Annotated in this window: 93 protein-coding genes, 3 tRNA genes and 1 pseudogene (1 of these 97 cut by a window edge); 52 read left to right on the top strand and 45 right to left on the bottom strand. The window is 68.1% G+C overall.

Going from position 1 to position 101,016, the window contains the following annotated elements:
• Window positions 1-160 precede the first annotated feature (160 nt).
• The 3 genes from BW41_RS19195 to BW41_RS19185 all read right to left on the bottom strand — a co-directional run bounded on the left by BW41_RS19195 (window position 161) and on the right by BW41_RS19185 (window position 2,183).
• Window positions 161-236 (bottom strand) — tRNA-Ile (locus BW41_RS19195).
• 149 nt (window positions 237-385) lie between these two features.
• The gene (locus BW41_RS19190; RefSeq protein ID WP_037536734.1) at window positions 386-649 is read right to left on the bottom strand and encodes a hypothetical protein; all 264 of its coding nucleotides are present in this window, start codon (window positions 647-649) and stop codon (window positions 386-388) included.
• 136 nt (window positions 650-785) lie between these two features.
• Complete coding sequence (locus BW41_RS19185; RefSeq protein ID WP_037536732.1) at window positions 786-2,183, bottom strand: M28 family peptidase; 1,398 nt, start codon at window positions 2,181-2,183, stop codon at window positions 786-788.
• A gap of 157 nt (window positions 2,184-2,340) precedes the next feature.
• Between BW41_RS19185 and ettA the strand changes: the two genes are divergently transcribed.
• On the top strand, window positions 2,341-4,020 hold the full coding sequence (ettA, locus tag BW41_RS19180; RefSeq protein WP_037536730.1) for an energy-dependent translational throttle protein EttA: 1,680 nt from the start codon (window positions 2,341-2,343) through the stop codon (window positions 4,018-4,020).
• Between the two features lie 37 nt (window positions 4,021-4,057).
• Here the strand turns inward: ettA and BW41_RS19175 are convergent, their stop codons facing one another.
• The 4 genes from BW41_RS19175 to BW41_RS19160 all read right to left on the bottom strand — a co-directional run bounded on the left by BW41_RS19175 (window position 4,058) and on the right by BW41_RS19160 (window position 8,042).
• The gene (locus tag BW41_RS19175; RefSeq protein WP_051583709.1) at window positions 4,058-4,630 is read right to left on the bottom strand and encodes a Uma2 family endonuclease; all 573 of its coding nucleotides are present in this window, start codon (window positions 4,628-4,630) and stop codon (window positions 4,058-4,060) included.
• 34 nt (window positions 4,631-4,664) lie between these two features.
• Window positions 4,665-5,441, bottom strand: coding sequence for an NYN domain-containing protein (locus BW41_RS19170; RefSeq protein ID WP_037536727.1), 777 nt, complete (start codon window positions 5,439-5,441; stop codon window positions 4,665-4,667).
• Window positions 5,442-5,520: 79 nt separating this feature from the next.
• Window positions 5,521-6,000 carry a GreA/GreB family elongation factor gene (locus tag BW41_RS19165; protein ID WP_037536720.1) on the bottom strand — a complete coding sequence of 160 codons (480 nt, stop codon included), beginning with the start codon at window positions 5,998-6,000 and terminating at the stop codon, window positions 5,521-5,523.
• A 5-nt stretch (window positions 6,001-6,005) separates the two neighbouring features.
• A complete protein-coding gene (locus BW41_RS19160; protein WP_037536718.1) occupies window positions 6,006-8,042 on the bottom strand; it encodes a lytic transglycosylase domain-containing protein in 2,037 nt (678 codons plus the stop codon).
• Window positions 8,043-8,121: 79 nt separating this feature from the next.
• Here BW41_RS19160 and dapA point away from each other — a divergent pair, with 79 nt between their 5' ends.
• The 6 genes from dapA (at window position 8,122) to BW41_RS19130 (ending at window position 16,813) form a co-directional block, all read left to right on the top strand.
• Window positions 8,122-9,009 (top strand): 4-hydroxy-tetrahydrodipicolinate synthase, encoded by an 888-nt coding sequence (dapA, locus tag BW41_RS19155; RefSeq protein ID WP_037536716.1) that lies wholly within the window; start codon window positions 8,122-8,124, stop codon window positions 9,007-9,009.
• A gap of 70 nt (window positions 9,010-9,079) precedes the next feature.
• Window positions 9,080-9,562 (top strand): SsrA-binding protein SmpB, encoded by a 483-nt coding sequence (gene smpB, locus BW41_RS19150; protein ID WP_037536714.1) that lies wholly within the window; start codon window positions 9,080-9,082, stop codon window positions 9,560-9,562.
• 17 nt (window positions 9,563-9,579) lie between these two features.
• On the top strand, window positions 9,580-10,131 hold the full coding sequence (locus tag BW41_RS19145; protein WP_037536711.1) for a DUF2062 domain-containing protein: 552 nt from the start codon (window positions 9,580-9,582) through the stop codon (window positions 10,129-10,131).
• A gap of 60 nt (window positions 10,132-10,191) precedes the next feature.
• A complete protein-coding gene (locus BW41_RS19140; protein ID WP_037536709.1) occupies window positions 10,192-12,249 on the top strand; it encodes a M13 family metallopeptidase in 2,058 nt (685 codons plus the stop codon).
• A gap of 65 nt (window positions 12,250-12,314) precedes the next feature.
• Window positions 12,315-14,342, top strand: a complete 2,028-nt coding sequence (locus BW41_RS19135) for a M13 family metallopeptidase (RefSeq protein ID WP_037536708.1) — start codon at window positions 12,315-12,317, stop codon at window positions 14,340-14,342.
• Between the two features lie 95 nt (window positions 14,343-14,437).
• Window positions 14,438-16,813 carry a hybrid sensor histidine kinase/response regulator gene (locus BW41_RS19130; protein WP_037536706.1) on the top strand — a complete coding sequence of 792 codons (2,376 nt, stop codon included), beginning with the start codon at window positions 14,438-14,440 and terminating at the stop codon, window positions 16,811-16,813.
• A gap of 32 nt (window positions 16,814-16,845) precedes the next feature.
• Here the strand turns inward: BW41_RS19130 and BW41_RS19125 are convergent, their stop codons facing one another.
• Window positions 16,846-17,928: a 1,9-bis(guanidino)-5-aza-nonane synthase gene (locus BW41_RS19125; protein ID WP_037536704.1), complete on the bottom strand. Its 1,083-nt coding sequence runs from the start codon at window positions 17,926-17,928 to the stop codon at window positions 16,846-16,848.
• Window positions 17,929-18,041: 113 nt separating this feature from the next.
• Window positions 18,042-19,280, bottom strand: coding sequence for a decarboxylase (locus BW41_RS19120; RefSeq protein ID WP_081793201.1), 1,239 nt, complete (start codon window positions 19,278-19,280; stop codon window positions 18,042-18,044).
• 139 nt (window positions 19,281-19,419) lie between these two features.
• Here BW41_RS19120 and BW41_RS19115 point away from each other — a divergent pair, with 139 nt between their 5' ends.
• The 4 genes from BW41_RS19115 (at window position 19,420) to BW41_RS21145 (ending at window position 22,173) form a co-directional block, all read left to right on the top strand.
• Complete coding sequence (locus BW41_RS19115) at window positions 19,420-20,376, top strand: threonine ammonia-lyase (protein WP_037536702.1); 957 nt, start codon at window positions 19,420-19,422, stop codon at window positions 20,374-20,376.
• Between the two features lie 93 nt (window positions 20,377-20,469).
• Window positions 20,470-20,649 carry a hypothetical protein gene (locus BW41_RS19110; protein WP_037536701.1) on the top strand — a complete coding sequence of 60 codons (180 nt, stop codon included), beginning with the start codon at window positions 20,470-20,472 and terminating at the stop codon, window positions 20,647-20,649.
• 167 nt (window positions 20,650-20,816) lie between these two features.
• Window positions 20,817-21,770, top strand: a complete 954-nt coding sequence (locus BW41_RS21150) for a hypothetical protein (RefSeq protein WP_152542423.1) — start codon at window positions 20,817-20,819, stop codon at window positions 21,768-21,770.
• Window positions 21,771-21,780: 10 nt separating this feature from the next.
• Window positions 21,781-22,173 carry a hypothetical protein gene (locus BW41_RS21145; protein ID WP_152542422.1) on the top strand — a complete coding sequence of 131 codons (393 nt, stop codon included), beginning with the start codon at window positions 21,781-21,783 and terminating at the stop codon, window positions 22,171-22,173.
• 55 nt (window positions 22,174-22,228) lie between these two features.
• Here the strand turns inward: BW41_RS21145 and BW41_RS21915 are convergent.
• A pseudogene (locus BW41_RS21915) lies at window positions 22,229-22,446 on the bottom strand (alpha/beta hydrolase); the annotation flags it as partial.
• Here BW41_RS21915 and BW41_RS21140 point away from each other — a divergent pair.
• Complete coding sequence (locus BW41_RS21140) at window positions 22,443-22,832, top strand: hypothetical protein (RefSeq protein WP_037536699.1); 390 nt, start codon at window positions 22,443-22,445, stop codon at window positions 22,830-22,832. The pseudogene BW41_RS21915 and the gene BW41_RS21140 sit on opposite strands and share 4 nt — an antisense overlap.
• A 64-nt stretch (window positions 22,833-22,896) precedes the next feature.
• Here the strand turns inward: BW41_RS21140 and BW41_RS19100 are convergent, their stop codons facing one another.
• Window positions 22,897-23,553, bottom strand: a complete 657-nt coding sequence (locus tag BW41_RS19100) for an alpha/beta hydrolase (protein ID WP_037536697.1) — start codon at window positions 23,551-23,553, stop codon at window positions 22,897-22,899.
• A gap of 90 nt (window positions 23,554-23,643) precedes the next feature.
• Between BW41_RS19100 and BW41_RS19095 the strand changes: the two genes are divergently transcribed.
• The 5 genes from BW41_RS19095 to BW41_RS19075 all read left to right on the top strand — a co-directional run bounded on the left by BW41_RS19095 (window position 23,644) and on the right by BW41_RS19075 (window position 26,900).
• Complete coding sequence (locus BW41_RS19095; RefSeq protein WP_200870476.1) at window positions 23,644-24,702, top strand: aminotransferase class V-fold PLP-dependent enzyme; 1,059 nt, start codon at window positions 23,644-23,646, stop codon at window positions 24,700-24,702.
• Complete coding sequence (locus BW41_RS19090) at window positions 24,699-25,778, top strand: cysteine desulfurase family protein (RefSeq protein ID WP_037536694.1); 1,080 nt, start codon at window positions 24,699-24,701, stop codon at window positions 25,776-25,778. Before BW41_RS19095 ends, BW41_RS19090 begins: the two co-directional genes overlap by 4 nt.
• The gene (locus tag BW41_RS19085) at window positions 25,775-26,083 is read left to right on the top strand and encodes a 2Fe-2S iron-sulfur cluster-binding protein (protein WP_037536692.1); all 309 of its coding nucleotides are present in this window, start codon (window positions 25,775-25,777) and stop codon (window positions 26,081-26,083) included. Before BW41_RS19090 ends, BW41_RS19085 begins: the two co-directional genes overlap by 4 nt.
• Before the next feature lie 151 nt (window positions 26,084-26,234).
• Complete coding sequence (locus BW41_RS21670; protein ID WP_051583704.1) at window positions 26,235-26,495, top strand: hypothetical protein; 261 nt, start codon at window positions 26,235-26,237, stop codon at window positions 26,493-26,495.
• Window positions 26,496-26,570: 75 nt separating this feature from the next.
• Window positions 26,571-26,900 (top strand): hypothetical protein, encoded by a 330-nt coding sequence (locus tag BW41_RS19075; RefSeq protein ID WP_037536773.1) that lies wholly within the window; start codon window positions 26,571-26,573, stop codon window positions 26,898-26,900.
• 19 nt (window positions 26,901-26,919) lie between these two features.
• Here BW41_RS19075 and BW41_RS19070 read toward each other — a convergent pair whose 3' ends face one another.
• Together BW41_RS19070 and BW41_RS19065 are read right to left on the bottom strand one after the other, a co-directional pair.
• Entirely contained in the window at window positions 26,920-27,459 is a 540-nt protein-coding gene (locus BW41_RS19070; protein WP_373276469.1) for a glycine zipper 2TM domain-containing protein, read from the bottom strand.
• Window positions 27,460-27,547: 88 nt separating this feature from the next.
• On the bottom strand, window positions 27,548-29,833 hold the full coding sequence (locus tag BW41_RS19065) for an ATP-dependent helicase (RefSeq protein WP_037536690.1): 2,286 nt from the start codon (window positions 29,831-29,833) through the stop codon (window positions 27,548-27,550).
• Window positions 29,834-29,986: 153 nt separating this feature from the next.
• On the opposite strand from BW41_RS19065, the gene BW41_RS19060 reads away from it, so the two are divergent.
• Window positions 29,987-30,298 carry a UrcA family protein gene (locus BW41_RS19060; RefSeq protein WP_161773148.1) on the top strand — a complete coding sequence of 104 codons (312 nt, stop codon included), beginning with the start codon at window positions 29,987-29,989 and terminating at the stop codon, window positions 30,296-30,298.
• 186 nt (window positions 30,299-30,484) lie between these two features.
• Window positions 30,485-31,786 (top strand): MFS transporter, encoded by a 1,302-nt coding sequence (locus BW41_RS19055; RefSeq protein WP_037536686.1) that lies wholly within the window; start codon window positions 30,485-30,487, stop codon window positions 31,784-31,786.
• A 17-nt stretch (window positions 31,787-31,803) separates the two neighbouring features.
• On the opposite strand, the gene rsmD is transcribed toward BW41_RS19055, so the two are convergent.
• Window positions 31,804-32,340, bottom strand: coding sequence for a 16S rRNA (guanine(966)-N(2))-methyltransferase RsmD (gene rsmD, locus BW41_RS19050; RefSeq protein ID WP_037536684.1), 537 nt, complete (start codon window positions 32,338-32,340; stop codon window positions 31,804-31,806).
• Window positions 32,337-33,848 (bottom strand): pseudouridine synthase, encoded by a 1,512-nt coding sequence (locus BW41_RS19045; protein ID WP_037536683.1) that lies wholly within the window; start codon window positions 33,846-33,848, stop codon window positions 32,337-32,339. Before BW41_RS19045 ends, rsmD begins: the two co-directional genes overlap by 4 nt.
• Before the next feature lie 116 nt (window positions 33,849-33,964).
• On the opposite strand from BW41_RS19045, the gene BW41_RS19040 reads away from it, so the two are divergent.
• Window positions 33,965-34,435, top strand: a complete 471-nt coding sequence (locus BW41_RS19040) for a response regulator (protein WP_037536769.1) — start codon at window positions 33,965-33,967, stop codon at window positions 34,433-34,435.
• Between the two features lie 289 nt (window positions 34,436-34,724).
• A complete protein-coding gene (locus BW41_RS19035) occupies window positions 34,725-36,047 on the top strand; it encodes an AmpG family muropeptide MFS transporter (protein ID WP_051583719.1) in 1,323 nt (440 codons plus the stop codon).
• A gap of 186 nt (window positions 36,048-36,233) precedes the next feature.
• On the opposite strand, the gene BW41_RS19030 is transcribed toward BW41_RS19035, so the two are convergent.
• From BW41_RS19030 to BW41_RS18985, 10 genes are all read right to left on the bottom strand, one after another.
• Window positions 36,234-36,662 (bottom strand): DUF6628 family protein, encoded by a 429-nt coding sequence (locus tag BW41_RS19030; RefSeq protein WP_037536680.1) that lies wholly within the window; start codon window positions 36,660-36,662, stop codon window positions 36,234-36,236.
• A gap of 69 nt (window positions 36,663-36,731) precedes the next feature.
• Window positions 36,732-38,057: a bifunctional folylpolyglutamate synthase/dihydrofolate synthase gene (locus BW41_RS19025; protein ID WP_037536765.1), complete on the bottom strand. Its 1,326-nt coding sequence runs from the start codon at window positions 38,055-38,057 to the stop codon at window positions 36,732-36,734.
• A 360-nt stretch (window positions 38,058-38,417) separates the two neighbouring features.
• On the bottom strand, window positions 38,418-39,272 hold the full coding sequence (gene accD / locus BW41_RS19020) for an acetyl-CoA carboxylase, carboxyltransferase subunit beta (RefSeq protein ID WP_037536678.1): 855 nt from the start codon (window positions 39,270-39,272) through the stop codon (window positions 38,418-38,420).
• Entirely contained in the window at window positions 39,269-40,063 is a 795-nt protein-coding gene (gene trpA / locus BW41_RS19015; protein ID WP_037536676.1) for a tryptophan synthase subunit alpha, read from the bottom strand. Before trpA ends, accD begins: the two co-directional genes overlap by 4 nt.
• Entirely contained in the window at window positions 40,060-41,307 is a 1,248-nt protein-coding gene (gene trpB, locus BW41_RS19010; RefSeq protein WP_037536674.1) for a tryptophan synthase subunit beta, read from the bottom strand. The genes trpA and trpB overlap by 4 nt, the downstream gene beginning before the upstream one ends.
• Window positions 41,304-41,936, bottom strand: coding sequence for a phosphoribosylanthranilate isomerase (locus BW41_RS19005; protein WP_037536672.1), 633 nt, complete (start codon window positions 41,934-41,936; stop codon window positions 41,304-41,306). Before BW41_RS19005 ends, trpB begins: the two co-directional genes overlap by 4 nt.
• A gap of 303 nt (window positions 41,937-42,239) precedes the next feature.
• Window positions 42,240-42,911 carry an orotidine-5'-phosphate decarboxylase gene (gene pyrF / locus BW41_RS19000; RefSeq protein WP_037536670.1) on the bottom strand — a complete coding sequence of 224 codons (672 nt, stop codon included), beginning with the start codon at window positions 42,909-42,911 and terminating at the stop codon, window positions 42,240-42,242.
• Complete coding sequence (locus tag BW41_RS18995) at window positions 42,908-43,246, bottom strand: lipopolysaccharide assembly protein LapA domain-containing protein (protein ID WP_037536668.1); 339 nt, start codon at window positions 43,244-43,246, stop codon at window positions 42,908-42,910. The genes pyrF and BW41_RS18995 overlap by 4 nt, the downstream gene beginning before the upstream one ends.
• Window positions 43,247-43,353: 107 nt before the next feature.
• Window positions 43,354-45,648 carry a patatin-like protein gene (locus tag BW41_RS18990; RefSeq protein WP_037536666.1) on the bottom strand — a complete coding sequence of 765 codons (2,295 nt, stop codon included), beginning with the start codon at window positions 45,646-45,648 and terminating at the stop codon, window positions 43,354-43,356.
• On the bottom strand, window positions 45,648-46,355 hold the full coding sequence (locus tag BW41_RS18985) for an endonuclease/exonuclease/phosphatase family protein (protein WP_037536664.1): 708 nt from the start codon (window positions 46,353-46,355) through the stop codon (window positions 45,648-45,650). The genes BW41_RS18990 and BW41_RS18985 overlap by 1 nt, the downstream gene beginning before the upstream one ends.
• Window positions 46,356-46,579: 224 nt before the next feature.
• Here BW41_RS18985 and BW41_RS18980 point away from each other — a divergent pair, with 224 nt between their 5' ends.
• The 5 genes from BW41_RS18980 (at window position 46,580) to BW41_RS18960 (ending at window position 50,237) form a co-directional block, all read left to right on the top strand.
• Window positions 46,580-47,317, top strand: coding sequence for a hypothetical protein (locus BW41_RS18980; RefSeq protein WP_037536662.1), 738 nt, complete (start codon window positions 46,580-46,582; stop codon window positions 47,315-47,317).
• Between the two features lies 1 nt (window position 47,318).
• On the top strand, window positions 47,319-48,476 hold the full coding sequence (locus tag BW41_RS18975) for a M48 family metallopeptidase (RefSeq protein WP_081793199.1): 1,158 nt from the start codon (window positions 47,319-47,321) through the stop codon (window positions 48,474-48,476).
• A gap of 8 nt (window positions 48,477-48,484) precedes the next feature.
• Complete coding sequence (locus BW41_RS18970) at window positions 48,485-49,096, top strand: hypothetical protein (RefSeq protein ID WP_051583718.1); 612 nt, start codon at window positions 48,485-48,487, stop codon at window positions 49,094-49,096.
• A 207-nt stretch (window positions 49,097-49,303) separates the two neighbouring features.
• Entirely contained in the window at window positions 49,304-49,873 is a 570-nt protein-coding gene (locus tag BW41_RS20235; RefSeq protein WP_051583700.1) for an acyltransferase, read from the top strand.
• Window positions 49,874-50,042: 169 nt separating this feature from the next.
• On the top strand, window positions 50,043-50,237 hold the full coding sequence (locus BW41_RS18960) for a hypothetical protein (RefSeq protein ID WP_037536658.1): 195 nt from the start codon (window positions 50,043-50,045) through the stop codon (window positions 50,235-50,237).
• Window positions 50,238-50,351: 114 nt separating this feature from the next.
• On the opposite strand, the gene BW41_RS18955 is transcribed toward BW41_RS18960, so the two are convergent.
• On the bottom strand, window positions 50,352-50,594 hold the full coding sequence (locus BW41_RS18955) for a hypothetical protein (protein WP_152542418.1): 243 nt from the start codon (window positions 50,592-50,594) through the stop codon (window positions 50,352-50,354).
• A 227-nt stretch (window positions 50,595-50,821) separates the two neighbouring features.
• On the opposite strand from BW41_RS18955, the gene galA reads away from it, so the two are divergent.
• Complete coding sequence (gene galA / locus BW41_RS18950) at window positions 50,822-53,266, top strand: beta-galactosidase GalA (RefSeq protein ID WP_051583697.1); 2,445 nt, start codon at window positions 50,822-50,824, stop codon at window positions 53,264-53,266.
• A gap of 357 nt (window positions 53,267-53,623) precedes the next feature.
• On the opposite strand, the gene BW41_RS18945 is transcribed toward galA, so the two are convergent.
• Window positions 53,624-53,860 carry a hypothetical protein gene (locus tag BW41_RS18945; RefSeq protein WP_037536654.1) on the bottom strand — a complete coding sequence of 79 codons (237 nt, stop codon included), beginning with the start codon at window positions 53,858-53,860 and terminating at the stop codon, window positions 53,624-53,626.
• Window positions 53,860-54,888, bottom strand: a complete 1,029-nt coding sequence (locus BW41_RS18940) for an SDR family oxidoreductase (protein ID WP_235199831.1) — start codon at window positions 54,886-54,888, stop codon at window positions 53,860-53,862. The genes BW41_RS18945 and BW41_RS18940 overlap by 1 nt, the downstream gene beginning before the upstream one ends.
• A gap of 109 nt (window positions 54,889-54,997) precedes the next feature.
• Here BW41_RS18940 and BW41_RS18935 point away from each other — a divergent pair, with 109 nt between their 5' ends.
• The 15 genes from BW41_RS18935 to cyoD all read left to right on the top strand — a co-directional run bounded on the left by BW41_RS18935 (window position 54,998) and on the right by cyoD (window position 70,971).
• A complete protein-coding gene (locus BW41_RS18935; RefSeq protein WP_037536652.1) occupies window positions 54,998-55,579 on the top strand; it encodes a ClpP family protease in 582 nt (193 codons plus the stop codon).
• Between the two features lie 80 nt (window positions 55,580-55,659).
• Window positions 55,660-56,445 (top strand): succinate dehydrogenase iron-sulfur subunit, encoded by a 786-nt coding sequence (locus BW41_RS18930; protein ID WP_037536650.1) that lies wholly within the window; start codon window positions 55,660-55,662, stop codon window positions 56,443-56,445.
• 333 nt (window positions 56,446-56,778) lie between these two features.
• Entirely contained in the window at window positions 56,779-57,876 is a 1,098-nt protein-coding gene (zapE, locus tag BW41_RS18925) for a cell division protein ZapE (RefSeq protein WP_037536649.1), read from the top strand.
• Between the two features lie 121 nt (window positions 57,877-57,997).
• On the top strand, window positions 57,998-58,960 hold the full coding sequence (gene mdh / locus BW41_RS18920) for a malate dehydrogenase (protein ID WP_037536755.1): 963 nt from the start codon (window positions 57,998-58,000) through the stop codon (window positions 58,958-58,960).
• Between the two features lie 87 nt (window positions 58,961-59,047).
• Window positions 59,048-59,341 (top strand): GIY-YIG nuclease family protein, encoded by a 294-nt coding sequence (locus BW41_RS18915; RefSeq protein ID WP_037536647.1) that lies wholly within the window; start codon window positions 59,048-59,050, stop codon window positions 59,339-59,341.
• 51 nt (window positions 59,342-59,392) lie between these two features.
• On the top strand, window positions 59,393-60,277 hold the full coding sequence (gene sucD, locus BW41_RS18910) for a succinate--CoA ligase subunit alpha (protein ID WP_037536645.1): 885 nt from the start codon (window positions 59,393-59,395) through the stop codon (window positions 60,275-60,277).
• 154 nt (window positions 60,278-60,431) lie between these two features.
• Complete coding sequence (locus BW41_RS18905) at window positions 60,432-63,404, top strand: 2-oxoglutarate dehydrogenase E1 component (protein WP_037536643.1); 2,973 nt, start codon at window positions 60,432-60,434, stop codon at window positions 63,402-63,404.
• Between the two features lie 51 nt (window positions 63,405-63,455).
• Window positions 63,456-64,691: a 2-oxoglutarate dehydrogenase complex dihydrolipoyllysine-residue succinyltransferase gene (gene odhB, locus BW41_RS18900; RefSeq protein ID WP_037536639.1), complete on the top strand. Its 1,236-nt coding sequence runs from the start codon at window positions 63,456-63,458 to the stop codon at window positions 64,689-64,691.
• Window positions 64,692-64,702: 11 nt separating this feature from the next.
• On the top strand, window positions 64,703-65,197 hold the full coding sequence (locus BW41_RS20230; RefSeq protein ID WP_081793197.1) for a YfbM family protein: 495 nt from the start codon (window positions 64,703-64,705) through the stop codon (window positions 65,195-65,197).
• 17 nt (window positions 65,198-65,214) lie between these two features.
• Entirely contained in the window at window positions 65,215-66,606 is a 1,392-nt protein-coding gene (lpdA, locus tag BW41_RS18890) for a dihydrolipoyl dehydrogenase (protein ID WP_037536638.1), read from the top strand.
• Between the two features lie 3 nt (window positions 66,607-66,609).
• Entirely contained in the window at window positions 66,610-66,924 is a 315-nt protein-coding gene (locus tag BW41_RS18885) for a hypothetical protein (RefSeq protein WP_037536636.1), read from the top strand.
• A 189-nt stretch (window positions 66,925-67,113) separates the two neighbouring features.
• The gene (gene cyoA, locus BW41_RS18880; RefSeq protein ID WP_037536633.1) at window positions 67,114-67,968 is read left to right on the top strand and encodes a ubiquinol oxidase subunit II; all 855 of its coding nucleotides are present in this window, start codon (window positions 67,114-67,116) and stop codon (window positions 67,966-67,968) included.
• A gap of 2 nt (window positions 67,969-67,970) precedes the next feature.
• Window positions 67,971-69,977 carry a cytochrome o ubiquinol oxidase subunit I gene (gene cyoB / locus BW41_RS18875; RefSeq protein ID WP_051583693.1) on the top strand — a complete coding sequence of 669 codons (2,007 nt, stop codon included), beginning with the start codon at window positions 67,971-67,973 and terminating at the stop codon, window positions 69,975-69,977.
• Window positions 69,974-70,597, top strand: a complete 624-nt coding sequence (gene cyoC, locus BW41_RS18870; RefSeq protein ID WP_037536632.1) for a cytochrome o ubiquinol oxidase subunit III — start codon at window positions 69,974-69,976, stop codon at window positions 70,595-70,597. The genes cyoB and cyoC overlap by 4 nt, the downstream gene beginning before the upstream one ends.
• The gene (cyoD, locus tag BW41_RS18865) at window positions 70,594-70,971 is read left to right on the top strand and encodes a cytochrome o ubiquinol oxidase subunit IV (RefSeq protein ID WP_037536630.1); all 378 of its coding nucleotides are present in this window, start codon (window positions 70,594-70,596) and stop codon (window positions 70,969-70,971) included. The genes cyoC and cyoD overlap by 4 nt, the downstream gene beginning before the upstream one ends.
• Window position 70,972: 1 nt before the next feature.
• Here the strand turns inward: cyoD and treF are convergent, their stop codons facing one another.
• From treF to BW41_RS18820, 9 genes are all read right to left on the bottom strand, one after another.
• Window positions 70,973-72,502 carry an alpha,alpha-trehalase TreF gene (gene treF, locus BW41_RS18860; RefSeq protein ID WP_037536629.1) on the bottom strand — a complete coding sequence of 510 codons (1,530 nt, stop codon included), beginning with the start codon at window positions 72,500-72,502 and terminating at the stop codon, window positions 70,973-70,975.
• A complete protein-coding gene (locus tag BW41_RS18855; RefSeq protein ID WP_327195603.1) occupies window positions 72,499-74,280 on the bottom strand; it encodes a glycogen debranching protein in 1,782 nt (593 codons plus the stop codon). Before BW41_RS18855 ends, treF begins: the two co-directional genes overlap by 4 nt.
• Complete coding sequence (locus BW41_RS18850) at window positions 74,277-75,896, bottom strand: alpha-D-glucose phosphate-specific phosphoglucomutase (protein ID WP_037536627.1); 1,620 nt, start codon at window positions 75,894-75,896, stop codon at window positions 74,277-74,279. The genes BW41_RS18855 and BW41_RS18850 overlap by 4 nt, the downstream gene beginning before the upstream one ends.
• On the bottom strand, window positions 75,893-77,308 hold the full coding sequence (gene glgA, locus BW41_RS18845; protein WP_037536625.1) for a glycogen synthase GlgA: 1,416 nt from the start codon (window positions 77,306-77,308) through the stop codon (window positions 75,893-75,895). The genes BW41_RS18850 and glgA overlap by 4 nt, the downstream gene beginning before the upstream one ends.
• Entirely contained in the window at window positions 77,305-78,567 is a 1,263-nt protein-coding gene (glgC, locus tag BW41_RS18840) for a glucose-1-phosphate adenylyltransferase (RefSeq protein WP_037536624.1), read from the bottom strand. Before glgC ends, glgA begins: the two co-directional genes overlap by 4 nt.
• A 45-nt stretch (window positions 78,568-78,612) precedes the next feature.
• Entirely contained in the window at window positions 78,613-80,778 is a 2,166-nt protein-coding gene (glgB, locus tag BW41_RS18835) for a 1,4-alpha-glucan branching protein GlgB (protein WP_037536623.1), read from the bottom strand.
• The gene (locus BW41_RS18830; protein ID WP_037536621.1) at window positions 80,775-83,222 is read right to left on the bottom strand and encodes a glycogen/starch/alpha-glucan phosphorylase; all 2,448 of its coding nucleotides are present in this window, start codon (window positions 83,220-83,222) and stop codon (window positions 80,775-80,777) included. Before BW41_RS18830 ends, glgB begins: the two co-directional genes overlap by 4 nt.
• Window positions 83,223-83,301: 79 nt before the next feature.
• Window positions 83,302-84,609, bottom strand: a complete 1,308-nt coding sequence (locus BW41_RS18825; RefSeq protein ID WP_037536619.1) for an Nramp family divalent metal transporter — start codon at window positions 84,607-84,609, stop codon at window positions 83,302-83,304.
• An 87-nt stretch (window positions 84,610-84,696) separates the two neighbouring features.
• The gene (locus tag BW41_RS18820) at window positions 84,697-85,332 is read right to left on the bottom strand and encodes a DNA-3-methyladenine glycosylase family protein (RefSeq protein ID WP_037536617.1); all 636 of its coding nucleotides are present in this window, start codon (window positions 85,330-85,332) and stop codon (window positions 84,697-84,699) included.
• A 72-nt stretch (window positions 85,333-85,404) separates the two neighbouring features.
• Here BW41_RS18820 and BW41_RS18815 point away from each other — a divergent pair, with 72 nt between their 5' ends.
• Window positions 85,405-85,722: a 2Fe-2S iron-sulfur cluster-binding protein gene (locus BW41_RS18815; RefSeq protein ID WP_037536615.1), complete on the top strand. Its 318-nt coding sequence runs from the start codon at window positions 85,405-85,407 to the stop codon at window positions 85,720-85,722.
• A 376-nt stretch (window positions 85,723-86,098) separates the two neighbouring features.
• On the opposite strand, the gene rlmB is transcribed toward BW41_RS18815, so the two are convergent.
• A complete protein-coding gene (gene rlmB / locus BW41_RS18810) occupies window positions 86,099-86,842 on the bottom strand; it encodes a 23S rRNA (guanosine(2251)-2'-O)-methyltransferase RlmB (RefSeq protein ID WP_037536613.1) in 744 nt (247 codons plus the stop codon).
• Window positions 86,843-87,030: 188 nt separating this feature from the next.
• On the opposite strand from rlmB, the gene BW41_RS18805 reads away from it, so the two are divergent.
• The 4 genes from BW41_RS18805 (at window position 87,031) to BW41_RS18790 (ending at window position 89,904) form a co-directional block, all read left to right on the top strand.
• Window positions 87,031-87,116: transfer RNA gene (locus BW41_RS18805), tRNA-Tyr, on the top strand.
• A 219-nt stretch (window positions 87,117-87,335) separates the two neighbouring features.
• Entirely contained in the window at window positions 87,336-87,911 is a 576-nt protein-coding gene (locus tag BW41_RS18800) for an SRPBCC family protein (protein ID WP_037536611.1), read from the top strand.
• Complete coding sequence (locus BW41_RS18795; protein ID WP_037536610.1) at window positions 87,908-89,089, top strand: zinc-dependent alcohol dehydrogenase; 1,182 nt, start codon at window positions 87,908-87,910, stop codon at window positions 89,087-89,089. Before BW41_RS18800 ends, BW41_RS18795 begins: the two co-directional genes overlap by 4 nt.
• A 29-nt stretch (window positions 89,090-89,118) precedes the next feature.
• Entirely contained in the window at window positions 89,119-89,904 is a 786-nt protein-coding gene (locus tag BW41_RS18790) for an SDR family NAD(P)-dependent oxidoreductase (RefSeq protein WP_037536608.1), read from the top strand.
• A gap of 344 nt (window positions 89,905-90,248) precedes the next feature.
• Here BW41_RS18790 and BW41_RS18785 read toward each other — a convergent pair.
• Window positions 90,249-90,322: transfer RNA gene (locus BW41_RS18785), tRNA-Gly, on the bottom strand.
• Window positions 90,323-90,504: 182 nt separating this feature from the next.
• On the opposite strand from BW41_RS18785, the gene BW41_RS18780 reads away from it, so the two are divergent.
• Window positions 90,505-91,764, top strand: coding sequence for a methyltransferase family protein (locus BW41_RS18780; RefSeq protein ID WP_081793196.1), 1,260 nt, complete (start codon window positions 90,505-90,507; stop codon window positions 91,762-91,764).
• A gap of 8 nt (window positions 91,765-91,772) precedes the next feature.
• On the opposite strand, the gene BW41_RS18775 is transcribed toward BW41_RS18780, so the two are convergent.
• The 4 genes from BW41_RS18775 to purM are packed head-to-tail and all read right to left on the bottom strand — an operon-like array spanning window position 91,773 to window position 94,290.
• Window positions 91,773-92,363 carry a hypothetical protein gene (locus BW41_RS18775; RefSeq protein ID WP_037536606.1) on the bottom strand — a complete coding sequence of 197 codons (591 nt, stop codon included), beginning with the start codon at window positions 92,361-92,363 and terminating at the stop codon, window positions 91,773-91,775.
• Entirely contained in the window at window positions 92,360-92,629 is a 270-nt protein-coding gene (locus BW41_RS18770; protein WP_037536604.1) for a hypothetical protein, read from the bottom strand. The genes BW41_RS18775 and BW41_RS18770 overlap by 4 nt, the downstream gene beginning before the upstream one ends.
• Window positions 92,626-93,171: a phosphoribosylglycinamide formyltransferase gene (purN, locus tag BW41_RS18765; RefSeq protein WP_037536602.1), complete on the bottom strand. Its 546-nt coding sequence runs from the start codon at window positions 93,169-93,171 to the stop codon at window positions 92,626-92,628. The genes BW41_RS18770 and purN overlap by 4 nt, the downstream gene beginning before the upstream one ends.
• 6 nt (window positions 93,172-93,177) lie before the next feature.
• Window positions 93,178-94,290: a phosphoribosylformylglycinamidine cyclo-ligase gene (gene purM, locus BW41_RS18760; protein ID WP_037536600.1), complete on the bottom strand. Its 1,113-nt coding sequence runs from the start codon at window positions 94,288-94,290 to the stop codon at window positions 93,178-93,180.
• Between the two features lie 140 nt (window positions 94,291-94,430).
• On the opposite strand from purM, the gene BW41_RS18755 reads away from it, so the two are divergent.
• The 4 genes from BW41_RS18755 to BW41_RS18740 all read left to right on the top strand — a co-directional run bounded on the left by BW41_RS18755 (window position 94,431) and on the right by BW41_RS18740 (window position 100,131).
• On the top strand, window positions 94,431-95,684 hold the full coding sequence (locus BW41_RS18755) for a hypothetical protein (protein ID WP_037536597.1): 1,254 nt from the start codon (window positions 94,431-94,433) through the stop codon (window positions 95,682-95,684).
• 4 nt (window positions 95,685-95,688) lie between these two features.
• A complete protein-coding gene (locus tag BW41_RS18750) occupies window positions 95,689-96,327 on the top strand; it encodes an HdaA/DnaA family protein (RefSeq protein ID WP_037536594.1) in 639 nt (212 codons plus the stop codon).
• Entirely contained in the window at window positions 96,324-98,489 is a 2,166-nt protein-coding gene (locus BW41_RS18745) for an RNA degradosome polyphosphate kinase (protein WP_037536593.1), read from the top strand. Before BW41_RS18750 ends, BW41_RS18745 begins: the two co-directional genes overlap by 4 nt.
• Window positions 98,490-98,637: 148 nt before the next feature.
• Complete coding sequence (locus BW41_RS18740; protein WP_037536748.1) at window positions 98,638-100,131, top strand: Ppx/GppA phosphatase family protein; 1,494 nt, start codon at window positions 98,638-98,640, stop codon at window positions 100,129-100,131.
• A 256-nt stretch (window positions 100,132-100,387) separates the two neighbouring features.
• Here BW41_RS18740 and BW41_RS18735 read toward each other — a convergent pair whose 3' ends face one another.
• On the bottom strand, window positions 100,388-100,684 hold the full coding sequence (locus BW41_RS18735; RefSeq protein WP_051583690.1) for an I78 family peptidase inhibitor: 297 nt from the start codon (window positions 100,682-100,684) through the stop codon (window positions 100,388-100,390).
• Window positions 100,681-101,016 carry the final stretch of a ribonuclease D gene (gene rnd, locus BW41_RS18730; RefSeq protein WP_037536590.1) on the bottom strand. 840 nt of this gene lie beyond the right edge of the window, so only the last 336 of its 1,176 coding nucleotides appear in the window; its start codon lies off the right edge, out of view — the gene reads right to left on this strand; its stop codon occupies window positions 100,681-100,683. The genes BW41_RS18735 and rnd overlap by 4 nt, the downstream gene beginning before the upstream one ends.

Raw genomic sequence — 101,016 nt, 5'->3', positions numbered from 1 at the left:
CTGGCCCAGCATGATCTCAACCTCACGCAGCTTGCCGATGATCTCCTCGGGCTTGTGCTTCTTGGCAGGCATTCGTTGTCCCTTCTTTGATCCAGACTGTCATAGTCCATGGACCACTCAGAAGGGGGCAGCTCAGTATGGAGCGTATGGGCGAGAAAATTGGTGGGCCCGGCAGGACTCGAACCCGCAACCTAGCCGTTATGAGCGGCCAGCTCTAACCATTGAGCTACAGGCCCCACCGCTGCGCAGCGCTAGCGCAACCGCCGGCAAAGCAAAAGTGCCGCGGGCGCGGCGCGCAGCAAAAAGGGCGCCCCGTTGCGGGAGCGCCCTTCGAGATCGTGCGACAGCATGATCGGGGCGTCGGCAGATCGCCGACGCCGGCCGATTACATGTTGTCGGCCTTGGCCTCGGCTGCGTCACGGACGTTGTCCGCGGCGGCGTTGGTGTTGTCGGCAACGTTCTCGAGCGCGGCGGCAGCGGCGGCGTTCGAGGTGTTGTCGGCAAGCGCGTCGATGTTGTCGGCCTGCGCTTCCATGTTGTCGGCGAGCATGTCCCCGTTGTTCTCAACGGCGGCCGCTTCAGGCGACTTGTGGCAGGCTGCGACGGACATCAGGCCGGCGGCAGCGAGAACGAAAGCGATCTTCTTCATTCGGTTGCTCCCAAGCAAAGCAAAGCAAAAATCGCGGCCGGCCCGATCGCCGTCGCGAGACAGCCCAAATACCGCACGACTCCCCCCGGTCAATCGGGAAATTCATCCGGCTGAAAGGTTCCGCCGCATCAGCAACTCAGCGTCGCGGCGTCACCGGACCGATTTCCTCGGGGGCGTTGGCGACCACCGCGAGCATCGTCGTCCAGGCGGCGACGTTCTGGCGGAGTTGCTCCGGATCGATCCGGTCGAGCGTGTCGTCGGGCGTGTGATGCGTGTCGAAATAGCGGCTTCCGTCCTGGTTGAGGTCGATCGCCGCGACCCCGAGCGCGAGCGTCGGACCGACGTCGGTGCCGTCGCCGCCGAGGCCGGACCCCCGGCCGATGCCGAGCGGCGCGAGCGCGGTCTGCAGGCGATCGGCGACCGGATTGGCGCTGTCGGGCAGATTGACCTCGAACCGCCAGATGCGATCGGCGCCGAAATCGCTTTCACCGGCGGTGGCGTGGCGTTCGCCGCCATGGACGCGGGCATAGTCCTTGCCGCCATAGCCGCCCGGCTCCTCCGCGCCGAACCAGACGACGCGGATCGTGCGGCGCGGCCGCGGTCCGTCGAGCAGCCGCTTGGCGGCGGCGGTGGTGATCGCGACGCCGCTGGCATCGTCGATCGCGCCCGTGCCGAGGTCCCAGCTGTCGAGATGCCCGCCGACCAGCACGACGCCGGCCTTGGGATCGCTGCCGGGGACTTCGGCGATGACGTTGCCCGAGGTGCCGGTGCCGGCGAAGCGCGGCGTCAGCACGAGCTTCAGCGAGATCGGCTTGCCGCGGTCGGCGATCCGTTCGAGCAGTTCGGCATCGCTGACCGACAGCGCCGCCGCCGGGATCGGCGCGACGCCGGCGGGGAAATCGGTGACGCCGGTGTGCGGATTGCGGTGGTGATCGGTGCCGATCGACTTGATGACGATCGCCGCGGCGCCCTTGCTCGCGGCGAGGGCCGGGCCGACGAACCGCGCGGGGCCATAGGCGCCGTAGCTCGACCCGTCCTGCGTCGGCTGCATCGCATTGCCGACATAGACGATGCGGCCGCGCACCGCCTCGGCGGGGGCATTGGCGAACTCGCCATAGCTACGGAACACCACCACCGGCGCGGTGAGGCCGGCGGCGGGGGTGGCGCCCGAATTGCCGAGCGCGACCAGCTTGAGCTGCTGCGGGAAGGGGGCGATCACCTCGGCGCGCTCCTCGCCGCGCAGCCACACCGGCATCTGATAGGTTTCAACGTGCACGTTCTTGAAGCCCAACGCCTTGAGCCGCGCGACGCCCCAGCTGCGCGCCCGCGCCTCGGCCTCGGTCGCCGCGAGCCGCTGGCCGACCTCGGTGGTCAGGCCCTCGACGATGTCATAGGCGAGGTCGTCCTTGAGCGCCGCATCGCGCAGCGCCGCGACCTTGGCGTCGACCGGGGCGGGGGTCGGCGGCGCCTGGCGCTGCGCCGACAGCGCGGTGGAGGAGGCGAGGGCCAGCAAGGCCAATGCGATGCGCGTCATTCGTGGAATATCCCCTGTCCAATCAATGCGCCCCGGGTGTGGGCGAAGCCGCGGGCGAGCACAAGCGGCGGACCGCGGCGGCATTTGCACGCGCGTCGCCGGATCGCTACATGCCACCTACGAATTTCCCGTACCTTCGATCAGGAGCCGTCGGCACATGGCCGTCCAGTATACCTACGTCATGAAGGGTCTGACCAAGACCTTCCCCGGCGCGAACAAGCCCGTCCTCAACAACATCCACCTGCAGTTCATCCCGTCGGCGAAGATCGCGATCATCGGCCCCAACGGCGCGGGCAAATCGACGCTGATGAAGATCATGGCGGGGATGGACCCCGATTTCACCGGCGAGGCCTGGGCGGCGGAGGGCGTGCGCGTCGGCTATCTGGCGCAGGAGCCGCAGCTCGATCCGAGCAAGGACGTGATGGGCAACGTCAAGGACGGCGTGCGGCCGGTCGCCGACCTGGTCGATCGCTTCAACGCCATTTCGGCGGAGATGGGCGATCCCAAGGACGATACCGATTTCGACGCGCTTATGGAGGAGATGGGCGATCTCCAGGCCAAGATCGACGCGGTCGACGGCTGGTCGCTCGACAGCCAGCTCGAACAGGCGATGGAGGCGTTGCGCTGCCCGCCCGGCGACGCCGACGTCAGCCGCCTGTCGGGCGGTGAGAAGCGCCGCGTCGCCCTGTGCAAGCTGCTGCTCGAAAAGCCCGACATCCTGCTGCTCGACGAGCCGACCAACCACCTCGACGCCGAAAGCGTGTCGTGGCTGGAAAATTACCTCAAGGAATATACCGGCAACGTCATCCTGGTGACGCACGATCGCTACTTCCTCGACAATGTCGTCAACTGGGTGCTCGAGCTCGATCGCGGCCGCTACTACACCTATGAGAGCAACTATTCGGGCTATCTCGAAAAGAAGGCGAAGCGGCTCGAGCAGGAGGAGCGCGAGGAGGCCGGCAAGCAGAAGGCGATCGCCGACGAGCTCGCCTGGATGCGCCAGACTCCCAAGGCGCGCCAGACCAAGTCGAAGGCGCGTATCCGTGCGTTCGAGGAGCTCATGGAGAAGCAGGAGAATCGCGTCGCCGGCAAGGCGCAGATCCTCATCCAGATCCCCGAGCGGCTCGGCGGCAAGGTGATCGAGGCCAAGGGACTGACCAAGGCCTATGGCGACAAACTGCTGTTCGACAATCTCGACTTCACGCTGCCGCCGGGCGGCATCGTCGGGGTGATCGGCCCCAACGGCGCCGGCAAGTCGACCCTGTTCAAGCTGATCACCGGGCAGGAAACGCCTGACTCCGGATCGATCGAGGTCGGTTCGACGGTCAAGCTCGGCTATGTCGACCAGAGCCGTGACGATCTCGATCCGAACAAGAACGTCTGGCAGGAAATCTCCGACGAGCTGGAGGTCTTCCGCTTCGGCAAGCAGGAACTGGGCACGCGCGCCTATGTCGGCGCGTTCAACTTCCGCGGGCCGGACCAGCAGAAGAAGGTCGGGCAGCTGTCGGGCGGTGAGCGCAACCGCGTCCATATGGCCAAGATGCTCAAGGAGGGCGGCAACGTCCTGCTGCTCGACGAGCCGACCAACGACCTCGACGTCGAGACGCTGCGCGCGCTCGAGGAGGCGCTGGAGACCTTCGCGGGCTGTGCGGTGGTGATCAGCCACGATCGCTTCTTCCTCGATCGTCTCTGCACGCACATCCTCGCCTTCGAAGGCGACAGCCACGTCGAATGGTTCGAGGGCAATTACGAGAGCTACGAGGAAGACAAGCGCCGCCGCCTGGGCGACGCCGCCGACCGGCCGACCCGTCTCGCCTACAAGAAGCTGACGCGCTGATCCGGGAGGGGGCGGCTCGGCGGGCCGCCCCAATCTTTTATAGGCCGGTGGTATCGATCGTCAGGCGAGGGATGGTCAATGCGGTCAGCGAGTCGCCAAAGTTTGATTGCGCTTTGGTCCGGTAACTGGCGCCGGCAGGCTTTGCCATCTGATGGACAGTCTTTCCGGTGACGTCGAATACCCAATATTCGGGAATACCACCCTTGGCGTAAAGCCGCTGTTTGCGACCGAGATCGAGCTGCACGGTCGTATCGGCGATCTCGACGACGAGTGTCACACTCGCTCCGGGAACCGGGCCATCCCCGTAGGCATCCGACGTCAAGATGATGTCCGGGCGGGGGAGGTCGTGATCCGATACGGCAACCGACCCTTCGATGCCGACGAACAGCGTCGACCCTATCGCTTCGAGGGCCCGGCGGAGGCGATAGGCGCACTCGCTCTTGGCCATCATGTGCGGACGATATTCCGCGTTCACGTAGATCAGCTCCCCCCCGATGAGCTCGACCCGGCCATAATCATCGAAGGCCCCGCGCCGATATAAGAGATCGACGTCGGCTATACGAAGCGGCACGCGCTTACGTACCGGAGGAGGCGCCGCGAGCTGTCCCATCGACCCCGAATATAGAGCATCCGAAGCGCGGCCGCTACCGCACCCGCTTGACGAAGATCCGCCCGTCCTCGCGGCGTTCGGTCTGGAAATTGGGCACCGCCTGGATCAGGTCGGACAGGCGCTGGTAGCCGTAATTGCGCGCATCGAAGCTCGACCGGTTGCCGGCGAGCTGGCCCATCGCCGACAGGCTGACATAGCCCTTCTCGTCGCGCTTCACCGACTGATAGGCGTCGATCAGCAGGGCGATCAGCTCGGGGTCGATCGGCTTCTTCGCCTTGGGCGCGGCGATCGACGGCGGCAGCGATTCGCCGATCGGCACGTCGACGCTCGCCGGCTTGGCGGGGGTCGCGGTCGCCTCGGCCTTGGCGTCGCTGACCAGTGCGTTGACGTCGATGAAGCGGGTGCACGCCTGTTTGAACGCCTCGGGCGTCTTGGCGTTGCCGAAGCCGTAGACGGGGATGCCGTCCTGGCGGATGCGCATCGCCAGCGGCATGAAGTCGCTGTCCGACGACATGATGCCGAAGCCGCCGATGCGACCGCGGAACAGCAGGTCCATCGCGTCGATCGTCATCTTCATGTCGGTGGCGTTCTTGCCCTTGGTCAGGTCGAACTGCTGCTGCGGCTCGATGCCGTGCTTGACCGTCATGTCGCGCCAGCCCTTCAGCGCGGGCTTGGACCAATTGCCGTAGACGCGGCGGATGTTGACCGTGCCGAGCTCGGCGAGGACGGTCAGCACCGGGTCGATCGCATGCCAGGAGGCATTGTCGGCATCGATCAGCAGGGCGATGTTGCGGGTGTTGTCGTCAGCCATCCGCCCGGCCTAACAGAGGCTTGGCGCCCTCGCCAGTCGCGCGCGCAGCGGCCGCCGTCCGGTGCGTGGCGTTGCTTCGTCACGGATAGGCGATGGCGACGACCTCATATTCCTTCTCGCCCGCCGGCAGCAGCACGCGGCGCAGGTCGCCGACCGTGGCGCCGCGCAGGGCGCGTGCGATCGGCGCGTTCCAGCCGACGCGGCCGGCACCGGCCTCCGCCTCGTCGTCACCGACCAGGGTGAGGACGCGTTCCTTGTCCTCCTCATCGGCGATCGTCACCGTCGCGCCGAACCAGACGCGGCTGCGATCCTCGGCGCGGGCCGGATCGACGACCTTGGCCGCCTTCATCCGCTTCGCCAGCCAACCGAGCCGGCGGTCGATCTCGCGCAACCGCTTGCGGCCGTAGATATAGTCGCCATTCTCGGACCGGTCGCCATTGCCCGCCGCCCAGGCGATCGTCTCGACCAGCGCCGGCCGTTCGCTGCCGAACAATCGGTCATATTCGGCGCGCAGCACCGCATAGCCCGCCGGGGTGATGTAGTTCGGCCGTTGCTCCATCCCGCTCAGCCCGGACGGCCCTTGCCGAGATACCAGCTGGCATTGGCCGGCCCGCGGCTCTTCGCGCGCGCCGGGTTGATGAGATCGTAGACCACCGCATTCTCGATGACGCGCTGCACGTAATTGCGCGTCTCCTGATAGGGGATCGCTTCGATCCAATCGACCATGTCGACCGCGCCGGTGCGCGGGTCGCCATTGGCGCGCAGCCATTTGTTCACGTTGCCGCCGCCCGCGTTATAGGCGGCAATGGCCAGCGGATAGCTGCCATAGATATTGAAGATCCGCTGGAAATAGCTCGACCCCAGCATGATCGACAGATTGGGGTCGGTGGTCAGCGCGGCGGGGTCGTAGGCGATGCCGATCTTGCCCGATTGTTCGCGCGCAGTGGCGGGCATCAGCTGCATCAGTCCGCGCGCGCCGGCATGGCTGACCGCGGTCTTGTCGAACTGGCTCTCCTGCCGCGCGATGGCGTGGATCAGCGTCCAATTGTCCTCGTAGCCCGCCGGCACCGCGACGGTCGGGAAGCCGGTCGCCGAATAATCGGTGAGGCCGTTCTGCATCGCACTGCGCCCGACCAGCACGCCAAGATCGGGGCGACCGATCTGGGTGGCGAGCTCGGCGGCGAGCAGGTGGTCACTGGCACTGGTCGCGTCGGCGGCGATCTGACGGATGAAGGCGGTCTGGTCCTGCCACTGGCCGATCTGGCCGAGGAACCGCGCGGCGCGCACCGTCTCACGATTGGCGAAGGCCTGCCGGACCTCGGGCGCGATCGCCGGCGTGCCGATCGCGGGCGGCGCGACCAGCGGCTTGCCGGTGCGCTCGAGCGCGAGCTGCCCGTAGAATTGGTCGCGATAGGCGCCGGCCTCGGCGAAATAGGCAGTCGCCTCCGCGCTCTTGCCGGCAGCCTCGGCGGCGCGGCCGGCCCAGTAGAAGCCTTTGGCGCGCGTCTGCGGCGCCTGGCTGCCGCGGCCATAGCGTTCGAACATCACCATCGCATCCGCCGGGCGGCGCAGCTGCTTCATCGCGGTCTGCCCGGCGAGCCAGACGAGGCTCGTATAATCGTCGCGCTCGCCATAGGGCTTGGCCGAGACGTCGGTGCCGGCGGGATAGGCATCGTCGACCTGCCGCGCGATGTCATAGGCGAGCTGGTACTGGCCGTCCGCCGCCGCGGCGCGGGCGTTGGTCAGCAGCACCTCATACCAGGGTTCGACCGCCCCCGGCGGGGACGTGAGCACGCGCGTCCGGGCCAGCCAGGCGCGCGCGGTCGGCGAGGCGCCCGAGTTGCGCAGCCACACCGCACGATCAGCGATATAGCCGGGATCGCTGGCGAACTGATCCTGCGTCCGCATCGCCAGATCGGCGGCGTTGGCGGCATTGGAGCGGAAGGCGAGCCGCGCCTCGAACACCGGGCGGCGCGCGGCGCTGGTATAGGCGATCTGCCGGGCGGCGACGCCGGTCGCATTCTGCCACAGCAGCGCGTCCATCCGCGCGTCGTGATCGTCCGCGGTCAGCGCGCCGGCGAAGCTCGACAGGATCGTCGCCTCGTCGGTGGCGGACAGGCTGCCCTTGCGCCACGCTGCGCGCGCCGCAACCTGCGCCTCGCTGCCGCGGCCGACCGCCTGCAAGGCGCGCGCCTGCGCGACGAGGCCGGTCGCCGACTGCGGCGGGAAGCGGGTGAAGAAAGCGATGACGCTGGTCGGCGAGGCGTTGACCGCCTGGCGCTCGGCGGCGCGGCGGTTGGCGGTCTGGCTCGGCCAGCCGGGATGCGCCATCAGGAAGCCGGCATAGCTGTCGAACGGCAGCGCGTCGGTCTGCTGGATCGTCTTCCACTGCGCGATGGCTGCGGCGATCGCGCCGTCGGCGGGGGTACGCGGCGCCTGCGGCGACATGTTCGCCATCTGCGTGCGATAGCGTTCGAGCGCGTCGCTGGTCGGGCTGCCGGTGGTCGGATTGCCGGTCGCCGGCTGCTGTTGTACGGGCGCGCCGGTCACCCCGGCGAAAGCGGCAAGAAGGATCGTAAGCGGCAGATTGGCTGGGTGCATGTGGACATCATAGGGCGCGGACCCGTATCTGTCCTGAACGAAAACCCCGGTCCGCCGCATCAGGAGCCCGAAAAGTCCCATGTTCTCTGGTTCCATCCCTGCGCTGGTGACGCCCTTCGCCGCCGACGGCACGTTCGACGAAGCAGCTTACCGTAGTCTTATAGAGTGGCAGATTGGCGAGGGGTCGGCGGCGCTGGTGCCGTGCGGCACCACCGGCGAGGCCGCGACGCTGACCGCCGACGAGCATTTCGCCATCGTCGCGATCTGCGTCGATCAGGCGGCCGGCCGGGTGCCGGTGATCGCCGGTGCCGGATCGAACGACACGCAGGTCGCCGCCGCCAATGTCGTGCGCGCACGTGAAGCGGGTGCCGATGCGGCGCTGATGGTGCCGCCCTATTACAACCGGCCGAGCCAGGAGGGGATCTTCCAGCATTTCGCGCGGCTCGCCGAACAGGCGACGCTGCCGATCGTGCTCTACAACGTCCCCGGCCGCACCGTCACCGATATCCAGCCGGCGACGCTGATCCGGCTGGTCACCCGCTTTCCGGAGGTGTTCGTCGCGGTCAAGGATGCGAGTGGCGCGATCGCCCGCGTCTCCGCGCACCGCGCCGGTTGCGGCCCCGATTTCGTCCAGCTCTCCGGCAACGACGATATGGCGCTGGCGTTCAACGCGATGGGGGGCACAGGCTGCATCTCCGTCACCGCCAATGTCGCGCCGCGGCTGTGCGCCGACTTCCAGGCGGCGTGCCAGCGGGGTGATTATGCCGCGGCCCTCGCCTTGCAGGATCGGCTCTATCCACTGCACGACGCGCTGTTCACGGACGCGTCGCCGGGCCCGGTCAAATATGCGATGACGCGGGTGCGGCCGGGCTTCCCCGATGGCCTGCGCCTGCCGATGACCTGGCCGTCGGAGGCGTCGCGCGCCGCGGTCGATGCGGCGCTGGCGCATGCCGGGCTGGTCGGCTGAGGGCAGGGGCGCGCGCAATCGTCGCGCGCCCGCTTCCCCTTGCCGCTAACTGCTCCTACATCGCGCGATAATGTCGCGTCCCAAACCCGCCACCTTCGACAAGAAGAAGATCGTCGCCGAGAACCGCAAGGCGCGGTTCGAATATAGTATCGACACCGTCTACGAGGCGGGGATCGCGCTCACCGGCACCGAGGTGAAGAGCCTGCGCTTCGGCGAGGGCAGCATCGCCGAAAGCTATGCCGAGGTGCGCGACGGATCGGTCTGGCTGGTCAACGCCAACGTGCCCGAGTTCAGCCACGGCAACCGTTTCAACCATGAAGCGAAACGGCCGCGCAAATTGCTGCTCCACGAACGCGAGATCAACAAGCTGCACGGCGCGGTCGCGCGCGAGGGGATGACGCTCGTGCCGCTGAGCGTCTATTTCAACGGCCGCGGGCGCGCCAAGGTCGAACTCGCGCTCGCCAAGGGGCGCAAGGATCACGACAAGCGCGCCGCGATCAAGGAGCGCGAATGGAAGCGCGAAGCCGGGCGCATCATGCGCGACCGCGGCTAGGGGCAGACGCACGGTCCATGCTGCACAAGAGCGTCGCCTGGTGTCGTCGCAACATGCCGACGCGCGAATCGATGGAATCCAACCGTATGCTCCGCCCGGTCGCGCATCGCGTGATGGAGCCCGGCCTATGGCGGTTCAACCGGCGCTCGGTGCCGCGCGGCGTCGCGCTCGGCATGGTCGCGGGGTTCCTTTTTCCGGTCGCCCAGATCGCCATCGCCGCGCTGTTCGCGCTGCCGTTCCGCGCCAATGTGCCGGTCGCCGCGCTGACCACCTTCATCACCAATCCGCTGACCACGCCGTTCCTCTGGTTCCTCGCCTATCGGATCGGCGCGTGGCTGCTGCACAGCGATGCGCCGGTGATCGCCCAGCCGGTGGCGGAGGCGACCGACTGGCTGCATCGCCTGACCGGCGCGCTCGGCTGGCTGTGGGACAAGGGGCCGGCGTTCGCGCTCGGCCTGGTCCTGCTGACCACGGGGTGCGCGCTGCTCGGCTATGGGCTGTCGGCGCTCGGCTGGCGGCTGTGGATCGCCCGCAAATGGCGGCACCGTCCTGCGGCGAACCGCATTTGACGAGACCGATCAAGCCTTTACAAGATCGCCGCATAACACAGCAAGGTTGGGGGATTATCGATGCGTAAACAGCTACTTGCGGCGCTGCTGCTGGCGTCGGCAACGACCGGCGCGGTCTATGCGCAGACGGGCGCCGGCACCGCCGTGGCGCCGGCGACGGGCAAGCCGAAGCTCGGCGACTTCGGCGTCGACCTTACCGCGATGGATCGCGCGGTCGCGCCGGGCGACGATTTCTACAATTATGTCAACGGCGCGTGGATGGCCCGGACCGAGATCCCGGCCGACCGTTCGAGCTGGGGCGGCTTCGCGATCCTGCGCGACCTGTCGGACCAGCGCACCCGCGCGGTGATCGAGGGCGCGGCGGCCTCGCCGGGCAGCGATCCGGTGTCGACCAAGATCGGCGACACCTATGCGACCTTCATGGACGCCGCGGCGATCGAATCGGCCGGCGCCGCGCCGCTCAAGCCCTATCTCACCAGGATCGCGGCGATCCAGAGCCAGAGCGACCTCGCCAAGGCGTTCGGCGAGGCGACGATGCACGGCATCGACGTGCCGATCGGCGCGGGCGTGCAGCAGGACCTCAAGGATAATACCGTCTATGCGGTCTATCTCGGCCAGGGCGGTCTCGGCCTGCCGGACAAGGACTATTACCTCAAGGACGACGCCAAGTTCGCCGAGGCGCGCACCAAATACGTCACCTATATCGCCGACATGCTGCGCATGGCCGGCCAGCCCGATCCGCAAGGGTCGGCGCAACGCATCTACGATCTCGAAAAGCAGATCGCGACCGTCCACTGGGACCGCGCCGAGCTGCGCCAGGTCGAGAAGGGCTATAACCCCGCACAGGTCGCGACGCTGGCGCAGACCATGCCCGGCTTCGACTGGCAGGCGATGCTCGCCGCGCAGGGACTCGGCGCGCAGACCCGCGTCATCGTCGGCCAGCCCTCGGCGCTGACCGGCATCGCCAAGATCGTCGCCGCGACGCCGATCCCGGTGTGGCGCGAATATATGGCGTTCCACACCATTTCGAACGCCGCGCCGTTGCTGTCGTCGAACTTCGTCAACACGCAATTCGCCTTCTACGGCACGACGCTCAACGGCACGCCGCAGCTCAAGGAGCGGTGGAAGCGCGGCGTCGATCTCGTCAACGGCAGCCTCGGCGAGGCGGTCGGCCAGATCTACGTCCAGAAATATTTCCCGCCCGACGCCAAGGCCAAGGCCGACGCGCTCGTCCACAATCTGATCGTCGCGATGGACGCGCGGCTCGCCAAGCTCGAATGGATGGCGCCGGAGACCAAGGTCAAGGCACGCGCCAAGCTCGCCGCCTTCACGCCGAAGATCGGCTATCCCGACAAGTTCCGCGACTATACCGCGCTGCGCGTCGTCAAGGGGGACGTGCTGGGCAATGCCGATCGCGTCGCCGAATTCGAATATAACCGCCAGCTCAACAAGATCGGCAAGCCGGTCGACCGCAGCGAATGGTTCATGACGCCGCAGACGGTCAACGCTTATGCCAATCCGCTGATGAACGAGGTGGTCTTCCCGGCCGCGATCCTCCAGCCGCCGTTCTTCGATCCCAACGCCGATCCGGCGGTGAACTATGGCGCGATCGGCGCGGTGATCGGGCATGAGCTCAGCCACCATTTCGACGATCAGGGCCGCAAGTTCGACCCCAAGGGCAATTTCGCCGATTGGTGGACGCCCGCCGATGTCCAGCGCTTCACCGCGCTGACCGACAAGGTCGTCGCGCAATATGGCGCCTACGAGCCGATCCCCGGCAGCCACGTCAACGGCAAGCTGACGCTCGGTGAGAATATGGCCGACCTCGCCGGCATCAACGTCGCCTATGACGCCTACAAGCTGTCGCTCAAGGGGAAGAAGGCGCCGGTGATCGACGGCTTCACCGGCGACCAGCGCTTCTTCATGGGCTTCGGTCAGGTCTGGCAGACCAAGGCGCGCGAGGCGTCGATCAAGAACCAGCTGACCACCGATCCGCATACGCCGGGCCAGTGGCGCGCCTATGTGGTCCGCAATCTCGACGCCTGGTATCCCGCCTTCGCGGTCAAGCCGGGGCAGAAATATTATCTCGCCCCCGCCGACCGTATCAAGATCTGGTAATCACTCCGCCTTCCGCCGCCCGCTCGATTGCCCGAGCGGGCGGCGTTTTCTTTTCGGGAGCTTGCATGAAGTCCTTCCTCCTCGCCGGTCTGCTCGGCGCCACCGCGATCGCCGGCATCGTCCACGCCCAGTCGACGCCGCCGGCCGCGACGCCCGCCGCCGGCAAGCCCGAACTCGGCAGCTTCGGCTTCGACACCGCCGGCATGGACCGCAGCGTCGCGCCGGGTGACGATTTCTACGGCTATGCCAACGGGAATTGGGCGAAGACCACCGCCATCCCCGCCGACAAATCGAGCTTCGGCGCGTTCGACGTCCTCGCCGATCGCTCGCGCGACCGCACCCGCGGCATCCTCGAGACGGCGGCCAAGACGCGCGGCTCGAAGATCGGCACCGCCTATGCCACCTATCTCGACACCGCGACGATCGAGAAGAAGGGGCTCGCCCCGATCAAGCCGTGGCTGGCCGAGATCAAGGCGACGACCAAGGCCAGTTACCCGACGCTGGTCGCCAAGGCGGCGCGGCAGGGGGTCGGCACGCCGTTCGGCACCGGCGTCGGCCAGGATGCGAAGAACCCGGAAGTCTATATCGTCGGCGTGCGTCAGGCCGGGCTCGGCCTGCCCGACCGCGATTACTATCTCGATGCCAAGAACGCCAAGGAGAAGGCGGCCTACGAGGCGCATATCGCCAAGATGTTCACGCTCGCCGGCGAACCCGATGCCGCGGCGCGCGCCAAGGCGATCGTCGATTTCGAGACGCAGATCGCGCAGGTCAGCTGGACGCGGATCGACAGCCGCGACGCCAACAAGACGTATAACAAGACCAGCCTCGCCGACCTGACCCGCAGCGCCCCAGGTTTCGACTTCGTCACCTATCTCAAGGCGCTCGGGACGCCGGTCGACAGCCTCAATGTCAGCCAGCCGTCCGCCGTCACCGGTATCGCCCGGCTGATCGCCGCGGCGCCGATCGCGGTGTTGCAGGACCAGATGCTGATCCGCAGCCTCGACGATTATGCCGACGTGCTCCCCGCCGCCTTCGATGCCGAGCAATTCGCCTTCTACGGCACCGTCCTGTCGGGCACGCCGCAGCAGGAGGATCGCTGGAAGCTTTCGGTCGGCTTCACCAGCAGCGCGCTGTCCGACGAGGTCAGCAAGGTCTATGTCGCGCAATATTTCCCGCCCGCGACCAAGGCCGCGGCCGACCAGCTCGTCAAGAACGTGCTGTCGGCGATGGGCACGCGCATCGACAAGCTCGACTGGATGGCGCCGGAAACCAAGGTCAAGGCGCATGCCAAGCTCGCCGCCTTCACGCCCAAGATCGGCTATCCAGACCGCTGGCGCGATTACGGTGCGCTGCGAATCGTCGCCGGCGACGCCTTCGGCAACGAACGGCGCGCCGCGGAATGGCGCTACGATTACAACATCGGCCATCTCGGCAAGCCGCTGCAGCGCTGGGAATGGGGCATGACGCCGATGACGGTCAACGCCTACGCCAATTTCGGCATGGTCGAGATCGTCTCCCCGGCGGCGATCCTGCAACCGCCGTTCTTCGATCCCGCCGCCGACCCGGCGATCAACTACGGCGGCATCGGCGCGGTGATCGGCCACGAACTCAGCCATCATTTCGACGATCAGGGCTCGAAATATGACGCGCACGGCCAGCTCACCGATTGGTGGACGCCGCAGGACGTCGAGCGGTTCAAGGCGCTCACCGCGCAGCTCGTCGCGCAATATGACGCCTATGAGCCGCTGCCCGGCATGCACGTCAAGGGCGCGCTGACGCTGGGCGAGAATACCGCCGATCTCGCCGGCCTGTCGGTGGCCTATGACGCCTATAAGAAGTCGCTGGGCGGTCGCGAGGCGCCGGTGATCGACGGGATGACCGGCGACCAGCGTTTCTACCTCGGCTGGGCGCAGGTGTGGCGGCGCAACTATCGCGAGGCCAATCTCAAGCAGCGGCTGATGACCGATCCGCACAGCCCGTCGCAGCAGCGCACCTGGGTCGTCCGCAACCTCGATCCCTGGTATGCGGCCTATCAGCCGGCGCCGGGTGGCAAACTCGTGCTGACGCCGCAGCAGCGCGTTCGCATCTGGTGATCGCATCGCCTCCTTCCCCGCCCGTCGCGGGGAAGGAAGCGATCAACACCAAGTGCTTGACCTAAGCCATCCGATCCCGCGATGACGGCGGGACGATGGCATCGTCCCCGATCCCCGAGAATCCCGCCCGCACCGCCGCGCTGATCGCCGGCGTCATCACCATCGCCGCCGCCGCGCTGATCCTCAGCGTCGTCGGCAGCCTCGTTGCCGCGGCGGGATTTTTCGCGGTCGGGATCATCGCGGTCGGCGTCGTCTTCGCCTGGCGGCTGCTCGGCCCGCGCCATGCCGGCGAGTCGCGCGCGATCGACTGGGAGTTCACCCGCGCGGTGGCGCAGGCGAGCAGCGACGCGGTGGCGATCACCGATCGGGCCGGGCGGCTGGTCTGCGCCAATGATGCCTATGAGGCCTTGTTCGCCGGCTTCCCGACCCCGCCCGGCCTGCCGCTCGATCAGGAGGGCGTCGCGCTGCTCGGCAATGCCGGGCGGATCGCATGGCGCGAGGGCAATGGCGTCGTCCGCAACCTGCAGGTCGGCCTGCAGCGCGTCTGCGCGCGGATCACCCGCGCCGGGGACGAGGGCGACATGCTCGTCTGGCGCTTTTCGGTGATCGAGGAGCACGACGTCGCCGCCTCGACCGAGGCGCTGATCGCCGGGGCCACCGGCGACAGGCTCGGCGGGGCCGGCGTGATGGCGGCGCTGATCAGCCCCGACGGCCGGGTGCGCGCCGCCAATCGCGTGCTGGCGCAACGCGCGCTCGGCAGCGGCGGGCAGGTCGAGGGGCGCGATTTCGCCCGGCTGCTGATCACCGACAGCCGCGGCCTCGTCCGCTTCGAGCGCGAGGGGCTCGACGGCACGCCGCTGCGCGTCGTCCAGATTCCCTTCCTCGATGCCGAGGATGCGCCGGTGCTCGTCGCCCTGCTCGACGACGAGGATAGCGCACCGGCGATCGGCGCCTCCGCCTCGGCGCATGTGCGCAGCCTCGTCAGCCTGATGCCGTTCGGCATGGCTCTGGTCGATCGTGAGGGCAAGTTCCTCCAGATGAACGACGCCTTCATCCGCGCCGCGGGAGTCGAGGCGCGCACGCCGCCGCTCTATCCCGGCGATCTGGTGGTGCGCGAGGACAAGGCCGCGGTCGCCGATGCGATCCGTCGCTTCGCCGGCGGTGCGACCCATTCCTCCGACATGGCGGTGCGGCTCAAGAGCCATCCCGAGGAGCCGGTCGCGCTGACCATCGCCGGCGCGCGCGGGCTCGGCGATGCCGCGGTGCTGCTCAGCCTCAAGGACAATAGCGAGGAGAGCCGGCTCAAGCGCGAGGTGGCGCAGGCGACCAAGATGCAGGCGGTCGGCCAGCTCGCCGGCGGCGTCGCGCACGATTTCAACAATATCCTCACCGCGATCATCGGCCATTGCGACCTGATGATGATGCGCCATTCGCCCGGCGACAGCGATTACGACGATATCCAGCAGATCCGCACCAATTCGAACCGCGCTGCCAGCCTGACGCGGCAGCTGCTCGCCTTCAGCCGCCAGCAGACGCTGCGTCCGCAGACGCTGCAACTGCCCGACGTCGTCGCCGAGGTCTCCAATCTGCTCAAGCGGCTGATGGGCGAGCAGATCCGACTCGACGTCACGCACGGCCGCAATCTCGGTGCGGTGCGCGCCGATCCGGGGCAGCTCGAACAGGTGGTGGTCAATCTCGCGGTCAATGCGCGCGACGCGATGCTGGCGCACAATCCCGGCGGCGGCGGTACGCTGACCATCCAGACCAAGTCGGTCACCGCCGCGGAGGTCCGCGCGATGGCGTCCGACATCCTGCCCGTCGCCGATTATACCGCATTGGTGGTGAGCGACGAGGGCGGCGGCATCCCGCCCGAGGTGCTGCCCAAGATCTTCGAACCCTTCTTCACCACCAAGGAGGTCGGCAAGGGGACAGGGCTCGGCCTGTCGACCGTCTATGGCATCGTCAAACAGTCGGGTGGCTGGATCTTCGCCGACTCGAAGCCGGGGCAGGGGGCGACCTTCACCATGTATCTGCCCGTCCACGCCGCCGGCACCGTCACCCGCGTCGCCGCGACGCGGCCGAACGCCAAGCCGGTCGAGATGTGGGGCACCGGCACGATCCTGCTCGTCGAGGACGAGGATATGGTGCGCGCCGTCGCCGAACGCGCGCTGACCCGCCAGGGCTATACGGTGATGACCGCGGAGAATGGCGAGGCGGCGCTCGAGCTGCTCGACCGCAACGGCCGGCCCGATCTGCTGATCAGCGACGTCGTCATGCCGACGATGGACGGGCCGACGATGGTCCGTCAGGCGCGCGATCGCTATCCCGACCTGCCGATCATCTTCATGTCGGGCTATGCCGAGGAGCAGCTGCGCCGCTCGATCGACCTCGACAACGTCGCCTTCCTGCCCAAACCGTTCAGCGTGCAGCAGCTCGCCGAGGCCGCGCGCGACGTGCTCATCGCCCGATAGCAAAAGGGCGGGGTTTCCCCCGCCCTCCCGGCTTACTTGTCGAAGATCGCGCCCCAGCGGTGGACCGGACGGTCCTTCCACAGACCGCGGTGATAGGCGTCCGACGCGAGCAGCGGCATCACCGAACCCGCCTCGGCGAAGACCATCTGTTCGATGCCGGTGTTGACCTTGCCCCAGCTCGCCGCTTCCTGCAGCGTCGAGGAGGAGCACGCACCGTCACGCACGTCGGCGACGGTGATCTGCACCGCATACTTGTGCACCTGGACGTCGTCGTGGCCGAGGATCTCGGCGCAGACGACGGTATCCTGGATGAAGTTCTTCGGCACGCCGCCGCCGATCATCAGCAGGCCGGTGGTGCCCGCCTGGATCTTGATCTCGGTCAGCTCGCGGAAGTCGGCGACCGCGTCGATCATCAGATAGGGACGCCCCGCCTTGGCGGCGTCGACCTGATGCTTGACGAGGCCGAAGCCCGCCGACGAATCGACGAATGCCGGGCAGAAGATCGGCACGTCATGCTCATAGGCGAGCTTGACGAGGCTGTTGTCCTTCTTGCCGTGCTCGACGAGATACTTGCCCATCTCGCGGATGAAGGCGCGGCTCGAATAGGCCTTGGGCTCGAGCGACTCGGCGATCTCGAAGATCGTGTGGTCGACGTTCTGGAGCGCTTCCTCGTCGATATAGGTGTCGTAGATGCGGTCGATGTAGAGCGAGCGCAGCGTGTCGTCGTCGGGGATTTCCAGCGCCTGATAGTGCTTGTGGCCGAGGCCCTCGAAGAAATCCATGTCGACGATGGTCGCGCCGGTCGCGACGATGCCGTCGACCATGTTGTTGCGGACCAGCTCGGCATAGAGGTCCATGCAGCCGCCCGCCGAGGTCGAACCGGCGATGACCAGGAAGATCGAGCAATCCTTGTCGGCCAGCATCTGGTTGTAGATGTTGGTCGCGCGGCCGAGGTCACGGCTGGTGAAGCTCATGTCGGCCATCGCATCGACGATCGGGCGCGCGTCAAAGCTCTTGATGTCGATGTGCTTGACCTGCTTGGACAGCAGCTCCGCCTTGCGGGTGTCGTTGATCGGCGCGTTGGCGCCGGCGGTCTTGGTCAGGGTGTCGGTCATGGTTCGCCTTTGGCTATCCAGCCGTCGTCGTTCAACATTGGGGACGCGGAAACCCAGGGCCGCTCCCCCCGCCGAGGCGAGGGGAGGGAAGACAATCGGTTATAGCGTTGAGGTTACAGCTTTACGACGTTGTTCGTGCGGACGTCCGCGGTTTCGTCGTCGCGATAGACCGAGAGCATCGGCTCGTCGCCGGCCAGCAGCGTGTCACCGGTGCCGAAGCCGTTGAATGCGGTGCGCATCGCCTGGCCATAGGCGCCGAGCATGCCGATCTCGAAATAGTCGCCGGCATTGGTGTCCGCGGGCAGCGGAAACGGGCCGGCCATATAATCGAGATCGTCGCAGGTCGGACCCCAGAAGGCGAAGTCCATGTCGCGCGCGTCCGATTCCGGCTCGCGCAGCAGCTGGACCGGATATTTCCAGCCGATATGCGCCGCATCGAACAGGCTGCCGTAGGCGCCGTCGGTGATGTACAGCTCGTTGCCGCGCCGCCGCTCGACGCGGACGACGACCGAGGCATATTCGGCGCACAGCGACCGGCCCGGCTCCGCCCAGAGTTCGGCCGAATAGCTGATCGGCAGGCTTTCGAACGCGCGATGGATCGTCTCGAAGAAGCGCTCCAGCGGCGGCGGGGTCATGCCCGGATAGGCCGAGGGGAAGCCGCCGCCGACGTCGATCACGTCGACCGTCACCGCCGCCTCGACGATGGCGGCGCGGGCGCGCTCCATCGCATTGGCATAAGCGTCGGGCGACATCGTCTGGCTGCCGACGTGGAAGCAGATGCCGAGCGCGTCCGCCACCTGGCGGGTGGCGATCAGCAGGTCCTTGCTCTCACCGGGGCCGACGCCGAACTTCGAGCCGAGGCTGAGCTTGGCATATTCCGACGAGACGCGCAGCCGCACGCAGAGCGTGAGATCGGTCGCGCCCTTGGTCGCCCGGACGATCTTCGCCAGCTCTTCCATGCTGTCGAGTGAGAACGTCTTCACATCGTGGACGAAATAGGCCTCGGCAATCGCCTCTTCCGACTTGACCGGATGCATGAAGCAGCAGGTCGCCGCCGGCAGCGTCGCCTTGACCAGGCGCACTTCCGCGATCGAAGCCGTATCGTAATGCGTGATGCCATTGTCCCAGAGAACCTGCAGCAGATCCGGGCTGGGGTTCGCCTTGACCGCATACATCGAGCGGCCCGGAAACTTCTCGACGAAGAAGCGGGCGGCGCGCGCAGCGGCGTGCGGGCGAACGAGCGTGACCGGATCGACCGGACGGCTCTTGGCGATGTCGATGCCCGTGGTGCCGGTGAGGGAACGGGCGGTCGAGAGGGGCGCTAACCCCAGCGCGCTATGGTGCTTGGCCAATTCAAGGGACCTCCAATTGCCTTTCGGCATACGGTGACAAAAGCTGCCTTGCGGTTGGAAGTCCCATGGGGCAGCGGAAGCGCGATTTATGGTCGTCGGCCCCCCATGTAAAGTGGGTTGGCGCATGAAAGGACGAAAAGTGACGTTTTTGCGACAGCCGACGGCGGCAGGGGTCCGGGACGCCGCGGACAAGGTCGCCCGCATCCTCCCGCCGACCCCCATTTTTCGGCGCGAAATCAACGGCTTGAATGTGACGTTCAAGGCCGAATCGGTGCAGCCGATCGGCGCGTTCAAAATCCGCGGCGCCTGGCATCGACTGACCGCGCTGGACGAAGAATCGCGGCGCCGCGGCGTCGTCGCTTTCTCGTCGGGCAATCATGCGCAGGGGATCGCCTGGGCGGCCCGGCGGCTGGGGATCGCGGCGACGATCGTGATGCCCGCCGATGCGCCCCGCGCCAAGCTGGAGGCGACGCTCGCGCTCGGCGCCGAGGTGGTGCGCTACGATCGCGCCGGCGAAAGCCGCGAGGCGATCGCCGCGCGACTCGCCGAGGCCCGCGGCGCGACCCTCGTGCCGAGTTTCGACGATCCCTGGGTGATCGAGGGGCAGGGCAGCGCCGGCATCGAAGCGGCGGCGCAGATGGCGGCGCTCGGGCTGCCCGCGCCGACTCAGCTGGTGATCCCCTGCGGTGGCGGCGGCCTCGCTGCCGGCGTCACGCTGGCGCTGCGCGACGCCGCGGTGACGGTGGTCGAGCCGGAGGGGTGGGACGACATGCGCCGCAGCCTGGAGGCGGGATGGATCGAGCCCGTCGGCACCAATCCGCCGCCGACCGCCTGCGATGCCTTGCAGACGCAGCGCGTGTCGCCGCTGACCTTCGACGTGCTGGCGCGACGCGGCGCGACCGGCGTCGCGGTCAGCGAGGCGGAGATCGCGGCGGCGCAGCGCTGGGCGGCGGAACAGCTGCGGCTGGTGATCGAGCCGGGCGGCGCGGTCGGACTGGCGGCGGTGCTCGCGGGCAGGGTGACGGGTACATCGCTGCTGGTGATCCTGTCGGGCGGCAACGTCGATATGGCGGCCTATGCGCGGGCGATCGGCTGACCGGTCACAGGGCCGAAGCGTCGAACGGGCGAGGGGGCGCAGCGGCGCCCAGCGAGGCTCGACACGGCGGCCGAGCCGCGGCACCATCCCGCGATGCAAGGTCTTCTTCTCTCGATCGCCAAGGCCGCCCCGGCGATTGCGATGCTCGGCTGCTTCGCCTGCCTGATCGGCGGCGGCGCGCTGCTCGCCCGCGGTGGCGATCGCAAGAAGGCCGTGCTGCTGCTGGTAATGGCAGGGGTGCTGCTCGGCAATGTGGTAATCTGGCAGATGTAAGCCGCGAGTCGGGTCGATGTCAGCGGGTTGCTGATGCCGCCTCCGGAAGAATATCGTCCATCTGAACAATGCTTTCGGCCGACGCCACCAAAATGGACGCTGATAGGCTTTGCCTTGTTGGAAAATGTTGCTGATATGTTCCCGCCGTAACCCAGCGAGGTGACGGCATGCACTTATCGGTTGAGGAACGAAGACGAGCGATTTCGAGATGGTTACGGACGGGGTTTTTGCCCGTTGCGAGATTGGCGGGCGGACTCGAGCTCAAGTTCAATCCCTATCACGATCCACGTAACGGGCGGTTCACGTTCGCGACCGGTATCGGAGCGGGGATCGAAGAGCATTACGGCGGGCAGGGACCGCGGCTTGGCCGGGGCGGCAATAGCCGAGCTTTTGAAGACCCGATGACGGTCGAGCAGGCGTTTCCGGAACTGCATGGTCCACTGTGGAATGGTATCCAAGCCTTGGCGCAATCGACGCTAGATATATTTGGACCGGCGGCAGAGGCCCAAATCAATATTCTGGATAACCGCTCGAAAGAGGTCTTAAAAGAAATAAAGAAATTAGATCCTAATTTTGTTTATCAACAAATTTATTCTCCGCAACCCAGCGTGGAGGCGAGTGCGGCCAGGTTGGATGACCTTATGATGTGGCGGGCAGCGACTTATCTTCGAAAGACAGGCAACATAGAGCCGCTAAAGACAGCGATGATGGTTCGAATGCAAAGAGAGATCGATCAAGCAAAAAGAGAAGGTGACAAGCTGCAAAAAGCCGGCGAACTGAAGTCGCACGGTGTAAATGATCAGATGAGGCTCGGGAATTACGTCGACCGGAGGGTTCGGGGTAACATCAGAGGCGCTTTGAACTGGTATGGCATCAAGGCTGCCGCGCGAGGGCGTGTCAGGATAAATCGAAGACTTTACATCGACGGGCAAGGCCGATCGTATGGTATTCCCGACGTTATGGTAGACGATCTAATTATTGAGGGCAGTCTTCAAAGAAAAACGATGAGCGCTGCTCAGCTTCGCCGATTTGCTAAGGGTTTGCCGAAGCCACGCCATATCGCGGTAATGACGCCGTCCGAAGCTGGCTCCGCCCATACCTATGTCTACAAAATACCTTGAGGAGGTACTCATGAACCCGAGAGAGACGTACGGCGATAGGTTATATATCCCTGAAAATTTAAGCGAAATTCAAGACCTTATTATTGTGATGGCTAACGAAGCGCCTTTCTTTAAGGTAGTTACCTTTTACGGCTATCCTAAAACAATCGATAATGAATTCTTTCGTCTTCGGGAAGGATTGCAAGCAGTCGAGAACAAATTAGGCGCGGCGAGGTATGCTAAAGCAGCAGGTCTGACCGATAGAGCAAAAGCCTTGTTCCTGGCGGACCCGCAATCGGCGACGGGGGACGCTCGTAAAGGCGTCACGGCGCTGATGGAGGTATACGATATCCTCGAAGAAGTGAGGGGAGAGCGATATCATGCCGGCATTCTCGATTTCGAAGGTATTTTGAGCGGCGACTGAGCGTCGTTTTCGGGCAAGCCGCCGGGGCCGCGTAATCGTGGTCCCGGCGTCTGCCTCATCTGATCAGCGAATTCGGATCAAGCCGCATGTCGAGATATTTGTCGACCGAGCGCATCAGCTCCGGCGTCTCGTTCTGGAAGAAGTGGTTGGCCTTCGGGATCGTGTCGTGATGGAGGTGATGTGCTTCTACGTGCGCAATTTGTCGACCAGCTTCTGCGTCGCGCCGGGGGTGACGACCTCGTCGGCCTCGCCCTGGATGATGATCCCCGATGAATTTTAGTCGAAAAGTAAACTCAAGGTACCAGCCATCATCGCTTGATGAAATTCAAGATTATCTTTCAACGCTGGTTACCGCCGCGCCATCTTTTGTTTTCAAGGATTGGTGGGCAACGGATCGTACAATCGATAGCGAATTCGCTGTGCTCGGTGAAGCGCTGCAAAATGTCAGGGAAGAGCTAGGAGAGGCGCGGTACGCCAAGGCGGTCGACCTTGCAGCGCGGGCGAAGGCGCTGTTTGTCGATGATCCCGGTGACGATAATGGCAAGACAGTGATTGGCTGCCATCTGCTATGGGATATCGACGATATTATTGAGGAGTCATACAAAGAGCAACCTTCCGCGTGCCCGTCAAACGACGAGGGGCAGGTCACCGAAGACTGACGCATTGACCAACGGAAACGGCGACGATGCGGGCTCGCCGTCAACCGGCGAGCCCGCCCACAAATCACCGTATCGGCGAATTCGGATCCAGCCGCATGTCGAGATACTTGTCGACCGAGCGCATCAGCTCCGGCGTCTCGTTCTCGAAGAAGTGGTTGGCCTTCGGTATCGTGTCGTGATGGATGGTGATGTGCTTCTGCGTGCGCAGCTTGTCGACCAGCTTCTGCGTCGCGCCGGGGGTGGCGACCTCGTCGGCCTCGCCCTGGATGATGATCCCCGACGACGGGCAGGGGGCGAGGAACGAAAAGTCGAACATGTTGGCGGGCGGCGCGATCGAGATGAAGCCGCGGATCTCCGGCCGGCGCATCAGCAATTGCATGCCGATCCAGGCGCCGAAGCTGACCCCGGCGATCCAGGTGGTCGACGCCTCCGGGTGGAAGCTCTGCACCCAGTCGAGCGCGCTCGCCGCGTCGGACAATTCGCCGATGCCGTTGTCGAACGTGCCCTGGCTCTTGCCGACGCCGCGGAAGTTGAAGCGCAGCGTCGCGAAACCGCGGCGCTGGAAGGTCTTGTACAGCTCCTGGACGATGCGGCTGTTCATCGTGCCGCCCGCCGCCGGGTGCGAATGGAGAATCATCGCCACCGGCGCGCGCGGCCGCGGAGCGGGGGCGAAACGCCCTTCGAGACGGCCTTCGGGGCCGGGGAAAATCACTTCGGGCATGGGTCTCGCCGCTGCTAAGGGGCGCGCTGGGAGCGCGGATCGTTGCGCGCTATATAAGCGTCAGGCTCCGTCACGCAATTGGAACGAACCCTGTCGCATCGTATCTATCTGGATCACGCCGCCACCACCCCGGTGATCGCGGCCGCGCGCGAGGCGATGGCGCAGGGTGTCGCGCTCTGGGCGAATCCGTCGTCGCCGCATGCCGAGGGACGCGCGGCGCGCGCGGCGCTCGAGGGCGCGCGGCGGCGAATCGCCGCGGCCTATGGCTGGACGGGCGAGACGCTGCTGACCAGCGGCGCGAGCGAATCGCTGCACATCGCGCTCGGCCGGTCGGTTCTGCCGCGGCGAATCATCACCGCGGTCGAACATGATGCGGTGATCCGCGCCGCGGGCGATGCCGCGGTCGCGCCGGTCGACGCCGCGGGCGTGGTCGATCGCGCGCGGCTCGCGACGATGCTCGACGGACCCCCGGCGCTGGTCTGCGTGCAATGGACGAACAGCGAGACGGGGGTGCGCCAGCCGCTTGGCGAGATCGCCGCGCTGGTCCATGCGGCGGGCGGGCGGCTGCTCGTCGATGCCGCGCAGATGCCGGCCTCCGGCGAGGTGGCGGCGTTCGCCGATATGGTCGCGCTGTCGGCGCACAAGCGCGGCGGCCCGCCGGGCGTCGGCGCGCTGCTGGTCCGCGATCTCGCGCTGCTCAGCCCGAGCGGCGGGCAGGAGCGCGGCTATCGGCCGGGTACCGAGAATCTGCCCGGCGCGCTCGGCTATGCCGCGGCGCTCGATGTCGCGGAGCCCGATCATCAGCCGCTGCGCGACCGGCTCGACGATGCGATCCTGCGCTCGGGCGGCGAGATTGTCGCCGCGGCGGCGGTGCGCCACCCGGCGATCGGCTCCTACCGGCTGCGCGGGGTCAAGGCGGCGGCGCAATTGATCCTGCTCGACGGCGCCGGCTTCGCGATATCAGCGGGCAGCGCCTGTTCGAGCGGCAGCATGAAGCCGAGCCACGTCCTCGCCGCGATGGGCTGGAGCGAGACCGACGGGCGCGAGGTGATCCGGGTGAGCTTCGGGCGAGACACCGATACCGCGGCGGTCGACGGCTTCGTCGCCGCCTGGCGGCAGATGGCGCGGACGACCCGGCGCGCGGCATGATCTACCTCGACTATCAGGCGACGACGCCGCTCGCGCCCGGAGCGCTCGCCGCGATGCTGCCGTGGCTCGAGACGCAGCACGCCAATCCGCATGCCCCCCACCGCGCCGGCCGCGCCGCCAAGGCGGCGGTGGAGGTCGCGCGCGATGCGATCGCCGCGCAACTGCCGCCTGGCGGTTCGCTGCGCTTCACCAGCGGCGCGACCGAGTCGCTCAACTGGGCGATCAAGGGCACGCGCGGCGGCATCGTCACGCTGGCGAGCGAACATGCCGCGGTGCTCGACACCGTCGCGGCCGAGGCGGCGCGGGGGCGGGCCGTGACGGTGCTGCCGGTCGGACGCGACGGACTGATCGATCTCGCCGTGGCGGCGGCGGCGATCCGGCCTGGCGTCGGGCTGGTCGCGGCGATGCTGGTCAATAACGAGATTGGCGTGATCCAGCCGATCGCCGCTTTGGCCGAACTGGCGCATGCGGCGGGCGCGCTGATGCTGTGCGACGCGGTGCAGGGCTTCGGCCGGGTCGCGATGCCGCCGGGCTGCGACCTGATCGCGCTGTCGGCGCACAAGATGCACGGCCCCAAGGGGATCGGCGCCTTGTGGGTGCGCGACGGCGTGGAGCCGGAACCGCTGCTCCACGGCGGCGGGCAGGAGCGGGGCCGTTCGGGCACGCTGTCGCCCGCGCTGTGCGCCGGCTTCGGCGCGGCGGCGGCCTTGCTCGGCGCGGAAGGCGAGCGGGACGCGGCGCATGTCGAGCGTCTGTGGCAACTGGCAGTCGACGCCTTGCCCGGCTGGCGGATCAACGGCACGGCCGCACCGCGCTATCGCGGCAACCTCAACGTCGGGCGCGACGGCCTCGATGTCGCGCGGCTGATGAGCGAGTGTCGCGATCTCGCCTGTTCCGCCGGATCGGCCTGCGCGAGCGGATCGGGCCGGTCGAGCCATGTGCTGCGCGCGATCGGCCTGTCGGAGGGGGAGGCGCGGTCGAGCCTGCGACTCGGCTTCGGGCGCTATACCGACGAAGCCGAATTGCGCGCGGGGCTGGCGCTGATCGTCGCGGCGGCGGCACGGCAGGGGCTATGATCCGCGTCGTCTTCGTCGGGCCGGACCGAACGGCGCGATCCGCGGCGGGCGAATCGGGCACGCGGCTGCTCGACGTCGCGCGGGGCGCGGGCGAACCGCTCGAGGGGACGTGCAACGGCGACATGGCCTGCGCGACCTGCCACGTCATCGTCGCGGCGGAGGATTTCGCACGGCTGCCGCCCGCCCGCGACGAGGAGGAGGATCTGCTCGATCTCGTCCCCGATGCGACGCGGACCAGCCGGCTCGCCTGCCAGATTCGGCTTACTGCGGCGCTGGATGGGCTGACCGTGCGCGTGCCGGCGTGACCGGGCAGCAAAGCTGACATTCGTACAACCGCGGGTTCAGGCCGCATGCAGTGCCGGGGGTGCAGGGTCGCGCCATGCCCATAAACGGGCGTGTCAGGAGTAACCCATGAACTTCATTGCGTGTTTAGGGGCCGCTGCCCTCGGGATCGGGATGCTGGCAGGGGCCGCGCCGGCCGAGGCGCAGCGTTATGGCTACGACCGTGGCTACGACCGTGGCTACGATCATGGCGGCTATCGCGGCCATGGTTATGGTCGGCATGACGGGCGTCGTTGGCATGGCGGTCCGGGCTATCGCGGCTATGGCTATGATCGAGGACCGCGCTGGGGCGGCCGCGGCTATGGTCGCGGGCGGGTGGTATGCCGGATCGAGCGGGGCTATTATGGCCCGCAGCGTCGCTGCTTCCGCGTCTGACGTCGTCCACCGGAAACACCGGCGGCGCGAAAGCGTTCTTGCTGCGATGCAACACGAACGTTTATGGTGCCGCCGATGACTACTTCAGCCAACGGACCGACCGGCCCGGTGCCGACGATGTTCGAAGCGATCGTGCGCCAGCTTGCCGTGACCGCCACCTATAACAAGGGGACGGTGACGATCGCGCCCCATATCCTCTACACCCGTCACGGCGAGATCTACGTCGATGCCGTGACGATGGAGCGCGACGGCAAGCCGCCACGCGAGGAAAAGGTCGGCACCTTCAAGATGGACGGGCTCGGCGCGCCGACGCTCACCGACACGCGCTTCACCCCGAGCAGCCTGTTCGAGCCCGCGGCCGAAAAATATGAGGGCGTGACGCTGATGGCGGTCGAGCGCAGCTGACGCCCGACCGCCGTTCGGCTCAGCGGCAGCGGATCTCCGCCTGGTTCTGATCGATCGCCTTGCCGGCGAGCGCGCCGACCGCGCCGCCGAGCAGGGTGCCCACAATGCGGCTGTGGCCGCCGTCGATGACGTTGCCGAGGATGCCGCCCGCCGCGCCGCCGGCGATCAGCCCGGTGGTGCCGTCGCTGCGCTTGCAATAATAGCGGCCGTCGGTGCCCGCATAGACGCGATCGTTGGCGCTGAGCACGCGCTCCTGCGAACTCGGCCGGTAATAGCGCGACGGGTCATAGCCGTTTTCGTAGCGGTCGCCGTCGCGCGGGTCATAGCGCTGGTCGTCATAGCCGTCCGGCACCGGCGCCTGGCGATAGCCGCCCGGACCGGGAATGCCGCGCAGCGCGCGATAGCGATCGAATTCGGAACGGTAGCGCGCAAGCTCGGCGTCGAAGCGCTGCTGCGCGGCGGCGAAGCGCGCATCGTCCGCGGCGGACTGGGCGGCGACCGGCGCGGCAAGCGTCGTCACCAGCGCGGCGGACAGCAAAAGCGACCTAAACATCGTCATGATCCTTTTCCGGACCCGCTGAGTCGGGTCCGCCCCGGTCATACGCCGATCCGCCCTTGGCGGTTCCTGAACGAGGACGGCGGCCGGATCAGCCGATCGTGACGAACGTGTCCATCACGCGCTTGCGGCCCGCCGCCTCGAAATCGATCTCCAGCTTGTTGCCCTCGATCTCGGCGATCGCGCCATAGCCGAACTTCTGATGGAAGACGCGCAGCCCGACCGACAGGTCGCTGCGTCCCTTGTTGCCGATGCTCACCGCGCTCGCGCGGCTCTCGACCACCCGCGTCGGTGCGGTCGAGAAGCCCGAGGCGGCGCCCGCCGCGCGCTGCCAGCCGGGACCACGACCGGTGCCGCGGCCGACATCGGCGAAGGGATCGGCGCGCTCGCTCCAATTGGCGCGCCACAGGCTCTCGCCGCCCGACATCGTCGTCTCGGCGTCGATATGGTCGCCGGGCAGCTCGCCGACGAACCGGCTCGGGATGCTCGACGTCCACTGGCCGTAGATGCGGCGGTTGGCGGCGTGGAGGATCGTCGCGCGGCGCCGCGCGCGGGTGATCGCGACATAGGCGAGGCGACGCTCCTCCTCGAGGCTCTTGGTCCCGCCCTCGTCGAGCGAGCGCTGCGAGGGGAACAGCCCCTCTTCCCAGCCGACGAGGAAGACGGTGTCATATTCCAGCCCCTTGGCGGCGTGGATCGTCATGATCGTCACCTGCGGGTCCTGGACGCCGCCCTCCTTGTCCATGACGAGGCTGACATGTTCGAGGAAGGCGCCGAGCGACTCATATTCCTCCATCGCGCGCACGAGTTCGGACAGGTTCTCGAGCCGCCCCGCCGCCTCGACCGACTTTTCCGCCTGCCACATCGCCGTATAGCCGCTCTCGTCGAGCAATTGGCGGGCAAGCTCCGCGTGCGGCAGGTCGCGCGCCATGTCGCGCCAGCGGGCGATGTCGCCGACCAGATTGCCGAGCGCGCGGCGCGCCTGCGGCGTCAGTTCGTCGGTGTCGAGGATGCGCGCCGCGGCATGGGTCAGCGGCAGCCGCTCGGCGCGGGCAAGCTGGTGGATCTTGGCGAGCGCCTTATCGCCGAGCCCGCGCTTGGGCACGTTGACGATGCGTTCGAAGGCGAGATCGTCGGCGGGCTGGTTGACGACGCGCAGATAGGCGAGCGCGTCGCGGATCTCGGCGCGCTCGTAGAAGCGGAAGCCGCCGACGATGCGATAGGGCATGCCGATCGCGATGAAGCGATCCTCGAACTCGCGGGTCTGATGCTGGGCGCGGACGAGGATGGCGATGTCGTCGAGGCTCTTGCCGCCGCGCTGCGCCGCCTCGATCTCCTCGCCGACGCGCCGCGCCTCCTCGGGGCCGTCCCATACGCCGACGACGCGGACCTTCTCGCCCGCGTCGAGCTCGGTCCACAGCGTCTTGCCGAGCCGGCCGCCGTTATTGGCGATCATCCCCGATGCGGCGCCAAGGATATGCGGCGTCGAGCGGTAATTCTGTTCGAGCCGGATCACCTTCGCGCCGGGAAAGTCCTTTTCGAACTTCAGGATGTTCTCGACCTGCGCGCCGCGCCACGAATAGATCGACTGATCGTCGTCGCCGACGCAGGCGATGTTCTTGCGCGCCTGGGCGAGCAGCCGCAGCCACAGATACTGGACGACGTTGGTGTCCTGATATTCGTCGACCATGATATATTTGAACCGCTCCTGATAGGTGCGGAGCACATCGGGATGCGATTTGAGCACGGTCAGCATGTGCAGCAGCAGGTCGCCGAAATCGCAGGCGTTGAGGCTGCGCAGCCGCTCCTGATATTGCGCATAGAGCTCGCCGCCGCGCCCGTTGGCGAAACGCTCGCTTTCGCCGGCGTCGATATCGGCGGGGACCAGCCCCTTGTTCTTCCAGTCGTCGATCAGTCCGGCGAGGCTGCGCGCGGGGAAGCGCTTCTCGTCGAGGTCGGCGGCAACGATCAGCTGCTTGAGCAGGCGAAGCTGGTCGTCGGTGTCGAGGATGCTGAAATTGCTCTGCAAGCCGACCAGTTCGGCATGGCGGCGCAACATCTTGGCGCCGATCGCATGGAAGGTGCCGAGCCACGGCATGCCCTCGACCGCGTCGCCGACCAGCCGGCCGACGCGCTCGCGCATCTCGCGGGCCGCCTTGTTGGTGAAGGTGACGCTGAGGATCTCCGACGGCCACGCCTTGCGCGTCCACAGCAGATGCGCGAGCCGCGCGGTGAGCGCCGCGGTCTTGCCCGTCCCGGCGCCGGCGAGCATCAGCACCGGCCCTTCGGTGGTCAGCACGGCGTCGCGCTGCGGCGCGTTGAGCCCGGCGAGATAGGGCGGGTCCTGCAAGGCGTTGGGGGCACGGAGATCGGTCACCGGTGAACAGGTAGGGAACGGCGTTCGCACGGGCAAGAGTGAAGGTGGGCGGCGGCGATCATCCCGCCCGGCGCGGCGATGTCGGCGACCGAGTGCCTCTATAAAGCACAAGCCGGCCGAGAGACCTTCGGATGGGCCGGCAGGAGGTCCCCGATGATCGTCTTTCCCTTATGTGTTGCGGCGCTCACTGCGACGCCATCGTCCACTGCGGCGACCGACCCGTCGCCCGACCGCCGGATCGTGCAAACCAGGATCATCACGCAGGATCTCGATCTGCGAACGCCGGAAGGGCAACGGCGCTTCCGCGCGCGGGTCCGGTGGGCGGCGCAGAACCTCTGTGGCACGATACCCAAGGATATCACCGTCGCGATGGACGTGATGCGCTGTATCGGTGAAGTCCGTCGCGACGGAGCGCAGCAACTGGCGAAGGTGACCGGTCAGACGGTGGGCGGGACGGACCGATAGAAAAATCGGGGCAGTCGCCTGGCGACCGCCCCGTAGTTCAGGGAGGTCGACCGACAGGGGAGGCGGTCGACAGTCGCTACCCACAGGGGGAGAGGAGCAGCGACCCTCTCTGTCTAGACGCGCTTTGTTGCGGATGGATTTCACTCATGTTGCGCATCGGCCTTTTTTCCCGACTAGAGTGGGGGGATGACGTCGATTCCCGTAACCCCGCCGCCGCCTGCCTCGCCGCGCCGTATCCTCACCGCCAGCCTCGTCGGCACCGCGGTGGAGTTTTACGACTTCTACATCTACGCGACCGCGGCGGCGCTGGTGTTCGGCGACCTGTTCTTCCCGGCGACGAGCGGCACCGCGCGGCAGATGCTGAGCTTCGCGAGCTTCGGCATCGCCTTCATCGCGCGGCCGGTCGGCGCGATCGTCTTCGGTCATTTCGGCGATCGGATCGGCCGCAAGTCGACGCTGGTCGCCAGCCTGATGCTGATGGGCGGGTCGACGGTGGCGATCGCCTTCCTGCCCACCTATGCCCAGGTCGAACAGGCCGCGCCGCAGATGGGCTGGCTCGCGCCGTTGCTGCTGTGCCTGATGCGGCTTGGTCAGGGTTTCGGACTCGGCGGCGAATGGGGTGGCGCGGCATTGCTCGCGGTGGAGAATGCCCCGCCGCACCGCCGCAACACCTGGGGGATGTTCCCGCCGCTCGGCGCGCCGGTCGGCTTCCTGATGGCCAATGGCTTGTTCCTGATCCTCGGCCTGTGGCTCGACGAGGCGCAGTTCCGCGCCTGGGGCTGGCGGCTGCCGTTCCTGATCAGTGCGGTGCTCGTCGTGCTCGGCCTGTGGGTGCGGCTCAAGCTGACCGAGACGCCGGCGTTCGTCGCCGCCGAGCGCGCCGAGGCCCTGCCCAAGGTGCCGATCGCGACGTTGTTCGCGTCGCACAGCCGCGCGGTGCTCGCCGGCACCGGCGGGGTGATCGCCTGTTTCGCGCTCTTCTATCTCGCGACTGCCTTCGCGCTCGGCTACGGCACCAAGACGCTGGGCTACGGGCGGGAGGCGATGCTGGGCGTCGAGCTGGTCGCGATCCTGTTCCTCGCCGCGGGGGTGATCGTCGCCAGCCTGCTCGCCGACCGGCGCGGCGCGCGCGGAATGCTGGTGATCGGCTTTTGCGGCTGCATGGTCGCCGGGCTGGCGATGGGGCCGATGCTCGGCGCGGGATCGCTGTTCGTCGTCTTCCTGTGGCTCGCCTTCGCGCTGTTCGTGATGGGCTTCGCCTATGGCCCGCTCGGCGGCTGGCTGCCGAGCCTGTTCCCCGCCGGGGTGCGCTACACCGGCGTGTCGATGACCTTCAATCTCGGCGGCATCCTCGGCGGCGCGCTGGCGCCGATCGCCGCGGAGGCGCTGGCGCAGCGCGGCCTCGGGTGGATCGGCCTGTATCTGGTCGCGGCGGGGCTGCTCAGCCTCGCCGGGCTGATGCTGTTGCGCAAACCGGCCGGGGCCTGAGCCGCCGCCGCGGTTCGTCAGCCCTGCCGCAGCAGGGTGAGCCTCGCCTTGCCGTGCACGCGGCTGGCGTCGATCGCATAGCCGGGCGGCGCGATCTCCTCCGCCTTGGCGGTCTCGATACTGACCCAGGTGGCGGGCGCGATCCAGCCGAGCCGGGTGAGCTTGTCGAGCGCGACCAGACCCGCGCCGGTGCCGTAGGGCGGATCCATCATGACGAGATCGAGCGGCGCCGGCGCCGGGCCGAGGCCGAGCACCGAGCCGGCGCGCACGTCGCCGCGCGTGCCGAGTCGCGCGAGATTGGCCTTGAGCGCGTCGAGCGCCGCGCCGTCCTGCTCGACGAACAGGCAGGAGCCGGCGCCGCGGGACAGCGCCTCGATGCCGAGCGCGCCCGATCCGGCGAACAGATCGGCGACGGCGAGCCCGTCGAAGCTGCCGAGCCGGCTGGTCAGCATCGAGAATAGCGCCTCGCGCGTCCGGTCGGCGGTCGGGCGCGTCGCATCGCCCTTGGGCGCGACGAGCGGGCGGCCCCGCCATTGGCCGGCGATCACCCTCATCGTTTGCCTCCCTTCGGCCCGCCGCGTGGCGCGCCGCGCCCCCCCGCCGGCCCACGCGGCGTGTCGGGGCGCGACGGCCGCGCCGGGCGACCGTCGGCACCGCCACCGGAGCGTCCACCGGCCGACCCGCCGCCGGTTCGCGCCGGCCTGCCGCCGCTGCGCTGCGGCTCATCGCGGCGGGGCGTCTCCTGCTCCCACGGCTTGCGCGCCGAGCCGCCGGTCGGCACCGGCCGCGCGTCGCGATCGTCGCGGCGGAAACGCCCACGCGGATTGTCGCGCGCGCCGTCACCGGCCGGCATGCGCTCCGTATCACCGCGCCGGATACGCGCCGGCTGCCCGTCGCGCGCCGCACCGGTGGTCGGCCGCGTCGATCGTGTCTCGGTCTCACCGCGCCGACCGCGTGCCGGCTGCCCGTCGCGGGGTGCATTACCCGTCGATGACCGAGCCGGCCGCGCCTCGCGCTCGTCGCGGCGCGGCCGGCCGCGCTGGCCTTCGCCGTCCGCTGTCGTGCGCATCTCGCGCCCCTCGCGCAGGACGGGACGCGTGCGATCCCCGGTCGCGCCGGGGCGCGCCGGACGCGGCGCGATGCCGCTCGCGGTCACATCGCTGCGGCGCGGCGCGCGGGCGGCGCCGCGTCCGGCGGCCTGTGCCTCGCGCGGGGCGGGCGCGTCGATCGGGCGCGGGCGGGCGCGGGCCGGGCGGACCGCGCCCGGCGCCGCACGGAAGCCGTCGCGCGGCGGCTCGATCAGGTCCGCCTCGGGAACGCCGCCCTTGAGCGTGCGACGGAAGGCGACGATCTCATGCTGCTTGACCTCGCCGATGCCGCCCACCGGCAGGTCGCCGAGCAGAAAGGGGCCATAGCGGGTGCGGATCAGCCGGCTGACCTGCAGGTCGAGATGTTCGAGCACCCGCCGCACCTCGCGGTTCTTGCCTTCGGTGATGGTGATCTCGATCCAGACGTTGGCGCCGGTGCGCCGCTCGATATTGGCGTCGATCGGGCCGTAGCGGATGCCGTCGATCTCGATCCCGTCGGCAAGGTCCTCCAGCTGCTGCTGCGTGACATTGCCGTAGGCGCGCGCGCGATAGCTGCGCTCGACGCCGGTCGCGGGCAGTTCGAGCTGGCGCTTGAACCCGCCGTCGGTGGTGAGCAGCAGCAGCCCTTCGGTATTGAGGTCGAGCCGGCCGACCGGCACCAGCCGCGGCAGATCGTCGGGCAGCCGGTCGTAGATCGTCGGCCGTCCCTTGGGATCGCGTTCGGTGACCAGCAGGCCGGTCGGCTTGTGGTAGAGGAACAGGCGGGTCGGTTCGGCTTGCGCGACCGGCTCGCCGTCGACGGTGACGCCGTTGAGCGAGCGCAGCACGGTCGCGGGGGTGTCGAGCACCGTGCCGTCGAGCGCGACGCGGCCGTCGGCGATCATGCGCTCGATCTCGCGGCGGCTGGCGATGCCGGCGCGGGCGAGCAGTTTCGCGATGCGATCGCCGCTGCGGGGTTCGGAGGATTGGGCCATGGCGCGGCCATAACGCGCATTTGTCATGGCAGCGAAATTATTTGCGTCCGATCCGAGTACGGCGCGTTATCCTGCGGAGGCGTAATCACTTGTGCGGCGCCAGGCGGAGCGTGGCGATGTTGTTCGGAAGGAAGAAACGTTCGATCGTCCGGGTGCTCGTCGTCGAGGACGAGCCGCTGATCGCCTTCGACACCGAACATCTGCTGAGCGACGCGAGCTATCAGATCGTCGCCACCGTCGACCGCGTCGCCGAGGCGATTGCGGTGCTGCGATCGGACTCGGACGTCGACCTGGTGCTGCTCGACGTCAATCTCGCCGACGGATCGGGGCTGGATGTCGCGCGGGCCGCGGGAGAGCGCGGCGTCGCGGTACTGTTCGTCACCGGCAATTTCCCCGCCGAGGCGATGGCGCTCGCCGCGGGCTGCCTCGCCAAACCCTATCAGCAGCGTGACCTGATCGGCGCGATCGAGGCGATCGAAGCGAACATCGCCGGCCGCAAGACGCGGCGGCTGCCGACCGGCTTCCGGCTGTTCGCGATCCCCGATGCTGCGCCCGTCGCGCCCGGGCCGGAGATCGATGCCCGCTGACCGCCGGGCGAAGACCGGTTCGCGCCGAGGCGCGGAGGGCGCAGGGAAGCTTTGCATAGCCACACGATGACGCACGCCGGGCTGGTGGCCCGCGGGCGGCATGGGCTGCCCACAAGGGTTCTGCGCCCTCCGCGCCTCTGCGCGAACCGAGACCTGCACAGCCGGACCGGCGTCACCGCCAAACCCGCTAGGCGCGGGCAAAATTGGCGCTAGTGTCGCGGCGATGTTGACCGGCACCAATTTCTATTTCGTTATCGTCGCGGCCGTCACGGTGCTGCTCGTCGCGCTGATGCGTCGATCGGCGGCGATGCGCGCGCGGCTCGCCCCGCTCGCGCCTTATGCCGAGCGCGGCCCGGTCGCGGTGTTCTTCATGGGCATATCGTCGGGACTCGCCTTCACGATGATCGGCGCGACGCTGACCACGCGGCTCAAGCAGGACGGGCTCGACAAGAGCACGATCACCGCCTTCACGCTCGGCTTCCTCGTCTACAATCTCAAGCCGCTATGGGCGTGGATGGTCGATGGCGTGCGGCTGCCGGTGATCGGCCGGCTGGGGCAGCGGGTGTCGTGGGTGCTGCTCAGCGGCGTGCTGGTGATCGCCGCGATCGTCAATCTCGCGCTGGTCGATCCGGCGGCGAGCCTGCAGGCGACGATCGTCGCGACGATCCTCGTCGGCTTCGCCGGCGCGACCTATGACATCGTCATCGACGCCTATCGCATCGAGACGCTCGAACCCGAGCAGATGGGCGTCGGATCGGGGATGACGCAATATGGCTGGAAGATCGGCTCGGTGCTCGCCGGCTCGCTCGCGCTGGTGATCGCGGCACGAGCGGACTGGCACGTCGCCTATCTTGCCTGCATCGTCTTCGCGCTGCCGGCGATGGTGGTGGCGGTGACGCGCGGCGAGCCGACGCGGCGGCGCGAGCCGGTGCGGCGCCGCGGGCTCGCCGAGCTTGGCGCGTCGATCGTCAGCCCGTTCGCGGAATTCTTCCGCCGCCACGGCGCGATCATCATCCTCGCCTTCATCCTGCTCCACAAGATCGGCGATACGCTGGGGCAGCAGGCGCTGCGGCTGCTGCTCGACGATCTCCGTTTCAGCAACGACGAGATCGCGCTCTACGACGTCGTCATCGGCTTCTGGGCCTTCTGGGTCGGCATCGCGATCGGTGGCGTGCTCTATGCGCGCATGGGGCTCAAGCGATCGGTGATGCTCAGCCTGATCCTGATGATGGTCTCCAACGCCGCCTTCGCGCTGCTCGCCGGGGCGGGGCACAGCAATATCGGGCTCGCCGGCGCGATGGCGTTCGAGAATATGTCGAGCGGGATCGGCGGCGTCACCGTCGTCGCCTATTTCTCGGCGCTGTGCGACCTGCGCTTCACCGCGGCGCAATATGCGATGATCTCGGCGGCGGCGAGCATCGTCGGCCGCGTGCTCACCGCGACGACGACCGGGCGGCTGGTCGACAGCTTCGGCTATGTCGCCTTCTATTGGGGGACGACGGTCGCGGCCTTGCCGGGGGTGCTGCTGTTCTGGTGGATGTGCCGGTCCGGCTTGATCGACCGGTCGATCGGCAGCGCGGGCGTCGTCGGCGAGGGGGACGTGCGGGACTAGCGCCCCGATAGGCGCGCTCCTGTTCATCCCGCTCGAATCGGTTAGCGTCCAGCGGCACGGAGGAAGGCGTCGCCGGGATTGTGGCCGCGCCTCGTGCGGTGGAACGGACCACGGCCTCCCGGAACGCCGCCCCGCCGCGTCCTCTGCGCCAACCCCTTCAACAGCAGCCGTGAACGCCGCGACCGCCTAGACGCAGATCGGCCGCCCATCATCGGCGAAGGCGGTCGCGACGGCGGCGACGCTCGCCAGCACCGAATCGACACGCCGCACGCCGAGCAGGTCGCCGAGCAGCAGCCGTGCGCTGTCCGGCGCCGTCTCGACCCGCGCGAGGATGGTGAGCAACGCGCGCTCGGCGGCGGTCATCCGCGCGCAGCAGCAGGGCGCGATCGCGATCGTCCCTGCCGCGGTGCCGGCGAGATCCGCCATCAGCGCGCGCATCAGCACCAGCGGGCGGCGGAACTCCTGGCCGAAGGCGGTGAATAGCGCATGGCTCGCCCGCGCATCGTGCAGCCCCTGCGCCCCCATCCGCCGCAGCGCGAACAGCGCGACACGCGCATTGGGGCAGGCCGGCAGTGCATAGGGCAGGGCCGCGACGGTGGTGGTGAGATCGGACATGCGGGGCAACTCCTGAGGTCGCGCGCAGTCTTCTCTGTCCGCTATTGCAAGTCAATCGCAATCGTGGCGTCAGGCAGGATACTCGTCGTTGGCGCGGAGCGCTTCACCGGCCAGGTAGAGCGAGCCGGCGATCAGCACCACCGGCGTGTCGCGTCGCGCGAGCTGGCCGAGCGCGTCGGGCAGGTCGGCAGCGACTCCCGCGCCGACTCCCTGGCCGGCGGCGAGCGCGGCGAGCGTCGCGGGCGCGTGATGCGCATGCCCCGGCACCGGCACCGCGATCACCTCCGACACCGACGGCGCGAGCAGTCGCAGCACGCCCGCCGCATCCTTGTTGGCGAGCATGCCGAGTACCAGCCCGACCCGCCGCCCGCGCGCGATGCCAGGCAGCGCCTGCGTCACCGGCATCGCGGCCGAGGGATTGTGTGCGCCGTCGAGCCACAATTCGCTTCCGGCCGGCAGATGCGCGTGGAGCGGACCGGGGGCGAGCCGCTGCATCCGCGCCGGCCAGTGCGCGCCGTCGGCGGCGGCGCGCATCGCCGCGAGTGGCACGGCCACCGCCTGCTGATGGCGCAGCATCGCCAGCGCGAGCGCGAGATTGCGCGACTGGTGTGCGCCGACCAGTCTCGGCCGTGCGGTGGCGATCGTGCCGGCGGCGTCGCGATAGCGCAGCGAGGTCCGCGTCGTGTCGCTCCACCAGTCGACGGTGCGGGCGACGACCGGGGCGCCGGCCGCCGCGGCGACGGCGGCGATCCGGGCGCGGCAGGCGGTGGCGTAGCGCATCGTCACCAGCGGCACGCCCGCCTTGGCGATCCCCGCTTTCTCGCCGGCGATGTCGATCAGCCGATCGCCGAGAAATGCCTCATGATCCATGCCGAGCGCAGCGATGCCGGTCACCGCCGGCGCGGCGATGACGTTGGTCGCATCGAGCCGGCCGCCGAGCCCGACCTCGACGATCGTCGCCGCGGCCGGCGTGCGCGAAAAGGCGAGGAAGGCGGCGGCGGTGGTGACTTCGAAGAAGCTCGCGCCGATCGCATCCGCCCCGTCCCCGGCGGCGTCGAGCACCTCGGCGAGCAATGCGGCGAGCGTCGCATCGTCGATCAGCCTGCCGGCGATGCGGATGCGTTCGTTGAAGCGGACGAGGTGCGGGCTCGAGAAGACATGGACGTCATGCCCCGCCGCCTCGATCGCCGCGCGCAGGAAGGCGCAGGTCGATCCCTTGCCGTTGGTGCCGGCGACGTGGAACACCGGCGGCATCGCCCGATGCGGATCGCCGAGCCGGGCGAGGAGCCGGGTGATCCGCTCCAGCCCGAGCACGTCGGCGCCGGGGGACAGCGACCACAGTCGGTCGAGTTGCTGCTGGACGGCGGTATCGGTGGAGGTGGCGTGGTCTGGCATCGTGTGGGTCGGTCTCGGGTCGCCGCGCGCCATGGGGTCTCGTCGCGCCCGCCTTAGGCGAACGGGTGGGGGAAGTCGATCCGGCGGCATGGCCAAACCGGTGCTGTCGCCAGGGCACGGACCGGTCGCGACGAGGATCTGCCGCTAACGGATCGACGCTATCTGGCTCAGCAGGCCCACGCCCCATCCTCCGCACCACCCCGGCGAAGGCCGGGGTCCAGTTGGGAGACTGCCGTGAGGTCCCAAAAGCGTCGCGGAACTAGACCCCGGCCTTCGCCGGGGTGGTCGATGGGGACGCGGGGTCGCAGCCCTCGCAGCGGCCGGGCTGCTGCCGTATGGCAGCGGCCGGTCCGCCCTCGCCTACGCCGCCTGCGCCGTCGCCAGATAGCCAATTACCGTTGCCAGCCGATCGCGCAGCTCCTTGCGGTGGACGACCATGTCGAGCATGCCATGATCCAGCAGATATTCGGCGCGCTGGAAGCCTTCGGGCAGTTTCTCGCGGATCGTGCTCTCGATCACCCGCTGGCCGGCGAATCCGATCAGCGCATTGGGCTCGCTGATCTGCACGTCGCCGAGCATCGCATAGCTGGCAGTGACGCCGCCGGTGGTCGGATCGGTGAGCACGACGATATAGGGCAGGCCGGCATCGTGGAGCATCTGGATCGCGACGGTGCTGCGCGGCATCTGCATCAGGCTGAGGATGCCCTCCTGCATGCGCGCGCCGCCCGCGGCGGTGAAGACGACATACGGCGCCTTGTCGTGGATCGCCGCCTCGATGCCGCGGACGAAGGCCTCGCCGACCGCAAGCCCCATCGATCCGCCCATGAAGGCGAAGTCCTGCACGCCCATCACGACGCGATGGCCGAGGATCGTGCCGCGCGCGTTGATCAGCGCATCCTGTTCCTGCGCCGAGGTCCGCGCCGCCTTGAGCCGATCGGTATAGCGTTTCGAATCACGGAACTTGAGCGGGTCCTCGACCACCTTGGGCGCGGGCAATTCGCTGCAGCTGCCGCTGTCGAGGATCTGCGCGAAGCGCAACTTGGGCCCGATCCGCTCGTGATGATCGCACTTCGGGCAGACGTAGAGATTCTCCTCCAATTCCTTGGTGAAGATCATCTGGCCGCAGCCCTTGCACTTGTGCCACAGATTCTCGTCCGACGATTCGCGCTTGGCGACGAAGGGCAGGGCGTTGCGGACGTTGGTGATCCAGCTCATCGGCTGACCTTTCGCGACGAGGCGACCGCCTCGCTGAGGGAGTGGACATAGGCGCGCACCGCCGCTGGGGCATCCGCGCCATGCGCCGCGACCAGCTCGACGATCGCCGAGCCGACGACGACGCCATCGGCACAGGCGCCGATCGCCGCCGCCTGTTCGGGCGTGCGGACGCCGAAGCCGACCGCGACCGGCAGCCTGGTCTGCGCCTTGAGACGCGCCACCGCGGCGTCGATCGAGCCCTGCGCCGCCTGTTGCAGCCCGGTGATCCCCGCGACCGAGACGTAATAGAGGAAGCCGCTCGCCCCCTCCAGCACGCGCGGCAGCCGCGCCGCATCGGTGGTCGGCGTGGCGAGGCGGATCGGATCGATGCCCTGCGCGCGCAGCATCGGGCCGAGCGCCTCGTCTTCCTCCGGCGGGATGTCGACGCAGATCACGCCGTCGACGCCCGCGGCCGCGGCGGCGGCGGCGAACCAGTCGGGACCGCGGCGCAGCATCGGATTGGCATAGCCCATCAGCACCAGCGGCACCTCGGGATGGCGCGCGCGAAAGGCGGTGGCGATGGCGAGGATGTCGGCGGTGCGCGTGCCGGCGGCAAGGCTGCGCAGATTCGCCGCCTGGATCGCCGGACCGTCCGCCATCGGATCGGTGAACGGCATGCCGAGCTCGATCACGTCGGCGCCGCCCTCGACCAGCGCGTCGAGGATCGCGCCGGTCGGCCCGTCGCCGGCGGTGACGAAGGTGACGAGCGCGGGCCGGCCCTTCCCGAAGGCGGCCGACAGGCGTGCACTCATATCGCCACCCCCAGCGCGTTGGCGACGGTGAAGATGTCCTTGTCGCCGCGACCGCACAGATTGGCGAGGATGATCTGGTCGTCGCGCATCGTCCGCGCGCGCTTGGTCACCGCGGCGATCGCATGCGCGGGCTCGAGCGCGGGAATGATGCCCTCGGTGCGGCAGAGCAATTGGAAGGCATCGAGCGCGTCCTGATCGGTCGCGCTGGTATATTCGACGCGGCCGATGTCGCGCAGCCAGGCATGCTCGGGGCCGATGCCGGGATAGTCGAGCCCCGCCGAGATCGAATGCCCTTCCGCGATCTGGCCGTCCTCGTCCTGCAACAGATAGGTCTTGTTGCCGTGGAGCACGCCGGGGAAACCGCCGGCGAGGCTGGCGGCATGTTCGCTGCCCTCGAGGCCGTGACCCGCCGCCTCGACGCCGAGCATGCCGACCGACTCATCGTCGAGGAAGGGGTGGAACAGGCCGATCGCATTCGATCCGCCGCCGATCGCCGCGCACAGCAGATCGGGCAGGCGGCCGGTCCGCTCGAGCATCTGCGCGCGCGCCTCGCGGCCGATGATGCTCTGGAAGTCGCGGACCAGCTCGGGATAGGGATGCGGGCCGGCGGCGGTGCCGATGATGTAGAAGGTGTCGTGGACGTTGGCGACCCAGTCGCGCAGCCCCTCGTTCATCGCGTCGGACAGGGTCGCCGCGCCGCTGGTCACCGGGCGGACCTCGGCGCCGAGCAGCTTCATGCGGAAGACGTTGGGCTGCTGCCGCTCGACGTCCTTCGCACCCATGTAGATGACGCAGGGCAGGCCGAAGCGCGCGCAGACCGCGGCGGTGGCGACGCCGTGCTGGCCGGCGCCCGTCTCGGCGATGATCCGCGTCTTGCCCATGCGGATGGCGAGCAGGATCTGGCCGATGCAATTGTTGATCTTGTGCGCGCCGGTATGGTTGAGCTCGTCGCGCTTGAACCAGATCTGCGCGCCGAGCCTCTCGCCGTTCGGGCCGGTTCCCGCGCCCTCGCGTACCGCCTCGCTCAGCCGTTCGGCGTGGTAGAGCGGGCTGGGGCGGCCGACATAATGGTTCATCAGATCGTCGAATTGCGCGGCGAAGGCGGGGTCGGCCTTGGCGGCGCGATATTCGCGCTCGAGCTCGAGGATCAGCGGCATCAGCGTCTCGGCGACATAGCGTCCGCCGAACTGGCCGAAATGCCCGCGCTCGTCGGGCTGGGCGCGATAGGTGTTGGGGGCGTTCATGACTGCGCCGCTTTAAGGAAGGCGCCGATCTTGTCCATATCCTTGACCCCCGGCGCGGATTCGACGCCCGACGAGACGTCGACCAAGGGCGCGCCGGTGCGCGCGATCGCCTCGCGCACGTTGGCGGGATCGAGCCCGCCGGACAGCGCCCAGGGCAGCGGGTGGCGCAGGCCGTCGAGCATCGCCCAGTCGAAGCGCAGCCCCATGCCGCCGGGCAGGCCGCCGGGCGGCGTCTTGGCGTCGTAGAGCAGCCGGTCGGCGGCACCGGCGTAGCGGTGCGCGTCATCGAGGTCGGCGCGCGTCTTGATCGCCACCGCCGCCCAGGTCTCCCGGCGGACGCGCGCGCGGATCGCGGCGACGCGTTCGGGCGCGGTCTGGTGGAGCTGGATCGCGTCGAGCCGCGCCGCGGCGATCGCCGCGTCGAGCGTCGCATCGTCGGGATCGACGAACACCCCGACCCGCGTCGCCTCGCCCGGCACCTGCCCGGTGAGGCCGGCCGCGGCATCAAGGCCGAGGTGCCGGGGGGAGGGCGGGAAGAAGACGAACCCGACGTGACTGGCCCCGCCGCGCAGCGCGGCGGCGAGCGTCTCGGGCGTGGTCAGGCCGCAGATCTTAGTGGCGGTGGGCATCCAGCGCGTGTCGGGATTTCCGACGCAAGTTGCAAGCCCGCCTTCTCCCTCTCCCGATGGGAGAGGGAGAAGGCGGCGCTGGGTGACGGCAGGTTGGGCGGCGTGTTTTTGAGAGCGTCGCACGGACGGTGGCGTGGTGGAGGCGCGGGCGAGGAGTAAGCCGGTCCCGGACCGTCATCGCGACCGGCACTCCACTGGCGGGGCCAGGGCCGAGCGTTTCGCGCCTGCCCTCACCCTCTCGCCGCATCCCTCTCCCGTAGGGAGAGGGATGTGTCATCTCCCGTAGGGAGAGGGATGTGTCATTTACAACGTCGCGCCGATCGCGCGGGCGGCGGCGTCGGGGTCCTCCGCCTGGGTGATCGGACGGCCGATGACGAGGATCGACGCACCCGCATCGAGCGCGGCGCGCGGTGTGACGACCCGTTTCTGATCGCCGATCACGCCGTCGGCAGGGCGGACGCCGGGTACGACGAAGAAGCCCTTGGGCCACGCCTTGCGCGCCGCGGCGACCTCGGCCCCCGAGCAGACGATGCCGTCGATCCCCGCCTCATGCGCCAGATCGGTGAGGCGCAGCACCTGCGCCTCGGCGCTGCCGGCGACGCCGGTCGCGGCGAGGTCGCTCGCATCGAGGCTGGTCAGCATCGTCACCGCGACCACCTTGGTATGCGGCGACGCCGCGGCCTTGGCATCCTCCAGCATCGCGCGGCCGCCGCTGGCATGGACGGTGAGGATCGCCGGCGCGAGCCCGCTCAGCGCCTGTACCGCCTTGGCGACGGTATTGGGAATGTCGTGCAGCTTGAGGTCGAGGAAGATCGGCAGCCCGATCTCGGCAAGCTCGCGCACCCCGGCCTGTCCGTGCGCACAGAAGAACTCGAGCCCGAGCTTGAGCCCGCCGACATGCGCGCGCGTGCGGTTGGCGAGCGCCTTGGCACGGGCGAGATCGGGTGTGTCGATTGCGACGAAGATCGGGCTCATGCCGGGCGGCCCATCGCGGCGGGTTCGCTCGGCGTCAGCGGATCGGCGTTCGCCGGCGCGACGACGAGGGCCGGCGGCGCGACCTGCGCGCGCTGCTCGGCGAGCAGCCGCTCGCAGGCGCTCAGCCGCTGGCGCAGCCGCCAGCGCACCGTGCCGAGATAGAGATAGGTCGGCAGCAGTCCGAGCAGGAAGGTGACGAGCAGCAGCAGCGGCAGATTGACGTCGGCGATCAGCCCGCTCCACAGGTTGATCTGGATGCTGGTCCAATTGCCGTAGGTGAACAGCGCCGCGACGAACGCGAGCAGGAACCAGAACAGGATCTTGAGGAACTGCATGCATCACTCCCGGGGACGCGGGCGAGGGTAGCGGCGGCGGAGGCGGATGGCCAGAGGGGCCGGACGGGTACGATCGGGGCGGCCCGGCGTGCCGGCGTGAGGCGGCCTTATCCCACCTCGCCGCGCAGCGTCGCGATCAGCCCGGGGATCGCCGTCAGCCGCGGCTCTTCCTCGTCGAGGATCGCGCGGAAGGCACTGCGTTTGATCGCGGCGACGCGGCCCGGCTTCATCCGCACCGTCGGCGGCAGCGTCGAGACGCAGATGTCGATCATCCGCTCGGCGCCGTGCAGCCGGCCCCACAGATAATCGTTCTCGCGATAGGCGCGGCTGAAGAAGGCGCCGAAGCTGTTGAACTGGATGCCCTTGAGCGTCGCCTCCGCGCCGCCGGCGCGGATCGAGCCGGCATCGTCGGGGGCGATGCGATCGACCTTGATCGGGTCGAACTCGTCGAGTCCCTCGCCCTGCAGCAGCGGCAGCGTCGCGGTGTCGAAATAGGGGAAGCCCAAATAAGTGAGCAGCAGCGCCCGCCGCATCGGCCGGTCGAGGCTGACGAAGGCGTCGGCGAGCCGGCGGTCGGTGTCGGCATCGAGCGTGGCGAGATCGAGCGCGTCGCCGAGCGCGTCGAGCAGCGGCGCCGCGTCCTGGCTGCGGGACGTCCGCACCATCTGGTGGAGTTGCGGATAATGATCCGCACGCTGGCGGTCGAGATAGGCGGCGAGCGAGGCATAGATGGCGTCGCGCATCGCGGCGGCACCGGCCGACTGGTCGTCGGGCTGCCCGGCCTCGATCTCCTCGAGTCGGCGCGCCATCAGCCGCAGCCGGCGGATGCGGAAGCCGAGATCGAAGGTGCGCAGGAAGTCGACCGTCGCCGCGCCTTCCTTGCCCGAGAAGCTCGGCGCGACGCCGCCGAAGCCGCGCGACGCGATCGCCGCCTCGATCCCCGCGCGGATCCGCCGCCAGCGCTGCTGCCCCGGCTCGCCGCCGATCTGGTAGAGCAGCCCGCTGATCATCGCGACGACGCCGCTCAGCTTGAGATGACCGTAGGCGACATAGCTGTAGCCGGCGCGGCTCGCCGCGGCCGTCTGCGCACGCCGCCGCCACGCGACCAGCCGCGCCGGCGTCGGCCGGTCGAGGAACAGCGTGTGGCCGAAGGATTGCTCGATCTCCTCCTCGACCGCCGGGCGCAGCGCGGTGACGATGCCGCGCAGCCGGTCGATCCGTTCGGAGCGTTCGGCGAGCGCATCGAGATTGTCGCGGATCGGCTGCTGCCGCGGCAGGTCGCTGAGCGCGCCGAGGATGGTCTGGAAGAAGCCCGGCGTCTCGCCCCCTGCGCCGAGGCGGATCTTGATGCCCGGCGACGGGTCGATGTAGACGAAGCGGCGGTCGACCTCGCGCCTCGCCGGCCGTTCCCTGAGCGCATCGATCGCCGGGCGGAACGGCGCATTGGCGAGCACCGACCCGTCGATCAGCACCGCCTTGTCGACCTGATTGGCGGCGACGTGGCGCGGCAGGACCCGCTTGAGGAAGGCGTCGCGCTCCGGCCAGGCGAGCCCGCGCGCGGCGAGGACCCGGTCGAGTTCGGCGACGGTGAACGGCGGGAAGGCGCCGGGGAAGCTCGACGTCGCCCGTGCCGCAAAGGCGAGTTCGGGCACCGCGCCGATCGCGCCGCCGGCATGGTCGGAAAAGCCGATGACGATGCGATGCTCGGTCTCGAGCACCTCCGGCGGCGAATTGAGCCGCAGCCGCTCGGGATGGCCGGTGAAATCGGTGCAGGTGACGAACAGGTCGAGCGGCTGCCCGGCCGGCAGCAGCCGCGGCCCCGGCGGCGCGGCGGCCATCGCGGCGAAGGCATCGAGCAACAGCCCGGTGAAGGTCTCGCCGCCGAACGGCGGCTCGAACCAGCGCGAGCGGACGAAATGCGACAGCTTGGTGCGCACCTCGTCCTGCGTCGCCGCGTCGAGCGCCTCGACCTTGTCCTTGCTGCGCCCCGCCGCGACCCAGGCGAGCGGCAAGGCCCATAATTTGGAGAAGCGGCTCGCCGGCGCCGCCTCGGCATCGATCAGCGCCTCGACATCGGCGGAGGTCAGCCACAGGTCGGTGAGCGGTTCGAGGCTCTGGCCGCTGGTGATCGCCTGGGCGAGGAAGATGCCGTTGATCCCGCCCGCCGACGCGCCCGCGACGATATCGGCGAGGACGCGCAGCCGCAGCCCGGCGAGCGCCTCGATCTCGGCGATCAGCTCCGCATAGACGCGCTCGCTGGCGCCGTGCGCGGTCTCACCGGCGTGAATCGCGCGGCTGGCGCGGACGAGGTGCCAGACCTCCTTGGTGATGCCGTGCATGTAGACGGCAAGGCTGATCCCGCCATAACAGACCAGCGCGAGGCGCAGCTCCTTCTCGCGCATCACGCCGGGGCCAGCATCGCCCAGATCGGCAGATGGTCCGAGGTCTTGCGCGCCGCGGCGCTGGCGTGGACGCCGCATTCCGTCACATGGAGGTCGGCGGACACCATGATCCGGTCGAGCCGCCCGACCGGCCGGCGCGCGTGGAAGCTCGGCCCGGTCGCCGCCATGCGATAGTCGCGGCCGAAGTCGCGCAAACATCCCGCCGCCGCGGTCCATTCGTTGAGATCGCCCATCATCACGGTCGGATGACGGTCGGCGCAGCCCTCGACATGCGCGAGGATCGCCGCCGCCTGCCGCCGTCGCCACAGGCCGGACAGGTCGAGATGCATGCCGACGACGCGCAGGGTCACGCCGTCCAGCTCGACATCGGCGGTGACCGCCCCGCGCGGTTCGAGCGAGGGGAGGTGGATCGGCGCGCAATGGATCACCCGCGCCGCCTTGCGGACGAGGATGACATTGCCGTGCCAGCCCATCGACAGCGCCCGCATGCCGAAGGCGACCGGCTTCCAGTCGCTATGCTCGTCGAGCAGATGCGCGGGCAGCACCGATTCGCGCGGGCCGAAACGGCGGTCCGCCTCCTGGAGCGCGATCACATCGGCATCGATCTCGCGCAGCACCTCCAGCACCCGCTCGGGGTTGCGCCGCCGGTCGAGCCCGACGCCCTTGTGGATATTGTAGCTGGCGACTTTCAGGTGGCGAGAAACCATTGCGGGGACGTAACGCCCGGATCGCGGAATGGTGCCGTTTGCGGTCACGGCACCAAGCGACAAGAGAAGGGCAATAAAGTCAAGTGTCTGACTGCCCATAGTGAATAAAGAGTCAAGGCAAAACGGGAAATCCGCTGCATCGTCAAGCACGACATGATAAGTGTCGGTACGACTCGAAGTAAAACGGAGCGGCCGGGGGCGGTATGTTGCGGATTGCGCGGGATATGATCCTGGCCTGTCTGGTCGCCGCAGCCGCCGTGCCGGCGTCGGCGCAGGAGAGATCGGCGATCAAGCCGGGTTTCGTGCTGCCGCCGGACACTGCCCGCATCCTGCTGTTCCGTCCATCGATCACGGTCGGTGCGCAATCCACCGCGGGCCTGTTCGAGCCCAATGCCGACTGGACCGCGCAGGCGCGCGAGGCGCTCGGCGCGTCGCTGCGCGAGGCGGAGGCGCATCTCGGCCATACGGTGATCGATTATGCCGCGCCGGACGGGGCGGACGCCGCGGCGCTCGCCGAATATCATGCGCTGTTCGATACCGTCGCCGCGGCGGTGATCGAATTTCAGTTCTTCCCCGGCAACCGGCTGCCGACCAAGAAGCGCAAGGATCAGTTCGACTGGGGGCTGGGGCCGGAGGTCGGCACACTGCCGGGGCTCGGTGGCGCCGATTACGCCCTGTTCGTGACGACCGAGGACGCGTTCGGATCGACCGGGCGCAAGGTGTTGCAACTGTTCGCCGCACTCGCCCGTGTGTCGGTCGTCTCCGGCGTGCACAAGGGGTTCGCCGGGCTGGTCGATCTGCACAGCGGCGAGCTCGTCTGGCTCAACGCCGATCTGCAGATGGGCGGCGACGTCCGCACGCCGGAGGGGGCCCGCAAACGGGTACGCGAGCTGCTCGCCGGCTTCCCCGGCAAACCCGCCGACACGCCGGTCGCTGCGGCGGATGCGAACCGGGCGCGCTGACATGTGCCGGCTGATCGTGCCGCTGCTCGCCGCGGCGCTTTGCGCGGCGCCGGTGCAGGCGGCGCGCGAGACGTTGCCGCTGCCCCCGTTCACCACCGCCTATCAGCCGACGACGGTCGACGAGCGCGGCCTGTGGATGGAGGCCGACGAGGACGAGCGGCGGATGCGCGACGCGCCCGAGGTGATCCGCGATCCGGCGCTGAACGCCTATGCGCGCGAGGTGCTGTGCCGCACCGTCGGGCCGGCGCGATGCGCGGCGATCCGGCTGTATATCGTCCGCATCCCGATGTTCAACGCGACCACCTATGCGAACGGAATGATGACCTTATGGTCGGGGGCGCTGCTGCGGCTGCATAGCGAGGCCGAACTCGCCGCGATGTTCGGGCATGAATTCAGCCACTTCGAATTGCGCCATACGCTTACCGGCTTCCAGCGCCGGCGCAGCGGCAGCGATCTGCTCGCCTGGGCCGGGTTGCTCGGCGCGGGCGGGATCGCCTTGCCGACGATGGTGGTCGGCGGCTTCTATCGCTTCAGTCGCGCGCAGGAAGCGGCGGCGGACATGCTCGGTTTCCGCTATCTCACCGCGGCGGGCTATGTCGTGACCGCGCCGGCGGATCTGTGGACGCGGGTGATGGCGGAGCAGGACGCCACCGAGATCGGCCGCTATCGCAAGCCCAACCAGCGGTATGTCGCCGGCTTCTTCGATACGCATCCGACCGAGCTGACCCGCGCCACCTATCTGCGCGCGGCGGCGGCGCAGATCGGCGGCGGCGGCGTCGATGAGGCGGCACGCTTCCGCGCCGCGATCGCGCCGTGGCTGCCGCGCCTGCTCGGCGACCAGATCAAGCGCAACGATTTCGGCGGCAGTGAATATCTGCTCAACCAATTGGCCGTGGACGGCTGGACGACGCCGCTCTTGTTCGCGCGCGGCGAATTGTACCGCGAGCGCGGCAACCCCCGCGATCTGTCCGCCGCCGCCGGTTTCTACCGGGAGGCGATCGCGCACGGCGATGCGCCGGCGGAGGCCTATCGCGGGCTGGGGCTGGCGTTGCTGCGCAGCGGGCAGGTCGAGGCCGGCAAGGCGGCGCTGCGCGACTATCTCGCGCGCAGGGCCGATGCCGGCGACGCGGCGATGATCGCTACCCTGATTGCGGGATGAGATCGATGATGACGACGCGCTTGCCGAACCGCTTGCCCCGCCACCTGTTGCTGGTCGTCGCGCTGGCGGCGGCGGTGCCGGCGGGCGCGAGCAACCGGCTGATCGCCGCCGGCGGACGGGTGAGCATCGCCAGGACGCCCCTGACGGTGACGCCCGCGAGCGAGTGGAACCGGCTGGGCGCGCGACCCGGCCGCAATGCCGAGGTGTGGACGCTCGACGGCGACACGCTCAACGCGCTGACTTTCTATGCCGCGATCGGCGAGGGCAAGACGCTGTTCCGCCAGGCCGATCGCAGGGAGCATCCGCTGCCGCCGGTCAACCGGACGATGCTTCTCACCGACATTCCGACGCTTCTGGAGAACAGCTATCGCAGCGCGCTAGGCGTCGCGACGATGACGATCGATCACGTCGAGCCGACGCCGTTCGCCGGCGCCGGCGGCGTGCATTTTAGCTACAGTTTCGTCCGTCCGGAGGAAGCCATCCACGTCCGGGGCGAAGGATTCGGCACGCTGCGCGACGGCAAACTCTATCTGATCACCTACGAGGCGCCGGCCCTCTATTATTTCGAACGGAGCGCCGCCGCGGCGCGGCAGGTGGCGGAGAGCGCCCGGCTAGACTGACCCGCCCGCCAAATACTGGGCGGGCGGGTCAGCCGGGCATCCCCTCCATGGCCTCTCGGACCGAGAACCGCCCTACAATCAGAAAGTTAAGGCCGCGTAACAGTCGGGCACACGGCCGACATGACAAACACGTCATAATGCGCTAGGCCAAGGGCGTTGCCCTATCGTGGCGACAGGGGCGCGACAGGTCGTGCCGGGAGACGCCATATGGCTACCGAACACTGGCAGCGGACCAAGCTGCGCGCGCTGATCCTGCGCATACAGGGATCGGTGTTCATCTCGGATCGGTGGCGACGGCGGCTGCTCAATTTCGCCGGTGCGCGCATCCATCCGACCGCGACGGTGCGTCATTCGTGCTGGCTCGACAGCGCCGATATCGTCATGGGGCGCGACGCGATGCTCAACTGCTTCGCGCGGTACGACGGCGCGGCGCAGCTGACCTTCGAGGATGGCGCGCGCGTCTCCTCGGGCGTGACCTTCACCACCAGCACGCATCATCATACCGGCGATCCGACCCGCCGCTCGTCGCCCGAGACGATCAACGCGCCGATCACGATCAAGGCCGGCTGCTGGGTGATGACCGACGTGACGATCAACCCCGGCGTGACGATCGGCGAGGGCTGCGAGATCGGCGCGCAGGCGGTGGTGACCGAGGATACCGCGCCCAACGGCCTCTACGTCAATATGGTCGGGGCGAGCGGCACGGTGCGCGCGCGGCGCATCAAGGATCTGCCGGTGCGCCGCGGCGCCCGCCCGGTCGCGCTGGTGCGCGGCTGACCGGTGTCTGTATCGTAACGGGATTCACCGGCGCCTTACCGGTTGCCGCGGGGCGGGGCCGACGCCATGTTAGGACACGCCCTGCCGGCAGGCTCGTCAACGCCCGGGCCGGCAGGGCGCCCGGAAGGGGCCGTGACGCATGTATTGGCAACATCTTTCCGCAAGCGACATGCTGATCCTCGGCAGCATCCTGTGCGTCGTCGTGCTGCTCCTCCTGGCCATCCGCTTCGATCGCCGCGCGCAGCGCCGCCGGGCCGCCGAATGGCATGACTCTTATTATCATCGCGGCGGACTGGTACGCGCGCTGATGCGCCGCTGGAACCGTGGCCCGGCGCGGCTCACCGATCAGCGCGGCGAGCGGTGACGCGGCTGCGGCCGCGGCGGACACAACAAAGGGGGCCGCAGCCCCCTTTGCGAACGCCCGTGGCGTTGCCGTTTCCCATGGCCATCGCGCGGCGATGGCCCGGAAAAACGGATTTTAGTTGCTGTCGGCCTGGCCGTCGTCCGAAGCGACCGCCACGATGCCCGCGGCAACCGCAGCCACCGCCAGCACGGCGATGATCACGCCGCCACCAGCGAGCTCGTTCTTCTTGGCCGAGGTCGAACCGGTGCGGACCGACTTGGCAACCGACAGGCTCGCAGCGGGGTTGGCCGGTGCCGCAGCGACCGGCGCAGCGACGAGAGCCGTAGCGGCAACGGCGGTGAGGTACTTACGAATCACGCTAATCTCCTATTGTGGGGTCACCCCTCGGCCATACTTGGCACGAGGAGGCTACCATTGGGTTAATACGCCTGCATTTGCAATGTTCGCCTGCCGCGAACTTGCGCCTGCCTGACGCCGAACGCACCACGCTGAAAAGCGTGACGCGGCCGGAATCGTATATTATATTTGACCGGTGGCGCGGTGCGTGATGGGATTGGCGATCTCCCCGCGCAAGGACCCGTGCATTGAACCACCCGCATCGCCGCGCCATCCTCACCTCCGGCGCCGCCGTCGCCGCCGCGACCTTGCTTCCTGCCGCCGCGCCTGTGCCGTCGCCCGCCGGCCCGCGGATCGTCGAACCGCTTGACGACTGGCGCTTCCACCTCGGCCATGCCGCCGATCCGGCGAAGGACTTAGGCTTCGGCCGCAGCCACGACACCTATGCCAAATCGGGCGATGCCGGCACGCCGGCCGCCGAGGGCACGTTCGACGATTCCGCCTGGCAGGCGGTGACGCTGCCGCACGACTGGGCGGTCGACCTGCCGTTCGAGCGGTTCGGCCCGCCGGGGAGCGAGGCGGACAAGACCGGATCGTTCCAGGGGTTCAAGCCGCTCGGCCGCGCCTGGCCGGCGACCAGCGTCGGCTGGTATCGCCGCATCCTCCGCCTCGCGAAGGACGATGACGGCCGCCGGCTGCTGCTCCAGTTCGACGGGGTGTCGCGCGACTGCCTCGTCATCCTCAACGGCTTCATCGTCGGCAGCAACGAAAGCGCCTATACGCCGTTCGAGATCGACGTCACCGATTTCGCCCGACCGGGCGTCGACAACGTCCTGCTCGTCCGCTGCGACGTCAGCCTGGGGGAGGCATGGTCGTACGAGGGGGCAGGGCTGTACCGCCACGCCCGGCTGGTCAAGACCGCGCCGGTCCACGTCCGCCAATGGGGCGCCTATGTCCGCACCGCCGTGACCGCCGCCGGGGCGCGGCTCGATATCGCCACCGAGATCGCCAATGACGGTCCGGCGGCGACGGTGCGCGTCCGCTCGACGGTGACCGCGCCCGACGGACGGGTGGTGGCGCGGCTGACCTCCGATCCGCTGGCGCTGCCGGCGTGGGGGCAGCAGACCGCGACGCAGGTCGGGCAGGTGCGCGATCCGGCGCTCTGGTCGATCGAGACGCCGCAGCTCTACCGGCTGACCAGCGAGATCGTCCGCGACGACGTCGTGATCGATCGCGACGACAGTGCCTTCGGCATTCGCACGATCCGGTTCGATGCGACGCGCGGTTTCTTCCTCAACGGCCAGCCGGTCAAGATCAAGGGGACGTGCAACCATCAGGATCACGCCGGGGTCGGCTTCGCGGTGCCCGACAGCCTTCACGTCTGGCGGCTCGAACAGCTGAAAGCGATGGGCGCCAACGCCTATCGCTCGACGCATCATGCGCCCGCGCCTGCGGTGCTCGATGCCTGCGACCGGCTCGGGCTGCTGGTGATGGACGAGACGCGGCAGATGTCGAGCAATGCCGAGGGCCTGTCGCAGCTCGACCGGGTCGTCCGGCAGGGGCGCAGCCATCCGAGCGTCATCCTGTGGAGCATCGGCAATGAGGAGATCCACCGCGGCACCGAGACCGGCGCACGCATCGCCGCGACGATGAAGCGCCGCATCACCGCGCTCGACGGTACGCGCCCGGTGACCGAGGCGTTCAACGGCAAGCTCGGGCAGGGCGCCTCGCGCGTGCTCGACGTGATGGGCTGCAATTACTATCTCAACGAAATAGACGGCTTTCACGCCGCCCACCCGGACGTGCCGATGATCGGCACCGAGACGGGCAGCACGGTGATGACGCGCGGCGAATATGCGCGCAACGAGGCCGAGGGGCTGGTGCCCGCCTACGACCAGGAGTTCCCGCGCTGGGCGACGACCGCGCAGGACTGGTGGTCCTTCTACGATGCGCGCGACTTCCTCGCCGGCGGCTTCGTCTGGACCGGCTTCGACTATCGCGGCGAGCCGACGCCGTTCGAACGCTGGCCGGAGAATGTCTCGCATTTCGGGCAGATGGACCTGTGCGGCTTTCCGAAGGACAATTTCTATTATTACAAGGCGTGGTGGGACAGCGAACCGGTGCTCCACCTCTTCCCGCACTGGACCTGGCCGGGCCGCGAGGGGCAGACGGTCGCGGTGTGGGTGCACAGCAATTGCGACGCGGTGGAACTGCTCGTCAACGGCCGCAGCCTCGGGCGGCAGACGGTGACGCGCAATCGCCATCTCGTCTGGCAGGTGCCCTATGCGCCCGGACGGATCACGGCGCATGGCTATCGCGACGGTCGGCGGCTGCTCACCGCCGAGCGCGTCACCAGCGGCGCCCCGGCGCGGATCGGTCTGTCGAGCGACCGCCGCCGGCTCGCGCCCGGCGCGGTCGCGGTGGTACGCGCGGCGATCCTCGATGCGGCGGGGCACGAGGTGCCGACCGCGCACGACCGGCTGCACTTCGCGATTGGCGGCGATGCGACGTTGCTCGGCGTCGGCAACGGTGATCCGCGCAGCCTCGAACCCGATCATGCGACGACGCGCGCGGCGTTCAACGGGCTGGCGATGGCGCTGGTACAGGCCGGCGCGCGCGGCGGCGCGATCCGGCTGACCGCACGCGGCGAGGGCCTCGCGCCGGCGATGCTGCCGCTGATCGGCACGGGGTGATCGGAGCGCGCGCAGAGGCGCAGAGGGCGCAGCAGGGGCGGTCGCGGCGATCGCGGCCCGATATCGGCAATCGTCGGTGCCGGGGCACTACGCCCGGCACGAACGATATCTCCGCGCCTCCGCGCCTCCGCGCCTCCGCGTGAACCCGTTTTGCTGATCTGATCAGACTGATCGACGCGGCGGTCGCGCACGCCGACTATCCAGCCGAAAGAGGAAATTTCACGCGGAGGCGCGGAGGCGCGGAAATCCAGTGGGTGGGGAAACGCGATGCCGAACCTCACCGGGTCGACTGAAAGCCGCTGCCGCGGCAGGCGCATCCCGCTGCGCCTCTGCACGACCCCTCAGAAACCCGAGACGCTATCCTTCGAGCCGGTCGGCAAGCACCCGGATCGCCTGCCCGGTCAGCGCGACCGTCCGCTCGCCGTCGAGCACGATCGGATGTTCCGGCCGGAGCACCGCGTCGTTCTGCATGCCATGGTCGAGCGCAAGCCAGGCGCGCACCGCATCGGCGAGGTTGGTCACCTCCGGCACTTCGTTGCCGCCGCGATCGACGTTGGCGAGGATCGCGCTCATCTGCCAGTCGATAGCGCTCATTACCGATCCTTCCGGCCATAGACGAACGCGCCGATCCCCGCCACGGCGATGGCGCTCAGCGCGGTGGTGAGGCCGGAATGTTTCGCCGCGGCGGTATAGAGGCTGGTCTGACGGGCGGCGGGATGCTCGCCCGAATGGACGCGGCCGGTGTCGTTGCTCTCGAACAAATTGCTCGGCGCCGGCTGGCGCTTCTTGGGATCGACGAACATCGTTGCGGCGATCGGCGCCAATCGGTCGAACAGCGACGGGAAATGTGCGGCGAACAATGCCTGCGCACGCCCCGCGCCGCCGACGGTGAGGTCGCGCTTGGCATGGGTCGCACAGAACAGGATCGCGTCGGCGACCAGCTCGGGCGCATAGACCGGCGGCGGGATCTGTGCCTCGCCCGGCTCGTGGTTGGCGGCATGTTGCGCGATCGGCGTATCGATGCCGGACGGCTTGATCAGCGTCACCTGCACCGGCACGCCGTCGGAGGCGAGCTCGATGCGCAGCGCGTCGATATAGGCCTTCACCGCATGTTTGCTCGCGGCATAGGCGCCCATGATCGGGCTCGGCATGTCCGCGGCGATCGACGCGACGGTGATCAGCGCGCCGCGCGTTTCAGTGAGGTGCGGGATGGCGGCGAGGCAGCCGTGCACCGCACCGAAATAATTGGTGCGGAACAGCTGCTGATGCTCGTCGTCGGGGATGTCGACGAGCTTGCCGTAGATCGCGGTGCCGGCATCGTTGACCCAGGTGTCGATCCGCCCGAATCGCTGGCGAGCATGCGCCGCGGCGGCGCGGACCGCGGCCGCGTCGCCGACGTCGGCGGCATAGGCGTCGGCGATCCCGCCGTCGGCGACGATCTCGTGCACCGCCGTGCGCAACGCCGATTCGTCGCGCGCGACGAGCAGCACGCGCGCACCCTGTTTCGCAGCGCGCTTGGCGGTGGCAAGGCCGATGCCGGAACTCGCGCCGGTGATGACCATCACCTGCTCGGCGAGCGGCTTGAGCGCCGGGGTTCGATCGGGCTGGGGAGCTGGGGTCACGCGATATCCTGCTGTTGGGTCGTCCCTCAACCGCCCCGGCGGGGAGGGGTTCCGCTTATGTTGTCCGCCGCCGCCGGAACCTTGCGCGGGTGCGACGGTTCGCCGCGGCATGACCGAAGATCCCCGCGCCAACGTCGCCAGCAAATATCCCCTGCTCGCGGTCCCGCACATCCAGCTGCACGGCACCGTCGACGAGATGATGTACGCCCGCTTCAAGACGCAGCTCGCCGCCGCGCCGACGGAGGGGCCGATCGTCGTGTCGCTGACCACGCTCGGCGGCGATCCGGAGATGGGGCGGGCGATGGGCGACGATATCCGGCTTTTGCGCGACTATACCGGGCGCGAGACGCTGTTCCTCGGCAAGGTCGCGGTCTATTCCGCCGGCGCCACCTTCATGGCGGCCTTCCCGGTCGAGACGCGCTTCCTCACCCGCGGCACGCGGCTGATGCTGCACGAGCGGCTGATGAGCAGCAGCATCCAATTGTCCGGCCCGCTCACCACCTTGCCCGCGGTGCTCAAGGCGAAGCTCCACGAGATCGAGGAATCGATCAAGATCCAGGAGGAAGGCTTTCGCGAGATCGTCCGCGGTTCGGCGGTGCCGTTCGAGGAGCTGCAGCGCAAGGCGCCGTCCAACTGGTATATCGAGGCCGAGGAGGCGCGCGACCGCGGCCTCGTTCTTGATGTGATCTGACCGCGACCTATCTCTCAGGGGTTGCGAAAGCCCGACGAAAGGCATAGCCGCAACGCAGCATTTAGAGGAGCGTTGCGGCCATGGCCGAGTTCACCCTGCCCAAGAACAGCAAGGTCAAGGCGAAGGGCAAGGTCCATAAGGCGACCGGCGACGCGAAGCGCATCAAGACCTTCAAGGTCTATCGCTACGATCCCGACACCGGCGAGAACCCGCGCTACGACACGTTCGAGATCAACCTCGACGAATGCGGGCCGATGGTGCTCGACGCGCTGATCAAGATGAAGGCGGAGCAGGACAGTTCGCTGACCTTCCGCCGCTCGTGCCGCGAGGGCATCTGCGGCTCCTGCTCGATGAACATCGACGGGCGCAACGGCCTCGCCTGCACCACCGCGATCGAGGACGTGAAGGGCGAGGTGAAGATCACCCCGCTGCCGGCGATGGACGTGATCAAGGACCTCGTCCCCGACTTCACGCACTTCTACGCGCAATATAGCTCGATCAAGCCGTGGATGCAGACGGTCAGCCCGCCGCCCTCGGGCAAGGAGCGGCTCCAGTCGCCGGACGACCGCGCCAAGCTCGACGGCCTCTACGAGTGCATCCTGTGCGCCTGCTGCTCGACCTCCTGCCCGAGCTATTGGTGGAATGCCGACAAGTTCCTCGGCCCGGCGATCCTGCTCCAGGCCTATCGCTGGCTCGCCGACAGCCGCGACGAGATGACCGGCGAACGGCTCGACCAGCTCGAGGATCCGTTCCGCCTCTATCGCTGCCACACGATCATGAACTGCGCCAACACCTGCCCCAAGGGGCTCAACCCGGCCAAGGCGATCGCCGAGATCAAGAAGATGGAAGCCGAGCGGATTCTGTAAGGGGGACGAAGCGCCCGGCGGCCATGATGTTGGACGCGCCGGTGGACTGGCTGAGCCCTTGGCTGCGATTGTAGCTTGTCCGTCACACTACCATTTGCCCACCCCGGCGAAGGCCGGGGTCCGGTCGGGGGACGTAGAGCACCCCTCGCACGCTCTTGCACCGGGACCCCGGCCTTTGCCGGGGTGGCGCGGTGTTAGGAGCGGCTCCGCGCTTCGCGCGGATCGGGCGTGATTTTCCAAGGCAGCCGCCGCTCGCGTGCGCAAGCTTATGCCGCCGCCCCGTAAGTCTCGCCGCCGCGTCTATTACCTCTCTATCCGATCGCAGGAGCCAGCATGAAGGTCCTCGCCGCCTATGACGCGCTGGTCGCCGCCGGCGAGCTGCGGCCCGACGCCGAGCAGCGCACCGCCGCGCTCCGCCTCGACACGCTCGCCAGCGCGCTGGAAACGCCGCCGAAGCGCGGCTGGCTCGGGCGGCTGACCGGGCGCGGCGGCGACGCGGCGCGCGGCGTCTACATGTTCGGCGACGTCGGCCGCGGCAAGTCGATGCTGATGGACCTGTTCTTCGCCAATGTCGCGATCGAGAAGAAGCGCCGCGTCCATTTCGCCGAATTCATGATCGAGGTGCACGGACGCATCGCGATCGAACGGCGCAAGGAAGCCGGCGATCCGATCGCCCCGGTCGCCGCCGCGCTGGCCGAGGAGACGCGGCTGCTGGCCTTCGACGAGATGATGGTGACCAATTCGCCCGATGCGATGATCCTCAGCCGGCTGTTCACCGCTCTGCTCGCCGCCGGCGTGACGATGGTCACCACGTCGAACCGCGCGCCCGCCGATCTCTACAAGAATGGCCTCAACCGCGAACATTTCCTGCCGTTCATCGCGCTGATCGAGGCGAAGCTCGACGTCGTCACGCTCAACGGCCCGATCGACTATCGCCGCGACCGGCTCGGCCAGCAGAACATCTGGCTCGTGCCGAACGGCCCCGCGGCGACGGCGGATCTGTCCGCGGCCTTCTTCCGCCTCACCGATCACGAGGTGACCGAGCCGATCCCGTCCGAGGATCTCGTCGTCCAGGGCCGCACGCTCCATGTCCCCAAGACGCTGAAAGGCGTTGCGGTCTTCTCGTTCAAGAAGCTGTGCGGCGCGGCGCGCGGTGCGGCCGACTATCTCGCGGTGGCGCGGCGCTATCACACGGTGATCCTCGTCGGCATCCCCCGGCTCGGCCCGGAGAACCGCGACGAGGCGGCGCGCTTCGTCACGCTGATCGACGCGCTCTACGAGTATAAGGTCAAGCTGCTCGCCGCCGCCGATGCCGAGCCCGAGGCGCTCTACCCGACCGGCGACGGGCGGTTCGAATTCCAGCGGACGGTCAGCCGGCTGGAGGAAATGCGCTCCGAAGATTATCTCGCGCAGGGCCATGGCAGCGTCTAATGCACCTGCGAACCATTATCAGTTAAACTTTTAACCGATACCGTTTAGCGGTTGCCGGACGCGCAAAACGGGCGTAACCGGCGTGACCAATCACGCCCTGCCTGTAACGGAGATGGATTGGATGGCTCGCAAGAAGATCGCGCTGATCGGCGCCGGTAACATCGGCGGCACGCTCGCGCACCTCGCGGCATTGAAGAACCTCGGCGACATCGTGCTGTTCGACGTCGTCGAAGGCGTGCCGCAGGGCAAGGCGCTTGATCTGTCGCAGTGCGGCCCGGTCGAGGGCTTCGACGCCAAGATCATCGGTTCGAACGATTATGCTGACATCGCCGGTGCCGACGTGATCATCGTCACCGCCGGCGTCGCGCGCAAGCCCGGCATGAGCCGCGACGATCTGCTCGGCATCAACCTCAAGGTGATGAAGGCGGTCGGCGAGGGCATCAAGGCGAATGCGCCCGACGCCTTCGTGATCTGCATCACCAACCCGCTCGACGCGATGGTCTGGGCGCTGCGCGAATTTTCCGGCCTGCCGCACAACAAGGTCGTCGGCATGGCCGGTGTGCTCGACTCGGCGCGCTTCAGCCACTTCCTCGCCGAGGAGTTCCAGGTCTCGGTCAAGGACGTCACCAGCTTCGTGCTCGGCGGCCATGGCGACACGATGGTGCCGGTCATCTCCTATTCCACCGTCTCCGGCATCCCGGTTCCCGACCTCATTAAGATGGGCCGGTCGAGCCAGGAGAAGATCGACGCGATCGTCAAGCGCACGCGCGGCGGCGGCGGCGAGATCGTCGGCCTGCTCAAGACCGGCTCGGCTTATTATGCCCCGGCGACCAGCGGCATCGCGATGGCCGAAGCCTATCTCTACGACCAGAAGCGCGTGCTGCCGGCGGCGGCCTATGTAGACGGTCAGTATGGCGTCAACGACCTCTATGTCGGCGTGCCGGTGGTGATCGGGGCCGGCGGCGTCGAGCAGATCGTCGAGATCGCGCTCGACGACGAGGCGAAGGAGAACCTCACCGTCTCGGTCGATGCTGTCAAGGAACTGCTCGAAGCCTGCAAGGGGATCGACGAAACGCTGAAGTAAGGTGCGCCCGACGGACCCATGTGTCCCCGCGAAGGCGGGGACCCAGGACTGGGCTCCCGCCTTCGCGGGAGCACATCGGGGCGAACGGTGAACAAGGCCGGCTACGTCTACATGATGGCGAGCCGGCTCAACGGAACGATCTATACAGGTGTAACGAACGATCTCGCTGCCCGTGTCTACCAGCACCGGAATGGCCTGATCGACGGCTTCACCAAGACATACGGCTGTACGTTACTCGTCTGGTACGAAGTTCATGACGATCTGGAGGCCGCGCTATACCGCGAGCGCCAGCTCAAGAAGTGGAACCGCGACTGGAAGCTGCGGCTGATCGAAGAGAAAAACCCCGACTGGCTCGACCTGTTCGAGTCCGTGTTCGGATGACACAATTGGCGCTGCCGTATCTGCGCTAGCACAGTGAGGAAGAGAACCGAGATGAGCATCCTCGTCAACAAGAACACCAAGGTCATCACGCAAGGGATGACCGGCGAAACCGGCAGCTTCCACACCAAGGCGGCGCTGGATTACGGCACGCAGATGGTCGGCGGCGTGACGCCGGGCAAGGGCGGGACCGAGCATCTCGGCCTGCCGGTGTTCAACACCGTCGCCGAAGCCAAGTCGAAGACCGGTGCCGATGCGTCGGTCATCTACGTGCCGCCGCCCTTCGCCGCGGATTCGATCCTCGAGGCGATCGATGCCGAGATCCCGCTGATCGTCGCGATCACGGAAGGCATTCCGGTGCTCGACATGGTCCGCGTCAAGCGCGCGCTGTCGGGCAGCAAGTCGCGGCTGATCGGCCCCAACTGCCCCGGCGTGCTGACGCCGGGCGAGTGCAAGATCGGCATCATGCCGGGCAGCATCTTCAAACAGGGTTCGGTCGGCGTCGTCTCGCGCTCGGGCACGCTGACCTATGAGGCGGTGTTCCAGACCTCGAACGCCGGGCTCGGCCAGACCACCGCGGTCGGCATCGGCGGCGATCCGGTCAACGGCACCAACTTCATCGACGTGCTCGAGCTCTTCCTCGCTGACGAGGCGACCCAGTCGATCATCATGATCGGCGAGATCGGCGGCGATGCCGAGGAGCAGGCGGCGCAGTTCCTGATCGACGAGGCGAAGCGCGGTCGCAAGAAGCCGATGGCGGGCTTCATCGCCGGTCGCACCGCGCCTCCGGGCCGCCGCATGGGCCACGCCGGTGCGATCGTCTCGGGCGGCAAGGGCGATGCCGAGAGCAAGATCGCGGCGATGGAAGCCGCCGGGATCAAGGTCGCGGCGAGCCCCTCGGAGCTGGGTTCGACGCTGCTCGAGGTGCTGAACGGCTAATGCAACCCTCCCTCTCCCACCGGGAGAGGGAGGGAGCCGCCCCGGGGCGGCACAAGGGTGAGGGCATCGCGCCACGCTCGCCCTCATCCTCCCACCCGCTGTCGCGGGCGGGCCCCTCCTTCTCCCGCTGGGAGAAGGGAACAGGAAGAAGACCATGGGCTACGAAGGTCAGGATTTCAGCGACATCGCCGCAGGCGTGTCTCCCCAGTTCATCGAGGCGCTCTACGCCAAATATCAGGCCGACCAGTCGTCGGTCGATCTCGGCTGGCGCGGCTTCTTCGAAGGCCTGGAGGCAGGCAGCGGCGGTCCGAGCTGGACCAACAAGCGCTGGCCCTTGTCGACCACCGACGATCTGACCGCCGGGCTCGACCCGACGCAGATGGAGCCCGCCCCCAAGCCCGCCAAGGGCGGCAAGCCCGCCGCGGCACCGACGGCGGCGCCGTCCAGGGAGGACATCATCAAGGCGGCGGGCGATGCGATCCGCGCGCAGATGCTGGTCCGCACCTATCGCGTCCGCGGTCATCTCGCCGCCAATCTCGATCCGCTCGGCCTGTCGCGTCGCGAAATGCCCGAGGATCTGCGCACCGAATATCACGGCTTCACCGACGCCGACCTCGATCGGCCGATCTATCTCGGCGGCACGCTCGGCTTCGAATGGGCGACGGTGCGCGAGCTGGTCGACACGCTGCGCCGCAATTACTGCGGCAACGTCGGCCTCGAATATATGCATATCGTCGACGTCGAGGAGCGCCGCTTCCTGCAGGACCGCATGGAGGGCAAGGACAAGGCGATCGAGTTCAGCACCGACGGCAAGCGCGCGATCCTCAGCAAGGTGATCGAGGCGGAGCAGTGGGAGAAGTTCCTCGGCAAGAAATATGTCGGGACCAAGCGCTTCGGCCTCGACGGCGGCGAGAGCATGATCCCAGCGCTCGAAAGCGTCATCAAATACGGCGGCCAGGCCGGCGTGCGCGAGATGGTGTTCGGCATGGCGCATCGCGGCCGGCTCAACGTGCTCGCCAACGTCATGGCGAAGCCGCTGCGCGTCATCTTCCACGAATTCGCCGGCGGCTCGGCCAATCCCGATGAGATCGGCGGCTCGGGCGACGTCAAATATCACCTCGGCACCTCGACCGACCGCGAGTTCGACGGGCACAAGGTGCATATGTCGCTGGTCGCCAATCCGTCGCACCTCGAGGCGGCGGACCCGGTCGTGCTCGGCAAGACGCGCGCGATCCAGACGCTGGCCAATGATCTCAGCGATCACGTCGCCTCGCTGCCGGTGCTGATCCACGGCGACGCGGCCTTCGCGGGGCAGGGGATCGTCTGGGAATGCCTCGGCTTCTCGGGCATCCGCGGCTACAATACCGGCGGCTGCGTCCATTTCATCATCAACAACCAGGTCGGCTTCACCACCAGCCCGCAATTCGCGCGCTCCTCGCCCTATCCGTCGGATGTGGCGAAGGGCGTCCAGGCGCCGGTGTTCCACGTCAACGGCGACGATCCCGAGGCGGTGACCTTCGCCACCAAGATGGCGATCGAATTCCGCCAGAAGTTCCACCGCGACATCGTCATCGACATGTGGTGCTATCGCCGCTTCGGCCATAACGAGGGCGACGAGCCGGGCTTCACCCAGCCGCTGATGTACAACGTCATCCGTCAGCACCCCGGCGTCAGCGAGATCTACGCCAAGCGGCTGATCGCCGAGGGCGTGATCGACCAGGCGTGGCTCGACGACAAGGTCAACCAGTACACCACCCTGCTCGAAGGCGAGTTCGAGGCGGGCGCGAGCTACAAGCCGAACAAGGCGGACTGGTTCGCCGGCCGCTGGTCGGGCCTGTCGGCACCGACCGACGGCGGCAGCGAGCGGCGCAACGTCGAGACGGGGATCGAGCTCAAGCTGTTCGACGCGCTCGGCCGCACGCTGACCACGGTGCCCGAGGGCATCCAGATCCACAAGACGCTGGCGCGCGTGATCGATGCCAAGCGGCAGATGTTCAAGACCGGCGAGAATTTCGACTGGGCGACCGGCGAGGCACTGGCCTTCGGCTCGCTGCTGTCGGAAGGCTATGGCGTGCGCCTGTCGGGTCAGGATTCGGGCCGCGGCACCTTCTCGCAGCGTCATGCCGTCTGGGTGGACCAGACCGACGAGCACAAATATGTGCCGCTGACCACGGTCGAGCATGGCCGGTTCGAGGTGCTCGACAGCCCGCTGTCCGAATATGGCGTGCTCGGCTTCGAATATGGCTATGCGCTCGCCGACCCCAAGACGCTGGTGATGTGGGAGGCGCAGTTCGGCGACTTCGTCAACGGCGCGCAGATCATGATCGACCAGTTCATCACCAGCGGCGAATCCAAGTGGCTGCGCGCCAACGGCCTCGTCATGCTGCTGCCGCACGGCTACGAAGGGCAGGGGCCGGAGCATAGCTCGGCGCGTCCCGAACGCTTCCTCCAGTCGTGCGCGCAGGACAATATCCAGGTCGCGAACTGCACCACGCCGGCCAATTACTTCCACCTGCTGCGCCGGCAGATGCACCGCAACTTCCGCAAGCCGCTGATCGTGATGACGCCCAAGTCGCTGCTCCGCCACAAGCTGGCGGTGTCGGCGGCGGCGGACTTCCAGGGCGACAGCCACTTCAAGCGGCTGCTGTCGGACACCAACGGCGCGGCGGATGCCGAGACGACGCGGCTGGTGCTGTGCACCGGCAAGGTCGCCTATGATTTGATCGAGGCGCGCAACGCCGCCGGCGATACGACGACGCAGATCGTCCGCGTCGAGCAGCTCTATCCTTTCCCGGGAGATGCGCTCGCCCGCCGGATCGGGCGGATGCCCAATCTGCAGGACGTCGTCTGGGCGCAGGAAGAGCCGAAGAACAACGGCTATTGGTTCTTCGTCGAGCCGCTGATCGAGGAATCGCTCAAGGCCGCCAATTGCCCGATCAAGCGGGCGCGGTACGCCGGCCGGCAGGCGGCGGCATCGCCGGCGACCGGGCTGATGAAGCGTCATACCGCCGAACAGGGCGCGCTGGTCGCCGACGCGCTCGGTCACAACGTCCGCGAGGAAATCCGCCGCACCCGCGGCGAGGGATCGACCACCACCGCCCGGCCGACGCAGGCCCCCGGCAGCTAACCCAAATTCCCCGATTGAGACCCCGCCTCCCCGGGGAGAAGGATGCAAGAGATGGCAACCGAAGTCACCGTACCCGTTCTGGGTGAATCGATCACCGAAGCCACCGTCGGCGAATGGCTCAAGCAGCCCGGCGACCCGGTCAAGGTCGACGAGCCGATCGCCAGCCTCGAAACCGACAAGGTGTCGGTCGAGGTGCCCTCGCCGGTCGCCGGCGTGATGGGTAGCCATGCGGTCAAGGTCGGCGACACGGTCGAGGTCGGCGCGATGCTCGCGACGATCGAGGCGGGTGACGGCGCCGCCGCGGCCCCGGCTCCGGCCGCCGCGCCGGCGGCAGCGCCTGCACCCGCAGCCGCGCCTGCCGCCACGCCCGCTCCGGCACAGGCCGAGCCGGCCGGCGATTCGCCCGCGGCGCTGTCGCCGTCGGTGCGGCGCGCGGTGCTCGAATACGGCCTCGACCCGGCGTCGATCACCGGCACCGGCAAGGACGGCCGCATCACCAAGGAGGACGTCGCCGCCGCTGCCGCCTCCAAGCCGGCGAACGCCGCGCCCGCCGCCGCGCCGGCGCCGGCCGCTGCGCCCGCGGGCGGCCGCAAGGAAGAGCGCGTCAAGATGACGCGCCTCCGCCAGACGATCGCCAAGCGCCTCAAGGAAGCGCAGAACACCGCCGCCATGCTGACGACGTTCAACGACGTCGACATGACCGCGGTGATCGAGGCGCGCGCCAAGTACAAGGACCTGTTCGAGAAGAAGCACGGCGTCCGGCTGGGCTTCATGGGCTTCTTCGTGAAGGCCGCGACGATGGCGCTGAAGGACATTCCGTCGGTCAACGCCAGCATCGAGGGCGACGAGATCGTCTATCACGATTATGCCGACATCTCGGTCGCGGTCAGCGCGCCCAACGGTCTCGTCGTGCCGGTGATCCGCGATGCGCAGGACTTGACCGTCGCCGGCATCGAGAAGACGATCGGCGACTTCGGCCGCCGCGCCAAGGACGGCACGCTCAAGATGGACGAGATGAAGGGCGGCACCTTCACCATCTCGAACGGCGGTGTCTTCGGCTCGCTGATGTCGACCCCGATCATCAACCCGCCGCAGGCCGCGGTGCTCGGCCTTCACCGGATCGAGGAACGCCCGGTCGTCGTCGGCGGCCAGGTCGTCGTCCGCCCGATGATGTATCTCGCGTTGAGCTACGACCATCGCCTGATCGACGGCCGCGAGGCGGTGACCTTCCTCGTCGCGCTCAAGAATGCGATCGAAGACCCGACGCGGATCCTGATCGACCTGTAAGGAGCCGAACAATGGGAATGGTTTGGGTTGTAAGAGCCGCCAGTGACGACGATGTCGTCTCCTTGCGTGCCGATCCCGAGTCCATCTACGACTTCGTCAATCCGGAGGACCTCTCTCCAGACTATCAGATCCTGGACTTGGACAAGCAGTGGCATGCTGTCCATTTCCTGCTGACGGGATCAGCTGGTCCCGTTGATAGTCCGCTGAGTTTCATCCTCGGTACCTACGAAGAAGTCGGTCCCGACCACGGTTATGGGCCGGCATGGTTTATCCCGTCTGAGGCGATACGGGCGTTCCACTCGGCTTTGGCAAAACACTCTGATGAAGAGTGGGCGAGGCGTTATGATGCCTCGACTGCCGTAGCCGAGCAGGTATATTTGGCCGAGACGCTGGCGGATGAGGGAGAGGAAGCGTTGACGTTTCTGCAATCCGATATCGCTCGGCTTCGATCATTCGTGCGCAAAGTCGTCGAGGCTGGCAAACACGCCTTCGCTCTCATCACATAATATGAACGGAGCCTATCATGGCTGAGTATGACTATGACGTCCTCGTGATCGGCGCCGGCCCCGGCGGCTATGTCGCTGCGATCCGCGCGGCGCAGCTCGGGCTGAAGACCGCCTGCGTCGAGAGCCGCGAGACGCTCGGCGGCACCTGCCTCAACGTCGGCTGCATTCCGTCGAAGGCGATGCTGCATGCGTCCGAATTCTTCGATGCCGCCGCCAACGGCACGATGGCCAAGATGGGCATCAAGGTCACCGCCGAACTCGATCTCGACACGATGCACGGCCAGCGACGCGACGCGGTCAAGCAGCTCACCGGCGGCATCGAATATCTGTTCAAGAAGAACAAGGTCGAATGGCTCAAGGGCCGCGCCAGCTTCACCGGCAAGGATAGCGTCGAGGTCGCCGGCAAGACTGTGCGCGCCAAGAACATCGTCATCGCCACCGGGTCGAGCGTGACGCCGCTGCCCGGCGTCACCGTCGATCAGAAGGTCGTCGTCGACAGCACCGGCGCGCTCGAACTCGCCAAGGTGCCGCAGCATCTCGTCGTCATCGGCGGCGGGGTGATCGGTCTCGAGCTCGGCAGCGTCTGGCGCCGGCTGGGGGCCAAGGTGACCGTCGTCGAATATCTCGACCAGATCCTGCCGGGCTTCGATGGCGACGTGCGCAAGGAAGCGCAGAAGATCTTCAAGAAGCAGGGCATGGAGTTCAAGCTGTCGACCAAGGTGACCGGCGTCACCGTCGCCGGCGACAGCGCGACGCTCACGCTCGAGCCGGCGGCGGGCGGTGCGGGCGAGACGATCGAGGCGGACGCGGTGCTGCTCGCGATCGGCCGCAAGCCCAATACCGACGGTCTCAACCTCGAAGCCGCCGGCCTGTCGGTCAATGCGCGTGGCCAGGTCGACATCGATCACGATTTCGCGACCAGCGTGCCCGGCATCTGGGCGATCGGCGACGTCGCCCCCGGCCTGATGCTCGCGCACAAGGCGGAGGACGAGGGGATTGCGGTCGCCGAGAATATCGCCGGACTGACCGGCATCGTGAACCACGACGTCATCCCGAGCGTCGTCTACACGATGCCCGAATTCGCCGGCGTCGGCCTCACCGAGGAAGCGGCCAAGGCGAAAGGTGAGGTCAAGGTCGGCAAGTTCCCGATGATGGCGAACAGCCGCGCCAAGACGAACCATGAGCCCGACGGCTTCGTCAAGATCATCGCCGATGCCAAGACCGACCGTGTCGTCGGCGTCTGGGCGATCGCCAGTGTTGCCGGTACGATGATCGCGCAGGCGGCGCAGGCGATGGAGTTTGGCGCGACCAGCGAGGACATCGCCTATACCTGCCATGCGCATCCGACGCATTCGGAAGCGCTCAAGGAAGCGGCGATGGCGGTGACCGGCAAGCCGATCCATATCTGAGCGATGACCGCGGCCGATCCCGACCGCGCCTCCCTCGAAGCCGCCTGGCTGACGCTGACCCGCGAGACCCTGCCCGGTCTCGCGGGGTGTCGTATGTGGCCGGTCCGTGCGGATCATTGTTTCCAGCGCATCCTGCTCGATGCGGCGGTGGGCGGCGTCTGGTACGATGCGGTCGCGGCGCGGCCGGCCTATCGGCATATAGCGGTCGATCGACTGGCCGAGGCGGTCAGGCTTGGCGAGGGCGCGGCGGCGGGAACGGTCGATCTGGCGACGCTCAACCGGCAGTCGCTCGCGTGGCGGCGGGCGCGCCAGCGTTAGGGCGGCGCGCCGGCACGATGCGCCGACGATGCCAGTCGCCGATCCACTCCTCGCGCATCCCCGCAAATCATCCCCGGAATAGTTCGTAAGCGGGCGAAACCCTCCGCATTGCCACTCGTTGCAATTATCGGAGAACCGTTCCGGCGGGCTTCCGCGAAGGGGAATGATGATCTGTCTGCCGCCGCTCGTATGTTGAGACGTCTGCCGTTCGTGCTGGCCGCGGCCCTCGGCGGCTGTGCGCCCGCGCTGCTCGACCCCGCAGGACCCGTCGCCGCGGGTGAGAAGACGTTGCTGATCAACTCGCTGGCGGTGATGCTCGGCATCGTCATACCGGTGATCGTCCTGACGCTCGCCTTCGCCTTCTGGTTCCGCTCGGGCAACGGCCGTGCCAAGCACCGGCCGGAATTCGCTTATTCAGGCAAGCTCGAACTGCTCGTCTGGTCGGTACCGCTGCTCGTCATCATCTTTCTCGGCGGCATGGGCTGGATCGCCAGCCACGAGCTCGATCCGCGCCGGCCGCTCGCTGCGACGCGCAAGCCGATCACCATCCAGGTCGTCGCGCTCGACTGGAAATGGCTGTTCATCTACCCGGAGCAGGGCATCGCCACCGTCAACCGCGTCGTCGTGCCTGCCGGCACGCCGGTCGATTTCCGCATCACCTCGGCGACGGTGATGAACAGCTTTTTCGTGCCGCGGCTCGGCAGTCAGATCTATGCGATGGCGGGGATGGAGGCGAAGCTCAACCTGATGGCCGACCGGCCCGGCCGCTTCCACGGCCTGTCGGCGCATTACAGCGGCGAAGGCTTTTCGGATATGGACTTCACCGTCGACGCGGTGCCGGCGCAGCAATTTGCCGGCTGGGCGGCGAAGATGCGCGGGCGGGGGCCGGCGCTCACCGCCGCCAGCTATCACGCGCTCGCCCGCCAGAAGGGCAATGTGACGCCGTTCGCTTATGGCAGCGTGCCGCGCGGCTTCTTCGCCGCGGCGGTCAGGGAGGCCGGTGCGCCGGTGCATGAAACCGACAATGGCGGGCGGGAGAGTTGAGCATGTTCGGCAAGCTCAACTGGCATTCGATCCCCTGGGATCAGCCGATCCCGCTGATCGCCGCGGCGATCGTCGGCAGCGGCATCCTCGCGGTGCTGGTGTGGACGTGGCGCGCCGGGCACGTCCCCTATCTGTGGCGCGAATGGATCACCTCGGTCGATCACAAGCGGATCGGCATCATGTATTGCGGCTTTGCCTTGCTGATGCTGATGCGCGGCTTCGTCGACGCGGCGATGATGCGCAGCCAGCAGGCGATCGCCTATGGCAATCCCGGCTATCTGCCGCCCGAACATTACGACCAGATCTTCTCGGCGCATGGCACGATCATGATCTTCTTCGTGGCGATGCCGTTCGTCATCGGGCTGATGAACTTCGTCGTGCCGTTGCAGCTCGGCGTGCGCGACGTCGCCTTTCCGACGCTCAACAACGTCAGCTTCTGGCTGACCGCGAGCGGCGCGTTGCTCATCAACCTCAGCCTCGTCATCGGCGAATTCGCCAAGACCGGCTGGCTCGCCTATCCGCCGCTGTCGGAGCTGCGCTTCTCGCCCGGCGTAGGCGTCGATTATTATCTGTGGGCGTTGCAGATCTCGGGCGTCGGGACGTTGCTGTCCGGGGTCAACCTCGTCACCACCATCTTGAAGATGCGCGCGCCGGGCATGGGCTATACCCGCATGCCGATGTTCTGCTGGACGAGCCTTGCCTCCAACCTGCTGATCGTCGCGGCCTTCCCGATCCTGACCGCGACGCTGGCGATGCTGCTGCTCGACCGCTATCTCGGCTTCCACTTCTTCACCAACGAGCTTGGCGGCAATCAGATGATGTTCGTCAACCTCATCTGGGCCTGGGGCCACCCCGAAGTCTATATCCTGATCCTGCCGGCGTTCGGCGTGTTCAGCGAGATCGTCTCGACCTTCTCGAGCAAGCCGCTGTTCGGCTACCGCTCGATGGTGGTGGCGACGATGGTGATCTGCATCCTGTCGTTCATGGTCTGGCTGCACCATTTCTTCACGATGGGGGCGGGGGCCGACGTCAATGGCTTCTTCGGCGTGACGACGATGATCATCGCGGTGCCGACCGGCGTGAAGGTCTTCAACTGGCTGTTCACCATGTACGGCGGCAAGATTCGCTTCCACGTGCCGATGCTGTGGGCGGTGGCGTTCATGGTCACCTTCGTGATCGGCGGGATGACCGGGGTGCTGCTCGCGGTGCCGCCCGCCGATTTCGTGCTGCACAATTCGCTGTTCCTCGTCGCGCATTTCCACAACGTCATCATCGGCGGGGTGCTGTTCGGCGCCTTTGCCGGATACAATTATTGGTTCCCCAAGGCGTTCGGCTTCCGGCTCGACGAGCGTTGGGGGCGGCGCGCCTTCTGGCTGTGGGTCGGCGGCTTCTATCTCGCCTTCATGCCGCTCTACGTGCTGGGGCTGATGGGGATGACGCGGCGGATGGCGCATTACGACGTGCCGGGCTGGCAGCCGTGGCTGATCGCGGCGGCGTTCGGCGCGCTGATGATCGCCGGCGGCATCGCCTGCCAGGTGATCCAACTCTACGTCTCGATCCGCAACCGCAAGGACCTCGTCGATGTCAGCGGCGATCCATGGGACGGGCGCAGCCTCGAATGGATCACCACCTCGCCGCCGCCGCCGTTCAACTTCGCGGTGCTGCCGAACGTCACGGGCGAGGAGGCCTATTGGGGGATCAAGTCGACCGCACGCGACAATGGCGAACTTTCCGAGCGCCCCAAATATGAGGCGTTCCACATGCCGCGCAACTCGCCGACCGGTGTCGTCACCGCCTTCTTCACCACCGCGCTCGGCTTTGCCGCGGTCTGGCATATCTGGTGGCTGTTCGTGCTCGGCTTTCTCGGGGCTTGGGCGACCTTCGTGATCTTCGCGTGGCGTGACGAGAATGAGATCGAGATCAGCGCCGCCGAGGCGGAACGGCTCGACGCCGAGCGGCGCAACGCCAAGGCGCGGTTGCTCGACATCCCCGCGGACCAACCGGCATGAGCGGCGATCCGCACAAGCTCGGTCGCGGTGAGATTGCGCCCAGCGAACGGGGGCCTGCGCCCAAGCGCGTCGTCGTCGCTTATGGCTTCTGGATCTTCCTGCTCACCGACTTCATCATGTTCGCCGGCTTCTTCGCCGCTTATGCGGTGCTCGCCAAGGCGACCGCGGGCGGTCCGGCGGCGCGCGACATCGTCGAGCTGCCGCTGGTCGGTGGCGAGACGGCGCTGCTGCTCGCCTCCAGCTTCGCCTGCGGCATGGCGGGGATCGCCACCGCGGCGAAAAACCGCTTCTGGTTCCAGATCGCGATGGCGGCGACCGCCTTGCTCGGCGCCGGCTTTCTCGCGCTCGAAGCCTATGAGTTCCTCCACCTCATCGGCGAAGGCCATGGCCCGCAGCGCAGCGCCTTCCTGTCGGCCTTCTTCGCGCTGGTCGGCTGCCATGGCCTCCACGTCACGCTCGGCCTCGTTTGGCTGACGACGATGATGGCGCAGGTCCAGGCCAAGGGTTTCCGAGACGAGATCCTGCGTCGCATCGCCTGCTTCAGCCTGTTCTGGCACGCGCTCGACATCATCTGGGTGGCGCTGTTCACCACCGTCTATCTGCTGGGAGTCGCCGGATGAGCGATCAGTCCGACCTCGACAACGATCGCGCGCCCGGCGAAGACTCGGGCGGCGTCGACATCCGCGGCAAGATGGTGACCTATATCGTCGGCTTCCTGCTGGCGGCGGTGCTCAGCATCGCGTCCTTCGCGGTGGTGCATAGCGGCGTGATCTACGGTCCGGGTATCCCGGTCGCATTGATCGCGCTGGCGATCGCGCAGATGGGCGTCCACCTCGTCTTCTTCCTGCATGTCACCAGCGGGCCGGACAATACCAACAACGTCCTCGCCTTGGCGTTCGGCGTGCTGATCGTCGGGCTCGTGCTGATCGGTTCGATCTGGATCATGGGCCATCTCGACCACAATCTGATGCCGGCGAGCATGCCTGCGATGTAGATCAGCGCGTCGGTGGCGCGGACAGCAGCGTCCGCGTCACGCCGTTGGTCCAGCCGAACCCGTCCTGCAACGGATATTCCCCGCCGCCGCCGGGCAGCCGCTCGACGACATTGTATTTCTCGAGCAGCTTGCCGCTGGCGGCATATTCGCGGGCCACGGTCGCCAGCCAGCCGTCGGCGATGCGGGTGGCGAGCGCCTCCTCGCGATAGCGGCGCAGTCCGGCGATCGCGACATATTGCAGCGGCGCCCAGCCGTTGGGCTCGTCCCACTGCTGGCCGGTGCGCACCGCCGTGGTGCCGAGCCCTTCGCCGACCAATGGCGCGAGCGCCCGTGCGGTCGCCTGCGCCCGCGGCGCGGGGGCGAGGCCGACGAACAGCGGATAGGCCATCGCCGCAGTACGCGCCGCGGTCGGCCGCCGCGCGTCGAGATCATGGTCGGCATAGAAGCCGGCAGGGTTCCACAGATGCCGCTCGATCGCCACGCCACGATCGCGCGCGGCGGCATCATAGCCCGCCGCGCAGGCGGTATCACCGAGCTGGCGGCAATTGGCGGCGATGCTCCGCTCCATGCCGTAGAGCAGGCTGTTGAGATCGACCGGCACGATCCGCGTCGTCCGGATCGTCGCCAGCGTCCGCCCGTCGCCGAGCCAGCGCGAGCTGAAGTCCCAGCCGCTTTCCGCCCCGGCGCGCAGGTCACGGTACAGCGTCCTGGCGTCGCGCCCCGGCGTCGCCGCGACGAGCGCGGCATCCTCGCGATAGCTTTCGTCGCGCGGATCGTCGCGATCGTCCCAATAGCGGTTGAGCAACGCGCCATCGACGAGGCGGACGACGCGGGCATGTTCGCCGCCGGGCTTGAGCCCGTCCGCGCCCGCCATCCAGAAATCATGTTCCGCGCGCATCCACCGCGTCCGCTGCGCCAGCGTCCCGGCATCGCGCGACAAACCGGCGATCAGGTAGAAGAAGGGCGGCTGCGAGCGGCTGAGATAATAGGTCCGCGTGCCATTGGGGATGCGGCCGTAGCGATCGATCAGGCTGCCGAAATCGGCGATCATGTCCTCGACCAGATCCTGCCGCCCCGACGCTTGCAGGCCCAGCATCGTGAAGTAGGAATCCCAATAATACATCTCGCGGAACCGCCCGCCCGGTACGACGAAGCGCCGTGGCAGCGACAGCGCCGACGATCCTGCCGGCACGCTCGGCAGCGTCCGGGTCAGCTGCGGCCACAGCGCGTCGATATGCGCGGCGAGGCCGAGCGTCTTCGCCGGCGGCGGTGCTGCGGGCGTCACCGGCAAGGTGAAATGCGCGAGCACGAACGCCTTGAGCTCGGCATCGTCGCCACAGGCGCAACGACTATAGTCGGCAAGGATCGCGGCATCCGGTGCACGCGGCTCGGCATCGGCGAAGGTCTTCGAGTCGGGAAAGATCTGCCGCATCTGCACGTCGCGGAACAGCGCGCCGAACCGCTGCGCCGGCGACAGGGGCGTCGCCGCGACGAGCAGACCGGACAGCGCGAGCAGCAGGGGGCGGATCATGAGCGATTCTCCAGCGACTGGCCGTGGCACAGCGCAACGCGCCGCGTCCGCCGATCGACCCGCAGTGTGACGGCGGCGTCCCCGTCGGGCAAGCGCAGCACGAAGCCGTCCGCCCCGTCCCAGTCGCCGTCGCGCATCGGCTCGCCGTCGAGCCGGCGCCAGTCGGCGGCGAGATAGGGCGCCACCCGGTCGAGTCCATGCGCGGCGCGGAAGGCGGCGAGCGCGGCGACGAAGGCCTCCAGCGCGGTGTCGCGCGTCGTCCAGTCGACCCAGCCGATCGCATTGTCCTGCGCATAGGCATTGTTGTTGCCGCGTTGCGTGCGCGCGAACGCGTCGCCCGCGGTCAGCAGGATCGTGCCGCGCGACGCGAACAGCAGGGTGAGCAGCGCCCGGCGATCGGCGTCGCGCCGGGCGAGGACGGCGGCATCGTCGGTCTCGCCCTCGACGCCGTTGTTCCAGCTGTGATTGTCGCCATGGCCGTCGCGATTGTCCTCGCCATTGGCGTGATTGTGCCGCTCGGCATAAGCGACGGTGTCGGCGAGCGTGAAGCCGTCATGCGCGGCGACGAAATTGACGCTGCGGGTCGCACCCGCGCCGAACACGTCCGCCGATCCCGCGATCCGAGTCGCGAGCGCCCCCGCCGCGCCGTCACCGCGCCAGAAGCGGCGCAGGTCGTCGCGATAGCGGTCGTTCCATTCGAGCCAGGTCTGCGGGAAGCGTCCGAGCTGATAGCCGCCCGGCCCGATATCCCACGGCTCGGCGATCATCACCCGCGTCGCGAGCAGCGGGTCGGCGGCGATCTCGGCGAAGATCGGCGCCTGCGGATCGAAACCGGGGCCGCGTGCCAGCACCGGCGCGAGATCGAAGCGGAAGCCGTCGACCCCGGCGCGCGCGAAATGACGCAGGCTGGCGAGGATCAGCGCGCGCACCGCCGGCTGCGCGCAGTCGAGCGTGTTGCCGGTGCCGCTGTCGTTGATCAGCGTGCCGTCCTCGCCATGGGCGAAGTACAGCGCCTCGTCGAGGCCGCGCAGCGACAGGGTGGGGCCGTCGCGGTCGCTCTCGCCATTGTGGTTGAACACGAGGTCGAGGATCACGCCGATCCCCGCGGCGCGCAGCGTCGCGACGGTGGCGGTCAGCTCGGCGAGGCCGCCGGGGGCGAGCCGCGGGTCGATCGCCATCGGCACGACCGGATTATAGCCCCAGGCATTGCGCAATCCGAGCGGCGGCAGGTGGCGTTCGTCGATCCACGCGACGATCGGCATCAGTTCGATCGCCGCGACGCGCAGCCGCTGGAGATGCGCGATCACCGCCGGATGCGCGAGCGCGGCGATCGTGCCGCGCTGCGCTGCGGGCACCTCCGGGTGCAACATGGTGAAGCCGCGCACGTTGACCTCGTAGATCAGCCCGCCGGGCGCGAAGATCGGCGGCGGCGGCAGGATGTCGGGCGCCTCGGCGACGATGCTCCACGGCACGAGCGAGCCCGTCTCCACCCCCGGCGCGCCGAGCCGGGGATCATAGGCGAAGGGGCGGTCGAGCGCGGTCGCATAGGGATCGACCAGCAGCTTCGCCATGTCCGCCTCGGCCCGATAGCCATAAGGCTGACCGAGCCCGATGCCGGCGACCGTAGCGGTCCAGACGCCCTCGCCCGCGTCGCGCATCGCGACACGCCGCTCGCTGGCACCGTCCCAGAGGCACAGCCAGACCGGCGTCGCCGCGCGTACCGCGAAGCTGACGCCCGATTCGCTTGGCGTCGCGCCCAGCACGGGCGCGGCGATCACGTGATGACGTCCGGCTCGCTACGCCCGGTGTGGCGGGTGATGCCGGCGATCTCGTCCGCCGCCGCGACGATATCGGCGAGCATCGCGCCGGTCTCCTGGTCGAGGTCACCGCCGGCGGGTTCGTAGCGTTCCAGATAGACGCGCAACGTCGCGCCGCTGGTGCCCGTGCCCGACAGGCGGAAGACGACGCGGCTGCCGCCGTCGAACAGGATGCGCACGCCCTGGTTGCGGCTGACCGAGCCGTCGGTCGGATCGTTATAGGCGAAGTCGTCCGCGGTCGCGATGCGCAGCCCGGCGACCGTGCGGCCCGGCAGCCCGGCGAGCGAGCCGCGCAGCTCCGTCATCAGCGCATCGGCGCGGGCGCTGTCGACGCCCTCGTAATCGTGGCGGGCGTAATAGTTGCGGCCATAGGTCGCCCAATGGTCGCGCGCGATCGCATCGACCGATTCGCCGCGCACCGCGAGGATGTTGAGCCAGAGCAGCACCGCCCACAGCCCGTCCTTCTCGCGGACGTGATCCGATCCGGTGCCCGCGCTCTCCTCGCCGCAGATCGTCGCCATGCCCGCGTCGAGCAGATTGCCGAAGAACTTCCACCCCGTCGGCGTTTCGAAAATCGGCACGCCGAGCGTTTCGGCGACGCGATCCGCCGCGGCGCTGGTCGGCATCGAGCGGGCGATGCCCTTGAGGCCGGCCTTATAGCCGGGGGCGAGGTGTGCGTTCGCCGCGAGCATCGCGAGGCTGTCCGAGGGCGTGACGAAGCGGGCGCGGCCGATGATGAGATTGCGGTCGCCGTCGCCGTCCGACGCCGCGCCGAAATCAGGGGCGTCCGCCGCCATCATCGTCTCGTACAGCGCGCGCGCATGGACGAGGTTGGGATCCGGATGGTGGCCGCCGAAATCCTCGAGCGGCTCGCCGTTGCGCACCGTGCCGGGCGCAAAGCCGAGCCGGCGTTCGAGGATCTCGGTCGCATAGGGGCCGGTGACGGCGCTCATCGCGTCGAACGCCATCGTCAGCCCGGCGGCGCGGATCGCGTCGAAGTCGAACAGCCGCTCCATCAGCGCGGCATAATCGGCGACCGGATCGACCACTTCGACCGTCATCTCGCCGACCGTCACCTCGCCCAGCGTATCGAGATCGACGTCGTCGGCGTCGACGGTCAGCCAGCGGTCGATCGTCCTGGTGCGCTGGTACAGGGCCTCGGTGACCGGCTCGGGCGCCGGTCCGCCGTTGGCGATATTGTATTTGATGCCGAAATCCTCGGTCGGGCCGCCCGGATTGTGGCTCGCCGAGAGCACCAGCCCGCCGAGCGCGCCGCGGATGCGGATCATGTTGCTCGCCGCGGGGGTGGAGAGCAGCCCGCCGCGGCCGACGACGACGCGGCCGAAGCCGTTCGCCGCGGCGATGCGGATCGCCTTCTGGATCACCTCGCGGTTGAGGAAACGCCCGTCGCCGCCGATCACCAGCGTCGCGCCGTCCTTGCCGTCGATCACGTCGAACACCGACTGGACGAAATTCTCGGCATAATTGGGCTGTTGGAAGACGGTGACCTTCTTGCGCAGTCCCGACGTACCGGGCTTCTGGTCCGAATAGGCTTGGCTCGCGACGGTGCGGATCATGCGGTTCCTGTCAGGCTGTGGTAGAGATCGGCATAGCGTCGCCCGCTTTCCGACCAGGAGAAATCGGCGCGCATCCCATTGCGCTGCAAGGTGCACCATAGGTCGGGGCGCGCATAGGCCGCAATGGCGCGCGCGATCGCATGCGCCAGCGTGTGGTAATTGGTCTCGCCATGCTGGAAGCCGGTCGCGACCCCCGCGGCGAGCGCGGCCTGATTGGCGTCGATCACCGTATCGGCGAGCCCGCCGGTGCGCGCGACGATCGGCACGCAGCCGTAGGCGAGGCCGTAGAGCTGGGTGAGGCCGCACGGCTCGAAGCGCGACGGGATCAGGATCGCGTCGGCGCCGCCCTGCAACAGGTGCGACAGCGGCTCGTCATAGCCGATCCGCACCGCGATCCGCCCCGGGTGCCGCGCCGCCGCGGCGAGGAAGGCGGCTTCGAGATGCGCGTCGCCCGAGCCGAGCAGCGCCAGCCGGCCGCCGCCCGCGACCAGTTCTTCGAGGCAGGTGACGAGCACGTCCATGCCCTTCTGCCAGGTCAGCCGGCTGATCACGGTGAACAGCGGCCCGTCGCCCGCCTCCAGCCCGAACGTCTTCTCGATCGCGCGCTTGTTCGCCTTGCGCCGGCCGAGCGCGCGGGCGGAATAGCGGCTGGGGAGGGCGGCATCGCGATCCGGGTTCCAGATTGCCGGGTCGATGCCGTTGACGATGCCGTGGACGCTGCCGCGCCGGCTTTCGATGAGTCCCTCCAGCCCCATGCCGAAACGCCCCTCGCGGATCTCGGCGGCATAGGTCGGGCTGACCGTGGTGATCGCATCCGCCGCCTCGAGCCCCGCCTTGAGGAAGCCGACGCCGCCATAATATTCGACGCCGTCGATCGCATAGGCGGCGGCGGGCAGGTCGAGCTCGGCGAACACCGCCGCGTCGAAATGGCCCTGGAAGGCGATATTGTGCACCGTCATCACGCTCGCCGGGCGCCGCGCCGCGCCGCTGCCGTAGCGCAGATAGGCGGGGGCCATCGCCGCCTGCCAGTCATGCGCGTGGAGCACGTCGTAATCGCCGGCGATATCCGCCGCCGCACGTGACAGGGCAGCGAAGCGGCGCCAGTCGTCCTCGTCGCCGTACAGCCCGCCGGGCCGCGCGAACAGCGCCGGCGCGTCGAGCACGAGCAGCGGATGGTCGCCGATCCGCGCGCGCAGCAGCCGCGCCTCCGCACCGAGCAGCCGCGGCCAGCGCCGCACCACCTTGGCGCCCTTGATCGCCTTGCCGATCGCCGGATAGCCCGGGATCATCGTCGTCGTGGCGACGCCATGCGGCGCGAGCGCATCGGGCAGCGCGCCGACCACGTCGGCGAGCCCGCCGGTCTTGACCAGCGGAAACGCCTCGGAGGCGACCGAGAGGACCGACAGCGTCACAGCGCGAGGCGGTCGATCATCGGCTGGGTGATGAGGCAGATGCCCTTGTCGGTGCGCCGGAAGCGCTGCGTGTCGAGCGCCGGGTCCTCGCCGACGACGAGCCCGTCCGGGATCACCACGCCGCGATCGATCACCACCCGCTTGAGCCGCGCGTTCCGGCCGATCTCGCAATAGGGCAGCACCACCGCTTCATCGAGCGACGAGAAGCTGTGCGCGCGTACACCGGTCGATAGCAGGCTGCGGTGGATCGACGAACCCGAGACGATGCAGTTGCCCGAAACGAGGCTCGACACCGCCGAGCCGCGCCGCCCCTCCTCGTCATGGACGAACTTGGCGGGCGGGGTGATCTCCGAATAGGTCCACAGGGGCCATTCGTGATCGTAGACGTCGAGCTGCGGGATGATATCGGTGAGGTCGATGTTCGCCTCCCAATAGGCATCGACCGTGCCGACGTCGCGCCAATAGGCGGCAGGCTCCTCGCTGGTGCGCACGCAGCTCTGCGAGAAGCGATGCGCCTGCGCGGTGCCGTGTTCGACCAGATAGGGGATGATGTCCTTGCCGAAGTCGCGCGCCGAGCCTTCGGTCGCGGCATCGCGCTTCAGCTGCTCGATCAGGAATTTGGTGCGGAAGACATAGATGCCGAGGCTGGCGAGCGCGATATCGGGCTGGCCGGGGATCGCCGGCGGATCGGCGGGCTTTTCGACGAAGTCGATGATCCGGTCGGTCTCGTCGACATGCATCACGCCGAAGGCGACCGCCTCCATCCGCGGCACCTCCATGCAGGCGACGGTGACGTCGGCGCCACTGTCGCAATGCTGCTGGAGCATGATCTCGTAATCCATCTTGTAGATATGATCACCGGCGAGGATCACCATATATTCGACGTTATACGTCTCGATGATGTCGATGTTCTGGAACACCGCGTCGGCGGTGCCCTCATACCATTGGAACTCCGACACGCGCTGCGAGGCGGGCAGGATGTCGAAGCTTTCGTTGCGCTCCGGCCGCAGGAAGTTCCAGCCGCGCTGGAGATGGCGGATCAGCGAATGCGCCTTGTATTGCGTCGCGACGCCGATCCGCCGGATGCCCGAATTGATCGCATTCGACAGCGCGAAGTCGATGATCCGGCTCTTGCCGCCGAAGTACACCGCCGGCTTGGCGCGCGTGTCGGTCAGTTCCATCAACCGGCTGCCGCGGCCCCCTGCCAGCACATAAGCCATCGCGTCGCGCGAAAGCGGCTGTCCTCGTCTGTCTACCATGGCACCCTCCTGTTTCATCCTTGTCGGCATCGCGTCGGATGCCGGTCAGCCGTCGAATTGCAGCATCACCGTGGCGAGCGGCGGCAGCGTCACCCAGGCCGCGCCGCCCTGCGCCTCGACCCCGCCGAGATTGCCGAGGCCCGAGCCCCAATAGTCATGCGCGTCGGAATTGATGATCTCGCGCCAGCGCCCGTCGTGCGGCAGCGGGATGCGATAGGGCGCCCGCGCTACCGGCGTCAGATTGGCGATCACCGCGACTGGTCGCTCGCCGGGCGCCTTGCGCAGCCAGGCGAAGACCGAATTGGCGGCATCGTCGCCGATCAGCCATTCGAACCCGTCGGGCTCGCAGTCGCGCGCATGCAGCGCCGGCGTGTCGCGATACAGGCGGTTGAGGTCGCGGACGAGCTTGCGCACGCCGCCATGCGCCGCCGACCGGTCGAGATGCCAGTCGAGCGCGCGATCCTCGCTCCATTCCTGCCGCTGCGCGAATTCCTGTCCCATGAACAGCAGCTTCTTGCCGGGATAGCCCCACATGAAGGCGTAATAGGCGCGCAGGTTGGCGAATTGCTGCCAGTCGTCGCCCGCCATCTTGGTGAGGAGTGATCCCTTGCCGTGCACCACCTCGTCGTGGCTGAGCGGCAGCACGAAATTCTCGTCGAAGGCATAGACGAAGCCGAAGGTGATCTCGCCGTGATGATGACGGCGATGGACGGGCTCGCGCGCAAAATACTGGAGCGTGTCGTGCATCCAGCCCATGTTCCATTTGAACCCGAAGCCGAGATTGGTGCGCGGCCCGTCGTCGAAGGCCGGGGCCGAGACGCCGGGCCAGCTCGTCGATTCCTCGGCGACGGTGAAGACGCCGTCTTCCTTGCCGTAAAGCGCGCGGTTCATGTCGCGCAGGAAGCCGACCGCCTCCCAATTCTCGCGCCCGCCCTCGCCATTGGGGATCCACTCGCCCGCCTCGCGGCTGTAGTCGCGGTAGAGCATCGAGGCGACCGCATCGACGCGCAGCCCGTCGACATGGTAGCGCTCCGCCCAGAACAGCGCGTTGTTGATCAGGAACGAGCGCACCTCGCGCCGCCCGAAATTGTAGATCGCGGTCTGCCAGTCGGGGTGGAAGCCGAGCCGCGGGTCCTCATGCTCGTAGAGCGCGGTGCCGTCGAAACGGGTGAGGCCGTGCGGATCGACCGGGAAATGCGCCGGCACCCAGTCGAGCAGCACGCCGATGCCGGCGCGATGCGCACCGTCGACGAAGCGCGCGAAGCCGTCGGGATCGCCGAACCGCGCCGACGGGGCGTAGAGCCCGGTGGTCTGATATCCCCATGACGGATCATAGGGATGTTCGCTGATCGGCATGAACTCGATATGGGTGAAACCCATATCGACGACATAGGGGATCAGCCGGTCGGCGAGCGCATCCCACGACAGATACCAGCCATTGGCGTCGCGATCCCAGCTGCCGGCATGCACTTCGTAGATGCTCACCGGCACGCGGCGCGGATCGACCGTCGACCAGGTCTGCCGATGCGCGGCATCGCCCCAGACGTGGCTCGGCGGCGCGGTGGTCAGCGACGCGGTCTTCGGGCGCAGCTCGGCGGCGAAGGCGAAGGGATCGGCTTTGAGCGGCTGGAGCGTGCCGTCGGGGCCGAGGATGGCGAATTTGTAGCTGCGGCCGGCGCCGATGTCGGGCAGGAAGATCTCCCACACGCCGATGTCACCGCGGCGGCGCATCACATGGCGCGTATCGTTCCAGTCGTTGAAGTCGCCGACCACCGAGACGCGTCGCGCGTTGGGCGCCCAGACCGCGAAATGCACCCCCGCCGCGCCCTGATGGGTGATGAGGTGCGCGCCCATCTTGTCGTAGAGGCGGAAATGCGATCCTTCCGCGATCAGATAATCGTCGGTCGGGCCGAGCACCGGGCCGAAGCTGTACGGATCGGTCACCCACCATTCGGCGCCATAGCCCTGCGCGCGATAGGCGATCGGCTGCGGATCGCCGGCGATCGTCCCTTCGAACAGCCCACGATCGTCGATCCGGGTCAGCCGGCCGAGCGACACGCCGGACAGATCGTGCGCCTCGGCCGTCTCGGCGCCGGGGATCAGCGTGCGCGCGAAGGTGCCCGCCGGTCCGGTGAAACTGCCGAGCAGCGAGAACGGATCGTCGTGACGCCCTTCCAGCAGTGCAGCGATGGCGCCACGCGGCGGCGTCACATCACACCCCAGATCTGCCTGGCATATTCGCCGATCGTCCGGTCCGACGAGAACCACCCCATATTGGCGACGTTGAGCACCGCCGACCGGTCCCACGCCGGCCGGTCGCCGAAGCGGGCGTCGACGTTGCGCTGCGCGGCGGCATAGGCATCGAAATCGGCGGCGAGCATGAACCAGTCATGCTCGTAGAGGCCGTCCATCAACCCCTTGTAGCGATTGGGATCGTCGGGCGAGAAGACGCCGGAGGCGATGGCGTTGACCGCCTGCGCCAGCTCGCGCGACCCCTCGATCACCTCGCGCCCGCGATAGCCGTGCGCGCGCTTGTCGGCGACCTCGTCGGCGGTCAGGCCGAAGATGAAGATATGATCGTCGCCGACGTGATCCTTGATCTCGATATTGGCGCCGTCGAGCGTGCCGATCGTCAGCGCGCCGTTGAGCGCGAACTTCATGTTGCCGGTGCCCGAGGCTTCCATCCCAGCGGTCGAGATCTGCTCGGAGAGGTCGGCGGCGGGGATGATCTTCTCGGCGAGGCTGACGTTGTAATTGGGGACGAACGCCACCTTGAGCAGATCGCCGACCATGGGGTCGGCATTGATCCGCTTGGCGACGTCGTTGGCGAGCTTGATGATCAGCTTGGCGTTGTAATAGCTCGACGCCGCCTTGCCGGCGAACAGCTTGACGCGCGGCGTCCAGCGGCGTTCGGGATGGCTGCGGATCTGGTCGTAGAGCGCGACCGCCTCGACGATGTTGAGCAGCTGGCGCTTATATTCGTGAATGCGTTTGATCTGGACGTCGAAGATCGCATCGGGGTCGAGCGACAATCCCATGCTTTCTTTGATATAGGTCGCCAGCGTCACCTTGTTGGAACGCTTAACGGCAGCGAAACGCTCCCGGAAACCCGCATCGTCCGCGAACGGCGCCAGCGCGCTGAGCCGCGCGGCATCATCCTGGAATCCGTCGCCGATCGCCTCGGTCAGCAGCGTCGTGAGGGCCGGATTGCACTGTTGCAGCCAGCGGCGCGGGGTGATGCCGTTGGTCTTGTTGTTGATCCGCGTCGGATAGAGGCGGTGCAGATCGGCGAACACCGTCTGCTTCATCAGTTCGGTATGCAGCGCGGCGACGCCGTTGACGCTGTGGCTGCCGGCAAAGGCGAGATTGGCCATGCGGACGCGCCGTTCGCCGCCCTCGTCGATCAGGCTGATCGCGGCGATCGCATTGCCGTCGATGCCCTCCACCGCCGACGCCTCGCGGAGCAACTTGGCGTTGATCGCATAGACGATCTGCATGTGCCGCGGCAGCAGCCGCTCGAACAGCGGCAGCGGCCAGCTTTCCAGCGCCTCGGGCAGCAGGGTATGGTTGGTATAGCCAAAGGTCGCACGGGTGATGTCCCACGCCTCATCGAAGGTGAGTTCGTGGAAATCGACCAGCAGCCGCATCAGCTCGGCGACCGACACCGCCGGATGCGTGTCGTTGAGCTGGATCGCCGCCTTGTCGGGCAGGGTGCGGATATCGCCAAAATATTGCAGGTGACGGCGGACGATGTCCTGGATCGACGCCGAGGAGAAGAAATATTCTTGGCGCAGCCGCAGCTCCTGCCCGGCCGGCGTGCTGTCATTGGGGTAGAGGACGCGGGTCAGCGTCTCGGCGCGCAACTGGCCGGCGAGCGCGCCTTCGAAATCGCCGGCGTTGAACCGGTCGAGCTTGATCGGATCGAAGGCGCGCGCATTCCACAGCCGCAGCGTGTTGACGCGCTTGCCGCGCCAGCCGACCATCGGCGTATCGACCGCCACCGCCTCGACCGCCTCGGCGGGCGACCAATGCACCTGACCCGCCGCGGTCTGCGTCACCTCGCCGCCGAAGCCGACGAAATAGGCGCTCTCGCGCCGTTCGAACTCCCACGGATTGCCATGCGCGAGCCAGTTCTCGGGGAGCTCGACCTGCCAGCCGTCGTCGAGCCGCTGGCGGAACATGCCGTTCACATAGCGGATGCCATAGCCGTAGGCGGGCAGGTCGAGGCTGGCGAGGCTCTCCATGAAGCAGGCGGCGAGCCGGCCGAGGCCGCCGTTGCCGAGCGCGGCATCGGGCTCGATCTCCTCGATCGCGGCGAGATCGACGCCGAGGCTGGCGAGCGCCTCGCCGACCTCGTCATTATGGCGCAGGTTGGAGAGCGCGTCGCGCAGCAGCCGCCCGATCAGGAATTCCAGGCTGAGGTAATAGACCCGCTTGGCCCCCGCGGCATGCGCCGCCTTGGTCGATTCCATCCAGCGTTCGATGATCTCGTTGCGCAGCGTGAAGATCGTCGCGGCGAGCCAGTCGTGCGGCCGTGCCGCCTGCGCGTCCTTGCCGATGCGATGCACCAGCGTGTCGACGATCGCCGAGGCGAGCGCGGGCGGCGCGGGGCGGGGGGCAGACGCGATCGGGGCGGCGGCTTGGCTGTCTGTCACGGCATGTCCGAAGCAAGAGGAGACGAAGAAAGGCTGCCGCGTCGCGCCTGTCGAGCGCGAAAACGGCCATTTTCGAAGCTTATAGCATGCTGATCAATAAGGTCAGGTTGAGCACGACGATGATCGCCGCGATCAGCCAGGCGAGTCCGCGCAGCCACAGCGGGCTGACGAAACGGCCCATCACCCGCGTTTGGCCGGTGAACAGCACCAGCGGCACGACGGCAAAGGGCAGCTGGAGGCTGAGTACCACCTGGCTCAGCACCAGCAGCCGCGTCGCGCCGCCTTCGCCGCTCGCGCCGACGACGATCACCGCCGGGATGATCGCCAGCAACCGCGTCACCAGTCGGCGCAGCCAGCTCGGCAGCCGGAGATGGAGGAACCCCTCCATCACGATCTGCCCGGCGAGCGTGCCGGTGATCGTCGAATTCTGTCCCGAGGCGAGCAGCGCGACGCCGAAGACGATGCTCGCCGCGCCGACGCCCATCATCGGCGCGAGCAGGCGATAGGCTTCGTCGATCTCGGCGATCTCGGTGCGGCCGGCGGTATGGAAGACCGCGGCGGCGACGATCAGGATCGCGGCGTTGATGAAGAAGGCGAGGCCGAGCGCGATCGTGCTGTCGATCGTCGCCATCTTCGCCGCATCCGCCTTGCCCGCGTCGCTGCGCTCGAATGCACGCGTCTGCACGAGCGAGGAATGGAGGTAGAGGTTGTGCGGCATCACCGTCGCGCCGAGGATGCCGATCGCGAGGTACAGTTTCGCCGGATCGGTGATGATCCCGGGTGACGGCACCAGCCCGGCGAGCATGCCACCGACGTCGGGTCTGGCGTGGAAAAGCTCGAAGGCGAAGCAGCCGGCGATGATCAGCAGCAAGGCGACGATGAACGCTTCCAGCTTGCGGAAGCCGAAGCGTTGCAGCGCGAGGATCAGGAAGACGTCGGCGGCGGTGACGATCACGCCCCACACCAAGGGAATGCCGAACAGCAGTTGCAGCGCGATCGCGGTGCCGAGCACCTCGGCCAGGTCGCAGGCGATGATCGCGATCTCGGCGAGCAGCCAGAGCAGCAGCGCCACCGGCTTGCTGTAATAGGCCCGGCACGCCTGCGCGAGATCCAGCCCCGCGGCGATGCCGAGCCGCGCCGACAGCGCCTGCAAGACGATCGCCATCAGATTCGAGAGCAGGATGACCGACAGCAGCGTATAACCGAACGCCGAGCCGCCGGCGATGTCGGTCGCCCAATTGCCCGGGTCCATATAGCCGACCGCGACGAGGAAGCCCGGCCCCATGAACGCCCCGAGCCGCCGCCAGCCCGCACCGCCGCTCGGCACCGCGACGCTGCGATGGCTGCCGGACAGCGACACGGCGGGGGCAGAGGCGGGTGGCGTCATGGCGCCGGTGTGTGGCGGAAGCCGCGGGCGGCGGCAAGCGGCCTGTCGCGCTCCCGGTTCAATCCATCTTATCAAACACCTGTCCGATTAGACCGGCGACGCGTCGACATCCGGTCCGGCGCCGTAATGATGCCAGGTGAAGATGGCGAGCGCGCCGCGATGCGGCCGCCACGCCTCGGCGAGGTCGCGCGTCAGTTTCTCCGACGGGCGCGCTTCGTGGCCGAGCAGCCGGCCGACCTCGATCTGCACCGCCAGGTCGCCCGCCGGCCAGATATCCGGCCGCCCCTCGGCGAACAGCAGGTAGATCTCCGCCGACCAGCGCCCGATCCCCTTGACGCGGACGAGCTGCGCGATCGCCGCCTCATCATCCTCGGGCAAATGGGCGAGGTCGAGCCGGCCGCTCGTCACCTCCTCGGCGAGGCTGCGGACATAGCTCGCCTTCTGCCGCGACAGGCCGGCGGCGCGCAGCGTCTCGTCGCTCGCGGCGAGGATGGTGTGCGGATCGCCCGGATCACCGACCAGAGATTCGAGCTTGCGATAGACCGCAGCGGCGGAGGCGACGCTGACCTGTTGCCCCAGGATCGTCCGCAACAGCGTCGCATAGCCGCGCTCGCGTACCCGCGGCGGCGGGTAGCCGACCCGGGCAAGGCCGCTGGCGAAGGCCGGCTCGACCGCGGCAAGTGCATCCATCGCCGTGCGAATCTGTTCGGCGGTCAGGCCCATGCGGATACCCACGCGGCTTGATCCCGGCGCACCGGCACGGCATGGCCGCGACTGCCATCATCGGAGACTGTCATGCCCAAGCTTATCGTCGTTACGCGCGAGGGGGAAGAACGTGAGATCATGGGCGAAACCGGCCTGTCGGTGATGGAGGTGATCCGCGACGCCGGCATTGACGAGCTGCTCGCGCTATGCGGCGGCTGCTGCAGCTGCGCCACCTGCCACGTCCACGTCGACCCCGCCTTCACCGACAAGCTGCCCGCGATGGGCCCCGACGAGGACGATCTGCTCGATTCGAGCGACGAGCGCGACGCCACCTCGCGCCTGTCGTGCCAGATCCAGATGACGCCCGCGCTCGACGGCCTCAAGGTCACCATCGCCGCAGAGGATTGAGCGGACGGCGCTTCCCGGCGTCGTTCAGCGGGAAGAACTTCGCCCCGTTGATCGACCACCCCGGCGAAGGCCGGGGTTCAGGTGGGAGCGCATCGTAAGTGATCGCTAGTGTTACCCGACTGGACCCCGGCCTGCGCCGGGGTGGTTTAGGTTAGTGGATGAAATCGCGGAGAGGCGATTGGAAATTCGCCAATCCGCGTTTGCTCTGCTGAGGCATCAACCAATCTCAACAGTGATCCCGCGCAGGCGGGAGCCCAGTGTTTCTTTGAGAAATCAGGGGTTGCTCTGCTTGGCCACTGGATTCCCGCCTGCGCGGGAATACTGGCTCGCATAAGTCCGGATAGGTCGTCCACACTCTCCTAAGCATGGACGCCTGCTACCGCGCCGCCACCGCATAAAGCGCAATCGCCGCCGCGTTCGACACGTTGAGGCTCTCCACCTTGCCGCTGATCGGCAGCTTGGCGAGCTCGTCGCAATGCGCCTCAGTATTCTGGCGCATGCCTTCGCCCTCGGCGCCGAGCACGATGCAGATCCGCTGCGACCCCATCGCCTGCCCCAAAGTCTGGTCGGCATGGCCGGTGAGCCCGATCCGCCAGAAGCCCGCCTCGGCGATCTCCTCGAGCGCGCGGGCGAGGTTGACGACGCGCACCCACGGCACCGTCTCGAGCGCGCCCGACGCCGAGCGGGCGACCGTACCGCTCTCGGGCGGGGCGTGGCGGTCCTGCGTGACGATGCCGAGCGCGTCGAACGCCGCGGCCGAGCGCAGGATCGCGCCGACATTGTGCGGATCGGTGACCTGGTCGAGCACCACCAGCGGACGCTGGTCGTCCTTGCCGTCGATCAGCAGGTCCTGCAGCCAGATGTCGTCGAGCGGCTCGACCTCGGCGACGAGGCCCTGATGCGGCGCGTCGGACGGCACCAGCCGGCCGAGATCGGCGACATCGGCATAGACCACCGGCAGCGACGCCGGAATGTCGAGCGAGCCGAGCGCCTCGCGCGTCCCCCACAATTTGCGTACCACCCGGTTGGGATTGGCGAGTGCCGCGGTGACCGGATGCCGGCCCCAGAATTTGGGGCGGTTGGCGGTGCCCGTCGACGGGCGATGGCCACGCCGCGCCATCAGCGCAGCGCTCCGATGGGGCGGAGAAGGGCAGGGGCGGTCGGCTTGAACATGATGCCGCTGCTGCTAGGCGGGCCGGGCGCTTCGCGCAAGCGCGTGACGGTTCGGTGAAAAACCGCCGCAACCGCGTTGACAGCCGCGCTGCGCTTCGCCAATAGGCCGCCTCGCTTCAGCGAAGCGGCCCATCTGGACAGGTGGCCGAGTGGTTAAAGGCAGCAGACTGTAAATCTGCCCGTGCAAGCGTACGCTGGTTCGAATCCAGCCCTGTCCACCACCTCCCCGCTCCGGCGGGGAGGTCCCGCACCAGCCGCTCCTGCCGCGCTGACGGTCCCCGCCGATCCCGTCGAGATACGTCATGGACTCCCGTCGCTGGCGGCGCTGGCGCCCCCCCCATGGGCGGCAATCGTCTTTATCTAATTGAATCTGGACGCGTAACGACAGGAACGTAGACGGATTCCGAGCGGTTGGGGCGGTCTTGCGAAGGGAGACCAGCATGACCGACCGACGCGATGATGCGCCGCCCACCACTAAGAAGCACGGCGATGCCGCCGACGCCGCCACCGCCTCGCTGATCGAGGGCAAGGGCAGTTCCGTCGTCGGCCGATCGGTGACGATCGACCGCCCGGCGAACGAGCTGTTCGCCTATTTCCGTGATTTCACCAATCTGCCGCACTTCATGGAAAATATCGTCTCGATCACCGTCGCCGATCCCAAGGTGTCGCATTGGGTGGTCAAGGCGCCGGCCGGCGCGACGATGGAATGGGATGCGCGCATCACCCAGGAAGAGCCCGACCGGCTGATCGCCTGGACCTCGCAGCCCGGCGCCGACATCGCCAATTCGGGCCGCATCGAGTTCCGGGATGCCGGCGCGCGCGGCACCGTGGTGACCGCGACGATCGCCTACGACCCGCCCGGCGGCACGATCGGCAAGCTGATCGCCAAGATGTTTCAGCGCGAGCCGGCCATCCAGGCGCGCCGCGACCTGCGCCGCTTCAAGCAGCTGATGGAGACCGGAGAGGTCGCCACCCCGGCGATGAACCCCAAGCAATATGAGGAGATGGGGCTGTGAAAGCACTCGCCTGGCACGGTAAGCACGACGTCCGCATCGACACCGTCGACGATCCCGAGATCGTCAACCCGCGCGATTGCATCATCAAGGTGACGTCGACCGCGATCTGCGGCTCCGACCTTCATCTCTATGACGGCTATATCCCGACGATGCAGGCCGGCGACATCCTCGGCCACGAATTCATGGGCGAAGTGGTCGAGGTCGGGCCGAAGTCGACGCTCAAGAAGGGCCAGCGCGTCGTCGTGCCCTTCACCATTGCCTGCGGCAGTTGCTACCATTGCAACAAGCATCAATATTCCGCCTGCCCGAACGGCCTGCCGGCGGACAATCAGGATATCGCGCAGGAGCTGTACGGGCACGAGATGTCGGGCCTGTTCGGTTATAGTCATATGACCGGCGGCTATGCCGGCGGCCAGGCGGAATATGTCCGCGTGCCGTTCAGCGACGTCGGCCCGATCGTCATTCCCGACGGCGTCGACGACGACAAGGTGCTGTTCCTCTCCGACATCCTGCCGACCGGCTGGCAGGCGGCGGAATATGCGCAGATCGAGCCGGGCGATACCGTCGCGGTCTGGGGTTGCGGCCCGGTCGGGCTGTTCGCCGTCCAGTCGGCGTTCCTGATGGGCGCCGAACGCGTCATCGCGATCGATCATTTCCCGCACCGGCTCGAACTCGCCAAGCGGTTCGGCGCCGAGACGATCAACTTCGAGGAGAGCGCCACCTATGAGGCGCTGATGGAGATGACCGGCGGCATCGGTCCCGATGCGGTAATCGACGCGGTCGGGCTCGAGGCGCACGGCATGTTCGTCGACAACATCATCGATCAGATCAAGGCGTCGACCTTCCTCGGCACCGATCGCCCGCATTCGATCCGTCAGGCGATCATCGCCTGCCGCAAGGGCGGCCGGGTCTCGATGCCGGCGGTCTATGGCGGCTTCGTCGACAAATTCCCGCTCGGCGCGTTCATGGAAAAGGGGCTGACGCTCAAGACCGGGCAGACCCACGTCCAGCATTACATGCCGGCGCTGCTCAATGCGATCATGGAGGACAAGATCGATACCGAGTTCCTCATCTCGCATCGCATGCCGCTGACCGATGCGCCCAAGGGCTATGACCTGTTCAAGAACCACCAGAACGAGACGACCAAGATCGTGCTCAAGCCCGGCATGGCGGGTTGAGCGTCACCACAATAGCGAAGGACACGCAGATGGCTGAACGTTTCGCGATCATCACCGGCGCCTCGACCGGCATCGGCTTCGAACTGGCGTCGCTCGCGGCGCGCAACGGTTATGACATCCTCGTCGTCGCCGACGAGCCGCTGATCGAGGCGGCGGCGGCCGACTTCCGCCAATATGGCCATGGCGTCGACGCGCTGGAGGCCGATCTGTCGTCGCCGGAGGGGGTCGACAAGTTGCTCGCCGCGACCAACGGGCGGACGATCGACCTGCTCTGCGCCAATGCCGGCCGCGGCCTCGGCCACGCCTTTCTCGACCAGGCGGTCGACGACTGGCGCGCCGTGGTGGAGACCAACATCACCGGCACCGCCTATCTGCTCCAGAAGGTGCTCAAGGACATGGTCGCGCGCAACGACGGCAAGGTGCTCGTCACCGGATCGATCGCGGGCTATATTCCGGGCGCATTCCAGGCGGTGTACAACGGCACCAAGGCGTTCATCGACAGCTTCGTCGCGGCCTTGCAGAATGAAATCAAGGATGCCGACGGCGTCACCATCACCAACCTGATGCCGGGACCGACCGACACCGAATTCTTCGCGCGCGGCGACATGCTCGACACCGACGTCGGCACCGATCCCCACAAGGACGATCCCGCCAAGGTCGCCGCCGACGGCTGGGACGCACTGATGGACGGCAAGGCGGCGGTGGTGTCAGGCTGGAAGAACAAGCTGCAATCGGCGGTGGCGAACGTCACCCCCAATGCCGTGCTCGCGGAACAGCATCGCAAGATGGCGGAACCGGGTACCGCGGAGGATTGAGGCGCCGGGGTGCCGCGCGATGGGCGTGGCACCCTTTTGGGGCCAGTTGGGGAATACTTCCGCTCACCTCACCCGCACTCGCGCGACAGTGGGAGCCGCGTGTCTCTTCGAAGCCGCCAGTCGGCGTTCTGCTTGGTCGGCATATTGCCGCCTCCGCCAGATGTCTGCGAAAGTCCTGGCGTCGCCCAGGATGCGCCATCACCCCGGACGTGTTCCGGGGTCCACCGTGCCGCGAAACCACCGCCTTACGCTATTGCGGGAGCAGTGGATGCCGGACCCGCGCCGGCTCACGGGAATCGCCGCATGCCCCACCGACAGGGCACAACGCTTGATCAGAGGAGGAATGGAGCGGGTAACGGGAATCGAACCCGTGTATTCAGCTTGGAAGGCTGCTGCACTACCATTGTGCTATACCCGCAAACCCGCGCTGAACCGCGGTTTTCCGACCCCCGATCCGGTCGTTCCTACGTTGCGGACGCTGGCGTTCCGACAGGGGGTGTCGCGCATCTACCGAACCGCAGATGATCGCGCAAGCATCCCGATAGGCGCGGCTCGGTGTGGTTCATGGCTTGCTTACCCTTGCTCGGCTAGGGGAAGGCGATGCAAGCCGCCCCACCGACCGATGCCTCGCGCCCAGCCTCCGCGGTCGGCCATGGCGTCGGCATCGCCGGGCTGGTCGGCCTCGCCCTGTGGCTGACGATCGCGCTCGCGACCGGCATGGACGGTCCCTATGCCGCGCTGGTCGCGCTCATCGCCTGCGCGCTGCCGATGGTCGGCTGGTCGCTCGCGATCGACAAGGTCCACCGGCGTCACAGTACCGGAATCGACTGGCATCACCCGCGTCCCGCCGTCGAGACGCGCGACGTCAGCCTCACCAAGCTCGCCGGGCTCTACGTCACCTGGGGGGCGATCGCGCTGCTCTACGGCATCGGCCGCTTCTACTGGGACCGCAATTATGGTTTCGCGATGTGGTGCTTCGGCCATGCGATGCCGGTCGTCGCGCTTCTCGCCGTCCCCTATCTGCTGTGGCTCGACCGCTATCTGGTCGATCCGCGCGATGGCGCCTGGCACGTCGGCGCCTGGCTGACCGGCCAGCCCGGGGTCGAGCGGCAGGCGATCTACGGCCATATGCGCAGCTGGGCGGTCAAGGCCTTCTTCCTCGCCTTCATGCTCGCGGTGATCCCCGGCAATTGGGCGGGCTTCGTTCATACCGACTGGCGGCGCCTCGGCGATCCGGTGGCGCTGACGCAATGGCTGATCGCGCTGATGTTCGTCGTCGACGTCGCCTTCGCCACCGTCGGCTATGTGCTGACGCTGCGCCCGCTCGACGCGCATATCCGCAGCGCCAATCCCTATGCCGCGGCGTGGACGGCGGCGCTGATCTGCTATCCGCCGTTCCAGCTGATGGAGGAGGGCGGGCCGCTCGACTATCATCCCGGCACGCAGGACTGGTCGGCGTGGTTCGCGGGCCATCCGCTGCTGCTCGCCGCCTGGGGCGCGATCCTCGTCGCGCTGACCGCGCTCTATGCTTGGGCGACGGTGGCCTTCGGACTACGCTTCTCCAACCTGACGCATCGCGGCATCCTGACGCACGGCCCCTATGCCTGGTCGCGCCACCCCGCCTATCTCGCCAAGAACCTGTTCTGGTGGCTGTCGACGCTGCCGCTGCTGACCACCGGCAGCCTGATCGACGCGGTGCGCGCGACCGCGCTGATGGGCATCGTCAGCGGCATCTATTACTGGCGCGCGCGGACCGAGGAGCGGCATCTCGGCCGCGACCCCGTCTATCGCGCCTACAGCCGGTGGATGACGCGGCACGGCGCGGTGCCGCGCTTCCTGCGCTGGCTGGTCGCGCACTGAGCCTCGGCTCAGCCTGCCGGCCGCTCCTTTGCCCACAGCGTATCGACGCGCTTCTGATTGCCGCCGGTTTCGCGCAGCCGCAGGTCGAGCAGCTCGACCTCGCGACCGCGAAACCGGCGACCGTGCGTCTGCCAGACGATATCGTAGATCGCCTGCCGCGTCGTCGGCTGGTCGTCGGTGAAATAGGTGTAGCGGATCAGCACCGGCAGGCGTCCGGTCTGATCGTCGGCACCGCCGTCGGTCGCCTGGCGCAGCGCGGAGTCGAACCAGTCGGCGTCGATCGTCTGCGTCACCGAATCCTGCGGCGCGACGCCGAGCGCGGTCGGGAAGGTGACGCGGATGTCACCGAGCGGATGCGCTTCCTCGCGGGTCAGCAGGATCGTGCGCTTCTTGGCGTCGACCGTGCCGCGCAACAGGAAACGGGTCTTGTCGCGCGTCGCGCTCGCCTGTTCGATCGCCTTGTCGGCGGCGGCCTCGCGCCGTTCCTGCCAGTTGGTGTAGAGCGTCAGCGCGGCGATCACGACGCCCGCCACCGCCACCAGCTCGGCGAGCGTGATCCAGCGGCGGCGGGTCTGCGCCTGATCGCGCGATTCGCTCATCGCCCGCCCGCCTCCAGCAGCCCGCGCGGCGCGGCGAGCTCCCAGCTGTGCGCGATCCGGTCCTCGATCAGCGCCCAGTCGGCATCGTCGGCGAGCGACATCGTCGACCAGCCGCCGTCGTCGCCGCGCACCTCGACGCCGTCGCCGCGCAGCCGCGCGAAGGGCGTGTCGGCGACGGTGAAGGTCGGCGCACCGTCCTCGTCGCGCTCCGCCGCCTCGGGCAGCAGCAGGGCGAGGTCGCGGACGCGGGTGAGGGCTGACGTCATCGGCTGACGAACTCCTTGAGGACTTGCGGATACAGGCGGTGTTCGGCGACCAGCACCCGCGCGGCGAGCGTCTCGGGCGTATCACCGGGGAGGATCGGTACCTCGGCCTGGCCGAGCAGCGGGCCGGCGTCGAGCTCCTCGGTGACGAGGTGGACCGAACAGCCGCCGACCGCGTCGCCATGGGCGATCGCGCGCGCATGCGTGTCGAGCCCCTTGTACAGGGGCAGCAGCGACGGATGGACGTTGACGATCCGGTCGCGCCAGCGCGCGACGAAATCGGCGGAGACCAGCCGCATATAGCCGGCGAGCGCGATCACCTCGCACCCCGCCGCGCGCAACGCGGCGTCGAGCTCCGCCTCATAGGCGGCCTTGCCGATCCCCTTGGGTGACAGCGCGAAGGTGGCGATGCCACGCGCCCGCGCCCAGTCCAGCCCCGGCGCATCGGGCTTGTCGGAGGCGACCAGCGCGACGGGGATCCCCGCCTCGACCAGCGCCATCATGTTCGAGCCCCGGCCCGAGATCAGGATGCCGACCGCCTTCATCGACGGTCAGCCATGATCGTGCGTCGCGGTCCAGTCGTGGCGCGCGCTCCACGTCTCGGTCGAGCCGCGCACCGTGCAGCCGCGCTTGCCCGCCTCGACGCGGCCGATCCGGTGGACCGTCTCGCCCGCCGCGCCGAGCGCCGCGGCGACCCGGTCGGCGTCGTCGGCGGCGACGACCACCGCCATGCCGATGCCGCAGTTGAAGGTGCGCGCCATCTCCTCGGGCTCGATCGCGCCCTGCGCCTGGAGGAAAGCCATCAGCCGCGACTGCTCCCAGGCGTCGGCGTCGACCACTGCATGTGTGCCCTCGGGCAGGACGCGCGGGATATTCTCGAGCAGCCCGCCGCCGGTGATATGGGCGAGGCCCTTGATCGCCCCCTTGCGCAGCAGCGGCAGCAGGCTCGCGACATAGATGCGCGTCGGCGCCATCAGCAGGTCGATCAGCAGCCGGTCGGCGTCGAACAGCGCCGGCCGGTCGAGCTTCCAGCCGCGATCCGCGGCGAGCCGGCGGACCAGCGAGAAACCGTTGGAATGGACGCCCGACGAGGCGAGGCCGAGGATGACGTCGCCCGCCGCGATCGTCTGGCCGGTGAGCACGCGGTCGCGCTCGACCGCGCCGACGCAGAAGCCGGCGAGGTCATAGTCGCCCGGGGCGTACATGCCCGGCATCTCCGCCGTCTCGCCGCCGATCAGCGCGCAGCCCGCCTGCCGGCAGCCCTCCGCGATCGACGCGACGACGCGTTCGGCGATGCCGGTGTCGAGCTTGGCGGTGGCGTAATAGTCGAGGAAGAACAGCGGCTCGGCGCCCTGGACGATCAGGTCGTTGGCGCACATCGCGACGAGGTCGACGCCGACGCCCTCATGCCGGTCCCATTCGATCGCGAGCTTGAGCTTGGTGCCGACGCCGTCATTGGCGGCGACGAGCAGCGGATCGGAGAAGCCCGCCGCCTTGAGGTCGAACAAGCCGCCGAAGCCGCCGAGCTCGGCATCCGCACCCGGCCGCCGCGTCGCCTTGGCGAGCGGCCCGATCGCGCGGACCAGCGCGTTGCCCGCGGCGATCGATACGCCGGCATCGGCATAGGTGTAGGACTGGTCGGACGGGGAGGGCGGCTGGCTCATCCGGCCAGCCTGCTAAGATTTTCGCCCCGCGCTGGCAACAAGGATCGGTAGCGGCGACCGGTGCGCCGGGCGCGGGCGGCGGGGGCAGGGCGCATATCGCGCTTGGCATCGCCCGCCCGCTTCGCCAAAAGGCCTGCACCATGCGCATGCCATCCCTGTTTCCCTCGCTCGCCGGGGCGACGCTGCTGCTCGCCGCGGGCGCCTATGCGCAGATCGAAGGCGGCCGCGGCGTCACCCCGGTCGACAGTTCGGGCGATTTCGAGGTCGGCGGCGTCAGCGTCGACGTCGCCGCCAAGACCGCGGAGGGCGCACGGCTCGGCGGCTGGCGGCTCGCCCAGCGCAAGGCGTGGGTGCAGCTGTCGAAGCGGCTCGGCGGCGACGGCGCTTTGGTCTCCGACGGCACGCTCGACCAGCTCGTCTCGGGCATCGTCGTCGAGAATGAGCAGATCGGCCCGACGCGTTACGTCGCGCGGCTCGGCGTGCTGTTCAACCGCGGCCGTGCGGCGGGGCTGCTCGGCATCAGCGCCTATGCCGACCGCTCGCGGCCGATGCTGCTCGTGCCGCTGCAGGTGTCGGGCGGGGTCGAGACGGTGTTCGAGCAGCGCAACGACTGGCAGGAGGCCTGGGCGCGCTTCCGCACCGGCAACAGCGCAATCGATTATGTCCGCCCCTCGGGGACCGGCGCCGATTCGCTGCTGCTCAACGCCGGCCAGATCGCGCGGCCGGGACGCGGCTGGTGGCGGCAGGTGATCGACCAATATGGCGCGAGCGACATCCTCATCCCGGTCGTCCGCCTCTATCGCAGCTATCCGGGCGGGCCGATCATCGGCGTGTTCCAGGCGCGCCACGGTCCCGACAATCAGTTGATCGGCAGCTTCACGCTGCGCGTCGGCAGCGCGGCGGGCCTGCCGCGGCTGCTCGACGCCGGGGTGACGCGGATGGACGGCCTGTTCCAGCAGGCGTTGCGCGGCGGTGCGCTCGGGCTCGACCCGACGCTGCCGCCGCCGCCCGCGCCCGAGCCGGTGGTCGATCCGAACGACAGCGACGACGCGGCGGGCGGCGAGACGCTTGCCGAGATCGTCGGCGACACCGGCGCCGCGGATGCGGGCATTCCGCTCACCATCCAGTTCGACACGCCGGGCGCGAGTGCGGTCGCCAACACAGAAGGGCTGGTGCGCGGCATCGCCGGGGTGCGCTCGGCGAGTACCACCAGCCTCGCGCTCGGCGGCCTGTCGCTGATGCGCGTCGTCTATGACGGCGATCCCGAGGCGCTGCGCCGCGCGCTCGAGGTCCGCGGCTTCCAGGTGACCGGATCGGGGCAGACGCTGCGCATCCGCCGCGCGCCGCAGCTGCTGCCGTCGAACCTGCCCGCCGATCCCAACCCGGCCGGCTGACCCGATGACGCAGCAACTGGCGTTGCCGCTGGGCTGGCCCGCGGATCCGAACGACGATGCCTTCCTCGTCACGCCGAGCAACGTGCGCGCGGCGCGGACGCTGGAGGATTGGGCGAGCTGGCCGGTCAGGGCGGCGGTGCTGACCGGCCCGCGCAAATCGGGGCGCAGCCTGCTCGCGCGCATCTTCGCCGCGAAGAGCCAGGGCCGGATCATCGACGATGCCGAGACGATGCCCGAGGCGCAGATCTTCCACGCCTGGAACCAGGCGCAGGCGGAGAACCGCCCGCTCGTCATCGTCGCCGACGCGCTGCCGCCGAGCTGGTCGGTGCGGCTGCCCGACCTGCGCTCGCGCCTCGCCGCCAGCCCGCATGCCGCGATCGGCGCGCCCGACGACGAGCTGATCGCGGTGCTGCTCGCCCATCTCTTCCACCGGCGCGGGCTCGATGCGCGCCCGGATCTGGTGCAATGGCTGAGCACGCGGATCGAGCGCAGCCATATCGTCGTCCAGCGCGTCGTCGATGCGCTCGATCAGGAGGTGCTCGGTAGCCACCGCCGCCTGTCGATCCCGCTGGCGCGCACCGTTCTCACCGCGGCAGGGATCGTCACGCAACCGCAACCGTTGCTGCCTATGACCGAACCATGACACGCCCGATCCACCTCTCGCATCTCGCCGCCCCCGACGACGATCCCTTCGTCCCGGAGGTCAACGACCGCTATTTCAACCGCGAGCTGTCGTGGCTGGCGTTCAACCGGCGCGTGCTGGAGGAGGCGTGCAATCCGGCGCATCCGCTGCTCGAACGGCTGCGCTTCCTGTCGATCTCGGGCAACAATCTCGACGAATTCTTCATGGTCCGCGTCGCCGGCCTCAAGGGGCAGCAGCTCAAGGATGTCGACCGCCGCTCGTCCGACGGCCTGACGCCGGGGCAGCAGCTCGCCGCGATCACGCGCGAGGCGGATGCGCTGATGGCGAGCCAGCAGGCGGTGTGGGGCGACCTGCGCACCCTGCTCGACGAGGCTGGGCTGCACGTGCTGCGCCGCGACGAGGTCGACGCCGAGGATGCCGAATGGCTCGAGGCGCATTTCCGCGAGCAGATCTTCCCGATCCTGACGCCGCAGGCGCTTGATCCCGCCCATCCCTTTCCCTTCATCCCCAACAAGGGGCTGTCGGTGATGTTCGACGTCGTCCGCGATTCGGACGGCGAGCCGGTGCGCGAACTGGTGATGATCCCGGCGAGCGCGCCGCGCTTCGTCCGCCTGCCGGGCGAGCCGGCGCGCTACGTCTCGATCGAGGCGTTGCTCAAGCGGTTCGCGCCGGTGATCTTCCCGGGCTATACGCTGGTCGGCGCCGCCGCCTTCCGCGTGCTGCGCGACAGCGATATCGAGATCGACGAGGAGGCGGAGGATCTCGTCCGCTATTTCGCCAATGCGATCAAGCGCCGCCGCCGCGGCCGCGTCATCCGGCTCGAGCTGGAGACGGGCATGCCCGACGCGCTCGCCAAGGTGCTGCGCCACGAACTGGGCGGCGCCGACGCGACGATCACCGAAAGCGGCAATCTGCTCAGCATCGGCGATCTCGACGCGGTGATCGACGAGGATCGGCCCGACCTCAAGTTCCTGCCCTTCGTGCCGCGCTTCCCCGAGCGGATCCGCGAATTCGGCGGCGACTGTTTCGCGGCGATCCGCGCCAAGGACATCATCGTCCATCATCCCTATGAGACGTTCGACGTCGTCCTCGCCTTCCTCAAACAGGCGGCGCAGGACCCGGACGTGATCGCGATCAAGCAGACGCTGTATCGCGCCGGCAAACAGCCCGCGGTGATCAATGCGCTGATCGCCGCCGCCGAATCGGGCAAGTCGGTGACCGCGGTGGTCGAGCTGCGCGCGCGCTTCGACGAGGAACAGAATATCCTCTGGGCAAGCGCGCTCGAACGCGCCGGCGTGCAGGTCGTCTACGGCTTCCTCGAATGGAAGACGCATGCCAAGGTCTCGATGGTGGTACGGCGCGAGAACGGCCAGTTCCGCACCTATTGCCACTTCGGCACCGGCAATTACCACCCGGTGACCGCGCGCATCTACACCGACCTCAGCTTCTTCACCGCCGACCCGCGGATGGGGCGCGATGCCGCGCAGATGTTCAATTACGTCACCGGCTATGTCGAGCCGACCGACATCGTCAAACTCAGCCTGTCGCCGCGCGACCTGCGCCAGAAGCTGCTGCAGCTGATCGACGTCGAGATCGCCAATGCGCGCGCCGGCAAGGTCGGCGCGGTCTGGGCGAAGATGAACAGCCTGGTCGATCCGGTGATCATCGACAAATTGTACGAGGCGAGCGGCGCCGGGGTCGAGATCGACCTCATCATCCGCGGCATCTGCTGCCTGCGCCCCGGCGTGCCGGGCATGTCAGAGCATATCCGCGTCAAGTCGATCATCGGCCGCTTCCTCGAACACAGCCGCATCTTCTGCTTCGGCAACGGCGCGGCACTGCCCAATGACGGTGCCAAGGTGTTCATCTCCTCGGCGGACTGGATGCCGCGCAACTTCGATCGCCGCGTCGAATATATGCTGCCGATCGAGAACCCGACGGTGCACGATCAGGTGCTCGACCAGGTGATGGTCGCCAATCTGATCGACACCGAGCAGAGCTGGGAGCTCGGCCCCGACGGTCGCTACGTGCGCGAGACGCCGGGCGAGAAGCCGTTCAACCTCCACCGCTATTTCATGACCAACCCGTCACTGTCGGGGCGCGGCGCGGCGCTCGCCGAAAGCAATGCGGTGCCGACGCTGGCGCTGCGGCGGCGGCGATGACGGTGGGCGGCGGCGTGGCCGGGGTGCGGAGCGGCGGTGAGCCGGGGCGGCGACGTCCCGCCGCCTGATGGCCCGCATCCCCTTCCTCACCACCCTGCGCGAGCGGGGCGTGTCTGAACAGCCGGCCGTGCCGCTCGTTGAGCCGGTCATGGCAGAGACGTTCCCCCGTACCGGCATCATCGACATCGGCTCCAATTCGGTGCGCCTCGTCGTCTACCAGGGTCATCCCCGCATCCCGGCGACGCTGTTCAACGAGAAGGTGATGGCCGGCCTCGGCCGCAGCCTCGCCGCGACCGGCACGATCGACGCCGACAGCATGGCGCTCGCGATGGGCGCGCTCGGCCGGTTCGCGATGGTCGCGCGCGAGATGGACGCGCCGCTGCGCACCGTCGCCACCGCCGCGGTGCGCGACGCGAGCAATGGCCCCGCCTTCATCGCCGCGGCCGGTGCGCTCGGCCTCACCGTCGACGTGCTGACGGGCGAACAAGAGGCGACCGCCGCGGGAATGGGCGTGCTGTCGGCGATTCCCGAGGCGGACGGCGTCGTCGGCGATCTTGGCGGCGGCAGCCTCGAACTCGTCCGCGTCGTCGCCGGCACGGTCACCGACCGCATCTCCTTCCCGCTCGGCGTGCTGCGCATCGCCGCGCTGCGCGAAGGGCGCGGCCCGGCGTTCGACCGCCACGTCACGAGGCTGATCCGCGAGGCCGGCTGGACCGGGCGGGGCAGGGGCCTGCCGCTCTATATGGTCGGCGGATCGTGGCGCGCGCTGGCGCGGCTCGACATGAGCCTGACGCATTATCCGCTGCCGATCATCCACGGCTATACGCTCGCGCCCGAGACGGTCGGCCGGCTCGGCCGCAGCATCGCGCATCTGTCGCGGACGCGGCTGCGCAGCGTGCCGGGCATGTCGGCGGTGCGGGCCGGCCAGCTCGGCGATGCGACCGCGCTGCTCGCGGTGGTGATGCGCGAACTCGGTTCGGCGAGCGCCGTCGCCTCGACCTTCGGGCTGCGCGAGGGGCTGCTCTATGCCGCGCTCGATCCGCAGACGCGCGCGCTCGATCCGCTGATCGTCGGCGCGCGCGAGGAAGGGCGGCTGCTCGGCCGCTTCGCCGAACATGGCGATCTGCTCGCCGGCTGGATCGCGCCGCTCTTTCCCGGCGAAGGGCCGGAGCTCGCCCGCATCCGCCACGCCGCCTGCCTGCTCGCCGACACCGGCTGGCGCGCCAATCCCGAATTCCGCGACGAACGCGGCTTCGAGGTCGCGCTGCACGGCAATTGGGTGGCGATCGACGCGCCCGAGCGCGCCATGCTCGCGCAGGCGCTGCACACCAGCCTTGGCGGCAGCACCACGCCGCATCCGCTGCTCGCCGGCCTCGCCAATGTCGGACAGATTGCGCTGGCGATCGACTGGGGGCTGGCGATCCGGCTCGGGCAGCGGTTCAGCGCCGGGCTCGCCGGCCCGCTGCAACGCGCGACTTTGGGGCTCGAACCGGGGCACGTGCTGCTGTCGCTCGGCGAGGCGGACCGACCCCTCTATTCGGAGACGGTCGAGCGCCGCCATGCCGCGCTGGCGACCGGACTCAAGCGCAAGCCGCGCGTGGTGTTCGGCCAAGCGCTGGTGGGGCCAACTCTGCGCACATGAGGGAAATGCCTGCGCGACCGCTGAGGTGCGTTTCGGCCACCCGTCACCGTTCGCGCTGAGCCTGTCGAAGCGCTGCCATCCCCCGAGCGGAGCGCTAGTCGGTCCGTCCCGCCCCGCGGCGACCGCACTGCGACACATCGATCGACCGCACTCTGGAAGCCCGCCCTTCGACAGGCTCAGGGCTAACGGATAACTCTATGCGGGATGAGCGAGACCTCGGCTCAGCGCCATCGCCGGCCAGCCCCGCCCCCGCGGATCACCCGCAGCGCAAGCCGCTGATCAGCCCGCCGTCGTCGAGCAGGATCGTCAGCCGGTCCGGCCGGAGATCCTGCGTCACCATGTCGCCCGGCCGGACGATCCGCGACACCGCCGAATGCGTCGCATGTTCGATCTCGCCGCGCATCCGCTCGCGGTATTTCACCGCGGCGAAGTGCATCTTCGCCGCCTCGTCGACCGCGCACGGCCCGCGCTCGGGCGGGGGCGGCGCCATCGTCGCGCAGGCCGCCGTCAGCATCGGCGCCAGCACCGGCGCCATCAGGATCATCCGCTTCATGCCGTCTCCTCCGTTCGCGTCATCTTGAGCTTGCCGCCGCGCACCGCGAAGCCGAGCCGCCCCTCGACCAGATCGAGCGCGTCGCGACCGAATTGATCGAAGCGCCAGCCCTCCAGCATCGGCAGGCCGGTGCGCACCCCCGCCGCCAAGGCCTCCAGCTCGTCCGACCGCGCCAGCAGCCGCGAGGCGACGTCGATGTCGCGCGAGCGGATCTTGAGCAGCAGCTTGAGCAGGTCGGCGACCAGCGCGCCCTCCTTGCCCAGCCCCGGCTTGCGGTCGTCGCGCGGCGGCAGCTCGTCGCCAGACAGCGGCTGCGCCGAATCGATCGCCGC

This window comes from Sphingomonas sp. RIT328 (assembly GCF_000632225.1).
Taxonomy (GTDB): domain Bacteria; phylum Pseudomonadota; class Alphaproteobacteria; order Sphingomonadales; family Sphingomonadaceae; genus Sphingomonas; species Sphingomonas kyungheensis.
This window is presented reverse-complemented; position numbering and strand designations above follow the sequence as displayed.

What these genes read in the sequence shown, in the direction of transcription:
- BW41_RS19130 (WP_037536706.1), top strand. Translation starts at nt 14,438, where the DNA reads ATGGCATCGTCCCCGATCCCCGAGAATCCCGCCCGCACCGCCGCGCTG.
- BW41_RS19025 (WP_037536765.1), bottom strand. Translation starts at nt 38,057, where the DNA reads ATGCCAGACCACGCCACCTCCACCGATACCGCCGTCCAGCAGCAACTC.
- cyoB (WP_051583693.1), top strand. Translation starts at nt 67,971, where the DNA reads ATGTTCGGCAAGCTCAACTGGCATTCGATCCCCTGGGATCAGCCGATC.
- purN (WP_037536602.1), bottom strand. Translation starts at nt 93,171, where the DNA reads ATGAAGGCGGTCGGCATCCTGATCTCGGGCCGGGGCTCGAACATGATG.
- BW41_RS18745 (WP_037536593.1), top strand. Translation starts at nt 96,324, where the DNA reads ATGACACGCCCGATCCACCTCTCGCATCTCGCCGCCCCCGACGACGAT.
- BW41_RS21145 (WP_152542422.1), top strand. Translation starts at nt 21,781, where the DNA reads ATGAACCCGAGAGAGACGTACGGCGATAGGTTATATATCCCTGAAAAT.
- accD (WP_037536678.1), bottom strand. Translation starts at nt 39,272, where the DNA reads ATGAGCTGGATCACCAACGTCCGCAACGCCCTGCCCTTCGTCGCCAAG.
- BW41_RS21670 (WP_051583704.1), top strand. Translation starts at nt 26,235, where the DNA reads ATGCTGGCAGGGGCCGCGCCGGCCGAGGCGCAGCGTTATGGCTACGAC.
- BW41_RS19140 (WP_037536709.1), top strand. Translation starts at nt 10,192, where the DNA reads ATGCGTAAACAGCTACTTGCGGCGCTGCTGCTGGCGTCGGCAACGACC.
- BW41_RS18740 (WP_037536748.1), top strand. Translation starts at nt 98,638, where the DNA reads ATGGCAGAGACGTTCCCCCGTACCGGCATCATCGACATCGGCTCCAAT.
- BW41_RS18750 (WP_037536594.1), top strand. Translation starts at nt 95,689, where the DNA reads ATGACGCAGCAACTGGCGTTGCCGCTGGGCTGGCCCGCGGATCCGAAC.
- BW41_RS18775 (WP_037536606.1), bottom strand. Translation starts at nt 92,363, where the DNA reads ATGAGCGAATCGCGCGATCAGGCGCAGACCCGCCGCCGCTGGATCACG.
- BW41_RS18885 (WP_037536636.1), top strand. Translation starts at nt 66,610, where the DNA reads ATGACCGCGGCCGATCCCGACCGCGCCTCCCTCGAAGCCGCCTGGCTG.
- BW41_RS18975 (WP_081793199.1), top strand. Translation starts at nt 47,319, where the DNA reads ATGTGCCGGCTGATCGTGCCGCTGCTCGCCGCGGCGCTTTGCGCGGCG.
- rlmB (WP_037536613.1), bottom strand. Translation starts at nt 86,842, where the DNA reads ATGGCGCGGCGTGGCCATCGCCCGTCGACGGGCACCGCCAACCGCCCC.
- purM (WP_037536600.1), bottom strand. Translation starts at nt 94,290, where the DNA reads ATGAGCCAGCCGCCCTCCCCGTCCGACCAGTCCTACACCTATGCCGAT.
- BW41_RS19035 (WP_051583719.1), top strand. Translation starts at nt 34,725, where the DNA reads ATGCGTCGATCGGCGGCGATGCGCGCGCGGCTCGCCCCGCTCGCGCCT.
- BW41_RS19125 (WP_037536704.1), bottom strand. Translation starts at nt 17,928, where the DNA reads ATGACCGACACCCTGACCAAGACCGCCGGCGCCAACGCGCCGATCAAC.
- BW41_RS19110 (WP_037536701.1), top strand. Translation starts at nt 20,470, where the DNA reads ATGCAAGGTCTTCTTCTCTCGATCGCCAAGGCCGCCCCGGCGATTGCG.
- rsmD (WP_037536684.1), bottom strand. Translation starts at nt 32,340, where the DNA reads ATGAGGGTGATCGCCGGCCAATGGCGGGGCCGCCCGCTCGTCGCGCCC.
- BW41_RS19190 (WP_037536734.1), bottom strand. Translation starts at nt 649, where the DNA reads ATGAAGAAGATCGCTTTCGTTCTCGCTGCCGCCGGCCTGATGTCCGTC.
- sucD (WP_037536645.1), top strand. Translation starts at nt 59,393, where the DNA reads ATGAGCATCCTCGTCAACAAGAACACCAAGGTCATCACGCAAGGGATG.
- trpA (WP_037536676.1), bottom strand. Translation starts at nt 40,063, where the DNA reads ATGAGTGCACGCCTGTCGGCCGCCTTCGGGAAGGGCCGGCCCGCGCTC.
- cyoD (WP_037536630.1), top strand. Translation starts at nt 70,594, where the DNA reads ATGAGCGATCAGTCCGACCTCGACAACGATCGCGCGCCCGGCGAAGAC.
- BW41_RS19070 (WP_373276469.1), bottom strand. Translation starts at nt 27,459, where the DNA reads ATGACGATGTTTAGGTCGCTTTTGCTGTCCGCCGCGCTGGTGACGACG.
- BW41_RS19135 (WP_037536708.1), top strand. Translation starts at nt 12,315, where the DNA reads ATGAAGTCCTTCCTCCTCGCCGGTCTGCTCGGCGCCACCGCGATCGCC.
- BW41_RS19075 (WP_037536773.1), top strand. Translation starts at nt 26,571, where the DNA reads ATGACTACTTCAGCCAACGGACCGACCGGCCCGGTGCCGACGATGTTC.
- BW41_RS19100 (WP_037536697.1), bottom strand. Translation starts at nt 23,553, where the DNA reads ATGCCCGAAGTGATTTTCCCCGGCCCCGAAGGCCGTCTCGAAGGGCGT.
- BW41_RS18755 (WP_037536597.1), top strand. Translation starts at nt 94,431, where the DNA reads ATGCGCATGCCATCCCTGTTTCCCTCGCTCGCCGGGGCGACGCTGCTG.
- BW41_RS19005 (WP_037536672.1), bottom strand. Translation starts at nt 41,936, where the DNA reads ATGCCCACCGCCACTAAGATCTGCGGCCTGACCACGCCCGAGACGCTC.
- BW41_RS18980 (WP_037536662.1), top strand. Translation starts at nt 46,580, where the DNA reads ATGATCCTGGCCTGTCTGGTCGCCGCAGCCGCCGTGCCGGCGTCGGCG.
- BW41_RS21150 (WP_152542423.1), top strand. Translation starts at nt 20,817, where the DNA reads ATGCACTTATCGGTTGAGGAACGAAGACGAGCGATTTCGAGATGGTTA.
- trpB (WP_037536674.1), bottom strand. Translation starts at nt 41,307, where the DNA reads ATGAACGCCCCCAACACCTATCGCGCCCAGCCCGACGAGCGCGGGCAT.
- BW41_RS18935 (WP_037536652.1), top strand. Translation starts at nt 54,998, where the DNA reads ATGACCGAAGATCCCCGCGCCAACGTCGCCAGCAAATATCCCCTGCTC.
- BW41_RS18800 (WP_037536611.1), top strand. Translation starts at nt 87,336, where the DNA reads ATGACCGACCGACGCGATGATGCGCCGCCCACCACTAAGAAGCACGGC.
- BW41_RS18825 (WP_037536619.1), bottom strand. Translation starts at nt 84,609, where the DNA reads ATGACGCCACCCGCCTCTGCCCCCGCCGTGTCGCTGTCCGGCAGCCAT.
- pyrF (WP_037536670.1), bottom strand. Translation starts at nt 42,911, where the DNA reads ATGAGCCCGATCTTCGTCGCAATCGACACACCCGATCTCGCCCGTGCC.
- BW41_RS18990 (WP_037536666.1), bottom strand. Translation starts at nt 45,648, where the DNA reads ATGCGCGAGAAGGAGCTGCGCCTCGCGCTGGTCTGTTATGGCGGGATC.
- BW41_RS18735 (WP_051583690.1), bottom strand. Translation starts at nt 100,684, where the DNA reads ATGAAGCGGATGATCCTGATGGCGCCGGTGCTGGCGCCGATGCTGACG.
- BW41_RS18930 (WP_037536650.1), top strand. Translation starts at nt 55,660, where the DNA reads ATGGCCGAGTTCACCCTGCCCAAGAACAGCAAGGTCAAGGCGAAGGGC.
- BW41_RS19165 (WP_037536720.1), bottom strand. Translation starts at nt 6,000, where the DNA reads ATGGAGCAACGGCCGAACTACATCACCCCGGCGGGCTATGCGGTGCTG.
- BW41_RS18770 (WP_037536604.1), bottom strand. Translation starts at nt 92,629, where the DNA reads ATGACGTCAGCCCTCACCCGCGTCCGCGACCTCGCCCTGCTGCTGCCC.
- lpdA (WP_037536638.1), top strand. Translation starts at nt 65,215, where the DNA reads ATGGCTGAGTATGACTATGACGTCCTCGTGATCGGCGCCGGCCCCGGC.
- cyoC (WP_037536632.1), top strand. Translation starts at nt 69,974, where the DNA reads ATGAGCGGCGATCCGCACAAGCTCGGTCGCGGTGAGATTGCGCCCAGC.
- BW41_RS20235 (WP_051583700.1), top strand. Translation starts at nt 49,304, where the DNA reads ATGGCTACCGAACACTGGCAGCGGACCAAGCTGCGCGCGCTGATCCTG.
- BW41_RS19045 (WP_037536683.1), bottom strand. Translation starts at nt 33,848, where the DNA reads ATGGCCCAATCCTCCGAACCCCGCAGCGGCGATCGCATCGCGAAACTG.
- BW41_RS19185 (WP_037536732.1), bottom strand. Translation starts at nt 2,183, where the DNA reads ATGACGCGCATCGCATTGGCCTTGCTGGCCCTCGCCTCCTCCACCGCG.
- BW41_RS19170 (WP_037536727.1), bottom strand. Translation starts at nt 5,441, where the DNA reads ATGGCTGACGACAACACCCGCAACATCGCCCTGCTGATCGATGCCGAC.
- smpB (WP_037536714.1), top strand. Translation starts at nt 9,080, where the DNA reads ATGTCGCGTCCCAAACCCGCCACCTTCGACAAGAAGAAGATCGTCGCC.
- mdh (WP_037536755.1), top strand. Translation starts at nt 57,998, where the DNA reads ATGGCTCGCAAGAAGATCGCGCTGATCGGCGCCGGTAACATCGGCGGC.
- cyoA (WP_037536633.1), top strand. Translation starts at nt 67,114, where the DNA reads ATGTTGAGACGTCTGCCGTTCGTGCTGGCCGCGGCCCTCGGCGGCTGT.
- BW41_RS18905 (WP_037536643.1), top strand. Translation starts at nt 60,432, where the DNA reads ATGGGCTACGAAGGTCAGGATTTCAGCGACATCGCCGCAGGCGTGTCT.
- ettA (WP_037536730.1), top strand. Translation starts at nt 2,341, where the DNA reads ATGGCCGTCCAGTATACCTACGTCATGAAGGGTCTGACCAAGACCTTC.
- BW41_RS19055 (WP_037536686.1), top strand. Translation starts at nt 30,485, where the DNA reads ATGACGTCGATTCCCGTAACCCCGCCGCCGCCTGCCTCGCCGCGCCGT.
- BW41_RS18945 (WP_037536654.1), bottom strand. Translation starts at nt 53,860, where the DNA reads ATGAGCGCTATCGACTGGCAGATGAGCGCGATCCTCGCCAACGTCGAT.
- BW41_RS18780 (WP_081793196.1), top strand. Translation starts at nt 90,505, where the DNA reads ATGCAAGCCGCCCCACCGACCGATGCCTCGCGCCCAGCCTCCGCGGTC.
- BW41_RS19030 (WP_037536680.1), bottom strand. Translation starts at nt 36,662, where the DNA reads ATGTCCGATCTCACCACCACCGTCGCGGCCCTGCCCTATGCACTGCCG.
- odhB (WP_037536639.1), top strand. Translation starts at nt 63,456, where the DNA reads ATGGCAACCGAAGTCACCGTACCCGTTCTGGGTGAATCGATCACCGAA.
- BW41_RS19145 (WP_037536711.1), top strand. Translation starts at nt 9,580, where the DNA reads ATGCTGCACAAGAGCGTCGCCTGGTGTCGTCGCAACATGCCGACGCGC.
- dapA (WP_037536716.1), top strand. Translation starts at nt 8,122, where the DNA reads ATGTTCTCTGGTTCCATCCCTGCGCTGGTGACGCCCTTCGCCGCCGAC.
- BW41_RS18960 (WP_037536658.1), top strand. Translation starts at nt 50,043, where the DNA reads ATGCTGATCCTCGGCAGCATCCTGTGCGTCGTCGTGCTGCTCCTCCTG.
- BW41_RS18970 (WP_051583718.1), top strand. Translation starts at nt 48,485, where the DNA reads ATGACGACGCGCTTGCCGAACCGCTTGCCCCGCCACCTGTTGCTGGTC.
- BW41_RS19040 (WP_037536769.1), top strand. Translation starts at nt 33,965, where the DNA reads ATGTTGTTCGGAAGGAAGAAACGTTCGATCGTCCGGGTGCTCGTCGTC.
- BW41_RS20230 (WP_081793197.1), top strand. Translation starts at nt 64,703, where the DNA reads ATGGGAATGGTTTGGGTTGTAAGAGCCGCCAGTGACGACGATGTCGTC.
- treF (WP_037536629.1), bottom strand. Translation starts at nt 72,502, where the DNA reads ATGATCCGCCCCCTGCTGCTCGCGCTGTCCGGTCTGCTCGTCGCGGCG.
- BW41_RS19090 (WP_037536694.1), top strand. Translation starts at nt 24,699, where the DNA reads ATGATCTACCTCGACTATCAGGCGACGACGCCGCTCGCGCCCGGAGCG.
- BW41_RS18790 (WP_037536608.1), top strand. Translation starts at nt 89,119, where the DNA reads ATGGCTGAACGTTTCGCGATCATCACCGGCGCCTCGACCGGCATCGGC.
- glgC (WP_037536624.1), bottom strand. Translation starts at nt 78,567, where the DNA reads ATGGTAGACAGACGAGGACAGCCGCTTTCGCGCGACGCGATGGCTTAT.
- BW41_RS18995 (WP_037536668.1), bottom strand. Translation starts at nt 43,246, where the DNA reads ATGCAGTTCCTCAAGATCCTGTTCTGGTTCCTGCTCGCGTTCGTCGCG.
- BW41_RS19085 (WP_037536692.1), top strand. Translation starts at nt 25,775, where the DNA reads ATGATCCGCGTCGTCTTCGTCGGGCCGGACCGAACGGCGCGATCCGCG.
- BW41_RS19175 (WP_051583709.1), bottom strand. Translation starts at nt 4,630, where the DNA reads ATGGGACAGCTCGCGGCGCCTCCTCCGGTACGTAAGCGCGTGCCGCTT.
- BW41_RS18850 (WP_037536627.1), bottom strand. Translation starts at nt 75,896, where the DNA reads ATGATCCGCACCGTCGCGAGCCAAGCCTATTCGGACCAGAAGCCCGGT.
- BW41_RS18820 (WP_037536617.1), bottom strand. Translation starts at nt 85,332, where the DNA reads ATGGGCCTGACCGCCGAACAGATTCGCACGGCGATGGATGCACTTGCC.
- BW41_RS19060 (WP_161773148.1), top strand. Translation starts at nt 29,987, where the DNA reads ATGATCGTCTTTCCCTTATGTGTTGCGGCGCTCACTGCGACGCCATCG.
- BW41_RS21140 (WP_037536699.1), top strand. Translation starts at nt 22,443, where the DNA reads ATGAATTTTAGTCGAAAAGTAAACTCAAGGTACCAGCCATCATCGCTT.
- BW41_RS18815 (WP_037536615.1), top strand. Translation starts at nt 85,405, where the DNA reads ATGCCCAAGCTTATCGTCGTTACGCGCGAGGGGGAAGAACGTGAGATC.
- zapE (WP_037536649.1), top strand. Translation starts at nt 56,779, where the DNA reads ATGAAGGTCCTCGCCGCCTATGACGCGCTGGTCGCCGCCGGCGAGCTG.
- BW41_RS19160 (WP_037536718.1), bottom strand. Translation starts at nt 8,042, where the DNA reads ATGCACCCAGCCAATCTGCCGCTTACGATCCTTCTTGCCGCTTTCGCC.
- BW41_RS18985 (WP_037536664.1), bottom strand. Translation starts at nt 46,355, where the DNA reads ATGGTTTCTCGCCACCTGAAAGTCGCCAGCTACAATATCCACAAGGGC.